111 protein-coding genes, 4 tRNA genes, 2 pseudogenes and 1 riboswitch (2 of these 118 only partly in view) are annotated in these 112,684 nt (G+C 70.5%); of the genes and pseudogenes, 96 read left to right on the top strand and 21 right to left on the bottom strand.

Features of this window, described 5'->3' with window-relative positions; translation table 11 throughout:
* From AB0A90_RS27870 to AB0A90_RS27855, 4 genes are all read right to left on the bottom strand, one after another.
* Positions 1 to 792, bottom strand: the 5' portion of a protein-coding gene (locus tag AB0A90_RS27870) for an SAM-dependent methyltransferase (RefSeq protein WP_357253689.1). The gene continues 384 nt to the left of window position 1, outside the view; the window shows 792 of its 1,176 coding nt (coding positions 1–792); it begins with the start codon at positions 790 to 792; its stop codon lies beyond the left edge, outside the window.
* Positions 793 to 880: 88 nt separating this feature from the next.
* Entirely contained in the window at positions 881 to 2,587 is a 1,707-nt protein-coding gene (locus tag AB0A90_RS27865; protein WP_357253688.1) for a DEAD/DEAH box helicase, read from the bottom strand.
* A gap of 467 nt (positions 2,588 to 3,054) precedes the next feature.
* Complete coding sequence (locus AB0A90_RS27860) at positions 3,055 to 3,282, bottom strand: DUF3107 domain-containing protein (RefSeq protein ID WP_124822399.1); 228 nt, start codon at positions 3,280 to 3,282, stop codon at positions 3,055 to 3,057.
* A 64-nt stretch (positions 3,283 to 3,346) separates the two neighbouring features.
* Positions 3,347 to 3,985 (bottom strand): TetR/AcrR family transcriptional regulator, encoded by a 639-nt coding sequence (locus tag AB0A90_RS27855; RefSeq protein WP_110563158.1) that lies wholly within the window; start codon positions 3,983 to 3,985, stop codon positions 3,347 to 3,349.
* Positions 3,986 to 4,134: 149 nt separating this feature from the next.
* On the opposite strand from AB0A90_RS27855, the gene AB0A90_RS27850 reads away from it, so the two are divergent.
* The 6 genes and pseudogenes from AB0A90_RS27850 (at position 4,135) to AB0A90_RS27825 (ending at position 12,528) form a co-directional block, all read left to right on the top strand.
* Positions 4,135 to 7,500: a hypothetical protein gene (locus AB0A90_RS27850; RefSeq protein WP_357253686.1), complete on the top strand. Its 3,366-nt coding sequence runs from the start codon at positions 4,135 to 4,137 to the stop codon at positions 7,498 to 7,500.
* A 23-nt stretch (positions 7,501 to 7,523) separates the two neighbouring features.
* Positions 7,524 to 8,498 carry an alpha/beta hydrolase gene (locus AB0A90_RS27845; RefSeq protein WP_357253684.1) on the top strand — a complete coding sequence of 325 codons (975 nt, stop codon included), beginning with the start codon at positions 7,524 to 7,526 and terminating at the stop codon, positions 8,496 to 8,498.
* 5 nt (positions 8,499 to 8,503) lie between these two features.
* Positions 8,504 to 9,361: a DUF3152 domain-containing protein gene (locus tag AB0A90_RS27840; protein ID WP_357253682.1), complete on the top strand. Its 858-nt coding sequence runs from the start codon at positions 8,504 to 8,506 to the stop codon at positions 9,359 to 9,361.
* A 185-nt stretch (positions 9,362 to 9,546) separates the two neighbouring features.
* Positions 9,547 to 10,290 carry a DUF3152 domain-containing protein gene (locus tag AB0A90_RS27835; protein ID WP_357253680.1) on the top strand — a complete coding sequence of 248 codons (744 nt, stop codon included), beginning with the start codon at positions 9,547 to 9,549 and terminating at the stop codon, positions 10,288 to 10,290.
* Between the two features lie 55 nt (positions 10,291 to 10,345).
* Positions 10,346 to 11,594: pseudogene (moeZ, locus tag AB0A90_RS27830) on the top strand (adenylyltransferase/sulfurtransferase MoeZ).
* A gap of 85 nt (positions 11,595 to 11,679) precedes the next feature.
* Positions 11,680 to 12,528, top strand: a complete 849-nt coding sequence (locus tag AB0A90_RS27825) for a squalene--hopene cyclase (protein ID WP_357253678.1) — start codon at positions 11,680 to 11,682, stop codon at positions 12,526 to 12,528.
* A 123-nt stretch (positions 12,529 to 12,651) separates the two neighbouring features.
* Here the strand turns inward: AB0A90_RS27825 and AB0A90_RS27820 are convergent, their stop codons facing one another.
* Positions 12,652 to 13,896: a glutamate-5-semialdehyde dehydrogenase gene (locus AB0A90_RS27820; RefSeq protein ID WP_357253676.1), complete on the bottom strand. Its 1,245-nt coding sequence runs from the start codon at positions 13,894 to 13,896 to the stop codon at positions 12,652 to 12,654.
* Positions 13,897 to 14,067: 171 nt separating this feature from the next.
* Complete coding sequence (gene proB / locus AB0A90_RS27815; protein ID WP_357253674.1) at positions 14,068 to 15,225, bottom strand: glutamate 5-kinase; 1,158 nt, start codon at positions 15,223 to 15,225, stop codon at positions 14,068 to 14,070.
* A 13-nt stretch (positions 15,226 to 15,238) separates the two neighbouring features.
* Between proB and AB0A90_RS27810 the strand changes: the two genes are divergently transcribed.
* Complete coding sequence (locus AB0A90_RS27810; protein WP_357253672.1) at positions 15,239 to 15,553, top strand: MGMT family protein; 315 nt, start codon at positions 15,239 to 15,241, stop codon at positions 15,551 to 15,553.
* A gap of 46 nt (positions 15,554 to 15,599) precedes the next feature.
* On the opposite strand, the gene AB0A90_RS27805 is transcribed toward AB0A90_RS27810, so the two are convergent.
* Together AB0A90_RS27805 and AB0A90_RS27800 are read right to left on the bottom strand one after the other, a co-directional pair.
* Complete coding sequence (locus AB0A90_RS27805) at positions 15,600 to 16,820, bottom strand: hypothetical protein (protein WP_357253669.1); 1,221 nt, start codon at positions 16,818 to 16,820, stop codon at positions 15,600 to 15,602.
* Positions 16,813 to 17,376: a SigE family RNA polymerase sigma factor gene (locus AB0A90_RS27800; protein WP_357253667.1), complete on the bottom strand. Its 564-nt coding sequence runs from the start codon at positions 17,374 to 17,376 to the stop codon at positions 16,813 to 16,815. The genes AB0A90_RS27805 and AB0A90_RS27800 overlap by 8 nt, the downstream gene beginning before the upstream one ends.
* Before the next feature lie 182 nt (positions 17,377 to 17,558).
* On the opposite strand from AB0A90_RS27800, the gene AB0A90_RS27795 reads away from it, so the two are divergent.
* Positions 17,559 to 18,950 carry an MFS transporter gene (locus AB0A90_RS27795; protein WP_357253665.1) on the top strand — a complete coding sequence of 464 codons (1,392 nt, stop codon included), beginning with the start codon at positions 17,559 to 17,561 and terminating at the stop codon, positions 18,948 to 18,950.
* Between the two features lie 27 nt (positions 18,951 to 18,977).
* Positions 18,978 to 20,459 (top strand): aminotransferase class V-fold PLP-dependent enzyme, encoded by a 1,482-nt coding sequence (locus tag AB0A90_RS27790; protein ID WP_357253664.1) that lies wholly within the window; start codon positions 18,978 to 18,980, stop codon positions 20,457 to 20,459.
* A gap of 150 nt (positions 20,460 to 20,609) precedes the next feature.
* Here the strand turns inward: AB0A90_RS27790 and AB0A90_RS27785 are convergent, their stop codons facing one another.
* The 4 genes from AB0A90_RS27785 to AB0A90_RS27770 all read right to left on the bottom strand — a co-directional run bounded on the left by AB0A90_RS27785 (position 20,610) and on the right by AB0A90_RS27770 (position 24,405).
* Complete coding sequence (locus tag AB0A90_RS27785; protein ID WP_357253662.1) at positions 20,610 to 21,803, bottom strand: hypothetical protein; 1,194 nt, start codon at positions 21,801 to 21,803, stop codon at positions 20,610 to 20,612.
* Positions 21,796 to 22,362 (bottom strand): SigE family RNA polymerase sigma factor, encoded by a 567-nt coding sequence (locus AB0A90_RS27780; protein WP_357253659.1) that lies wholly within the window; start codon positions 22,360 to 22,362, stop codon positions 21,796 to 21,798. Before AB0A90_RS27780 ends, AB0A90_RS27785 begins: the two co-directional genes overlap by 8 nt.
* 311 nt (positions 22,363 to 22,673) lie before the next feature.
* Positions 22,674 to 23,876: a hypothetical protein gene (locus AB0A90_RS27775; RefSeq protein ID WP_357253657.1), complete on the bottom strand. Its 1,203-nt coding sequence runs from the start codon at positions 23,874 to 23,876 to the stop codon at positions 22,674 to 22,676.
* The gene (locus AB0A90_RS27770) at positions 23,869 to 24,405 is read right to left on the bottom strand and encodes a SigE family RNA polymerase sigma factor (RefSeq protein WP_357253655.1); all 537 of its coding nucleotides are present in this window, start codon (positions 24,403 to 24,405) and stop codon (positions 23,869 to 23,871) included. The genes AB0A90_RS27775 and AB0A90_RS27770 overlap by 8 nt, the downstream gene beginning before the upstream one ends.
* A 260-nt stretch (positions 24,406 to 24,665) precedes the next feature.
* Here AB0A90_RS27770 and AB0A90_RS27765 point away from each other — a divergent pair, with 260 nt between their 5' ends.
* Both AB0A90_RS27765 and AB0A90_RS27760 read left to right on the top strand, forming a co-directional pair.
* Positions 24,666 to 24,905, top strand: a complete 240-nt coding sequence (locus AB0A90_RS27765) for a hypothetical protein (protein WP_357253653.1) — start codon at positions 24,666 to 24,668, stop codon at positions 24,903 to 24,905.
* A 194-nt stretch (positions 24,906 to 25,099) separates the two neighbouring features.
* A complete protein-coding gene (locus tag AB0A90_RS27760) occupies positions 25,100 to 25,681 on the top strand; it encodes an NADH-quinone oxidoreductase subunit B family protein (RefSeq protein WP_357253651.1) in 582 nt (193 codons plus the stop codon).
* A 53-nt stretch (positions 25,682 to 25,734) separates the two neighbouring features.
* On the opposite strand, the gene AB0A90_RS27755 is transcribed toward AB0A90_RS27760, so the two are convergent.
* Positions 25,735 to 26,664, bottom strand: coding sequence for a hypothetical protein (locus AB0A90_RS27755; protein WP_357253649.1), 930 nt, complete (start codon positions 26,662 to 26,664; stop codon positions 25,735 to 25,737).
* 222 nt (positions 26,665 to 26,886) lie between these two features.
* Between AB0A90_RS27755 and AB0A90_RS27750 the strand changes: the two genes are divergently transcribed.
* Positions 26,887 to 28,203 carry a DUF2252 domain-containing protein gene (locus tag AB0A90_RS27750; RefSeq protein ID WP_357253647.1) on the top strand — a complete coding sequence of 439 codons (1,317 nt, stop codon included), beginning with the start codon at positions 26,887 to 26,889 and terminating at the stop codon, positions 28,201 to 28,203.
* Between the two features lie 16 nt (positions 28,204 to 28,219).
* Here the strand turns inward: AB0A90_RS27750 and AB0A90_RS27745 are convergent, their stop codons facing one another.
* On the bottom strand, positions 28,220 to 29,266 hold the full coding sequence (locus tag AB0A90_RS27745) for a glucose 1-dehydrogenase (RefSeq protein ID WP_357253645.1): 1,047 nt from the start codon (positions 29,264 to 29,266) through the stop codon (positions 28,220 to 28,222).
* Between the two features lie 105 nt (positions 29,267 to 29,371).
* On the opposite strand from AB0A90_RS27745, the gene AB0A90_RS27740 reads away from it, so the two are divergent.
* The gene (locus tag AB0A90_RS27740) at positions 29,372 to 30,178 is read left to right on the top strand and encodes an NADH-quinone oxidoreductase subunit C (protein ID WP_357253643.1); all 807 of its coding nucleotides are present in this window, start codon (positions 29,372 to 29,374) and stop codon (positions 30,176 to 30,178) included.
* Entirely contained in the window at positions 30,178 to 31,140 is a 963-nt protein-coding gene (locus AB0A90_RS27735) for a complex I subunit 1 family protein (protein ID WP_357253641.1), read from the top strand. Before AB0A90_RS27740 ends, AB0A90_RS27735 begins: the two co-directional genes overlap by 1 nt.
* Positions 31,141 to 31,367: 227 nt before the next feature.
* On the opposite strand, the gene AB0A90_RS27730 is transcribed toward AB0A90_RS27735, so the two are convergent.
* Positions 31,368 to 32,387, bottom strand: a complete 1,020-nt coding sequence (locus tag AB0A90_RS27730) for a glutathione S-transferase C-terminal domain-containing protein (RefSeq protein ID WP_357253639.1) — start codon at positions 32,385 to 32,387, stop codon at positions 31,368 to 31,370.
* Positions 32,388 to 32,503: 116 nt separating this feature from the next.
* On the opposite strand from AB0A90_RS27730, the gene AB0A90_RS27725 reads away from it, so the two are divergent.
* Entirely contained in the window at positions 32,504 to 32,932 is a 429-nt protein-coding gene (locus AB0A90_RS27725; protein ID WP_357253637.1) for an ester cyclase, read from the top strand.
* On the opposite strand, the gene AB0A90_RS27720 is transcribed toward AB0A90_RS27725, so the two are convergent.
* The gene (locus tag AB0A90_RS27720) at positions 32,913 to 33,512 is read right to left on the bottom strand and encodes a Uma2 family endonuclease (RefSeq protein ID WP_357253635.1); all 600 of its coding nucleotides are present in this window, start codon (positions 33,510 to 33,512) and stop codon (positions 32,913 to 32,915) included. The genes AB0A90_RS27725 and AB0A90_RS27720 overlap by 20 nt on opposite strands.
* A gap of 66 nt (positions 33,513 to 33,578) precedes the next feature.
* Between AB0A90_RS27720 and AB0A90_RS27715 the strand changes: the two genes are divergently transcribed.
* The 8 genes from AB0A90_RS27715 to AB0A90_RS27680 all read left to right on the top strand — a co-directional run bounded on the left by AB0A90_RS27715 (position 33,579) and on the right by AB0A90_RS27680 (position 42,616).
* A complete protein-coding gene (locus AB0A90_RS27715; RefSeq protein WP_357253633.1) occupies positions 33,579 to 34,193 on the top strand; it encodes an NADH-quinone oxidoreductase subunit I in 615 nt (204 codons plus the stop codon).
* Between the two features lie 25 nt (positions 34,194 to 34,218).
* A complete protein-coding gene (locus AB0A90_RS27710) occupies positions 34,219 to 34,779 on the top strand; it encodes an NADH-quinone oxidoreductase subunit J (protein WP_357253631.1) in 561 nt (186 codons plus the stop codon).
* Positions 34,776 to 35,138: an NADH-quinone oxidoreductase subunit NuoK gene (gene nuoK, locus AB0A90_RS27705; RefSeq protein WP_357253629.1), complete on the top strand. Its 363-nt coding sequence runs from the start codon at positions 34,776 to 34,778 to the stop codon at positions 35,136 to 35,138. The genes AB0A90_RS27710 and nuoK overlap by 4 nt, the downstream gene beginning before the upstream one ends.
* Complete coding sequence (locus AB0A90_RS27700; protein ID WP_357253627.1) at positions 35,135 to 37,066, top strand: NADH-quinone oxidoreductase subunit L; 1,932 nt, start codon at positions 35,135 to 35,137, stop codon at positions 37,064 to 37,066. The genes nuoK and AB0A90_RS27700 overlap by 4 nt, the downstream gene beginning before the upstream one ends.
* A 173-nt stretch (positions 37,067 to 37,239) precedes the next feature.
* Entirely contained in the window at positions 37,240 to 38,748 is a 1,509-nt protein-coding gene (locus tag AB0A90_RS27695) for an NADH-quinone oxidoreductase subunit M (RefSeq protein ID WP_357253625.1), read from the top strand.
* Positions 38,745 to 40,232, top strand: coding sequence for an NADH-quinone oxidoreductase subunit N (locus AB0A90_RS27690; protein ID WP_357253623.1), 1,488 nt, complete (start codon positions 38,745 to 38,747; stop codon positions 40,230 to 40,232). The genes AB0A90_RS27695 and AB0A90_RS27690 overlap by 4 nt, the downstream gene beginning before the upstream one ends.
* A 112-nt stretch (positions 40,233 to 40,344) precedes the next feature.
* A complete protein-coding gene (htpX, locus tag AB0A90_RS27685) occupies positions 40,345 to 41,220 on the top strand; it encodes a zinc metalloprotease HtpX (RefSeq protein WP_357253621.1) in 876 nt (291 codons plus the stop codon).
* 136 nt (positions 41,221 to 41,356) lie between these two features.
* Positions 41,357 to 42,616, top strand: coding sequence for an MFS transporter (locus AB0A90_RS27680; protein ID WP_357253619.1), 1,260 nt, complete (start codon positions 41,357 to 41,359; stop codon positions 42,614 to 42,616).
* A 504-nt stretch (positions 42,617 to 43,120) separates the two neighbouring features.
* Here AB0A90_RS27680 and AB0A90_RS27675 read toward each other — a convergent pair.
* The gene (locus AB0A90_RS27675; protein WP_357253617.1) at positions 43,121 to 43,615 is read right to left on the bottom strand and encodes a YajQ family cyclic di-GMP-binding protein; all 495 of its coding nucleotides are present in this window, start codon (positions 43,613 to 43,615) and stop codon (positions 43,121 to 43,123) included.
* 147 nt (positions 43,616 to 43,762) lie between these two features.
* On the opposite strand from AB0A90_RS27675, the gene AB0A90_RS27670 reads away from it, so the two are divergent.
* The 63 genes from AB0A90_RS27670 (at position 43,763) to truA (ending at position 93,167) form a co-directional block, all read left to right on the top strand.
* Positions 43,763 to 43,846, top strand: a tRNA-Tyr gene (locus AB0A90_RS27670).
* Between the two features lie 199 nt (positions 43,847 to 44,045).
* Complete coding sequence (locus tag AB0A90_RS27665) at positions 44,046 to 44,759, top strand: DUF6518 family protein (RefSeq protein ID WP_357253615.1); 714 nt, start codon at positions 44,046 to 44,048, stop codon at positions 44,757 to 44,759.
* 224 nt (positions 44,760 to 44,983) lie between these two features.
* On the top strand, positions 44,984 to 45,547 hold the full coding sequence (locus tag AB0A90_RS27660) for a histidine phosphatase family protein (RefSeq protein WP_357253612.1): 564 nt from the start codon (positions 44,984 to 44,986) through the stop codon (positions 45,545 to 45,547).
* A 244-nt stretch (positions 45,548 to 45,791) separates the two neighbouring features.
* On the top strand, positions 45,792 to 46,148 hold the full coding sequence (locus AB0A90_RS27655; protein ID WP_357253610.1) for a PadR family transcriptional regulator: 357 nt from the start codon (positions 45,792 to 45,794) through the stop codon (positions 46,146 to 46,148).
* Positions 46,145 to 47,101 (top strand): hypothetical protein, encoded by a 957-nt coding sequence (locus tag AB0A90_RS27650; RefSeq protein ID WP_357253608.1) that lies wholly within the window; start codon positions 46,145 to 46,147, stop codon positions 47,099 to 47,101. Before AB0A90_RS27655 ends, AB0A90_RS27650 begins: the two co-directional genes overlap by 4 nt.
* 88 nt (positions 47,102 to 47,189) lie before the next feature.
* On the top strand, positions 47,190 to 47,783 hold the full coding sequence (locus tag AB0A90_RS27645) for a hypothetical protein (protein ID WP_357253606.1): 594 nt from the start codon (positions 47,190 to 47,192) through the stop codon (positions 47,781 to 47,783).
* Between the two features lie 132 nt (positions 47,784 to 47,915).
* Positions 47,916 to 49,109, top strand: coding sequence for an epoxide hydrolase (locus AB0A90_RS27640; protein ID WP_357253604.1), 1,194 nt, complete (start codon positions 47,916 to 47,918; stop codon positions 49,107 to 49,109).
* A gap of 546 nt (positions 49,110 to 49,655) precedes the next feature.
* Complete coding sequence (locus AB0A90_RS27635) at positions 49,656 to 52,181, top strand: bifunctional diguanylate cyclase/phosphodiesterase (protein WP_357253602.1); 2,526 nt, start codon at positions 49,656 to 49,658, stop codon at positions 52,179 to 52,181.
* A 93-nt stretch (positions 52,182 to 52,274) separates the two neighbouring features.
* Positions 52,275 to 52,347: transfer RNA gene (locus tag AB0A90_RS27630), tRNA-Thr, on the top strand.
* A 24-nt stretch (positions 52,348 to 52,371) separates the two neighbouring features.
* Positions 52,372 to 52,444: transfer RNA gene (locus tag AB0A90_RS27625), tRNA-Met, on the top strand.
* 133 nt (positions 52,445 to 52,577) lie between these two features.
* Positions 52,578 to 52,745: a 50S ribosomal protein L33 gene (gene rpmG / locus AB0A90_RS27620; protein WP_007073056.1), complete on the top strand. Its 168-nt coding sequence runs from the start codon at positions 52,578 to 52,580 to the stop codon at positions 52,743 to 52,745.
* 154 nt (positions 52,746 to 52,899) lie between these two features.
* Positions 52,900 to 53,346, top strand: coding sequence for a MaoC family dehydratase N-terminal domain-containing protein (locus tag AB0A90_RS27615; protein ID WP_357253600.1), 447 nt, complete (start codon positions 52,900 to 52,902; stop codon positions 53,344 to 53,346).
* A 1-nt stretch (position 53,347) separates the two neighbouring features.
* Positions 53,348 to 53,740, top strand: coding sequence for a MaoC family dehydratase (locus AB0A90_RS27610; RefSeq protein WP_357253598.1), 393 nt, complete (start codon positions 53,348 to 53,350; stop codon positions 53,738 to 53,740).
* A 129-nt stretch (positions 53,741 to 53,869) separates the two neighbouring features.
* A tRNA-Trp gene (locus AB0A90_RS27605) sits at positions 53,870 to 53,942 on the top strand.
* A 213-nt stretch (positions 53,943 to 54,155) separates the two neighbouring features.
* The gene (secE, locus tag AB0A90_RS27600) at positions 54,156 to 54,548 is read left to right on the top strand and encodes a preprotein translocase subunit SecE (protein WP_357253596.1); all 393 of its coding nucleotides are present in this window, start codon (positions 54,156 to 54,158) and stop codon (positions 54,546 to 54,548) included.
* A gap of 39 nt (positions 54,549 to 54,587) precedes the next feature.
* Positions 54,588 to 55,310, top strand: a complete 723-nt coding sequence (gene nusG, locus AB0A90_RS27595; protein WP_357253594.1) for a transcription termination/antitermination protein NusG — start codon at positions 54,588 to 54,590, stop codon at positions 55,308 to 55,310.
* Between the two features lie 187 nt (positions 55,311 to 55,497).
* On the top strand, positions 55,498 to 55,929 hold the full coding sequence (gene rplK / locus AB0A90_RS27590; RefSeq protein ID WP_088950247.1) for a 50S ribosomal protein L11: 432 nt from the start codon (positions 55,498 to 55,500) through the stop codon (positions 55,927 to 55,929).
* A gap of 78 nt (positions 55,930 to 56,007) precedes the next feature.
* Complete coding sequence (rplA, locus tag AB0A90_RS27585) at positions 56,008 to 56,724, top strand: 50S ribosomal protein L1 (RefSeq protein WP_357253592.1); 717 nt, start codon at positions 56,008 to 56,010, stop codon at positions 56,722 to 56,724.
* A 245-nt stretch (positions 56,725 to 56,969) separates the two neighbouring features.
* Positions 56,970 to 57,833 carry an ATP-binding cassette domain-containing protein gene (locus AB0A90_RS27580; protein ID WP_357253590.1) on the top strand — a complete coding sequence of 288 codons (864 nt, stop codon included), beginning with the start codon at positions 56,970 to 56,972 and terminating at the stop codon, positions 57,831 to 57,833.
* Positions 57,830 to 58,519, top strand: coding sequence for a hypothetical protein (locus AB0A90_RS27575; RefSeq protein ID WP_357253588.1), 690 nt, complete (start codon positions 57,830 to 57,832; stop codon positions 58,517 to 58,519). The genes AB0A90_RS27580 and AB0A90_RS27575 overlap by 4 nt, the downstream gene beginning before the upstream one ends.
* A 341-nt stretch (positions 58,520 to 58,860) precedes the next feature.
* Positions 58,861 to 59,406, top strand: coding sequence for a 50S ribosomal protein L10 (rplJ, locus tag AB0A90_RS27570; RefSeq protein WP_238645346.1), 546 nt, complete (start codon positions 58,861 to 58,863; stop codon positions 59,404 to 59,406).
* A gap of 54 nt (positions 59,407 to 59,460) precedes the next feature.
* Positions 59,461 to 59,847: a 50S ribosomal protein L7/L12 gene (gene rplL, locus AB0A90_RS27565; RefSeq protein ID WP_357253585.1), complete on the top strand. Its 387-nt coding sequence runs from the start codon at positions 59,461 to 59,463 to the stop codon at positions 59,845 to 59,847.
* Between the two features lie 570 nt (positions 59,848 to 60,417).
* On the top strand, positions 60,418 to 63,849 hold the full coding sequence (locus AB0A90_RS27560) for a DNA-directed RNA polymerase subunit beta (RefSeq protein ID WP_357253583.1): 3,432 nt from the start codon (positions 60,418 to 60,420) through the stop codon (positions 63,847 to 63,849).
* Between the two features lie 80 nt (positions 63,850 to 63,929).
* Positions 63,930 to 67,817 carry a DNA-directed RNA polymerase subunit beta' gene (locus tag AB0A90_RS27555; protein WP_357253581.1) on the top strand — a complete coding sequence of 1,296 codons (3,888 nt, stop codon included), beginning with the start codon at positions 63,930 to 63,932 and terminating at the stop codon, positions 67,815 to 67,817.
* 94 nt (positions 67,818 to 67,911) lie between these two features.
* Entirely contained in the window at positions 67,912 to 68,280 is a 369-nt protein-coding gene (locus AB0A90_RS27550; RefSeq protein WP_357253579.1) for a hypothetical protein, read from the top strand.
* A 514-nt stretch (positions 68,281 to 68,794) separates the two neighbouring features.
* Positions 68,795 to 69,166, top strand: a complete 372-nt coding sequence (locus AB0A90_RS27545; RefSeq protein ID WP_357253708.1) for a hypothetical protein — start codon at positions 68,795 to 68,797, stop codon at positions 69,164 to 69,166.
* Positions 69,167 to 69,662: 496 nt separating this feature from the next.
* A complete protein-coding gene (gene rpsL / locus AB0A90_RS27540; RefSeq protein WP_007465318.1) occupies positions 69,663 to 70,037 on the top strand; it encodes a 30S ribosomal protein S12 in 375 nt (124 codons plus the stop codon).
* A gap of 1 nt (position 70,038) precedes the next feature.
* On the top strand, positions 70,039 to 70,509 hold the full coding sequence (rpsG, locus tag AB0A90_RS27535) for a 30S ribosomal protein S7 (RefSeq protein ID WP_030489583.1): 471 nt from the start codon (positions 70,039 to 70,041) through the stop codon (positions 70,507 to 70,509).
* Between the two features lie 74 nt (positions 70,510 to 70,583).
* The gene (gene fusA, locus AB0A90_RS27530) at positions 70,584 to 72,680 is read left to right on the top strand and encodes an elongation factor G (RefSeq protein ID WP_357253577.1); all 2,097 of its coding nucleotides are present in this window, start codon (positions 70,584 to 70,586) and stop codon (positions 72,678 to 72,680) included.
* 212 nt (positions 72,681 to 72,892) lie between these two features.
* Positions 72,893 to 74,086 (top strand): elongation factor Tu, encoded by a 1,194-nt coding sequence (gene tuf, locus AB0A90_RS27525; RefSeq protein WP_357253575.1) that lies wholly within the window; start codon positions 72,893 to 72,895, stop codon positions 74,084 to 74,086.
* 350 nt (positions 74,087 to 74,436) lie between these two features.
* Positions 74,437 to 74,745: a 30S ribosomal protein S10 gene (rpsJ, locus tag AB0A90_RS27520; protein WP_007073037.1), complete on the top strand. Its 309-nt coding sequence runs from the start codon at positions 74,437 to 74,439 to the stop codon at positions 74,743 to 74,745.
* A gap of 11 nt (positions 74,746 to 74,756) precedes the next feature.
* Positions 74,757 to 75,422 (top strand): 50S ribosomal protein L3, encoded by a 666-nt coding sequence (rplC, locus tag AB0A90_RS27515; protein ID WP_184178725.1) that lies wholly within the window; start codon positions 74,757 to 74,759, stop codon positions 75,420 to 75,422.
* The gene (gene rplD / locus AB0A90_RS27510) at positions 75,419 to 76,069 is read left to right on the top strand and encodes a 50S ribosomal protein L4 (RefSeq protein WP_110563096.1); all 651 of its coding nucleotides are present in this window, start codon (positions 75,419 to 75,421) and stop codon (positions 76,067 to 76,069) included. Before rplC ends, rplD begins: the two co-directional genes overlap by 4 nt.
* Positions 76,066 to 76,368, top strand: a complete 303-nt coding sequence (gene rplW / locus AB0A90_RS27505) for a 50S ribosomal protein L23 (protein WP_007465304.1) — start codon at positions 76,066 to 76,068, stop codon at positions 76,366 to 76,368. Before rplD ends, rplW begins: the two co-directional genes overlap by 4 nt.
* Before the next feature lie 12 nt (positions 76,369 to 76,380).
* Entirely contained in the window at positions 76,381 to 77,220 is an 840-nt protein-coding gene (gene rplB, locus AB0A90_RS27500; protein WP_357253573.1) for a 50S ribosomal protein L2, read from the top strand.
* Positions 77,221 to 77,232: 12 nt separating this feature from the next.
* On the top strand, positions 77,233 to 77,514 hold the full coding sequence (gene rpsS / locus AB0A90_RS27495; protein ID WP_007465299.1) for a 30S ribosomal protein S19: 282 nt from the start codon (positions 77,233 to 77,235) through the stop codon (positions 77,512 to 77,514).
* 41 nt (positions 77,515 to 77,555) lie between these two features.
* Entirely contained in the window at positions 77,556 to 78,014 is a 459-nt protein-coding gene (gene rplV, locus AB0A90_RS27490) for a 50S ribosomal protein L22 (protein ID WP_007465297.1), read from the top strand.
* Complete coding sequence (gene rpsC / locus AB0A90_RS27485; protein WP_007465294.1) at positions 78,014 to 78,883, top strand: 30S ribosomal protein S3; 870 nt, start codon at positions 78,014 to 78,016, stop codon at positions 78,881 to 78,883. Before rplV ends, rpsC begins: the two co-directional genes overlap by 1 nt.
* Before the next feature lie 3 nt (positions 78,884 to 78,886).
* Entirely contained in the window at positions 78,887 to 79,312 is a 426-nt protein-coding gene (gene rplP, locus AB0A90_RS27480; RefSeq protein ID WP_053653940.1) for a 50S ribosomal protein L16, read from the top strand.
* Positions 79,312 to 79,548, top strand: a complete 237-nt coding sequence (gene rpmC / locus AB0A90_RS27475) for a 50S ribosomal protein L29 (RefSeq protein WP_007465283.1) — start codon at positions 79,312 to 79,314, stop codon at positions 79,546 to 79,548. Before rplP ends, rpmC begins: the two co-directional genes overlap by 1 nt.
* Positions 79,545 to 79,823 carry a 30S ribosomal protein S17 gene (gene rpsQ / locus AB0A90_RS27470; RefSeq protein WP_030489590.1) on the top strand — a complete coding sequence of 93 codons (279 nt, stop codon included), beginning with the start codon at positions 79,545 to 79,547 and terminating at the stop codon, positions 79,821 to 79,823. The genes rpmC and rpsQ overlap by 4 nt, the downstream gene beginning before the upstream one ends.
* Before the next feature lie 97 nt (positions 79,824 to 79,920).
* Positions 79,921 to 80,289, top strand: a complete 369-nt coding sequence (gene rplN, locus AB0A90_RS27465; protein WP_357253571.1) for a 50S ribosomal protein L14 — start codon at positions 79,921 to 79,923, stop codon at positions 80,287 to 80,289.
* Complete coding sequence (gene rplX, locus AB0A90_RS27460; RefSeq protein WP_172899047.1) at positions 80,286 to 80,606, top strand: 50S ribosomal protein L24; 321 nt, start codon at positions 80,286 to 80,288, stop codon at positions 80,604 to 80,606. Before rplN ends, rplX begins: the two co-directional genes overlap by 4 nt.
* Positions 80,606 to 81,172, top strand: a complete 567-nt coding sequence (rplE, locus tag AB0A90_RS27455; RefSeq protein WP_354944330.1) for a 50S ribosomal protein L5 — start codon at positions 80,606 to 80,608, stop codon at positions 81,170 to 81,172. The genes rplX and rplE overlap by 1 nt, the downstream gene beginning before the upstream one ends.
* Position 81,173: 1 nt before the next feature.
* Entirely contained in the window at positions 81,174 to 81,359 is a 186-nt protein-coding gene (locus AB0A90_RS27450; protein ID WP_007465272.1) for a type Z 30S ribosomal protein S14, read from the top strand.
* 116 nt (positions 81,360 to 81,475) lie between these two features.
* Positions 81,476 to 81,883, top strand: a complete 408-nt coding sequence (rpsH, locus tag AB0A90_RS27445) for a 30S ribosomal protein S8 (protein ID WP_007465270.1) — start codon at positions 81,476 to 81,478, stop codon at positions 81,881 to 81,883.
* A gap of 16 nt (positions 81,884 to 81,899) precedes the next feature.
* A complete protein-coding gene (rplF, locus tag AB0A90_RS27440; RefSeq protein ID WP_266246314.1) occupies positions 81,900 to 82,442 on the top strand; it encodes a 50S ribosomal protein L6 in 543 nt (180 codons plus the stop codon).
* Positions 82,439 to 82,828 carry a 50S ribosomal protein L18 gene (rplR, locus tag AB0A90_RS27435; RefSeq protein WP_357080808.1) on the top strand — a complete coding sequence of 130 codons (390 nt, stop codon included), beginning with the start codon at positions 82,439 to 82,441 and terminating at the stop codon, positions 82,826 to 82,828. Before rplF ends, rplR begins: the two co-directional genes overlap by 4 nt.
* A gap of 33 nt (positions 82,829 to 82,861) precedes the next feature.
* Positions 82,862 to 83,476, top strand: coding sequence for a 30S ribosomal protein S5 (rpsE, locus tag AB0A90_RS27430; RefSeq protein WP_007465263.1), 615 nt, complete (start codon positions 82,862 to 82,864; stop codon positions 83,474 to 83,476).
* Positions 83,476 to 83,658, top strand: coding sequence for a 50S ribosomal protein L30 (gene rpmD / locus AB0A90_RS27425; RefSeq protein ID WP_007465262.1), 183 nt, complete (start codon positions 83,476 to 83,478; stop codon positions 83,656 to 83,658). Before rpsE ends, rpmD begins: the two co-directional genes overlap by 1 nt.
* Entirely contained in the window at positions 83,658 to 84,101 is a 444-nt protein-coding gene (gene rplO / locus AB0A90_RS27420; RefSeq protein WP_357253568.1) for a 50S ribosomal protein L15, read from the top strand. The genes rpmD and rplO overlap by 1 nt, the downstream gene beginning before the upstream one ends.
* A 234-nt stretch (positions 84,102 to 84,335) precedes the next feature.
* Complete coding sequence (secY, locus tag AB0A90_RS27415; protein ID WP_357253566.1) at positions 84,336 to 85,664, top strand: preprotein translocase subunit SecY; 1,329 nt, start codon at positions 84,336 to 84,338, stop codon at positions 85,662 to 85,664.
* Positions 85,665 to 86,318, top strand: a complete 654-nt coding sequence (locus AB0A90_RS27410; protein ID WP_007465256.1) for an adenylate kinase — start codon at positions 85,665 to 85,667, stop codon at positions 86,316 to 86,318.
* Positions 86,319 to 86,405: 87 nt separating this feature from the next.
* Positions 86,406 to 87,257: a type I methionyl aminopeptidase gene (gene map / locus AB0A90_RS27405; RefSeq protein ID WP_357253564.1), complete on the top strand. Its 852-nt coding sequence runs from the start codon at positions 86,406 to 86,408 to the stop codon at positions 87,255 to 87,257.
* 194 nt (positions 87,258 to 87,451) lie between these two features.
* Entirely contained in the window at positions 87,452 to 88,039 is a 588-nt protein-coding gene (locus AB0A90_RS27400; RefSeq protein ID WP_357253562.1) for a DUF1707 domain-containing protein, read from the top strand.
* 309 nt (positions 88,040 to 88,348) lie between these two features.
* Positions 88,349 to 88,570 carry a translation initiation factor IF-1 gene (gene infA / locus AB0A90_RS27395; protein WP_007073013.1) on the top strand — a complete coding sequence of 74 codons (222 nt, stop codon included), beginning with the start codon at positions 88,349 to 88,351 and terminating at the stop codon, positions 88,568 to 88,570.
* A gap of 91 nt (positions 88,571 to 88,661) precedes the next feature.
* Positions 88,662 to 88,775: a 50S ribosomal protein L36 gene (gene rpmJ / locus AB0A90_RS27390; protein WP_357253706.1), complete on the top strand. Its 114-nt coding sequence runs from the start codon at positions 88,662 to 88,664 to the stop codon at positions 88,773 to 88,775.
* A gap of 264 nt (positions 88,776 to 89,039) precedes the next feature.
* The gene (rpsM, locus tag AB0A90_RS27385) at positions 89,040 to 89,420 is read left to right on the top strand and encodes a 30S ribosomal protein S13 (protein WP_030329917.1); all 381 of its coding nucleotides are present in this window, start codon (positions 89,040 to 89,042) and stop codon (positions 89,418 to 89,420) included.
* Positions 89,421 to 89,507: 87 nt separating this feature from the next.
* Entirely contained in the window at positions 89,508 to 89,915 is a 408-nt protein-coding gene (rpsK, locus tag AB0A90_RS27380) for a 30S ribosomal protein S11 (RefSeq protein WP_030329919.1), read from the top strand.
* A 13-nt stretch (positions 89,916 to 89,928) separates the two neighbouring features.
* Positions 89,929 to 90,555, top strand: a complete 627-nt coding sequence (rpsD, locus tag AB0A90_RS27375; protein ID WP_007465229.1) for a 30S ribosomal protein S4 — start codon at positions 89,929 to 89,931, stop codon at positions 90,553 to 90,555.
* 98 nt (positions 90,556 to 90,653) lie between these two features.
* Positions 90,654 to 91,676 carry a DNA-directed RNA polymerase subunit alpha gene (locus AB0A90_RS27370; protein WP_007465227.1) on the top strand — a complete coding sequence of 341 codons (1,023 nt, stop codon included), beginning with the start codon at positions 90,654 to 90,656 and terminating at the stop codon, positions 91,674 to 91,676.
* A gap of 34 nt (positions 91,677 to 91,710) precedes the next feature.
* Positions 91,711 to 92,268, top strand: a complete 558-nt coding sequence (rplQ, locus tag AB0A90_RS27365) for a 50S ribosomal protein L17 (RefSeq protein ID WP_357253560.1) — start codon at positions 91,711 to 91,713, stop codon at positions 92,266 to 92,268.
* A gap of 68 nt (positions 92,269 to 92,336) precedes the next feature.
* Entirely contained in the window at positions 92,337 to 93,167 is an 831-nt protein-coding gene (truA, locus tag AB0A90_RS27360) for a tRNA pseudouridine(38-40) synthase TruA (protein WP_357253558.1), read from the top strand.
* A 20-nt stretch (positions 93,168 to 93,187) separates the two neighbouring features.
* Here the strand turns inward: truA and AB0A90_RS27355 are convergent, their stop codons facing one another.
* Positions 93,188 to 94,231: a hypothetical protein gene (locus AB0A90_RS27355; protein WP_357253556.1), complete on the bottom strand. Its 1,044-nt coding sequence runs from the start codon at positions 94,229 to 94,231 to the stop codon at positions 93,188 to 93,190.
* A 103-nt stretch (positions 94,232 to 94,334) separates the two neighbouring features.
* On the opposite strand from AB0A90_RS27355, the gene AB0A90_RS27350 reads away from it, so the two are divergent.
* Genes AB0A90_RS27350 through AB0A90_RS27340 form a run of 3 tightly spaced genes read left to right on the top strand, consistent with a single transcriptional unit; the run spans position 94,335 to position 97,659 of the window.
* The gene (locus tag AB0A90_RS27350) at positions 94,335 to 94,940 is read left to right on the top strand and encodes a methyltransferase (RefSeq protein ID WP_357253554.1); all 606 of its coding nucleotides are present in this window, start codon (positions 94,335 to 94,337) and stop codon (positions 94,938 to 94,940) included.
* 40 nt (positions 94,941 to 94,980) lie between these two features.
* A complete protein-coding gene (locus AB0A90_RS27345) occupies positions 94,981 to 96,660 on the top strand; it encodes an ATP-binding cassette domain-containing protein (RefSeq protein ID WP_357253552.1) in 1,680 nt (559 codons plus the stop codon).
* 54 nt (positions 96,661 to 96,714) lie between these two features.
* A complete protein-coding gene (locus tag AB0A90_RS27340; RefSeq protein ID WP_357253705.1) occupies positions 96,715 to 97,659 on the top strand; it encodes an aldo/keto reductase in 945 nt (314 codons plus the stop codon).
* 74 nt (positions 97,660 to 97,733) lie between these two features.
* Here AB0A90_RS27340 and AB0A90_RS27335 read toward each other — a convergent pair whose 3' ends face one another.
* Together AB0A90_RS27335 and AB0A90_RS27330 are read right to left on the bottom strand one after the other, a co-directional pair.
* Entirely contained in the window at positions 97,734 to 98,279 is a 546-nt protein-coding gene (locus AB0A90_RS27335) for a hypothetical protein (RefSeq protein ID WP_357253550.1), read from the bottom strand.
* A 66-nt stretch (positions 98,280 to 98,345) separates the two neighbouring features.
* Positions 98,346 to 104,189 carry a ThuA domain-containing protein gene (locus tag AB0A90_RS27330; RefSeq protein ID WP_357253548.1) on the bottom strand — a complete coding sequence of 1,948 codons (5,844 nt, stop codon included), beginning with the start codon at positions 104,187 to 104,189 and terminating at the stop codon, positions 98,346 to 98,348.
* A gap of 311 nt (positions 104,190 to 104,500) precedes the next feature.
* Positions 104,501 to 104,610: riboswitch (TPP riboswitch) on the top strand.
* On the opposite strand from AB0A90_RS27330, the gene thiE reads away from it, so the two are divergent.
* From thiE to thiC, 7 genes and pseudogenes are all read left to right on the top strand, one after another.
* The gene (gene thiE, locus AB0A90_RS27325) at positions 104,605 to 105,231 is read left to right on the top strand and encodes a thiamine phosphate synthase (protein ID WP_357253546.1); all 627 of its coding nucleotides are present in this window, start codon (positions 104,605 to 104,607) and stop codon (positions 105,229 to 105,231) included. It overlaps the preceding riboswitch by 6 nt.
* Entirely contained in the window at positions 105,228 to 106,385 is a 1,158-nt protein-coding gene (thiO, locus tag AB0A90_RS27320) for a glycine oxidase ThiO (protein WP_357253704.1), read from the top strand. Before thiE ends, thiO begins: the two co-directional genes overlap by 4 nt.
* The gene (thiS, locus tag AB0A90_RS27315) at positions 106,376 to 106,576 is read left to right on the top strand and encodes a sulfur carrier protein ThiS (protein ID WP_357253544.1); all 201 of its coding nucleotides are present in this window, start codon (positions 106,376 to 106,378) and stop codon (positions 106,574 to 106,576) included. Before thiO ends, thiS begins: the two co-directional genes overlap by 10 nt.
* Entirely contained in the window at positions 106,573 to 107,352 is a 780-nt protein-coding gene (locus AB0A90_RS27310) for a thiazole synthase (RefSeq protein WP_357253542.1), read from the top strand. The genes thiS and AB0A90_RS27310 overlap by 4 nt, the downstream gene beginning before the upstream one ends.
* Before the next feature lie 143 nt (positions 107,353 to 107,495).
* Positions 107,496 to 108,047 (top strand): annotated as a pseudogene (locus AB0A90_RS27305) (thiamine phosphate synthase); the annotation flags it as partial.
* A 317-nt stretch (positions 108,048 to 108,364) separates the two neighbouring features.
* Complete coding sequence (gene thiD / locus AB0A90_RS27300; RefSeq protein WP_357253540.1) at positions 108,365 to 109,150, top strand: bifunctional hydroxymethylpyrimidine kinase/phosphomethylpyrimidine kinase; 786 nt, start codon at positions 108,365 to 108,367, stop codon at positions 109,148 to 109,150.
* A 17-nt stretch (positions 109,151 to 109,167) separates the two neighbouring features.
* Positions 109,168 to 110,760, top strand: a complete 1,593-nt coding sequence (gene thiC, locus AB0A90_RS27295) for a phosphomethylpyrimidine synthase ThiC (protein WP_357253538.1) — start codon at positions 109,168 to 109,170, stop codon at positions 110,758 to 110,760.
* A gap of 181 nt (positions 110,761 to 110,941) precedes the next feature.
* On the opposite strand, the gene AB0A90_RS27290 is transcribed toward thiC, so the two are convergent.
* On the bottom strand, positions 110,942 to 112,684 hold the 3' portion of the coding sequence (locus tag AB0A90_RS27290) for a hypothetical protein (protein WP_357253536.1). 1,500 nt of this gene lie beyond the right edge of the window; 1,743 of the gene's 3,243 nt are visible here — the last part of the coding sequence; its start codon lies off the right edge, out of view; its stop codon occupies positions 110,942 to 110,944.

The following is a 112,684-nucleotide window of genomic DNA, read 5'->3' as shown; positions in this document are numbered from 1 at the left end:
CACCGCACGGGCCAGCGCCTCGTCGGTGGCGGTGTCGCAGGCGTGCAGCGCCAGCACCAGGTCGGGGGCGGGGTCGACGACGGCGTCGGCGATCGTGCCGGCCACGAAGCTGATCCGGTCGGCCCAGCCCAACCGCTGGGCCAGCTCGGTGTTGCGCCGCCGCTGGTCCTCCCGGACGTCCACGCCGACCAACTGCACGTCGAGCCCACGAGTCGTCAGGTAGCGGTACGCGGCGAAGGTCAGGTAGGCGTTGCCGCAGCCCAGGTCGACCACCCGGAGCGGACCGGTCAGGTCGTCGGGCAGGGTCGCCGCCAGCGCGCGCAGGAACGCGTCCACCTGGCGGCGCTTGGCCGCCGAGCCGCCGATCTCGGCGAAGATCGGGTCCCCGGGGTCGAGCAGGTACTCCTTCGCCCGATCGTTGCCGTTCGGCGCGGCTGCCGGGCGGGACGCCGCGGCCCGGTGCACCTGCGCCTCACCGGACTTGGTCACCCGTAGTTGCAGCGTCGCCGCGGTCGTCTCCACGTGCCAGTTGCCGAACGGCTCGGCCAGCAGTTCGTCGACCGCCGCAGCGGCGTCCGGGCCGGCGGCGAGGTTGCGGGTGTACGGGCGAGCGCCGTCGGACGTGGTGATCTGCATTCGCGGCCCGGCCTTGAGCGCTACCGGCCGCAGTTCCGCCCGCTCGACGGTGGGGCGGCGCCCGCGGCGGCGTCCGGCGGCAACCGCCCGGGTCAGCGCGGGGTCGAGCAGCAAGGCTCGGACCTCGGTCAGGGCGGCTTCCAGTGATTCCGGCATCGTTCCATTCCCGGCAGGTGGGGTGGGAGAAGGGAACATCCCCCGCACCGCGCGAGGCGGTGCGAGGGATGTCAGGTGTTGCTGGTGGTCAGTCGGCTGTCGCTTCGGCCGGCGTACCCGCATCGGAACCGCCACCACGGCGGCGTCGACGGCGGCGCGGCTTCGACGGCTCGCCGTCGGACGCGGCGACCGGCTCGGTGGGGCCGGCGTCGGCGGTGATCACCGCGGTCGGCTCGCCCGCGACCGCCTCGCCGGCCCGGCGGCGACGCCGACGGCGGGGGGTACGGGTGCCTTCCTCGCTCGCGTCGCCGACGGGCACGTCGGCGACGGGGGCCTCGGCGACGGCCGGCGTGCCGGCGTCGGAGCGGTCCCGACGACCGTCACCCCGACCACGGCGCTCGCCTCGGCCCTCGCCACGGCTCTCGCCGCGTCGGGGGCTCCGGCCGCCGCCACTGTCGCCCCGGCGGGAGCGGGTCGTGCCACCCAGATCCTCTTCGATCTCGGCGGACAGCCCGGCCCGGGTGCGCTCGGCCGTCGGCAGGGTGCCGCTGACCTCGGTCGGGATGTGCAGGTCGGTGTAGAGGTGCGGCGACGTGTGGTACGTCTCCGGCGGCTCCGGCATCTCCAGACCGAGGGTCTTGTCGATGATCCGCCAGCGCGGCATGTCGTCCCAGTCGACGAAGGTCACCGCGACGCCCGTCGCGCCGGCCCGGCCGGTACGACCGATCCGGTGGGTGTAGGTGTCCTGGTCTTCCGGGCAGTCGTAGTTGATGACGTGGGTGACGCCTGTGACGTCCAGCCCGCGGGCCGCCACGTCGGTGGCGACCAGGATGTCGATCTTGCCGGCCCGGAAGGCGCGCAGTGCCCGCTCGCGAGCACCCTGGCCGAGGTCACCGTGCACCGCCGCGACCGCGAACCCGCGGAAGTCGAGGTCCTCGGCGACCCGGTCGGCGGCCCGCTTGGTACGCGTGAAGATCATGGTCAGCCCACGCCCCTCCGCCTGGAGGATGCGCGCCACCACCTCGACCTTGTTCATCGAGTGGGTGCGGTAGACCAGCTGCTGGGTCTGCGGCGACGGACCGGTCTCGGCGGTGTGCCCGGCGTGGATCGTCATCGGCTGGCGCAGGAAACGCCGCGACAGGGTGACGATCGGGTCCGGCATGGTGGCCGAGAAGAGCATCGTCTGGCGGTCTTCCGGGAGCATCGCCAGGATCTTCTCGACGTCGTCGAGGAAGCCCAGGTCGAGCATCCGGTCGGCCTCGTCGAGGACGAGCGCGTGCACCCGGTCCAGTCGGAGGTGCTTCTGCTTCTGCAGGTCCATCAGCCGGCCGGGGGTGCCGACCAGGATCTCGACGCCCTTGCGCAGCGCGTCGATCTGCGGCTCGTACGCCACGCCGCCGTAGATCGGCAGCACCCGGACGCCACGCGTCCGGCCGGCGGCGGCCAGGTCCTTGGCGACCTGGATGCCCAGCTCACGGGTGGGGACGACGACCAGCGCCTGGGGGACGCCGTCGCTGCCCTCGCCCGGGGCGAAGACCCGGTCCAGCAGCGGTACGCCGAAACCGAGGGTCTTGCCGGTGCCGGTGGGCGCCTGACCGATCAGGTCGACGCCGCGCAGCGCGATCGGGATCGCGTACTCCTGGATGGCGAAGGCGCGGGTGATGCCGGCCGAGGCCAGGGCCTCGACGGTCTCGGCGCGGGCGCCGAGGGCGGCGAACGTGGGGGCCTCCGGTCGAACCGGGGCGGTGGGGGCCAGTTCCTGGCCGTCCAGCAAATCTTGAGTCAGGTCGCTCATGTGGATGTGGGGGTGCCCTCTCGTGGGTGCGCCCGTCATGTCCTCAGGGCGCGTTCGGTATGACGCGGGCCACACGGTCGGCGGCAGATTGCCGAGCCGGACCGGGCCGCACGCGCGCCGCGGGCTGAACGTCGATCAGATCGGCGCCCACGGCAACTGCTCCATGCTACCTGAACAGGCATGGCTTCGTCCCGATTCCCGGTCGGGCAGGCGACACGCGGGGGCGATGATTGTGACCTGCGTCACGAGTGGGTCGGTTCGGCGTACCCCGCGCGAGTCACCGACACGCGTTCCGGGCCGGATGGGGGTCGTGCGACGTCATCGAGAGAGGTGCGGCAAAACCCGAACAGAACGGACGACGGCCGGGCGCGGCACCCTGCGGAGGGTGCGCCGGCCGGGACCGCCGAGCACCGATGCCGGCCCGCGGCAGGTGGCCCCACGCCTACCTGCCGCGATGGCCGGCCCGGTCAGCGGACGGTGAAACCGACCGCCCGGGACGACGCCTCGGCGATCTCGACGTAGGCGACCTTCTCGATCGGCACGATGACCCGTCGGCCCTTCTCGTCGGTCAGGGAGAGCGTGCCGCCGTTACCGGCGAAGGCGTCGGTCACGATCTGCTCGATCTCGGCCGGCGACTGCGCGCTGTCTACTACCAGCTCACGCGGCGCGTACTGCACGCCGATCTTGACCTCCACTGTGCCTCCTCAACTGGGGCGAAAGAACCGCCCTGCGAAGGCTATCCGATCACGGGGTCGGCGGTCAGGCTGACTCACCTTGCAGGGGGAAGCTCGCGATGCCCCGCCAGGACAGCGCGGCCACCAACGCCTCGGCCTCGGCCTTCGGCACCTGCCGGCCACCGGCCAGCCAGAACTGCGCGGCCGTCTCCGCCGCGCCGACCAGCCCGGAGGCGAGCAGCTCGGCGTGGGCCCGGCTCACGCCGGTGTCCGAGATGATGGTGTCGGTGATCGCCGCGATGCAGCCCTGCTCGACCCGCTCCACCCGCTGTCGCACCGCCGGGTCGTTGCGCAGGTCCGACTCGAAGACGAGGCGGAAGGCCTCGCTCTCGTGGTCGACGAAGTCGAAGTACGCGCGCACCGACGCGCCGACCCGCTCCTTGTTGTCACTGGTGCCGCGCATCGCATCCTGCACCTGAGCGACGATGGCGTCACAGTGCGTGTCGAGCAGCGCCAGGTAGAGATCCATCTTTCCCGGGAAGTGTTGGTAGAGCACCGGCTTGGAGACCCCGGCCCGCTCGGCGATGTCGTCCATCGCGGCGGCGTGGTAGCCCTGCGCGACGAACACCTCCTGCGCCGCAGCGAGAAGCTGCTTACGGCGCGCGGAGCGGGGCAGGCGGGTGGGCCGGCCAGCGGTCTGTGCACCGTTCCCCGCAGCGGTCATGGGATCCTCCGAGTTCTCCGTACGAGCCGGCATTTTCCCCCCAGACCGGGCGAAGCCCGTGACCCCCGTCGTGGAAATGGCCCGCCGCTGTAACTTATCGCCACTCTCGGCACACGGTAGCCTCAGCGGGGGCGACCAAGGAGCGCGCGGTGAGTGAAACAGGGCAACCCGGAGCCGCCACCCCGGGAGAACACGGTGACGGAGCGGGTCAGCACGACGACCCGGGCCGTCCCGTCAGCGGGTGGGCGCCAGCGACGGGCGGGTGGTCCCGAGCCGCCGATCGCGAGGATGCCCGGGACGAGGCGCCGCGCTGGCAACCCGATCCCGCCGCTGGCTGGCGCGCCTCGTCCAGCCGACACGGCGACCTGCCGGCGCCCCTGGTCGGGCTGCCGGGTGACCTCGATCCGCCGACTCGTGCCAACGGCCACCACGCCAATGGCGTGCACCATCCGGACGACGCCAACGGCGTCCGCCCTCCCGGTCTCGAACCACCCGCCGGCCGCCCCGCGCCGGTGAGCGCGCCGCCGGGGTTGCCCGCCGAGGGGCGGCCCGAGGTGACCGGCGACCGGCTGGTGGTGCCCGCCCAACGCCCCGCGCCGCCACGGGAGCAGGGTGCCGGCGAGCCCGACAAGGGCACCCCCACACGCTCCACCGTCGACCCGGCCGCCGCGCACCGCGCTCGCTGGGCCGAGCCCGGCCTGCCGACGTCCGCGCCGCCGGCAGTCCAGGTGCCGCCCGTCGGCACCGCCGCGTCGGGTTTCGAGGTGCCGCCCGGCTTCCGCGCGCCGACCAGCGAGCGGCTGGCCGCCGACGAACCGGCCGCGCCACGAGACTGGCGGGACCCGCTCCCACCCGTCCAGCCGGCAGCATCGGGGCCGGCCGGGCACGCCGACGCGACCGAGCCGGGTCGCGCCGCTGGCATCCCCCGACCAGGCGAAACGCACCGAGCCGGCGAGTCGCCGGCCATCGAGCCGGACTGGTCCGGGCCAAACTGGAACCGTCCGAGCTCGGGCGGCGGATGGGCGCCGCCCTGGTCTCGCTCCGACGACGAGCCGGCTGCTCCCAAGGCCCGGGACGAGCCCGCGCCGAGTTGGGTCGCCGAGCCCCACCTGCCGTACGAGCCGCTGCGCGCCGAGTCGCCCCGCCCGTACGAGCCGGTGCGTGCCGATCCGCCCCGGGGGTACGACGTCACGGGCGGGTCCGACGCCGCGCCGACGCACCCCGGCGAGCAGAGCACCCCGCCGCCGTCCGAGCGCCCGTCCTGGGTCGCGCCGCCCACCGTTCCACCCCGGGCTGTCGACGCGGACGCGTCCCCCACCAGCGGACCGCCGGTGTCATCAGGCATGGCGCCACCGGTCGTCGAGCGCCTCTCCTGGGCCGACGGTCCCACGCCCACCAGCGGCCCGCCCGCCGATCGCCCCTCCTGGGCCGGTGGCCCGCCGCCGACCAGCGGCCCGCCCGCCGATCGCCCCTCCTGGGCGGGGTCCGGCGCACCTCGCACGGACCGCCCGTCCTGGGCCGGCGGGTCCGACCCCGCGCCCACCAGCCCGGCGCCGGCGCGGCCGTCGTGGGCCGGCGGCTCCGAGGCGGCGACGAGTGTTCCGCCGGTACGGCCGTCCTGGGCCGGCGGCTCCGAGGCGGCGACGAGTGTTCCGCCGGTACGGCCGTCCTGGGCCGGCGGGTCCGACCCCGCGCCCAGCAGCCCGACGCCAGCGCGGCCGTCCTGGGCCGGAGAAGCCGATCCGACACCGCCCAGCGCCTCGCCGACGCGGCCCTCCTGGGCCTCCGGAGCCGTGCCGGCCGACGCGCCACCTCCGGCCCCGGCCGGGCCGCCTCCCACGCTGACCGACGCACCCCCGGCCCCGGCAGGCCCGCCCCTGGTGGCGGAGCGTCCCTCCTGGGTCGGCGGTTCGCCGACGCCGAGCAGCTCCCCGACCGAGCGGCCGGACTGGTCCGAGGGCCGGATCCCCGCCACCCCCGCCGAGCGCCCGTCCTGGCCAGCCAGCCATTCGGCAAGCGCCGCCGGCGGCGGCGAGGTGGGCGAGACGTCCGGCCCGCCGCGGCCCGAGATCCGGCCGGTCGCGCCGTTCCGGCTCCGGCCGGCGGCACCCGAACCGCCCGTTCCGTCTCCCGTCGACTCACCCCGGGCGAACGTCCCGTCGGCCGCCGACACGACGTCGGCCTCCACCGGCTCGGCTCCGCCCTCCGCCATCAGCGGGGCCGAGCGCCGTGACCGGCCCCCAGCCGTTTCCACCTCGCCCTACGCGGCTCGCCGATCCGCCCCCGATCCGACGTCGTCGACCGAGCCGGCCGACAACGGCCGGCAACCAGACCCGAGGGCGGTGGTGCTGCCGCAGCGCGTCCCCGCGGAACCGGACGTGCCCGTCGTGCCGGAGCCGCCAGCCGTGGAGCCACCCGCCGAGACCCCGGAGCTCGCCCGCATCGCCACCCACCTTCGTCGGGACGACGAACCAGCCCCACTTCGGGAGCGCCCCGAGGGGTTCGACGTCAACGCCATCCTGGACGCCGTTCGGGAGGTCGCCGGTGTCCGCGACGCGGCGCTTCGCCGTACCCCGGCCGGTGCGCACAGCCTGCGCCTGGACCTGGCCGACGGCGCCGATCCGGCCGAGGTGAGCCGACAGGTGGCCCGGCTGCTGCAGGAACGGATGGGGCTGGCCGCCGCCCCGCAGAACGTGCCCGGCGTGCCCAGCACGCCACCCCCGCCGGTTCGCCGACGCCTGGCCGAACCGCGACCTGCCGAACGGCGTACGGCGGAGCCGCCCGGCGCGGCCCAGCGCGACGGAGGTCCGGAGGCCCGAACCGGTGAGGTCCGGACGGCCGAGACGACCGCACCGCAACGTCCGTCGGGCGCCCCGGCAGAGGCCACACCGGCAGGCTCGGAGCAGTGGACCGGCACGGACACCTCGCGCCGCCGCCGGCCGAACGCGCCGCACCGGGGTCGCGCCACGGTCGAGGAGCCCGGATCGGTCTCGGCCGCGCCGGCCGGTGCCGCGACCGGCAGCCCGGCCACGCTCGGCACGTCGTACTCCGGTGGTCAGGTGACCACGACGGAGTCGGCGCCGTCCCGGCCGCTGGACACCGGCGGCGTGCCGGGGCCGCGGGTGGTGATCGACCACGTGCAGGTGAGCACGTTCGGCCTGGACGCGAACGTGGAGGTCCGGCTGCTGGCCGACGACGACAGCGCCTCCGGGTACGCCACCGGACCGGCGGTGGACGGCTACGTGCTGCGGCTCTGCGCGGTGGCGGCGGCCGCCGCCGTGGACGAGTTGCTGCGGGGCACCGACAACGCCGAGCGGGGGCGCTGCTTCGTCGAGCACGCGGCGGTGGTGCCGTTCGGCAACTGCGAGGTGGCCACGGTTGTGGTGCTGCTCGTCTGCGAGGGCTGGGTGGAGCAGCTCGCCGGCTCGGCGCTGGTCGCCGGTGATCCCCGGCAGGCGGTGGTTCGGGCGACGTTGGCGGCGGTGAACCGTCGGCTGGAGGCGCTGCTGTCCTGAGTGGTCCGAGGCAGACTGGAACGATGAGAAGCGCCACCCTCTGGCCCGACCATCTGCTCCCCGATCATCAGGTTCCACCGCCCTGGCCGGGCCGGGAGGTCCGCCTCGACGGCCGGGTCACGTACGTGCGCGACACCCCGGCCACCGCCGCCGGCGCGGAACCGGCGCTGTACGTGCACGGGCTGGGCGGGTCGTCCCAGAACTGGACCGACCTGGCCGGGCTGCTCGCCGACCGGCTGGACGGTCAGGCCATCGACCTGCCCGGCTTCGGCCGCAGTGAGCCGGGTCCCCGCTACACCATCCCGGCCTTCGCGGATCTGGTCGTCCGCTGGATCGAGCACTCCGGTCGGGGTCCGGTGCACCTGTTCGGCAACTCGCTGGGCGGCGCGGTCGCGGTGCAGGTCGCCGGGCTCCGGCCGGACCTGGTCCGTACCCTCACCCTGATCTCCCCGGCCCTGCCGTTTCTCGACTTCCGCCGCTCGTTGCAGGGACGGATGCTGCCGGTGCTCGCCATCCCGCGGGGTGAACGGCTGGTCGCCCGGCACCTCACCCAGCTCGCTCCCGAGGTGATGGCCCAGCAGGTGCTGGAGGCGTGCGTCGCCGACCTGAGCCGGATCTGCGACCAGCGTCGGGCCGAGGCGTTGGAGGAGATCCGGGTGCGGTACGAGGCGGAGCACTACGCCGCCGCGTACGTCCGGACGTTCCGCGGTCTGGTCTCCAGCTTCCTGCGGGCGTACCTGCCGGGGTCGGGTTCGCTGTGGCGACTCGCCGGGACGGTACGCGCACCGACCCTGGTGGTGGGCGGCCGAGCGGATCGCCTGGTCGACGTGCGGGTCGCGCCGCAGACCGCCCGGGTCATCCCGGACAGCCGGTTGATGATGCTCGACGGCGTCGGTCACGTGGCGCAGTTGGAGGTGCCCCGCCTGGTGGCCCGGGCGGTGGTCGGCCTGCTCGCCGAAACGGAGGACACCACGGGGCGGCCTGATCTGGCAGGCTGACCTGGATGCCCAGGTCAAACCACCTCCCCGGTCGCCGTCAGCGACGCCTCGCGCTGCTCGCCCAACTGGTGGCGGTGGTGTTGGCGGTCGGCGCGGCGGTGACCGTGATCGCCGAGGGGCCGGGTGGGCATCCCCGCGCTGGCCGGTTGGCCGCCGACGAGGTCGTCACTCTGCCGCCGCCGCTGGTGGCCGCGCCGCTGCCGCCGTCGGTCGACCCGTCGCCCTCCGCCGTGCTCGCGTCCAGCCCGTCCCCGGTGCTGCGGGCGCCCGGCGCGGTCCCGAGCGCCGGCACCGGGAGGTTCGGCTACGACGCCCGTTCCGGCCCGGTGCTGGGTCGCGCGGGTGAGCTGCGGCGGTACCGGGTCGCGGTGGAGTCGGGCAGCGACGAGACCGCCGCGGACTTCGCGCAGGCGGTCCAGGTGGCGCTCGCCGGGCCGGGCAGCTGGGTCGACAGCGGCAGGCTACGGATGCAGCAGGTGCCGGGGGACGCGCCTCGCGACTTCACCATCTACCTGGCCACCGCCCGCACGGCGGCTCGGATGTGTGCCGACGGCGGGGTGGACATCCGGATCGGGGGTCGGCCGTACACGTCCTGCCGGGCACCCGGCCAGGTGATCATCAATCTGGATCGGTGGCGGTTGTCCGTGCCGCACTTCGTCTCGGCCCGCGTGCCGCTGGACGTCTACCGGACGTACGTAGTCAACCACGAGGTCGGCCACCAGCTCGGGCACCGGCACGAGCGCTGCCCGGGTGCGGGTCGGCCCGCGCCGGTGATGATGCAGCAGACGCTCTTCCTCAACGGGTGCCGGGTCAACCCGTGGCCGTACCTCGACGGACGCCGCTACGCCGGCCCCGCCCTCTGAGGGAGCGACCGACCGACGTACACCATCAGGCGTCTTGCGTGAATAGCGGCAAAAACGGAGATATGCCCGAATAATCTGGCAGGCTCGACATCATGACGCCGTCGTCCCCTTACGGCCCGCCCACGTCGCCGCCCGACCGGCCCGACCGGTCGGCGTACGAAGGCGCACGTCCCACGCTCACCCGGATGCGCCGACGACGTCGCCGCACGCTGCTGCTCGGCCTGCTCGTACTCGTGCTCGCCGGCGGCATCGGCACGACGCTCAACCGGGGCGGCGAGCCACCGGCCGACACTCCCACCACCACCCAGGGCGAGATGGGCCACGGGGGTGGGGCGCCCCTGCACCCCGCGCCCACCAGCTACCCCTCGGTCGGAGCCGGACGCTTCACGGCTGCCGACGGTGCGACACCGGTGCACGGAACGGACGGGCCGCTGCGCCGTTACCGGGTCGTGGTCGAACGCGGCACCGGCCAGGACGCCGCCGCGTTCGCCGCCAAGGTGGACGAGGTGCTGGCCGACCCGCGCAGTTGGATCGCCTCCGACGAGTTGCGGGTGCAACGGGTGGCCGACGCCGGGGCGGCGGACTTCACCATCTACCTGGCCACCCCTGTCACGTCCGAGCGGATGTGCGCCGAGGGCGGGTTGACCACCGAGCGCTACACCTCCTGCCGCATGCCCGGCCAGGTCGTCATCAACCTGGCCCGCTGGATGGAGGCGGTCCCCGACTACGGCGCTCCGCTGGACACCTACCGCACCTACGTGATCAACCACGAGGTGGGCCACGAGTTCGGCGAGGAGCACGAGGCCTGCCCCGGCGCGGGGGAGCCCGCGCCGGTGATGCAGCAGCAGACGTACGGCCTGCACGGCTGCGTCGCGAACGCCTGGCCCTACCTCGACGGCCGTCGCTACGCGGGTGACATCGTCCCCTGATCGGCCGGGTCGTCGGTTATTCCCGCTCCCGCATCGCGGACCAGTGTCGTCCCTCATGGCCGAGCGGGGCTCCCGCGAGCAACAATGGCGCGGTTCACACCGCCGATCCCGGGGAGTCCACCGTGTCGTTGCCCCCGCTCGTCGAGCCCGCCGCCGAGCTGACAGTTGACGAGATCCGCCGCTACTCACGCCACCTGATCATCCCGGACGTCGGGGTGACCGGGCAGAAGCGGCTGAAGAACGCCCGGGTGCTCTGTGTCGGCGCTGGTGGCCTCGGGTCGCCCGCCCTCATGTACCTCGCCGCGGCCGGGGTCGGCACCCTCGGCATCATCGACTTCGACACCGTCGACGAGTCCAACCTCCAGCGTCAGATCATCCACGGCGTGTCCGACATCGGCCGGTCCAAGGCCGAGTCCGCCGCCGCGTCGATCCGCGAGATCAACCCCCTGGTCCAGGTGGAGATCCACAACACCGCGCTGGACCGGGAGAACGTCCGGGAGATCTTCGCCCAGTACGACCTGATCGTCGACGGCACCGACAACTTCGCCACCCGTTACATGGTCAACGACGCGGCCGTGCTGCTCGGCAAGCCGTACGTCTGGGGCTCGATCTACCGCTTCGACGGCCAGGCGTCGGTGTTCTGGGCCGAGCACGGCCCGTGCTACCGCTGCCTCTACCCGGAGCCGCCGCCGCCCGGCATGGTCCCCTCCTGCGCCGAGGGTGGCGTGCTCGGTGTGCTCTGCGCGTCGATCGGCTCCATCCAGGTGAACGAGGCGATCAAGCTGCTGACCGGCATCGGTGAGCCACTGGTCGGTCGCCTGATGGTCTACGACGCCCTGGAGATGGAATACCGCAAGATCAAGGTCCGCAAGGACCCGAACTGCGCGCTCTGCGGCGACAACCCGACGGTCACCGACCTGCTGGAAGACTACGAGGACTTCTGCGGCGCGGTCTCCGAGGAGGCCCAGGAGGCGACGCTCGACGCGACGATCACCGCACTCGAGCTCAAGGAGTGGCAGGACGCCGGCAAGGACATCTTCCTGGTCGACGTACGGGAGCCCGCCGAGTACGAGATCGTCCGCATCCCGGGTGCCACCCTGATCCCCAAGGGCGACATCATCTCGGGCGAGGCGCTGGCGAAGCTCCCGCAGGACAAGCAGATCGTGCTGCACTGCAAGTCCGGGGTCCGCTCCGCCGAGGCGCTCGCCGCGCTCAAGGCGGCCGGTTTCCGCGACGCCGTGCACGTCCAGGGCGGTGTGCTCTCCTGGATCAAGCAGATCGATCCGTCGCTGCCCGCGTACTGAGCGACGACCGGGGCCGGCGGCGGGCCACTCACCCGCCCCGGCCTCGGCCGATACTCCGAGGCGCGACGACCTTTACGCAGGTAGCGTGACCGCCGTGGTGGATATGGACGCCGCTATCGGCTTCGTCGTGGCGCACGGAGACGCGGTCGACCGCGCGCGTCTCTCCCGGCTGCGCACCGGCGCCGGTGTGCCGGACGAGGTGCTCGACGCCGCCGAGGCCGGGCAGACGCCCGACGGCGGCTGGCCGGCCGTCCTCGACGGCGCGGTCGGGTCCGTCGACGCGACCTGCTTCCGCCTGGCCGAGTTGGACGACCTCGGTCCCCTCGGCCGCCCGGCGGCCCGGCACGCGCTGGACTGGCTCGCCGCCTCCCAGCTACCCGACGGCGGCTGGGACGAGGACCCGTCGCTGGCCGACCTCGCCCCGGAGTGGGCGCGGCCCGGCGACCCGGAGGCCCGTCTCTACCTCACCGCCAACGCTGCCTTCTGGCTCAGCGTGGGCGGGCTGGACGCCCGGTCCGCCGGGCCGCTGGACCACCGGGTCGGCGGGTCGTACGCCCGGGTGGTGCAGGCCGCCGCACAGGCGCTCGCCGCGCAGCTCGCTCCGGACGGCCGGTGGCCCTCCTTCGTGCCCGCCGGTTGGCTGAGCGCGGCCGTGCTGCACCGGCAGGAGATGTACTACGAGTCGGCGTTGATCCAGTCGGTGCTCGCCGAGCGGATCCCGCGGTTGTCCCCGGCGGATGTGGCCTGGCTGGCCGGGACGCTGCGCCGGGTCGACATGGGCGAGGAGCACTGGTTGCTGGTCGCGGCCCGTGAGCGGCTCACCAGGACGCAGCGCAGCGACGGCGGCTGGGACAGCGACGACGGTCACCAGTTCGATGTGCACACCACGCTGCGGGCGATCCGGGCCTGCCGGGCGGTCGCACCAACGGGCTGAACTCCCATCCCCACCCCCACCGCCGCGTCGATCTTGCAGTTTCTGTCGCCGATTCACGTGCTATGCCCCCTATGTCGGGACAGTAAGTGCAAGATCGACGCTGAGGGGCGGGAGGGAGGACGGTCAGCCGCGCAGGTGCCCGTCCCCGGTGACCACGTACTTCGTCGAGGTCAGCTCGGGCAGACCCATCGGGCCGCGGGCGTGCAGTTTCTGGGTGGAGATGCCGATCTCCGCGCCGAAGCCGAACTCGCCGCCGTCGGTGAAGCGGGTCGACGCGTTCACCATCACCGCGGCCGAGTCCACCCGCGCGACGAATTCGCGGGCCGCGCTCGCCGAGTCGGTGAGGATCGCCTCGGTGTGCCCGGTGCCGTAGCGGCGGATGTGCGCGACGGCCGCGTCCAGCGACTCGACCACCGCGACCGCGATGTCGGCGGACAGGTATTCGGTGGCGAAGTCCTCCTCGGTGGCCGGGACCACTGCGGCGGAGTACGCGGCCACCTCGGGGGAGCCGTGCACGGTCACCCCCGCCTCGGCGAGGGCGGCCAGCATCGGCGGCAGGAACGCGTCGGCGACGCTGGCGTGCACCAGCAGCGACTCGGCGGTGTTGCAGGTGGACAGGCGCTGCGTCTTGGAGTTCAACGTCACCGCGACGGCCCGCGAGATGTCGGCGGCGGCATCCACGTAGACGTGGCAGTTGCCCACCCCGGTCTCGATCACCGGCACCGTCGACTCCTCGACGACGGTGCGGATCAGCGACGCGCCACCGCGCGGGATGAGCACGTCGACGAGCCCGCGGGCGCGCATCAGCTCCTTGACCGAGTCGCGGGAGCTGGCGTCGAGCAACTGCACCGCGTCGGCCGGGAGCCCGGCGCCGGCGACCGCGTCGCGCAGCACCGCGACCAGCGCGGCGTTGGAGTGCGCGGCCGAGGACGACCCGCGCAGCAGGGCGGCGTTGCCGGACTTCAGGCAGATCCCGGCGGCGTCCACCGTCACGTTCGGCCGCGCCTCGTAGATGATGCCGACCACCCCGAACGGCACCCGGATCTGGCGCAGCTCCAGCCCGTTGGGCAGGGTGGACCCGCGGACCACCTCGCCGACCGGGTCGGGCAGCGCGGCCATCTCACGCAGCGCGTCGGCGATGCCGGTCACCCGACCCGCGTCGAGGGCGAGCCGGTCCAGCACGGCCGCGCTCAGCCCGGCCTCCCGGCCGGCCGCCAGGTCCGTCTCGTTCGCGGTCAGGATCTCCGGGGTACGCGCCACGAGCGCGTCGGCCATCGCCACCAGCGCGGCGTCCTTGACCGTACGCGTGGCCACCGCCAACTCGGCGGCGGCGTCCCGCGCCCGGCGCGCCTGCTCGACGACACTCATGCCAGCACTCCGCTGCGCTCCGTGCCGCCATGAGGCAACAGAGCCCTGAATTGATGATTCGCTCGCTGACGCTCACTCATGCCAGCACTCCGCTGCGCTCCGTGCCGCCATGAGGCAACAGAGCCCTGAATTGATGATTCGCTCGCTGACGCTCACTCATGCCAGCTCTCCCTAGAGCAGGACGAGGTCGTCACGGTGGACGACCTCTCGTTCGTACGCCGGACCCAGCGCCGCGGCGAGTTCGGACGTGGAGCGGCCGAGCAGCCCCGGCAGCTCCACCGCGTCGTAGTTGACCAACCCACGGGCGACCGACGCGCCGGCGGTGTCGACTAGGTCCACCGGGTCGCCCGCGGTGAAGGTGCCGTCCACGGCGGTGATGCCGGCGGGGAGCAGCGACTTGCGTCGCCCGACGACGGCCGCCACCGCGCCCGGGTCGAGGTGCAGCCGCCCCCGGGGTGACGTGGCGTGGGCCAGCCAGAACAGTCGGGCTGTCGGGCGTTGCCGCTGCGGGTGGAACAGGGTGCCGACCGGTTCGCCGGCCAGCGCCTGCGTGGCCAGGTCGGCGGCGGTGAGCACCACCGGGATGCCGAAACCGGTGGCGATCCGGGCGGCCTCGACCTTTGTCACCATGCCGCCGGTGCCGACACCGGACCGGCCGGCCCCGCCGATGGTGATCCCGGCGAGGTCCGCGTCGCCGTGGACCTCGGTGATCCGGGTCGACTGCGGCCTGGTGGGGTCGCCGGTCCAGAGTGCGTCGACGTCGGAGAGGAGGACCAGCAGGTCGGCGTGCACCAGCGCGGCGACCAGAGCGGCCAGTCGGTCGTTGTCGCCGAACCGGATCTCCTGGGTGGCCACCGTGTCGTTCTCGTTGACGATCGGCACCGCCCCCAGGTCGAGCAGCTTGCGCAGCGTCCGGTACGCGTTGCGGTAGTGCGCCCGCCGGGTCACGTCGTCGACGGTGAGCAGCACCTGCCCCACGGTGCGGCCGTGCCGGGCGAAGCTGGTCGCGTACCGGCCGATCAGGAGGCCCTGCCCGACGCTGGCGGCGGCCTGCTGGGTGGCCAGGTCGCGCGGGCGTCGGGGCAGCCCGAGCGGGGCGAGGCCGGCAGCGATCGCGCCGGAGGAGACCAGCACCACCTCGCGGCCCTCGCTGGTCAGCCGGCCGAGGGTGTCGACGAGCGTGTCGACGCGCTCGTCGGCCAGCCCGCCGGTCGCGGTGGTCAACGAGGACGATCCGATCTTGACGACGACCCGCCGGGCCGCCGTGACTGCGTCGCGCACGCGACCATTCTGCGTGGTCACGGCGGCACCGCCCGGCGGCGTTCCCATATGGTGGCGGATTGTGACTCCTGACGAGTACGTCGAGGCGGTGCTCGACCTGGTCGAGCGGATCCCGGAGGGTCGGGTGATGTCCTACGGCGCGGTGGCCGACGCGCTCGCCGAGCGCTCGGGTCGCGCCTCGGCGCGGCTGGTGGGCAACATCATGGCCCGCCACGGCGGCTCGGTGCCCTGGCACCGGGTGGTGACCTCCGCTGGCCGGCTGCCGCCGGGGCACGAGCGGGAGGCGCGGTCCCGGCTGCGCGCCGAGGGGGCGCCGCTGCGCGGCGAGGGCGTGGACATCGCGGCGGCCGGATGGTCGCCGGAGGAGAGGCCGTGACCACCGACGGCACGTGATCGGCGAGCCCGGTGGGCGTGGTCGCTGTTCAGAACCGGATGGGGGACGGCATCGTGTTGTCGTCTGGTTTGCGGTCGGGCCACGTGCGGTCCTGGGTGTCGCCGTGCAGGATGAGGAAGCTCCGGGTGGAGGCGTCGGCACCCGGCTGGCCAGGTATCAGTTGGACGAAGGTGTAGCGGCGCGACTTACCAGCCGGTACGCCGGGTAGCAGACACCCGGGTTCATCCGAGTCCGACAGCCTTACCGGTTTGCACCGGGCCCAGTCTCCGCCCGCCCGTTCCCCACGTTCGATCTTGTGAAACGCGACCTGCGGCGCGTCGACCGGGCCGGCGTTGGTGACCGTGAAGACCAGGGTGAGTTCGCGTCGGGTGTCCGTACCGGGGACCTCGGCCAACTCGTGGGTCATGCTCACCCTCAGGTCGGTGAGCCGGGGATCGGGGCCGAATGTCGTGGGGCCGTCGGTCTGCTCGAACCGCTGCCCCTCCCATCGGTACGTCCGCACCTGCTCCCGGCGGAGATAGTCGGGGATCTCGCAACACGGCACGATGTCGGCCACCGTCACCTGGACCGAACCGGTCGGGGTGATCTCCGCCGCGAGGATGTCCGTGAACTCGTCGTCGGTCCGGACCACTCGGCCCACCGTCACGATCCGCTCGTCGGAGTTCCGCTCGAAGGCCACCACCTGCTTGGCCGACGCTTCGCCGTACCGGCAGGCGACGATGGCGATGGTCTCGTCGGCCCCGTCGCCATCGATGTCGCCGTACTCGAATTCGTTGTCGGCCAACTCCGACACGTACGTCTTCTTCGTGTTGGTCTTCAGCCGCACGTTGGAGGTGGTGCAGCCGCCCTCCATCTCACTCGGCTGCCAGTTCGGCAGGTCGACAGGTGTGGCGAGCAGTTGCGCACGGCTTATTCGCCCGGCCGGGCCGGTCGGGGCGGTGGGCGTCGGCGTCTGGGTCTGCGTCGGTGACCCGGTCGGCGTGGGCGTCGGCGGCGCCGACGTGGACGGGGTCGGCGGTGGGACGGACTCCACCGGCACCGGCGTAGTCCGGTCGGCGTGCAGCGCGGCGTTGATGACGACGGGGGTCACCCCCAGGACGACCGCCGCCGCGGCGGCGGCGGCCGTCATCCGTCGGCGGCGGCGCAGGCGCTGGCGGGCCTTGTCGGGACCGGGGCCGGCGACCCGGCTGATCACGTCATCGCGGTACGCGCCGAGCCGCCCGCGCAGCAGCGGGTCGAGGTCAGACATCACGTACCCCCTCGGTGTTCTCGTCGAGCAGCGCGGCCAGGGCGGTCCGGCCGCGGTGCAACCACGACTTGACGGTGCCCTCGGCCACCCCCTCCTGCGCGGCGATCTGGCTGACCGACAGGTCGGCCAGATAGTGCAGGATGACCGCGCGGCGATGGTTGGGCGGCAGTTGCGCGAGCGCCGCGTCGATGGCGACCCGGTCGGGTGTCGGCCCGGCCACCTCGGCCTCGGTGCGCCGTTGTCGCAGCAGGTGGTCCCGGGCGGTACGCAGGCGTCGCCAGCGGCTGTGTGCCAGGTTCCAGGCGACCTTGCGGACCCAGGCCACCGGGTCGTCGTAGCGGACCAGGCGGTCCCAGCGGGCCAGCGCTCGGTAGAACGCCTCCTGGGCCAGGTCCTGGGCGTGGCCCAGATCCCCCGTGTACGCCGACAGTTGGGCGGTCACGCTGCCGAAGTGCGCGTGGTAGAAGTCGTCGAAGGTGATCGTGGTCTCGACCGCCGAACCGTCCGTCCGTACCGCCGGTGGCTGATTGGCGCGGGAGCCCATCGTTGACGTCACTGTCCCTCCCCCGTGACCGCCAGGCTGATCTGCCCTCGGCGGTGGTAACACTCCAGAACTGCGGACGCGGTTGCGGCTTCGCTGCCGGCAACCTGACTTGTTAGATGCCGGCGACGGGCCGGCAGTTCATGACCGCAGGAGGGGATGTGTCCGCCACCGCAACGTGAGTAATATTCGGCCCCATGAAAACGCCGCCGGGCGCCGGCTCGCTGCCTCGACGGGTGCACGCCGGCTATGCGCTCGGCTCCCTGGCCACCGGTGCGTTCGGCACCGTGCCCGGTCTGCTGCTGCTGCCGTACCTGACCGACACGCTCGGTGTGGCCGCCGGGCTGGCCGCTCTGCTGGTGCTGCTGCCGAAGGCGTGGGACGTGCTGGTCAACCCGGTCGCCGGTCGGATCTCCGACCGCACCCGGTCGCCCTGGGGCGCCCGCCGGCCGTACCTGCTCGTCGGCGGCCTCGCGCTCGCCGTGCTGTTCGCGTCGATCTTCGCCGCGCCGTTCGGCAACGGCTCGGCCGCCGCCGCGTACGTGGCGTTCGCCTTCCTGCTCACCGCCACCGCGTTCGCCTTCTTCCAGGTGCCGTACGTGGCGATGCCGGCGGAGCTGACCGACGACTACGCCGAGCGCACCAGGTTGATGACCTGGCGGATCGCCGTGCTGGCGCTGGCCATCCTGGTCTCCGGCGCGATCGCTCCGCTGGTGGTGACCGCCGGCGGGGACGGTGTGGCCGGGCACCGGTGGATGGGCCTGTTCGTGGCGGTGCTGATCGCCCTCGGTGCCCTCGGCGCGTTCTTCGGCACCCGGTCCGCGCCGACCGGCGCGGTGGGCGGCAGCGAGCCCACGCTGCGCGCCCAGCTCGCCGTGGCCGGGGCCAACCGCCCGTTCCGGGCGCTGCTGATCTGCTTCGTGGTGCAGTCCGCCGGGGTGGCGACGATCCTGGCCGGGGTCAACTACTTCGCGGCGCAGATCCTGCGCGACGAGCAGAGCGGGCCAACCCTGCTCTTCGTCTGCTTCGTCGGGCCGGCGCTGTTGGTGATGCCACTCTGGACCCGGGTCGGTGCCCGGCTCGGCAAGCGGACCGCCCTGGTCGTCGGCTCGCTGATCCTCGCCGCCGGGGCGCTGGCCCTGGTCGCCGCGCCGGTGCTGCCGCCGGTCGCGGTCTACCTGATGGTCGCGGTCATCGGTGTGGGGTACGCCGGACAGCAGGTCTTCGCGTTGGCGATGCTGCCGGACTGCATCGCGTACGACACGGCGCGCACCGGCCGACGGCAGGCGGGTGTCTTCACCGGCCTGTGGACCGCCGGGGAGACCTTCGGCCTGGCGCTCGGCCCGGGCATCTACGGGCTGGTGCTCCAGCTCGGCGGCTACGTCTCCTCCGACACCGGCTCGGCGGCGGCCCAGTCCGACACGGCCAGACTGGGCGTGCTGCTCGGCTTCACGATCATCCCGGCCCTGCTGGTGGCTCCGCCCGTCCTCCTCCTGCGCCGCTACACCCTGACCCCCGCCGCGCTAGCCGCCGCCACCCGCGCCGGACGGGTCGATCATGGAGTTGTGGTGGGGGACGAAAGCCGTTGACCGTCACGAGAAGGGCACCATGACTCCATGATCGACGAGAGTAGGGCCTTGCCTCCCGGGATTGCCGCTGACGTCGTGCTCTCCGAGGTGCGCCAGTTGCGCGCCGGCGACCGGCCGACCCACGGGGGGCAACTGTTCGCGTACGTCTACGACCCGGCGGTGCCGGGGCTGGACGAGCTGGCTGCCGCCGCGCACCGCGAGAGCGCACACGTCAACGGGCTGGACCCAACCGCCTTCCCCTCGCTGCTGGCCATGGAGAACGCCCTGGTCGGCGCCGCTGGCCGGGTGCTCGGCGCCGGTCCGGGCACCACCGCCCCGGACGTCGTCGGCAGCGTCACCAGCGGCGGCACCGAGTCGCTGATCCTCGCCGTCAAGACGGCCCGGGACGCGCACCCGGAGATCGACGCGCCCCGGATCGTGGTGCCGTCGACCGCGCACGCCGCGTTCGCCAAGGCGGCGCACTACCTGCGGGTGGCGCTGGACGTCGTGCCGGTGTCCCCGGACACGCTGCGTCCCGATCCGAGCGCGATGGCCGCCGCGATCCGCCCGGAGACGGTGCTTGTCGCCTGCTCCGCGCCGTCGTACGCGCACGGCGTGGTGGACCCGGTCGCCGAGATCGCCGCCGCGGCGGCCGCCGCCGGGGTGCGCTGCCACGTGGACGCCTGCTTCGGCGGCTGGACCCTGCCCTACCTGCGCCGCCTCGGCGAGCCGGTGCCGGCGTTCGACTTCGAGGTCCCCGGGGTCACCAGCATCTCGGTGGACCTGCACAAGTACGCGTACGCGCCGAAGGGCGTGTCGGTGCTGCTGCACCGCGACGCCCAACTGCGTGCCCCGCAGTACTTCGCGTACGCGGACTGGCCCGGCTACACGATGATCAACCCGGTGATCGCGTCCACCCGTTCCGGCGGGCCGATCGCCGCCGCGTACGCGACGCTGCGGCACCTCGGCGACGACGGCTACCTGCGGCTGGCCGAAGCCACCCGCGACGCGGTCACCGGCCTGGCCGACGCGGTCCGGGCGGTCGACGGACTGCGGCTGATGGCCGAACCCGAGTCCACGGTGGTCTGCTTCACCGCCACCGAGGGTGGCCCCGACCTGTTCGTGCTCGTCGACGAGCTGACCGCGCGCGGCTGGCACACCCAACCCCAACTGTCGTACGCCGGGCTCCCGGCCAGCGTGCACCTCACGGTGACCGCCTCGGTGGCGCCCCGGGTGGCCGAGTTCGGGCCGGACCTGGTCGCCGCGGTGGCCGCCGCGCGCGCGGCCGGTCCGGTGGCCCTCCCGCCCGAGCTGGTGGCGTTGGCGACGTCGCTGACGCCGGACGCGCTCACCCCCGAACTGGTCGCCGGGCTCGCCGGCGGGCTCGGGCTGGGTGGTGGCGACGCGCCGACGGACCGGATGGCGGTGGTGAACACGCTGCTGGACGCCGCCCCGCCGGCGCTGCGGGAGCGGCTGCTCGTCGAGTTCGTCGGGCTGCTGCAACGTCCCAGCTGGGGTTCGGACGACTGAACGGCGGTGACCCACCCCCTGCGGGTGGGGCACCGAACGCCCAGTTGTTCAGAGACCCCGGGCAGTTGCACCCGGTTGTCCTTCTCGGTGAGGTCGGGCCGCAGTCCGGTCCCGGCCGGATGACCGGCCGGGACCGCACGCCGCTGTCGATCAGCGGTAGTAGTGGGTGAAGGTGGCGAGGTTGTCGTCCCGTTCGCGTTCCAGCAGCGCGGTCCCGTCGGCGCCGCTGCCGAAGAGTTCGATGGTCGCCTTGCCCGAGGCCAACGGTGTGCCCTGTGCACGCTTCAGTCCGAGGGTGAGCCGGATGTCCGCGTGCGGTGCCAGCCGGCCCAGGGTGCACCGGTACGGCACCCGCGCGTCGGCCATGTTCTCGCGACACCGGTTCCAGCCATCCCCGACCGGCCGTAACTGCCACGGCAGGTCGAACGACAGCACCGCCTCGGCCACCTCGCCCGCGCTGGCATTGCGTACCCGGACCTCGATCGTGCCCGCGAAGCTGTCGCCGGGCTCCCGGGCGAGAGCCAGGTTCGACGAGCTGACCGACAGGTCGGCGGCGTGCGGGTTGGGACCGAAGCCGGAGGGCCCCTCGGTCTGCCGGAACCGGCTCCCGTCCCACTGGTACCCGCGCCACTGGCGCTGCGACTGCTCGAGAGGCCAACCGGGCCCCGGCGCCCGGTCGGCCATCGCCACCCGGGTTACGCCGTCGGCCCGCACCTCGAGCCCGATCAGCCATTCCGGAGTCGGGTCGGCGGTGGCGGCCACCCGGCCCAGTGTGACGATCCGGCCGGCCGTGTCCCGATCGAAGGCGACCACCTGCGCCGGCCCTCGGGAGCCGAGCAGGCAGCGCACCAGGACGACGGTCTCCGTCGCCCCGTCGCGATCCACGTCTCCGTAGCCCATCTCGACCAGCAGATTGGGGTCATCGCTCACCGGGTCGCCGCTGAGCCGGATCCCACGAGACGCACACGCCTTACCGTCCGGGCGGTCAGGCAGGCCGCCCCAGGCGGGCAGGTCGACGTTGGCGGCGAGCAGCTCGGTCCGCTCGATTCTGCCGTCCGGCACCGGCGGTGCGGAGGAGACCGACGGCGACGGCGAGGGCGACGGGGAATCGGACGGTGGCGCCGTCGCCGTTGGCGCCGGGTGCCGGCGGAGCCCCGCCTGACCGGCCACTGGCACGGCCACGGCCACCACCAGCGCCGCGGCCACCGCCACCGCCGCGCGCCGGCGCCTGCGGCGGACGGTACGGCGGACCGCAGTCGGGCCGCCCGGCGCGATCGTCGGGAGCATTGCCTGCCGGTACGCGGAGAACTCCGCGTCGAGTCGGGCGCTGTCGAACTCAGGCATGGTCGGTCACCTCGTTCTGGGGAGCCAACTGTGCCGCCAGCGCGGCTCGACCCCGGTGCAACCAGGTCTTGACCGTGCCCTCGGGCACGTCCTCCTGCTGGGCTATCTCGGTGACGGAGAGGTCCGCGAGGTGATGCAGCACCACGACGCGTCGGTGGTTCGGCGGCAGCGCCGCGAGCGCCCGCGTCAACACCACCCGGTCGGGGTTGGGGCCGGGCACCTGCTCCTCACGTTGACGCCGCAGGTAGGACTGGGCGGTCCGCAGCCGACGCCAGCGGCTGGTGGCCAGATTCCAGGCGACCCGCCGCACCCAGGCCACCGGGTCGTCATAGCGGGAAACCTTCCCCCACCGCGCGAAGGCCCGGCAGAACGCCTCCTGGACCAGGTCCTGCGCCTGGCTGAAGTCGCCGAAGTAGGCAGCGAGCTGAATGGTCAGCGAGCGGAAGTGGGCATGGTAGAGCCGGTCGAAGTCGACGGCGTCGGCCGAAGCCCTGCCGGCCAGCCGGATCACTTCCTCTGGTGGAGGCTTGCCAAGCCTCGATTCGACGCTCACCGTCACCTGATCCTCCCCGTCTCCTGTCACCCACCCTCGGGGTCCGGGGGCGACGTCGCTCACACGCCGGGAAGCGCACTCGGGTTTCGGCGTCTTCCGAGAAGTTCGGTGAACATTTGATGACCTGGCCGACTGCTCCCACCGCCAGCCCGCGGACGTCGACTGTGATTCGCTGTCCGCTGCTGGACGCCGCCCGCCGGCCGTGCGCGAGCGCCTACTCGTCGAGTTCGTCGGCCTGCTGCGACGTCCCACCTGGTGACACCGCACGGTCCGGTCCGCACGTCGGACGACGGCGGATCGGACCGTGCCGGACCGGCTTAACGGTAGGTGATTTCGACTGTGTTGTCCGGTTCGTAGACCTCCTCCACGACGTCGAAGTTCGCGTCCATCGGCCGCACGTTCACGTCTGCCTTGCCCGTACCGACCGTGGTGCCCGCCGCGACCCGGAACCCCAGCGTCAGCAGAACGTCCTTGCCGCCGTCGAGCCCGTCGAGGTCGCAGGTCACCGGCTCCCGGGTCGTCTCCGCGTCGTTGCGGCAGTCCGCCCAGCCAAGGCGATCCGGGCGGACCGCCGCCGGCAGGCCGAGCCGCAGGGCCATGTGGGCGGCCAGTCCGGTCGTGTTGCGGATGCGCACGGTCACCGTGCCGACCCGAGAGCCGTCCGGCGCGTCGGCCAGCACCAGGTCCGTGGCGCTGACGACAAGGTTGACGTCGTGCCGGTTCGGGCCGAAGCTCGTCGGCCCGGACACCTGGGCGAAGGCATCACCCTTCCAGCGGTAGCCCCGCCACTGCCGTTGTGACCACTCGCCGTTCCAGCCGCCCCCGGGCGCGATGTCACCGACCTGTACGCGGACCGTGCCGTCGTCCACCACGTCGAGCGCGAACAGCCACTGCGGCTTGTCGATGGTGGTGGCGACCACCCGGCCGAGCGTGACCACCTTCCCTTCCTCGTCCCGGTCGAAGGCGACCACCTGCATCGGCCCCTTGGTGCCCAGCACGCACTGCACGAGCGCCACGGTCTCCACCGCGCCGTCCCCGTCGACGTCGCCGTGGTCGAGCGCCACGAGCCAGTTGACGCCCTCCCGATCGTCCGCGGAGATCCGCGTCTGCGACGTCGGGCAGCCCCGTCCGGGCCGCCACGCCGGCAGGGTCACCGATGCGGCGAGCAACTGTGCCCGGCTGATCCGGCCGTCCGGCACGGGCGTCGTCGGGCTGGCGCTTGTCGCGGAAGGGCTGGGAGTCGAGCTGGCCGAGGTGCTCGGCGTGGGCGACGCCGAGACGCTGGGCGTCGGCTCGACCGGACCCGGGCGGTGGTCCGGCCCGTTCATCGCCGCGTACCCGAGGGCCGACCCGCCGAACAGCGTGAGCGCCGTGCCAGCGGTGGTCGCCACCCGACGCCGGCCGCGCCCTCGTACCGTCCGCCGAACGGCGGCCGGGCCGGGCACCTCGACCTCGTCCAGGACGGTACGGCGGTAGCGGGTGAACTCTTCGGCCAGGCCGAGGGCCTCCTGCTCAGACATCCCGCACCTCCTCGTTGCTGTCGCGTAGCTGGGTGGCGAGTGTGGCCCGGCCCCGGTGCAGCCAGGACTTGACCGTCCCCTCGGCGACCTGTTCCTGGGCGGCGATCTCCGCGACCGTCAGGTCGGCGAGGTAGTGCAGCACGACCGCCCGCCGCTGGTTCGGCGGTAACGTCGCCAACGCGGTGTCGAGGGCCACCCGGTCGGGGCTGGGCTCCGGGGCGTAGGTCTCCCGCTGCCGCAGCAGCCACGTCTGGGCGGTCCGCAGCCGCCGCCAGCGGTTGTGGCCGAGATTCCAGGCGACCTTGCGTACCCAGGCCAGGGGGTCCTCGTACCCGACGATCCGGTCCCAGCGAGCGTACGCCCGGCAGAACGCCTCCTGAACCAGGTCCTGCGCCTGCCCACGGTCACCCGTGTACGCGGTCAGCTGCACCACCAGGGCGCGGAAGTGGGCGTGGTAGAAGTCGTCGAAGACCAGCTCGGCAGCCTTCGGCGCGGAGCTGCCCGGCGGGTCCGGTGGACGTCCGCCCACCCGTACTCCTCTTGTCACAAGCACTCGTCCTCCCCGTGGTGGCCGCAGGCGGCGTGGTTCGCCAGCACCGGTCACACACTCGGGCGCACCGGCGGGTTGCGGGCGTTTCTGTCGTGTCCAGGACGACGCGTCGCATGACACAGATTCGTGAATCGAACATCAGTCAGCAATATTTATATGTATGCCTATAAGTGGGTTTCATAGCATTCGCCGCTTCCGTACGGTCAAGTCATCAAGCACCAACGAGACGGGGAGAGAAAATGACGATGCGGAAGATCCTGATCAGCGGAGTGACTTCGGCGGCCGGGCTCGCCCTCGGCCTGGGTGGCGCGGCGGCAGCCGTCACGGCGATCGGCCCCGGCCCGGGTGCGCCGGGCGAGATTGGTCCTGGTCCGGGCGTGATCCTCGCCATCGGCCCCGGCCCGGGTGCTCCCGGGAAGATCGGTCCTGGTCCGGGCGTCGCGGAGTTGACCGCGCCCGGCTCCACGCTGGCAGCCTGAGCACTGCGTACCGGCCTGACGACTGTTGCGTAGCGGGCCCGGCCAGCACTGCTGGCCGGGCCTGACCGGCAGGCTGTCATGCTGGCTCCCCCTCCGGCCTTCCTCGTTGGCTGACGTGCGCGGCCCGGAGAAGCCACGAACGAGGCTCGGAGCTGCTGTGGTTGACTGTCCGGTGGGGGACGAAGGGGGCGGTCGTGCAGTTACCGGCAGTGCTGGGTGAGCCGATCCGGTTCGTGTTGAACTGGGGGCGCCGCTACTCGCTCTGGGTGTTCAACTTCGGTCTGGCCTGCTGCGCGATCGAGTTCATCGCCACCAGCATGGGTCGGCACGACTTCATCCGGCTCGGCGTGATCCCGTTCGCCCACGGCCCCCGCCAGGCCGACCTGATGGTGGTGTCCGGCACGGTGACCGACAAGATGGCTCCGGCTATCAAGCGGCTCTACGACCAGATGCCCGAGCCGAAGTACGTCATCTCGTTCGGCGCCTGCTCGAACTGCGGCGGCCCCTACTGGGACTCGTACTCGGTGACCAAGGGCGTCGACCAGCTCATCCCGGTCGACGTCTACGTGCCCGGCTGCCCACCCCGGCCGGAGGCGCTGCTGCACGGCATCCTGCGTCTGCAGGAGAAGATCGCCGCCGAGCAGTCCGGCCTCGGCGGTGTGCCGCAACGAGATCTGCTGGCCGCCCCGCTGGACGCCCCGCCCCGCGAGGCCGCCGCCCCGCGCTCCGTCGACTCCCTCACCGCCCCGCCGGTACGCCCACCCTCCGCGACCTGACGGCGGCCGCCCGCCAGCCGGGCGAGTCCGGGTGGCGGTCGGCCGCGCGCTCATCAGTTGTCGGCCGCGACGAGCGTGGTCTGGGCGGTGTTGTCGCTCGGGTCGGCGTCCGGCGTCTCGTACCAGTCGGCCGTCACTTCAAGGGTGATGACGTCCCGGGCGTCGGCCGGGTCGGTCGGCGGGCTGACGAGCAACCCGAAGCTGCGCACCTCGCCGGGCATCATCCGCTGCCCGGGCACCGGGGCGCGGTCCGAACCCACCGGGCCGTCCGAGGGCGCCGTGTACTGGATCAGCGACCCGGCCGGCAGCGGGCTGGCCTTGACGTGCAGCCCGAGGTGCGGCGCGTCCCCCCGGTACCGGACGGTCACCGGCACGTAGAGGTTGCCGCTGCCCTCCGGGTCGAGGGTCGCCGGGCCGACCGACTCGATGCCGGCGTCCGGCCGGGTGTCCTGCGCGTACGGCCGGGGGTGGGCCAGCGACCCGGTGGTGGAACGGAACCGGGCGCCGAACGCCTTGCGCGCCACCAGGTCGCCGTCGGCCGAGTAGACCTCGACCCAGCCACCGGCCATGCTCATCGGGTACGTACGCGGGTTGGTCAGCACCTGGAAGTCCACCACGTTCCGGATGCTCTCGCCCGGAGCCAACTCGGCCAGGTCGTCGGTCAGCGCGCAGTTGAACACCCGGCGGTTGTCCTCCACCCGCTGGTCGAAGCTGTCGCAGTTGCTGGTGCCCGGCTGGAAGGCGCCCGGCACCGGCTCGCGCAGCGTGTAGTAGAAGTACTGGGTCTCGCTGCCGGTGTTGGTGACGGTCAGGGGGACGCTGCCCCGGTAGCCCCGTTCGGTCGGGTCGAGGATGAGCTTGCCCACCGACAGCGTGCCGCCGGCGGTGTCGGCCGGTGCGGCGGCCACCGGGCCGGTGCTGGCGACCGACGTGGTCAGGCCGAGCAGTACCGCTGTGAACAGGGTCCCCGTCTTCTTGAGCATGAAAATGTGGTCCTCCCGTGATGGCAGCCGGAGCGCAACACGCCCGCTACCAGATAGACGTCAGCGAACCCACGGTTTGGTTGCCCCTGCACGACCGTCGATTCGCCTTGATCCAGAATCGGCGATGCGATACCCCGTCGCCCCTCGCCTCAATCCGTCGGCCGCAAGGGCAAAGCGGTCGTCCGACGTACGGGGTGGCCGGGCAGGGCTAGCCTGCGCAGCATGACCAGCTCAGTGGACCAGCGGTCCGCCCACATCGTCGACGTGCTCACCGAGGAGTTCGGCGCGTCCATGGCGATCGACCCGGCCGCCTTCCGCCGCAAGTTCCGCAAGATGGCCGCGTCCCCGTTCGCCTTCTACCGGGGCAGTGCCGCGCTGTTCTACGCCGACCAGCTCGGCGACTTCGCCGACGACCGGTTCCTCGACGAGCGAACCAGCCGGGTGTGGATCCACGGTGACCTGCACGCGGAGAACTTCGGCACCTACATGAACGCCTCCGGGCAACTCGTGTTCAACGTCAACGACTTCGACGAGGCGTACGTCGGGCCGTTCACCTGGGACCTGCGCCGGCTCGCGGCAAGCGTGGCGCTGCTCGGCTACGGCAAGGCGCTCTCCGACACGTCGATCGGCGACCTGGTCGCCGGCTTCGCCCGGTCGTACCTGACCGAGCTGCGGGCGATCGCCGCCGGCGGCGACGACGCGATCGGCTCGATCACCCTGGAGAACGCCGACGGGGTCCTGCGGCGGGTGCTCCAGCAGGCCCGGCTCAACACCCGCGTGGACCTGCTCGCCACACAGACCACCATCGACAACTACGAGCGGCGGTTCTCCATCGGAGACGGGGTGTTCGAGGTCGACGACGCCACCCGGGACCGGGTGCGCGCCGCCTTCCAGGACTACCTGGGCACCCTGCCGTCCGCCTCGACGCAGCTCCGGCCGGTGGCGGCGCGGATCAAGGACGTGGTGCTGCGCAAGGGGGTGGGCATCGGGTCGGCCGGGCTGCCGTCGTACAACCTGCTGTTGGAGGGGCACACCCAGGCCCTGGAGAACGACGTCGTCATCTACATGAAGCAGGCGCAGGTGCCGGCCGTGGCGCGGTACGTCACCGACGAGTCGGTCCGCGGCTACTTCCAGCACCAGGGGCACCGGACCGCCGAGTCCCAACGGGCGTTGCAGGCGCACGCCGACCCGTGGCTGGGCTTCACCGAGTTGGACGGGGCCGGCCAGCTCGTCGCCGAGGTCTCCCCGTACGCCGCGGACCTGGACTGGTCGGACGTGAACGAGCCGGAGGAGTTGACCGGGGTGCTCGTCGACCTCGGCCGGGCGGTGGCCCGGATGCACTCGGTCGCCGACGACGAGTCCAGTCACGACCTGGTGGACTATTCCACCGAGGAGGCGATCGTGGCCGCGGTGAACGCCGACGAGTCGGGCTTCGTCACCCACCTGGTGGACTTCGCCCACGCGTACGGGGTGCGTGCCCGGCAGGACCACCAGCTCTTCGTCGACCTGTTCCGCAACGGCCGGCTGCCGGGCATCTGATTTGGCGGGGCGTCGCTCAGGACGCGAACTCCAGCACCACCTTGATGTCGTCCGGCCCGGGGGTGTACGCGTCGAGGTACCGGTTCACCGGCACCCGACGGGTGATCAGCGACTCCAGCCAGACCTGGTCGGCGCGGGCCAGCGCCTGCGCGGCCATGTCCCAGTGCCGCCGGTTGGCGTTCACCGAGCCGAAGACCACGTTGTTCTCCAGCACCAGCTCCCGGTTGAGCGCACCGGCGTCGAAGTCGATGCTCCGGCCACCGCTGGACACCCCGGCCAGGCAGACGATCCCGGTGGGGGCCGCCTTGCACATGACGTCGAGGACCACGGTGGGAGCGCCGGTGCACTCGATCACCACGTCCGGCTCCAAGGGCAGGTCGTTGACCGACACCGTGTGGTAGGTGGCGCCGAGCCCGGCGACCAGCTCCGGCTTCGGCCCGTCGGTGTTCCGGTCCAGCACGTGGACGGTCAGCCCACGCTGGGTGCCGAGCAGGGCGGCCAGCAGCCCGATCGGCCCGGCCCCGGTCACCAGGACCGTCTGCGGCTGCCACTCGGCCCGGTGCCCGATCCGCTCGATGTGGTCCCAGGCCTTCGCCACCACACTTGTCGGCTCCAGCAGCACGCCCACCTGGGCCAGCGCCGGGTCGAGCGCGACCGCGAACCGCGGTTCGACCCGCCAGCGGTCCCGGGCGAAGCCGGCCAGTGCCTTGATGCCGTGTTCGGTGTACTGACCGTTCCGGCACATGTCCCACTCGCCGACCGCGCAGTTCGAGCAGGGCACCGGGTCGGGATACCGGACGATCCCAGCCACCAGGTCGCCGGGTTGCAGGGTGCCGCTGGAGTCCTCGATCACCCGGCCCAGTGACTCGTGCCCGATGACCAGGCGGTCGGCGCCCGGCGGCGCCTCGCCGTACTCCCCGGCGATGATCTCGTGGTCGGTGCCGCAGATCCCCACCGCCAGCGCCTCGACCAGGACAGAGCCCTCCTCGGCAGCCGGCTCCGGCTGATCCTCGACGAGGCTCAGCGAGTTGGCGACCCCGGGTTTCACAGTCACAGCGCGCACGACCTCATCTTTCCCCGCCGAGGGCCGCGCCGCTCCCGAAGCCGGCAGATCACCAGGCCTCGGCGGCGGCCAGGCGCGGACCCGACCGGCACTAGGATCAGCGACATGACTCCCGAAGCCCTCGGCGCTCGGCTGGTCGCGCTGCTCGCGCCGGTTGCGGCGACCCCGTCGGTCTCCGGCGGGCAACGGTTCGCCCGCGCCACCGTGGACGTCCCGCCGGACACTTGGCTCACCGCGGTCCGGGCCACGCGCGACGACGACACGTTGGCCTGTGACTTCTTCGACTGGCTCTCCGCGGTCGACGAGTTGGCCGACGGCTTCGACGTGGTGGCGCACCTCTGGTCGACGCGGCTGCGGCACGGTGTGCTGCTGCGTACCCGGCTGCCGCGCGACGCGCCCACCGTCGCCTCGGTGGTCGACGTCTACCCGGGCGCCGCCTGGCACGAGCGGGAGACACACGAGATGTTCGGCATCGACTTCGCCGGCCACGGGGACCTGCTGCCGCTGCTGCTGCCGCCGGAGTTCGAGGGCCATCCGCTGCGCAAGGAGTTCGTGCTCGCCTCCCGGGTGGCCAAGCCCTGGCCGGGCGCGAAGGAGCCGGGCGAGTCCGAGGCTGGTGGTGGACGTCGGCCGATCCGCCCGCCGGGCGTACCCGCGCCGGGCGAGTGGGGCACCACGCCCACCCCGGCCGGCGCCGGTGGCGTGGGAGAGGGACCGCGTGGCGGCACCCCGGCCCGCCCGGCCGGTGAGCGTCCGGCGCGGCCCGCGCCGGGGACCCGTCCGGCGCGTACTCCCCGGTCTGCCGCGCCCGCCGACGGCCCGGCCGCTGACGGGGCCGGCGCAGCCGACCAGCCGGTCGCGGACCCGCCGGCCCGCGACGGCCGCACCGACGACGACGGGGGTACGACCTGATGCCGCTCTGGGTGGAGCTGGTGCTGCGGGTGGGTGGCGTGCTCGTCGCGTTCCTCACCCTGCCGTTGCTTGTCGGCCAGGCCGAGCACAAGGTGATGGCGCACATGCAGGGCCGGCTCGGTCCGATGTACGCGGGTGGCTTCCACGGCTGGGCCCAGTTGGTCGCGGACGGGGTCAAGTTCGTGCAGAAGGAGGACGTGACCCCGCGCGACGCCGACCGGGCGGTGTTCCGGCTCGCCCCGGCGGTGGCCCTGGTGCCCTACCTGCTGGTGCTGCTGGTCATCCCGCTCGGCCCGAACGACCTGGTCGGGCAACCGTTGGACATCGGCCTGTTCTTCGTGCTGGCCGTGGTCGGTGTCGGCGTGGTGGCGGTGCTGATGTCGGCGTGGGCGTCGGCCAACAAGTACAGCCTGCTGGGCGGCCTGCGCGGAGCGGCCCAGCTGCTCGGCTACGAGCTGCCGCTGGTGCTGGCCGCCGCTTCGGTGGCGATGGCCGCGGGCACGCTCAGCCTGTCGGGCATCGTCGAGGCGTGGCAGCCGTGGTGGCTGCTCTGGCAGGCACCCGCGATGATCGTCTTCTTCGTCGCCGGGCTGGCCGAGATCCGTCGGCCGCCGTTCGACATGCCGGTGGCCGACTCGGAGCTGGTCTTCGGCTACATGACCGAATACACCGGTCTGCGTTTCGCGTTCTTCCTGCTCGCCGAGTACGTCGGCATCGTGGTGATCGCCGCGCTGACCACTGTGCTGTTCCTCGGTGGGTGGCAGGGTCCGTTCGCCGACGATCAGCTGGGCTGGCTCTGGACGCTGCTCAAGATCTTCGCGGTGTCCTTCGTGATCATCTGGCTGCGGGTGTCCTACCCCCGGCTACGTGAGGACCAGCTCCAGCGTCTCTGCTGGCTGGTCCTCGTGCCCGCCTCCCTGGCCCAGTTGGTCCTCACGGCAGCCGTCCGCGTAGCCCTGTAGAACCGAACCCCGCGCGACCGCGCAGCACGCGGTGAGAACGTCGCATGATCGCGCCTCGCGCGGCGAGAACGTCGCATGATCGCGCTCGATCCTTGTTGTAGTGGCCTCGGTGGTCCGGGAGGCCACTGGATCCAGGATCGAGCGCGATCTTGCTGCGCGCGGGCCGCCGTGCAGGCCGCACATCCCGCAGGTTGCGCCGCGGAGCGTCCGGTGCGGAGGTCGCGCGGTCAGCGCAGCGGGGTGTGGGCCGGGTCGACCGGCTCGGCCGGGGGTGGGGGCGGGGTGCCGTCGCCGAAGGGGCGGCCACCCAGGGCCTCCCGACCGTGTGGGGTGACCCAGTTGGACAGGTCGGGGCCGAGCGGCACGATCCCGGTCGGGTTGATGTCGCGGTGCACCTCGTAGTAGTGCCGCTTGATGTGGTCGAAGTCGATGGTGTCGCCGAAGCCGGGGGTCTGGAACAGGTCCCGCGCGTACGCCCACAGCACCGGCATCTCGCTCAGCTTCTGCCTGTTGCACTTGAAGTGGCCGTGATACACCGGGTCGAAGCGGACCAGCGTGGTGAACAGCCGCACGTCGGCCTCGGTGATGGTGTCGCCGACCAGGTAACGCTGGTCGGTCAGCCGCTCGGTCAGCCAGTCCAGCCGGTCGAAGAGCCGGTGGTACGCCTTGTCGTACGCCTCCTGGCTGCCGGCGAACCCGCACCGGTAGACGCCGTTGTTGACGTCCCGGAAGACCACGTCGTTGACCTCGTCGATCTGCGCCCGCAGGTGCTCGGGGTAGAGCTGCGGGGCACCGTCGCGGTGGTACGCCGCCCACTGCGTGGACAGGTCGAGACTCATCTGCGCGTAGTCGTTGGTCACCACCTGCCCGGTCGGCACGTCGACGATCGCCGGGACGGTGATGCCGCGCTCGTAGCCGGGGAAGCGCTTGAAGTACGCCTCCTGGATGCGCTCGATGCCGAGCACCGGGTCCCGGCCGCCCGGGTCGAGGTCGAAGGTCCAGCTCCGGGCGTCGTGGGTCGGCCCGGCCACCGCCATCGAGATGGCGTCCTCCAGGCCGAGCAGCCGGCGCACGATGATCAGACGGTTGGCCCACGGGCAGGCCCGGCTGACCGCCAGCCGATAGCGGCCGGGCTCCACCGGGTACCCGTCGCGCCCGTCCTCGGTGATCCGAGTGGCGATGTACCGCTGGTCGCGGGTGAACTCAGCACCCGGCTCGACGTACTTCCCGCCTGTTTCCTCGCCCACGTCATCCTCCGGTTCGTCGCCGCCTCCGTTCCATCCTCGCGGATCTTCGGCCGCACCGTGCGGTGCGGCGCAACCTGGCCCGTTCCGGGGCCGGACGGCCCGGTTACCCTGCCGGGATGACGGATGTGGAGGCGGCGGCCCGGCGGTTCATCGCCGATGTGTGGAACGCGCGCCGGGAGGAGTCCGCGTACGAGTTGATCGCCGAGGAGTGCCCGGGGCTGGGCGGCACCGGGCCGGAGGCGACGCTGGCCTGGCACCGGGAGCGGCGGGCGGCCTTCCCGGACCTGCGCTACAAGATCGTGGACGTGGTGGCGGCCGGCGAGCGGGTGGCCGTGCACTGGCGGGCCGCCGGCACGCACGCCGGGCAGTTCGGGCCGGTGCCGCCGACCGGGCAGGTGGCCAGCTACTCCGGTGCGACGTTCCTGCGCTTCGACGCGGCGGGCCGGATCGTCGAGGTGTGGAGCTGCACCGAGTTGTTCCAGTTGCTGCAACAGCTCGGCGTCGAGATGCTCCCACCGACCGTCGTCAGCGGACCCGGGGCGTGATCCGGCTGATCGGCAGATTGATCGGAAAGGGCTCGCCGGTGTCGACGACCGTCGTCCACCGCCCGGTCTCGGTGTAGGCCTCGTTCGACGCGTCGATCCGGTAGGTCACGACCTCCAACGCGCCACGCTGCGTCTCGATCCGCCAGTAGAAGGGGATGCCGGCCTGGGCGTACAGCGCCGGCTTCACCAGCCGGTCGAGTGTCTCGGTGCCCTCGCCGACGACCTCGACGGCGAGCACGACGTCGCGCGGGGCGTACCAGTGCCGGTGATCTTCGTCGTCTGCGGCGTGGAGGATAACCCCGTCGGGCACGAACGTCCGTCTGTCGCTCAGCCGCACCTCCACGCCGTGGACGCCGTCGTACCCGTCTGGCGCCATGTCGTCGAGCGCCGCCATGAGACGTGCCGTGACCTGCTGGTGCGTGGTTCGCGGAGGCGGTGGAACAAGCAGAATGCCGTCGAGCAGTTCGCGGCGGCGATTGTCGTCTGGGATTCTGTCGAGATCGTCGGTGGTCCAGCCGCCCTCCGGAGTGCGAAACGTTTCCAGTTCGGTCGTCATCGATCCTCCGGCCGGTTTGCGCATCCCACGTCCACCCTAGGGTCGTCGACCTGTGGGTGGTGGTCGCGCGCGCCGGGGCCACAGGGCAGGATGGTCGACATGACCCACTCCAGCGAGCACGGCGACCCGGCCGGCGCCAGCGGCGCGCGCGGCCTGCCCGGCGCGGGCCTGGTGAAGGGGCTGGCGGTCACGCTCAAGACGATGACCAGCCGCTCGACCACCCAGCAGTACCCGGACGTGGCCCCCGACCTGCCGCCGCGCTCGCGTGGCGTGATCGCGCTGTCGGAGGAGAACTGCACGGTCTGCATGCTCTGTGCCCGGGAGTGTCCGGACTGGTGCATCTACATCGACTCGCACAAGGAGGAGGTGGTGGTGCCCGGCGCCGCCCGCCCCCGGCAGCGCAACGTGCTCGACAAGTTCGACATCGACTTCTCGCTCTGCATGTACTGCGGCATCTGCATCGAGGTCTGCCCGTTCGACGCGCTCTACTGGTCACCCGAGTTCGAGTACGCCGAGTACGACATCAAGGACCTGCTGCACGACAAGGAGCACCTCGGCCAGTGGATGGCCACGGTCCCCGCGCCACCCGCGCACGACCCGAACGGGGAGCCGGCCAAGGAGGAGACCGCGGCCGCCCGCAAGGCCGCCGCCGCGCGTCCGGCCCCATCGGTACGCCCCGACGCCGACCAGGACCCCGCGACGTGACCGCCCGAGCCGGAGAGGCCGCCCGGTGACCGGCGCGGACGTGCTGCTGCTCGCCCTCGGCGCGGTGGCGGTCGGCGCGGGCGTGCTGGTGGTCACCACGAAGCACCTGGTCCGGGCCGGGCTCTACCTGGTGGTGTGCCTGGGCGCGCTGGCCGGTGACTTCCTCGTGCTCAGCGCCGAGCTGGTGGCCTGGGTGCAGGTCCTGATCTACGTGGGCGCGGTGGTGGTCCTGCTGCTGTTCGCGGTGATGCTGACCCGGGCGCCGATCGGCGCGTCCGACGACCTGGATCGGCCCGGCTGGCCGGCCGCCCTGATCGGTGGCGGCGCCGGGCTGGGGCTGACCGTCCTGCTCGTCGACGCGTACCGCTGGAGCACCGTCGCGCTGCCCGCCGCGGGCACCGCCGAGCGGCTGGGTGAGCAGATCTTCCAGTCCTGGGTGCTGCCGTTCGAGGTGCTCTCGGTGCTGCTGCTGTCCGCCCTGGTGGGCGCGATCGTGCTGTCCCGGCCGGACATCGGCCGAGCTGACCCGCAACGCGACGGCCGGACAGCCGACCTCATCGACAGCTTGCCCGGGGGGCGCCGGTGAGGCCGGTCATCCCGTACGTCACCGCCGCGCTGCTGTTCGGCCTCGGCGTCTACGGAGTCCTGCGCCGGCGCAACGCGGTGCTGGTGCTGATGTCTGTCGAGTTGATGCTCAACGCGGTCAACCTGATCCTGGTCACCGCGGACACCACCGCCCGCGCCGTGCTGCCGCACTCCGGGCAGGTCTTCGCGCTGTTCGTGATCGTCCTCGCCGCCGCCGAGATCGGGGTGGGGCTGGCGATCGTGCTCCAGCTCTACCGGCTGCGGGCCACCGTCGCCGTGGATGACGTGCCGCTGACCGAGCCGGCGCAGACCGTCGGTGGGCGCGAGCCGGCCGTCCTGGACACGGAGGGGGGCCGGTGACCGGGCTGCTCGGGGCGCTGCTGCCCGCCGTACCGCTGGTCGCCGGCCTGGCCGGTCTGCTGTTGCCGCCGGCCCCGCGCCACAACGACACGACAGGCGGCGGCCGGGCCCGACAGGCGGCCGTGGCGCTCGGCGTCACCGGGGCGGCCGGCGCGTTGGTGCTGGCCGTCGCGCTGCTGCTCACCGTCGACGGGCCGACGGAGACGTCGACCACCTGGGTCGACGTCGGCGGGCTGGCGGTGACGCTCGGCGTACGGCTGGATGGCGCCGCCGCGCTTGTCGCGGTGGCGGTCACCGTGGTCGCCCTGGCCGTGCAGGTCTACTCGATCGGCTACCTGAGGCGCGGCCCGCACGACGACGTCGACGTCGATCACCGCTACCCGCCGTACGCCGCGCAGATCAGCATCTTCACCGGCGCCATGCTGCTGGTGGTGGTCGCCGGTGACCTGATCATGCTGTTGGTCGGCTGGGAGGTGATGGGCCTCTGCTCGTACCTGCTCATCGCCCACGACCGCCGACTGGCCGGCGCCCCCGCCGCCGCCATGAAGGCGTTCCTGGTGACCCGGGTCGGTGACGTCGGGTTCCTGCTCGGCATCGCGTTGCTGGGTGTGTCGACGGGCAGTTTCCGGATCGCCGACGTGCTCGCCCACGACCACTCCAGCGCGACGTTGACCGCCGCGGGCCTGCTGCTGCTCGCCGGGGTGGCCGGCAAGAGCGCACAGTTCCCGCTGCACACCTGGCTGCCGGACGCGATGGCCGGTCCGACGCCGATCTCCGCGCTGATCCACGCCGCGACGATGGTCGCCGCCGGGGTGTACGCCGTGACCCGGCTCTACCCGCTGTTCACGGCCGCGCCGGTGACGCTGACGGTGCTGGGGGTGCTCGGCGCGATCACCCTGCTGCTCGGCGCGCTCGCCGCCACCGCTCAGGACGACATCAAGCGGGTGCTGGCCTGGTCGACGGTGTCCCAACTGGGCTACCTGACCGGCGCGCTGGCGGTCGGCTCGCCGGCGGCGGCGCTGTTCCACCTGCTCACCCACGCCGCGTTCAAGGCGTTGCTGTTCCTCGCCGCGGGCGCGGTGATCCACGCCGTGGGCACCACCCTGATGTCGGAGATGGGCGGGCTGCGGCGCAGCATGCCGGTCACGTTCTGGTGCACCGTGGTGGGCCTGGGCGCGCTGGCGGGGGTGCCGCCGCTGGCCGGCTTCTGGAGCAAGGACGGCGTCCTCACGGTGGCCGAGTCGGCCGCGCTGGAGGGCACCGGCCCGGCACCGTCGTGGGTGGGCTGGATCGTCTGGATCGCCGGGCTGGTCGGCGTCGCCGTCACCGCCTGGTACGCGGGCCGGCTGCTGCTGCGCGCCTTCTTCGGCGCGCCACGCCTGCCGCTGGTCCGGCCGCACGACCCACCCGCGTTGCTGCGCTGGCCGGTGCTGCTGCTGGCCGTGCCGGCCGCGCTGCTCGGTCTGGTGGGGTTCGTCGGGGCGTTCACCGATCGGCTCCGGTTCCCGACCGTCCCGGTGGCGGGCTCCGAGGACGGCCTGGTACACGTGGGGCCGGAGGTGCTGCTTCCGCTCGCGTTCCTGCTGGTCGGGTCGGCGCTGGTCACCCTGGGGTGGCGTCGGAACCCGGCCGCCGACCCGGCGGCCGCGCTGGGTCCGCTGCGGCCGGTCTTCGCCCGCGCGTTCCGGCTCGACGACGTCCAGCACACCCTCGTCGTACGCCCGGTCCGCGCACTGGCCCGCGTCGCCCGCGCCGGTGACGAGGTGGTGGTGGACGGTGCCGTCGAGGGCAGCGGGCGAGCCGCGACCGGTCTGGGCGCGGGGCTGGCCGCGCTGCACCGGGCGGCGCTGCCCCGGGCCGCCGCCGGCGTGCTGGCCGGCGCGCTGCTGATCGGGCTGGCCGCCACCCTGATCGGAGTTGTCCAGTGAGCGCGAGGAGTGAGCCGGGTTTGCGAGCCCCGCGGTCGCGATCGAAGGCGGTCCAGTGAGCGCGAGGAGTGAGCCGGGTTTGCGAGCCCCGCAGTCGCGATCGAAGGCGGTCCAGTGAGCGCGAGGAGTGAGCCGGGTTTGCGAGCCCCGCAGTCGCGATCGAAGGCGGTCCAGTGAGCCTTGGGCAGGTGTTGCTGGTTGCCGTGCTGGCGGTGCCGGCGCTGGGCGCGGTCGCGGTGGCGGCGACGCCCCGGGACCGGGCGGCCCGGCTGGTCGGGACTGTCGCGGCGGCGTTGACCCTGCTGGCGGCGGTGCCGCTGGTGTTCGGCCGTCGGGACTGGCTGGTTTGGTCGGGCGACGAGCCGGCGGTGCTCCCGTGGCATCACCTGGACCTGCCCTGGGTGCCCGGTCTGGAGTTGCGCTTCCACCTCGGCGTCGACGGCATCTCCTGGCCGCTCGTGGTGTTGACCGCGCTGCTCACGCTGCTCTGCTGCGCGTACACGATGTGGCGGGTGCCGGACGGCGGCAGCGGCCGGGCGCTCGTCGCGCTGCTGTTGGTGGTCGAGGTGGGCATCCTGGGCACCTTCCTCGCCCTGGACCTGGTGCTGTTCTTCCTCTTCTTCGAGGTCGTCCTGCTGCCGATGTACGCGATCATCGCCGGCTGGGGCGGCGCGGACCGGCGTCGGGCGGCCCGGAAGTTCGCGCTCTACACGCTCTTCGGCTCGGTGTTGCTGCTGGTCGGCGTCTACGTCGTGGTCGCGGCCACCGGCACCGCCGACCTGCTGGCGTTGACCGGCGGGGCGGGGATGTCCAGGGGCACCCAGTTGGCCGCGTTCACCCTGTTCGCGGTGGCGTTCGCGGTGAAGAGTCCGCTGTGGCCGCTGCACTCCTGGCTGCCCGACGCGCACACCCAGGCCCCCACGGTGGGCAGTGTCGTGTTGGCCGGGGTGCTGCTGAAGATGGGCACCTACGGTCTGATCCGGGTCGCGGTGGGGGTGGCGCCGGAGGGCGCGCGCTGGGCGGCGCCGGTGCTCGGCGTGTTGGCCGTCGCCGCGATCCTGGTCGGTTCGCTCGTCTGTCTGGCCCAGACCGACGTGAAACGGCTGATCGCGTACTCCAGCGTGGGGCACATGGGCTTCGTGCTGCTGGGCGTCGCCACGCTGACCACCGTCGGCATCCAGGCGGCGTTGATCGGCAACGTCGCGCACGGGGTGATCACCGGACTGCTGTTCTTCCTGGCCGGTGCGGTGAAGGACCGTACCGGCACGGGCACCCTCGCCGAGCTGTCCGGGCTGCGGGAGACCGCCCCCCGGCTGGCCGGTCTGCTGGCGTTCGCGGCGATCGCGTCGCTGGGCCTGCCCGGGCTGGCCGGCTTCTGGGGCGAGGCGTTCGCGGTGATCGCCGCCGTCCAGGTGGGCGGCCCGCTCTGGACCACCCTCGGGGTGCTGGCGGCGGTCGGTGCGGCACTCACCGCCGCGTACTTCCTGCGCCTTTTGCGCCAGGTCACCCACAATCGGCCGAGTGTCGCCGTCGGTCGGGTCAGCCCCGGCCTGGCCGGTGCGGAGCTGACCGCGTGGGTGCCGCTGGTGCTGCTCGCGTTGGCGATCGGCCTGGCCCCGACGCTGGTCCTCGGCGTCGCCGAGGCTCCCGTCGACGCCCTGATCGAGGTGGTCAAACCATGACCGGCGTGCAGAGCGTGGACAGCGTCGCGCTGTTGCCGGCCTACCTGGCCGCCGGCACCGCCGTACTCGTGCTCGTCACCGACCTGCTCCTGGCCCGGCCTCGGGCCACCATCGCGGTGGCGGCGCTCGGCGCGCTCGGCACCGCCGTCGGCGCCGCACTGGTCGGCGCGGGCGGGGAGCGACGGACGTTCTGTGTCGGCGCCGACTGCTCCTGGATCTTCGGCGGGCGGGCCGCGCTGGTCGGCGTGGTGGTGGCGCTGCTCACCCTGGGTGTGCTCGGACTGTCCGTGCCGGCGCTGCGGGACGGACGGTCGCCGGTGGGGGAGTACTGCTTCCTGCTGGCCTGCTCGATGACCGGTGGCGTGGTGCTCGGCGCGGCGGGCGACCTGATCACGTTGATCGTGGCCCTGGAGACGCTGACCCTGCCGCTGTACGTGCTTGTCGGCCTACGTCGGGGCAGCCTCGCCAGCGCCGAGGCGGCACTGACCTTCTTCGTGGTCAGCGTGGTCGCGACCACCATCACGCTGCTCGGTGCGGCGCTGCTGTACGCGGTGACCGGCGGGCTGCACCTGGATCGGCTCGGCGCGCTGCTCGCCGAGCGGTCGGAGCTGCGGGACCTGCCGCTGACCACCGCGGCGGTGGCGTTGCTGCTCGTCGGGTTGGCGTTCAAGGTGGCGGCGGTGCCGTTCCACGCCTGGGCGCCGGCCACCTACGACGGGGCGCCGCTGCCGGTGGCCGCGTACCTGTCCACGGCGTCGAAGCTGGGTGGCCTCGTCGCGCTGCTCGCCGTGGTGCAGCGGGCACTCCCACCGGAGCAGACTGGCCCGGTGCTCGCCGTGCTCGCGGTGCTCACCATGACCGTCGGCAACCTGGTCGCGCTGCGCCAGCGGCGTACCGTCCGACTGCTCGCCTGGTCATCCGTCGCGCAGGCCGGCTACATCCTCGCCCCGCTGGGGGCGTTGGCGCTGGCCGCGGGCCGCACCGACGAGGCACGGTCCGCCGCGTACGCCGCCGCGGTGGCGTACGCCGTCTTCTTCGTGGTGTTGGAGCTGGCCGCGTTCGCCGGGGTGACCGCGTTGCGGCCGGCCGGTGCGGACGGCGGCACGCTTGACGACCTGCGCGGAGCGGCGCGCCGGCACCCGTGGCGGGCTGCGGCGCTCGGTCTCGCGCTGGTGGGCCTGGCCGGCCTGCCGCCGGGGCTGGCCGGCCTGTTCGCGAAGGTGACAGTGGTGCGGGCGCTGCTCGACGGTGGGGCGGCGTGGTTGGCGCTGGTGGTGGCGCTGAACGCGGTGATCGGGCTGGCTTATTACCTGCGGGTGACCGCCGCCCTCTGGACGCCCACGCTCCGCTCCGCCCCGAATGGCGGCGGCACTGCCGCCGTACCCCTGGTGGGTGTGGTGGCCGTGGTGCTGGCGGTGACGACGGTGGCCGCCGTGGTGCTGGGCTTCGCCCCGCAGTTGGTGCTCGACGTCGCGCGCCGCTGACCTGCGAAGGTCGGTCTCAGTGAACTCTCAGCGTTGAGACGGATGGTTGGCGGGTACCGGGTTGTTGCACCGGTCAGCGGATCCCGGCGATCCGTGCACCGAAGGAGAGATCGTGCACCACAACCGTCTGAAGACCGCCGCACTGCTCGGCCTGCTCTCCGCGCTGATCCTCGCGGTGGGCTACGGGTTCGGTGGCAGTGGCGGCCTGGTCATCGCCGTCCTCATCTCACTTGTCATGAACGGCGTCACCTACTTCTACTCCGACAAGCTCGCACTGCGCTCGATGGGCGCGCAACCGGTCACCGAGGCACAGTTCCCCGAGTTGTACCGGATGGTGCGGGAGTTGGCGACCGACGCCCGGCAGCCGATGCCGCGCCTGTACGTCAGTCCGACCGCGCAGCCCAACGCGTTCGCCACGGGTCGTAACCCGCAGCACGCGGCCGTCTGCGTGACCCAGGGCATCACCGAGATCCTCGACTACCGCGAGCTGCGTGGTGTGATCGGGCACGAACTGTCCCACGTCTACAACCGGGACATCCTGATCTCCAGCGTTGCGGCCGGTCTGGCCAGCATCATCACCCTGCTGGCGAACCTCGCCTTCTTCATCCCGCTGGGCGGCGGGGACGACGAGGACCGTCCGAACCCGGCCGTGCTGCTACTCACCCTGATCCTCGGCCCGATCGCGGCGACCGTGATCCAGTTGGCGATCAGCCGGAGTCGCGAGTTCCAGGCGGACGCCTCGGGCGCCGAGTTGAGCCGTGACCCGCTGGCCCTGGCCAGCGCGCTCCGCAAGATCGACGCGGTGGCCCGACGTCGGCCGCTGCCGGCCCAGGGCCAGCTCACCAGTACCGCGCACCTGATGATCGCCAACCCGTTCCGGGGTGGCGGCATGGCCGCGCTCTTCTCCACCCACCCGAAGATGGAGGACCGCGTCGCACGGCTGGAGCAGATGGCCGCCAACGCGGGGCCGGTGCAGTTCCAACGCTGACCCGCTGATTCACCGCCTCCGCCCGTACCCGCCAACAGCGGATACGGGCGGAGTGCTGTATTTCGGTTGTCTGCCGGCACGGCGGTCGCGTTAGGGTCGTAACGGCTCACGCTCATTACATCTCTGGAGGTTTCCGGTGGCCGCGCTGCGTCAGTACCTGGGTGTCTGGCGGATCCCCGGCGCCCCGATGCTGCTGATCCTCGGCATCGTCGGGCGGCTCGGGATCGGCATGACCCCGCTGGCGCTGCTGCTGGTGGTCGAACAGGTGACCGGGCGATACGCGCTGGCTGCCATCGCCGGCGGGATCTACGCAGTCGCCGGCGCCGCCCTCAGCCCGGTGGCCGGGCGGATCGCCGACCGGGTCGGCCCCAGCCCCGTCCTGCTGGTCACCGCCGTGGCTCACCCGCTGGCGCTCATCGGGCTGCTGCTGGCCAGCCGCTCGGGCGACGACGCGCTCCCCGCCATCTACCTCGCCGCAGGCGTGGCCGGCGCCACCTACCCGCCGCTCACCGCCGCCATCCGTGGCGCCTGGAACGACCTCACCGGCCCCGGATCCGGCCGCTACCCCCTGCGCAACACGGCGCTCGCCGCCGAGACCTCACTGTTCGAAATCGTCTTCGTGCTCGGCCCGCTGCTCGTCGCCGGCTTCGTGCTCGTCGCCGACGCGGCGGCCGCGCTGATCGGAGCGGCAGTGGTCACCCTGGTCGGCACCACCGCCGTGGCCCTCGGCCGGGTGATGCGCGGTTGGCGTCCGCACCCGCGCGAACACCACGCCCGAGGGCTCGGCCCGCTGCGGGTCGCCGGCTTCCCCGCCCTGCTGGTCTGCGTGGCCGGCCTGGGCATCGCCTTCGGCGCCGCCGGGGTGATCGTCCCGGCGTACGCGAGCGGCCACACCACCGGCGACCCGGAGAGCCTGGCCGGGCTTCTCCTGGCCGTGTGGGGAATCGGCAGCGCCATCGGCGGATTCTGGTTCGGCGTCCGCAAGCCGGCGAAGAACATGACCCGGCAGTTCGCCCTGCTGCTCGCCGCGCTGGCCGCCACCTTCGCCGTGTTCGCGGTCATGCCCACCCCGCTGGCGCTGGGCGTCGCCCTGATCGTCGGCGGAGCGACAATCGCACCCGCGCTGACCCTGGAGAACACCCTGGTCGGCCGGATCGCCCCGGCCGGCATGCTGAACGAGGCGTACACCTGGGTGGTCACCGTCGCGGTCGCGGCGAGCGCGGCCGGCGGCTCGGTGGCCGGCCTGATCGTGGATCACGCGGGTGGCGTCCGGTGGGCGTTCCTGTTCGCCGGGGCGGCCGTCGCCGTCGGGGCCGCGGTCGCCGCCCTGCCCGCCGGACCCATCGCCCGCGCCGAAACCACAGCGGTACGCGCCGAAGACCTCGTCCCGGTCTGACGGCTCGACGTTCGGTAGTCAGGCTCCGGTGGCCCTCCGGCGGTGTTTCCGCGCGTAGATCAGGGCAGCCAGACCAAGAACTGCCAGAGCGCCGGCGACCCATGATGCGGTCTGAAACCTCTGCTCGAACGCGAGGGCTCCCGCGTTCTCCTGCTGGATGACCTCGGGCGTCGGGTCCTGATCAGGCAGGGTGATCCCGTAATTCCAGAACGTAAGGCAGGGAAGCAGACACGAAGCCAGTAACAGGAGGACTCCGACGACCGTCAGCAAACGCGCACGGGACACCTTGAGAGGCTCTCACAGCCCTGATCGTCACGCCGTTCCGGCGGCCTCGGAAACCGCATCGGTCGACACCCCGCTTGGGTCGGAGCCGGCGGGTCGACGAGGACCAGGTCCAGGCCGTCGCAGGTCGATCGTGCGTGACCAACGACGACCACGTGTGACGACGTCTGCCCAGGTGGCAAGGCGTGGTCGGCCCCAATGACCAGGCCGGCCGAGCCTTCCTTACCGGTAGTTGTCGAACTGGAGGGCGACGCCGAAATCCTCACCCTTGAGCAGCGCGATGACGGCCTGGAGGTCGTCCCTCTTCTTGCCGGTGACGCGCAGCTGGTCGCCCTGGATCTGCGCCTGCACGCCCTTGGGGCCCTCATCGCGGATCTTCTTGCTGATGGCCTTGGCCTTGTCCTGCTCGATGCCCTCGACAACCTTGCAGTCGATCTTGAAGATCTTGCCGGACTGGCGCGGCTCGCCGGCGTCCAGCGCCTTCAGCGAGATGTTCCGCTTGATGAGCTTCTCCTTGAAAACGTCCAGTACGGCACGAACACGCTCCTCGGTCTCCGCCTGAAGGCCGATCGCCTCCTTGCTTGACCAGGAGATCTCCGCCCCGGTGCCGCGGAAGTCGAACCGAGTCGTGAGCTCCTTCGCCGCCTGCCGGACGGCGTTGTCGACCTCCTGGTGGTCAACCTTGCTCACAATGTCAAACGACGGGTTCGCTGCCATGTTTCTGCTCCTGCTGTCCGGCGGTCTGGGCCTGCAGTCGGCCACCGACCAGCGGCACGACCCCCTGACCGTACCCGGTTGCGTCGGCACCGGGGGGAGCCGCTATCCTTGCTTCCGCCGCCGCGTTACGACGCGGTGGGGTGCCCTGGCGGGTTGCCCGAGCGGCCAATGGGAGCGGACTGTAAATCCGTCGCGAAAGCTTCAGAGGTTCGAATCCTCTACCCGCCACCAGGGAGCGGCAAGGCCCCTGACCTGCGAAAACGCAAGTCAGGGGCCTTTGCTGTCTCCTGCTGTTGTTGACTCGCCCGCCTGCCTATCTGACTGACGCTGCGGTGTCGGGCCAGAATGTCCGAGTGATCGTCAGAGGGGCGTTGCCCTACGCGACGCCGTCGGCGCTGGGCCTGGTCTCAGTCCTCCTGGCGGTTCTCAAGTGACGGAGTTGGTGGCGCAGGGCAGACGCTCGGCGCAGCGTGAGGTGATTCCCCCGGTTCTGGCTGGGATCGCAATGGGGATGGTGGCCTTCATCGCCGACCTCGTGCCGGAAACCGTGGGTAGGTTTCTCGTGCCAGCCTTCAGCTCGGGATTCGCCTGGGGCATCGTGGCCCTCGTCGTGAGCTACTACGCCCCGACCTTGAGGTCCGCCCTCGTCGCTGGGGTGGGCACCCTCGCCCTGGCAACCCTGACCTACTACGGCCTCATCGCCTCACTGGGCCGGCAGTGGCTCAGCGGTTCAGCGCCACCACCGGACGGGCTCGGCTCCGTCGTGCGCGCGTCGGCCTTCTGGGTGGCTGGTTCATTGTTTGGCGGATTGGTGCTTGGCTACCTCGCCCACGTCTTCAGGGCGGGCACCACCCGCAACGCCGGCATCGCTCTCGGCGTAGCGCTCGGGCTGCTTGCCGGGGAAGCGGCCTACACCGTCCTGCGCATCGCGTTCGTCTGGGTCGGTCCCATGGATTCTTTCGTCTGGACGAGGCTGGGGACGGCAGCGGTGCAACTTCTTCTTGCGGCTGTAGCCGCGCTCGTTGCGATACGGCTCCGCCGGCCACCGGTCTCACGGCGGGTCTTCTTGATGGCCGTCGCGGTGTCGACGGTGGCGAGCATCGCGAATTGGCATCTCATCGAGTCGGTTCGGATGACGCTGTAGCCGCGAGCGGCGTCCTGAGAGCAACGTGTTATCCGCGGGCAGATGGTGGGCGGCTCTCCCTCGGCGCAGCTCGCCCGTCCGGCTTTCGTACCGCCTGCCGCGATCGCGCCTTGCGGACTGCGTCTGTCTCGAAACTGGTCGTCGGGGCGTCGGCCGATCGGGCCAGGCCTGGCCGCTGCGGCGTCCTCAGCGACCCGTTTCTACCTCGTCAGTAGCATCGCCTGATGCCGACTGAGATCGTCTTCGAGACTCATTCCTGGAGCGAGGACAACGACCGAGGTCTTGCTACCGGGTGGCTGCCGGGCCGGTTGTCGTCCCGGGGAAGGGCGCTGGCAGCCGACCTCGGCCAGCGTAGGAGAGGCGACGGCATCGAGGCGGTATTCACCTCGGACCTGCGTAGGGCTGTGGAGACGGCCGAGATAGCCCTCGCGGGAACCACCATCCCCCTGCTGCACGATTGGCGCCTGCGGGAGTGTGACTACGGGGAACTTAACGGTCTCCCGGCCGCCGACCTGCATGCGCGGCGCAGCCGGTATCTCGACCATCCCTACCCAGGCGGTGAGAGCTGGCGACAGGCCGTGCACCGGGTCGGTCGGTTTCTCGACGATCTGTCGCTGCGATGGGCGGGCCGGCGAGTTTTGGTGATCGGGCACGTTGCCACTCGGTGGGGCCTCGACCATTGGATCAATGGGGTCCGGCTGGAGGACCTGGTCGACGCTGACTTCGCCTGGCGTGAGGGCTGGGAGTACCGGATGGAAGAACATCACGGTCCGCGAGACAGGCGTTAGCGGGCCGAGGGCGCCCGGCCTCCAAGGCCAAGACCAAAAACCTCAACCTCTGGTACGCACACAGCCGCGCGTACGTCGGGATGAAGTGGCCCTGGGCGGCGGCACAGACGCGCTGCGCCGTTGGCTAGGACGGGTGACACGCCGGCCGGGTCCGTGGCGCATCTCTACGAGCGGTGATGCTCCGGGTACCGAGCGAAGAGTTCTACCTTGACCGATACATTGATGATCTGCTTATGTTGATGACATGACTAAGCCGTCCGCGCCGATGCGTGAACCCACATATTTCATCCTCGCCGCGTTGCAGGACGAGCCGCTACACGGCTACGCCATCGTCAAGCGCGCACTGGAGTTGTCCGACGGGCGAGTGCGGTTGACGACCGGGACGCTGTACGCCGCGCTGGACCGGCTCACCGGTGAGGAGATGGTGCGGATGGCCGAGGAGACGGTGGTCAACGGTCGTGCCCGTCGCACGTATGAGCTGACCGAGCGCGGGTTGTCCGCACTGCACGAGGAGGCTGCGCGGCTGATCGCGGCGGCTCGGGTCGTTCGAGACCGTTCCGTACGGTCGACGGCCGCGACGGTCCGGACGGCGCCGGCATGACCGGCCTGGAGCGCCGCTACCGGTGGCTGCTGCGCGCGTACCCCCGGGCCTACCGGCAGTACCGCGCCGACGAGATGCTGGAAACGCTGCTGGTCGCGGGCGAGACGGACCGGAGGCACCCGAGGCTCCGGGAGTCCCTCGCACTCGTGCTGGGTGGTCTGCGGGTCCGCTCCGGTGTGGACCGGCTCGGCTCCCGGGAGACCCTGCGACACTCGGCGCTGCGACTGACCGCGCTGTCCCTGCTCGTGTGCGGCGTTGCGCTCGCGGCTCTGCCTCTTCTCTGGCGCTTGTGGATGCTGGTGCCGGGTGGTTCCGCCAGCAACGAGCATGAGGGGAGCCTGGTCACGCCCTCATTGTTGCTTCTCGCCCTGGCCGCAGCGGCCTGGGCTCGTTACGGTCTCGCGCTCGCCATGACGATCGGCGCCTTCGGCGCGGAGATCTGGTACGCCGTGGCGAATGAGCCGTGGTATCTGCAGCCATGGGCGGGACTCGACACGCTGCTGGGGGTCCGAACGGGCCTCTACCTGCCCATGCAGCCCTCGATGTGGGCATGCGCGCTGGCCGTACTGACGATGGTGCCGCTGCTTCGGGCGCGCCAGTCACGGGCGGCGCGGCCATGGATCTGGCTTGTCGTCGTGGCAATGACCATCACTGTCGTGACGCCCAATCCGCTCAATGGCTGGGTCGACCAGTTGACCCTGCCGGTCATCGTGGCCGCGGGGCTGGTGGCGGCTCTGGTGGGCGCGGCGCTCGATGTGCGGATATCGATCGCTGCCAGCGCAGTCCTCCTGGCGCTACTCCTGCCCATGGTGGCCGACAAGCAAAACCATTGGGTGCTTTACGGTCTGGAGGAGTTCGGACCGCGAGACTTCCTTCTCGGAGCCGTGCTCGGAGTCTTGGCAATCAACATCGCGGTCAGCCGATTGGCCGCCCGCCGGCAAGTCGCCCTGTGAGCAGCGTGGCATCCGATCGCGGAACGCAGGAGGGGCGGGCCGACGGGAGAGTGAGCCATAAGCTGGCGCGATGGTGGCGGAGCGTGGAGTGATCGACCTGGACGACCGCGATCGCCAGCCGGCGGCGTACGACCCGGACCGCCTCATGCCCAGGTCGAAGGTGGTTGTCTGGCTGGCCGCTGTCTTCCTGGTCGGCGCTCTGCTTGGTGGTGTCGGTGTGAACGAGCTGCGAGCCTCGCAGGCAGAGCGGGAACGTGCCGCTTCGGTCTCACTCGTGGCCCTCCCTGCGTCTGCCGGAGGCGGAGGCTTGGACGTCGAGGGCGTCCTGCGGTTGGAGGGGCAGCTCGCGGTGATCAACACTGGTCCGGCGCCGATCACGGTCGTTGCGGTCACCGGGCAACGACCCGGCGCTGAGGTGCATGGCACCGGCGGGTCTGTGGTGTTACGTCCCGGTGGCACCGGCTGGGTCGAGGTCAAGCTCCGCTTCGAATGCGCGACCGCGTTCGGCAGCGAGCCGTTGTCGGTGCGATTGTCGGTCGAGGCCGCCGACCGGCAGGCGAGAGAGGTCACCTATTCCGTCGCTCTGGCCGGAAGCGTCTGGCACCTCAATGCGGAACGGCCGTGCGAGTACCTCGCGCGCGAGGGTTCAGCGCGCCAGCAGGAGGACAGCCCCGGCAGCTAGGCCACGGGAGTCCGTCCGACGGCGCCTGAATTGTCGTTTCGGTCCGCTCGCGGTTGGCCCGCTGCGAGACTGGCTGCTGCCCGCTCCGCCGGAGCGCCGGCACCGGTCGTCCCAACCCGGCAGGTGGAGAGCATGTCCGACAACGAGATCCGTCCCTTCCGGCTCGACACGCCGGAGGAAGCAATCGCGGACCTGCGCCGCCGGATCGCGGCCACCCGCTGGCCGACCCGGGAGTTGGCCACCGATCGCTCCCAGGGCGTGCAGTTGGCGACGGTCCAGGAATTGGCCCGCTACTGGACGACGGAGTACGACTGGCGCGCGTTCGAGACGAAGCTGAACGCCTTACCGCAGTACACCACCCACATCGACGGCGTTGAGATCCACTTCATTCACGTGCGGTCGCAGCACGAGGATGCTCTACCGATGATCATTACGCACGGCTGGCCGGGCTCGGTCGTGGAGCTGCTCGGGGTCATCGGTCCGCTCACCGATCCGACCGCACACGGCGGTCAGGCCGAGGACGCCTTCCACCTCGTCCTGCCGTCGCTGCCGGGTTACGGCTTCTCGGGCGAGCCAGCCGAGCTGGGTTGGGAGAACGGGCGCATCGCGCGGGCGTGGGCGGAGCTGATGAACCGCCTCGGTTACGCGCGCTACGTCGCGCAGGGTGGCGATGTGGGTGCCGCCGTCACGGACGCCATGGGCCGCCAGGCGCCTGCGGGGCTGCTCGGCATCCACGTCAACCTGCTGGCCGGTGCCATTGGCATCAAGGACCAACTGCCGGCGGAGTCCGCGCAGGAACGTGCCGCGCACGACGCGCTCAACCTGTTCACGATGGATGGATTCGGTTACTTCCTGGAGCAGACCACCCGGCCGCAGACGATCGGCTACTCCCTGCTGGACTCACCCATCGGGCTGGCGGCCTGGATGTTCGACCACGACACCGACAGCTACTACAAGATCTCCCGAGCGCTCGTCGATGGCGAACCCGTAGGCGGTCTTACCCGGGACACGATCGTCGACAACGTCACGCTGTACTGGCTGACCGGCACCGGTGCCTCGTCCGCGCGGTGGTACTGGGAGTTCGGACGGTTCTTGGCGGCGACCGCCGCGGCCGGCCAGGCTCCGCCGCCGGTCACGGTTCCGGTCGGCTTCACCACCTTCCCCGGCGAGATCTGGCCTGCCCCGCGCAGCTGGGCGGAGACGGTCTACCCCGGCCTCGCGTACTTCAACGAGGCCGATCGTGGCGGCCACTTCGCCGCGTGGGAGGAGCCGGAGACGTTCGCCGTGGAGCTGCGGGCGGCGTTCCGGCCGCTGCGCGAGTCCTGAGCCCAACCGGCACGCTCATTAGATAGATGACAGTGACCTGTTGCCGCGACGTAGCGACGAGTAGTGTGCGTACGGATGGAGGGGCGACAGTTCAATTCAACTGTTACGTCTAGTAGGTGCGCTTTCTCTACTAGGTCGTTTCTTGGGCATTCCCACCTGGGTTGATCAGCAGATGGTCTGGCCGGACGTTGTGCCGACCCGGCCGAGCGGGTCGGCTCGCGGGTCGGTTGGCCCGATCGCGGGTGGGGAGCTTTCCTGGCGGACGTCGCTGTGGCACCATCGTGGAATCTCCATCCCCGCACAGCCCCCTTGCCGACAGGAGTTCCAAATGTCTGGTCGAAAGTTTGGCCGGCTGCGCACGGCGTCGATCGTCCTCGCCGCGCTGGCCGTTGGTGTCCTTGGCGCTCAACTCGGCAGTGGCTTCCAGTCCCAGCTGATCGAGTGGGGTGCCCCCGCCGGCCACAGCGTTTCGGTTTCGAGTGGAGCGTCAAGCGTCGCTCGGTGACCCCGGTGCGGCGGCGACGTGCCCGATGACAGGGCGGTGCGGTGTCACCTAAGGCTGTCCGACGTCGTACGACAGAGCACGCCTGGCTGATCACGGCTCCCCTCGCCGCGATCGCCCTGGTGGGATCGTTGGTTCTCGCGCTGACGGTGCCGATCCACCTGGAGGATTGGCCGAAGGCTCTTGCGTTGCTGGTGGTGATGGTTGCCGCCGGGATACCAACGCTCAGCTTCGTCGTCCGCCGTCAGGCGGTGGTCGTGACCCTTCTCGAGATTCCACTCATTCTCGCCCTCTTCTGGCTGTCGCCGCTGCTCATGGTCGTCGTCGCCACGGCGGCCGAGCTCTTCACCCAGATTCATCGCGGCTACGCGCCGCCGAAGTTCTGGTTCAACGTCGCCCGGGCGGCGGCTGGATTCTCCGTCGCCGGGCTGGTGTTGGCCGCCATGCCGCCGCACGAGGGGGTGGGCCCGTCCACGTGGGGCGCGGTCTTCGCCGCTGTCGCCGCCAACGCGTTGATCAGCCTGGTCGCCGTGGTCGGCGTTATCACCCTCCTGCAAGGCTGGCAGGGCACCAGGGAGACGGCGAGTACGGCCGTCCAGGTCCTGCTGACCACGGCGTTGAACGTCGCGGTCGGGATGATCATCCTGATCGCCCTGGCGACGACGTTCTGGTCGATCCTGCTGCTGCTGGCCCTGGCGGTGGCCGGCGTCCTGCTCTACCGCTCGTACTCGCAGTTCATTCGGCAGCACCGCACCCTGGGCGACATGTACGAGTTGACCCGGGCAATGAGCGAGGCGGGTCAGGAGGGCAACCTGACGGACGCGCTGCTCGGCCGGCTCCGATCTCTCATGCAGGCGGAGTACGCCACGCTGTGGCTTCCGGCGCAGGGCCGGCACCCGGAGGTCCTGCTCACCGCACGCCTCGACGACCGGGGTCTGCTCGACGTCGCCCCGACCCCGCCGGTGATCCGGGAGAAGACGCGTAAGTCGGGTCGGACGGTCGCTCTCGGTCGGGCCTTCGGCGGTGACCCGACGCTGCGGTCCGCGCTCGCCGACTCCAAGGTCAAGGACGTCATCGCGGTGCCCCTGCGTTCCGGGCAGGCGGTGATCGGCACGCTGGAGGTGGCCAACCGGCTCAGCGACGTGGGCCACTTCGCTCCGGCTGACATCCCCATCTTCGAGACCGTGGCGGCGCATGCCGCCGTCGCCCTGGAGAATTCGCGGCTGGTCGACAGGCTCCGGCACGACGCGTACCACGACGCGCTGACCCGGCTGCCCAACCGCCGGCGGATCACCGGCGCGCTCGCGGAGTCGTTCACGATCGCCGCCCCCGGCGAGGTGGTGGCACTGCTGCTCTTCGACGTGGACGGGCTGCGCCAGGTCAACGAGTCCCTGGGGCACGCGGCGGGGGACAAGGTCCTCGCCGAGGTCGCCAGCCGGTTGCGGGCCAGCGCACCGTCGTCGGCCCTGGTCGGCCGCGCGGGTGGGGACGAGTTCCTGGTGACGCTGCGGTTGGAGAGCGCGGAGGCGGCGCTCGAGTTGGCGGCGCAACTACGCGACCAGATTCGTGACGAGATGGTCTTCGACGCGCTCACCCTCGACGTCAACACCGCCGTCGGGGTGGCCGTGCACCCCGATCACGGCAGCGACGCGGCGACTCTGCTGCTCCGGGTCGACCTCGCGGCCACGGCGGCCAAGTCGGTGCCGGGCAGCGTGCAACTGTTCAACCCGGCGCTGGAGTCCCGATCGTTGCGCCGGCTGGGTCTGGCGGGCGATCTGCGCCGCGCACTGGATCAGGACGAGCTGGAGGTCTACTTCCAGCCCAAGGTGACGCTGCGGGATCGGCGTCTGGTGGGTGTCGAGTGCCTGGCCCGCTGGGAGGACCCGACGCACGGCACGGTCGCTCCCGAGGACTTCGTGGCGGTGGCCGAGCACACCGGCCAGTTGAGCAGGCTCACCGAGGTGGTCCTCCGCGAGGGGCTGCGCCGCAGCCGGGACTGGGCCCTGGCCGATCAGCCGCTGCCGATCGCGGTCAACATCGCCGCTCGTACGCTCACCGACCAGCACTTCCCGGACCGGGTCCAGGAGTTGCTGACCGAGTACGGGGTGCCGGCGCAGCGGCTGACCCTGGAGATCACCGAGGCGGGAGTGTTGGACGGCACCGATCGGCCCATCCCGACCCTGCAACGGCTGCGCGACCTGGGTGTCCGGCTGTCGGTCGACGACTTCGGCACGGGCGACTCCTCGCTGGCACACCTGCGCCGGCTGCCGGTGCACGAGGTGAAGGTGGACCGCTCCTTCGTCCAGGGCATGGCGACCGACCCGGGGGACCTGGCCATCGTCAACGCCGTGGTGACCCTCTCCCAACAGTTCGGCCTGGCGGTGGTCGCCGAGGGCGTGGAGAGTGAGCTGACCCTGGAGCTTCTCCAGGACATCGGCTGTGAGATCGGGCAGGGCTTCCTGTTCAGCCGGCCGCTGCCGTACGAGCGGCTGGCCGCCTGGTTCGGCGCTCAGGTCGAGCCGGAATCGATCTCCAACGGGGAGCTGCCGCGCCTTCGCGTGGTGCCCTGAGCAGGGCGAAGACGATCACCGGGGATCCGATTTCACCTGTCGAGCCGGGCCGTGTACTCTTACTTCTGCGCGCCCCACGGGGAGTTCGCGCAGGCCCCCTTAGCTCAGTCGGCAGAGCGTCTCCATGGTAAGGAGAAGGTCTACGGTTCGATTCCGTAAGGGGGCTCGAGGGTTCAGCTGGACCCATCGCAGCGGTGTAGCTCAGATGGTAGAGCAAGCGGCTCATAATCGCTGTGTCGCCGGTTCAAGTCCGGCCACCGCTACTCTCGTCTTCCGGGCTCGTTGCCGGTGGTCGTAAGAAATGGGCGCTTCCGGCGCCCACTTTGCATGTCCGCGCTGTCAGCGTCTAGGCTGGCGCGTCGTAGTTGTTTCCGTTAGCGAGGAAGGCACTCCGCCGTGGCGAAGGCTACCGATGTCCGGCCGAAGATCACTTTGGCGTGTGTGGAGTGCAAGGAGCGCAACTACATCACGCGCAAGAACCGGCGCAACGACCCCGACCGCATCGAGCTGAAGAAGTTCTGCCCGCGCGACGGTCGGCACACGGTCCACCGCGAGACCCGCTGACCGCTGGCCGGCCTCAGCCGGCCGCTGTCGAAGCTGTCGGCCTCAGCCGGCCGCTGTCGAAGCTTTCCAATCGCCGATCTGAACCGGTTTGGCGCGGCTCCGCCGCCGCCTACCGATCAGGTCGGCGATTGGGCTTTCCGTGTAGGTTCGCGGCATGTCCCTGGACCCTTCCTTCGTCGGCCGGACCTATCCGCCGACCGCCCCCTATCAGGTGGGCCGAGAAAAGATCCGCGAATTCGCCAGCGCCATCGGCGCCACCGACCCGGCCCACCACGACCCGGCGGCCGCGCGGGCGCTGGGCCACCCCGACGTGGTGGCCCCGCCGACCTTTCCGGTGATCGTGACGATGGCCGCGAGCAGCCAGATCATCGAGGACCCGGCCCTGGGTGTCGACTACAGCCGCCTGGTGCACGGCGACCAGCGGTTCGCGTACACCCGGCCGGTGGTCGCCGGCGACGAGCTGGTCTGCGTCAACACCATCGAGGACGTCAGCACCAGGGGTGGGCACGGCTTCCTGACCACGCGCACCGACGTGAGCACCGTCGGCGGGGACCCCGTGGTCGCGGTCTGGGCCAGGTATGTCATTCGCGGGGAGGAGTGAGATGGAGTTGCCAGCACAGACGTTCCAGGTGACCCGTGCGGACCTGGTCCGCTACGCCGGCGCCTCGGGCGACTTCAACCCGATCCACTGGAGCGACCGGGTGGCCACCAAGGTGGGTCTGCCCGGGGTGATCGCCCACGGCATGTTCACCATGGCGCTGGTCGGTCGGGCGGTCACCGAGTGGGCCGGGTCTCCGGACGCGGTGGCCGAGTACGGCGTGCGTTTCACCCGGCCGGTGGTGGTCCCCGACGACGACCAGGGGACCGAGATCGAGGTCACCGCGCGGGTCCGTGAGGTGACCGAGGACGGTCTCACCCGACTCGAGGTGACCGCCACCTGCCTGGGCGAGAAGGTACTGGCACAGGCGCGGGCAACCATCCGGACTGCGCGCTGAACCGAGCCCGCCACGCGTGGCGGAGAGACCGGTTGGGAAAGTCGGGCGGGTACCCGTACACTGGTCCGCCGTGGGGCAAGTGACCCCTGCTCGGTCGTCTGTGGCCGCGTGGGGCGAGTGTTGCCACATAGGGGTGTAGCTCAATTGGCAGAGCAGCGGTCTCCAAAACCGCAGGCTGCAGGTTCAAGTCCTGTCACCCCTGCGCCTCAGGCCTGACCGTTCCCGTGGGTCGCGCCGCCAGCCTGGCGGCGTCCGGCCCGTGGTGGTGGAATCGGCGGGGTGGTTCCGAGGCAATCGGGCCCTCCGGATGATCCACCGGCCGCGGCCCGTCGCGGGACGGTTGGGTCCGGCCGGCGTGACCAGCGCCGCGTACGCCACTCGGCGTGCGACCCCAGATTCCGCGACGGAGGGCGAAGTGGCCGACAACAAGCGGCGCGGCGAGGACGCCGGCGACGATCGTCTGGACGACGATGTCGTCGACGAGGTTGCCGACGACGACGCCTCCAGCGCGGACGAGCCGGTTTCCCGGGGAGGCACCGCCACGCGGTCCCGTGCCCGGGCGGAGTCGGCGGACAGCCGGCCGACCACGCGGTCGGAAACGGGTCGGGTGGGCGTGTTCGGCCGCATCGCCCGGTTCTTCCGCGAGGTCGTAGCCGAACTGCGTAAGGTCATCTGGCCGACCCGCAAGGAGTTGCTGACCTACACCGCCGTGGTGGTGGCGTTCGTCGCGGTGATGCTGACGATCGTGGGTGTGCTGGACTTCGGCTTCGCCAAGGTCGTGTTGTTTGTCTTTGGCAACTCGGACTGACCGGCTGCCTCCAGCCGATAGTGATGGAAGTGAGCGAGCGTGCCTGAGTACGACGAGACCGCCGGACCCGTGGACGAGCAGTCCGCGGTCGCGACGGCGGCTGGTGACGAGTCGGTTGAGGCCGCCAGCGAGCCGGAGTTCCCCACGACCGAGCCCGCGCCGGACGAGGATTTCGACCCCGTCGCCGAGTTGAGGCAGAAGCTGCGCTACGCGCCGGGTGACTGGTACGTCGTGCACTCGTACGCCGGGTACGAGAACAAGGTCAAGACCAACCTCGAGACCCGGATCACGAGCCTCGACATGGAGGACTTCATCTACCAGGTCGAGGTGCCGACTCGGGAAGAGGTCGAGGTCAAGAACGGCAAGCGTTCGCAGATCCAGGCCAAGGTCTTCCCGGGCTACATCCTGGTCCGGATGGAGTTGACCGCCGAGTCGTACTCGTGTGTCCGGAACACCCCGGGTGTGACCGGCTTCGTCGGTGCGACCGACCGGGCCGACCGGCCGGCTCCGCTCTCGCTCGACGAGGTGCTGAAGTGGCTGGCGCCGGCTGTCGAGACCGAGCAGAAGAAGTCGAAGCCGGAGATCAAGGTCCTCGACTTCGAGGTGGGCGACTCCGTCACCGTCACCGACGGCGCGTTCGCGTCGCTGCCGGCCACGATCAGCGAGATCAACGCCGACCAGCAGAAGCTCAAGGTGCTGGTGTCGATCTTCGGTCGCGAGACGCCGGTGGAGCTCAACTTCAACCAGGTCGCCAAGATCTGATTGGTCGTCGGCGGCGGGTCCGACCCGCCGCCGACGTCGGCGTAGGCCCTCCCGCTCGACCTCGGCGGACGAGTGGGCTGCGGCCTGCGCTACTCTTGAATGTCGCCGCTGTCGCACCGCGCTGACCGTGCGCGCTCCGAGGGCGGCGACAGCCGCATTTTCCCAGCTCCAAGCCCCAGGAAGTGACATGCCTCCGAAGAAGAAGCTCGTCAAGACGTTCACGCTTCAGTTGCCGGCGGGCCAGGCCACGCCGGCGCCGCCGGTCGGCCCCGCGCTGGGCCAGCACGGCGTGAACATCATGGAGTTCTGCAAGTCCTACAACTCGCAGACCGAGTCCCAGCGGGGCGACATCGTTCCCGCCGAGATCAGCGTGTACGAGGACCGGTCCTTCACGTTCGTGCTGAAGACCCCGCCCGCTGCCCGGCTGCTGATCAAGGCTGCCGGTGTGCAGAAGGGTTCGGGTGTTCCGCAGTCCGAGAAGGTCGGCTCGGTCAGCCGCGCCCAGCTGCGTGAGATCGCCGAGAAGAAGATGGCCGACCTCAACGCCAACGACCTGGCCCAGGCCGAGAAGATCATCGCCGGCACCGCCCGGTCGATGGGTATCACCGTCAACGACTGACGTCGGCCCAGGCCGTCGATCCGACCGTGGGAGGGCCCGCGCCGAGCGGCCCGCCAGAGACCACAGGAGTAATCAGCAATGCAGCGCAGCAAGAGCTACCGCAAGGCCGCCGATGTCATCGACCGGTCGAAGCTCTACACCCCCGCCGAGGCCGTGAAGCTGGCCAAGGAGACCACCAACGTCAAGTTCGACGCCACGGTCGAGGTCGCCATGCGCCTCGGCGTCGACCCCCGCAAGGCGGACCAGATGGTCCGCGGCGTGGTCAACCTGCCGCACGGCACCGGTAAGACCGCCCGCGTGATCGTGTTCGCCAGCGGCGCGAAGGCCGAAGAGGCCGCTGCCGCGGGTGCGGACGAGGTGGGCACCGACGAGCTGGTCGCCCGGATCCAGGGTGGTTGGCTCGACTTCGACGCGGCTATCGCCACGCCGGACCAGATGGCCAAGATCGGCCGGATCGCGCGGATCCTGGGCCCGCGCGGTCTCATGCCGAACCCGAAGACCGGCACGGTGACCATGGACGTCACCAAGGCGGTGCAGGACATCAAGGGCGGCAAGATCACCTTCCGGGTGGACAAGCACTCCAACCTGCACCTGATCATCGGTAAGGCCTCCTTCACGGAGAGCCAGCTGGTGGAGAACTACGCTGCGGTGCTCGACGAGGTGCTGCGTGCCAAGCCGTCCGCGGCCAAGGGCAAGTACCTCCGCAAGGTCATCGTGACCTCCACGATGGGTCCGGGTGTTCCGGTCGACCCCAACCTGGTCAAGAACCTCACCGGAGACCCCGCCGAGGGCTGAGCGACAATCTGCTCCACCGGGGCGCCGCCACGATCGTGGCGGCGCCCCGTGGCGTCCAGGGCCTGTTTCATGAGGGCGGTCGAGCCGAGGCGGAGGCCGGGCGGCGGTCCGGCAAGGCGCGGCTTCGTCCGGATACCGGTGTTGTATCCGGACGAAATCGCAACGCCGCCGGTCGTCGTCCGGGCCAGCCGCAGGCCGGCCAGTCCTTATGAAACAGGCCCTAAGGTGTGGCACCCTCTATCCCTATGCGGCTGGAGAACGTCTGGTTGCGGTACCACAGGCGTGGGCCGTGGGTGCTGCACGGCGTGGACGTGCGGATCGGTCCGGGTGAGGTGGCTGTCGTTCTGGGTCGCAACGGGGCCGGCAAGTCGACACTGCTCCAGGTGGCCGCGGGGGTGCTCCGGCCCGACCGGGGCCGGGTCACCGACCGTCCGGCACGGGTGGGCTGGGTGCCGGAGCGCTTTCCCGCCGACCAGCCGTTCACCGTGACCCGCTACCTGACCGGGATGGCCCGCGCGGCGGGCCTGGGCGCGGCGGCGGCCGACGAGGCGGTGGCCTCCTGGACCGACCGGCTCGGGTTGTCCGCCTTCCGTTCGGTCCGCCTGCCGGAGCTGTCCAAGGGCACCGCGCAGAAGGTGGGCCTCGCCCAGGCGATGCTGCGTCCACCGGGCCTGCTGGTGCTCGACGAGCCGTGGGAGGGGCTGGACGCCGCCACCCGCGAGCTGGTTCCCGAGCTGATCGCCGAGGTGCTCGCCGCCGATGGTGCCGTGCTGGTCAGCGACCACCGCGGCGAGACGGTCCGGCTGCCGACCGCGCGCCGCTGGTCGGTGGCCGACGGGACACTGACCGAGGAGACGTCGTCGGCGGACGAGGCGTTCTCGGTGGTCGAGGTCGCGGTGCCGACCGCGCGGGTCGCCGGCACCGTCGCCCGGATGCGCGCCGAGGGCCACCACATTCTTCGGGTACGCGCCGACGCCTCCACCCCCGCACCGCAGGCTCGTCCCGCATCGACCGCCCCGACCCGCCCGGACGGTGCGCCGGCAGCCGAACAGCCCACGGCCGCCGAGGGCGTCCACACGGTCGAGCAGGCAGCGGAGGAGGCCCGGTGATCGCCCTGGTACGGATGCGGCTGGCCGGCCTCCTGCGGACCGGTCGGGCGTTGGCGCCGCTGCTCGCCGGCCTCATCGTGCTCGGCACGCTCTACGGCGGCGGCCGAGCCCAGCCAGCGGAGGCGTACGGCGTCTCGGCCGTGGTGCTCTTCCCGGTGCTCGCCTGGCAGACCAAGATCCTGCTGGACGTCGAGCCGGACGTGCAGCGCCGGCTGGCCCAGGTGACCGTCGGGGTGGCCCGCGAGCGGCTTGCCGGGCTCCTCGCCGCGGGCGTGGCGGCGCTGCCAACGGTGGCCGTCGCGCTGCTCTTTCCGTGGCTGGTCGGCGGGGTCACCGGCCCGGTGGAGCCGGGGGACCGGTCGATCCCGGTCGGGATCGCGCTGGGGCTGTGGGCGCACCTGCTCGCCGTACCCGCCGCTGTCGCCCTCGGTGCGCTGGCCAGCCGCGCGTCGGTGGGCGGTGCCGCGTACGGCGTCGCGGTGCTGACCCTCGGCGGTGTCGGCGCGGTGGTGTTCGGCCTGAGCGATTCGGTGGCGCCCTGGTTGGCACCGCCGATCATGGCCGCCGCCCGCGCCACCGCGAGCCACGCTACGGCGCTCACCCTGCTGGGGCTGACCGGGTGGGCGCTGGCCTGGAGCGCCGCGGTCGTCGGCGGCTACCTGTGGCGGCGGCGGGCTCACGGCTGACCGGCGCCGGCGTCGGTGACGTGGCTCACCAGGCGCGATTTGGTGCTGGTGGCCGGGGCGCGTAGTCTTCAACCGTCATCCGTGCTCTCATGGATGAGGAACCACCCAAAGACCGCTGGTCACCGTGCTCCGGCACGGTCGAAGGTCCCGCGACAACGGGCGACCCGCGTAGGGCGGCAAGCGTAACTCGGCAGTGAGACATGGTCCGCCGACTGTGTTGATCCACCGGCCCTCGCCCCGTGCGCCCTGCGCCGGGGCTTTTTCGTTGTCGTGCTGCCTCCGCCCCCGTTCCGGCTTCGGCTGTGACGGGGACCAGCCTCGAGTAACGAGAGAGGAGGGACATGGCGGACAAGCCGATTCGGGCCGACAAGGCCACGGCCGTCGCTGAGCTGACCGAGAGCTTCCGCAGCTCGGGCGCCACCGTGCTGACCGAGTACCGCGGTCTGACGGTTTCCCAGCTCACCCAGCTTCGGCGCTCGCTCGGCGCCGAGACCAGCTACACGGTCGCGAAGAACACGCTGGCGAAGCGTGCTGCGACGGACGCGGGCATCACCGGCCTCGACGAGCTGTTCACCGGTCCTACCGCGCTGACTTTCGTTTCGGGCGACGTCGTCGAGGCGGCGAAGGGGCTTCGCGACTTCGCGAAGGCCAACCCGAAGCTCGTCATCAAGGGCGGTGTCTTCGAGGGCAAGGCCATTTCCGCGGCCGAGGTCACGAAGCTTGCCGACCTGGAGTCCCGCGAGGTGCTGCTGGCCAAGCTGGCCGGCGCGATGAAGGGCAACCTGAGCAAGGCCGCGGCCCTGTTCCAGGCTCCGCTGTCGAAGACCGCACGTCTGGCGGCCGCACTGCAGGACAAGCGCGAGAAGGAGGGCGCCGAGGCGGCCTGAGGCCCCCACGGCGCACCAGTTCTTACTTAACAGAATCAGGAAAGGACGCCAGATATGGCGAAGCTCAGCACCGACGAGCTGCTCGACGCGTTCAAGGAGATGACGCTGATCGAGCTCTCTGAGTTCGTGAAGCAGTTCGAGGAGACCTTCGAGGTCACCGCCGCGGCTCCGGTCGCGATCGCCCAGGGTGGTGGCGGCGGCGCCGCTGCTGCCCCGGTCGAGGAGGAGAAGGACGAGTTCGACGTCATCCTCGAGGCTGACGGCGGCAAGAAGATCCAGGTCATCAAGGTCGTGCGTGAGCTGACCGGCCTGGGCCTCAAGGAGGCCAAGGACGCGGTCGAGTCCGCGCCGAAGGCCATCCTGGAGAAGGTCAACAAGGAGACCGCCGACAAGGCGAAGGCCAAGCTCGAGGGTGAGGGCGCCAAGGTCACCCTCAAGTGACCTGAGCTCCACCTGCGCGTACCTGGCTCGTGAGCCGGGACACGATCGCGTCGCGGCGGGCGGTGATCCGACACGGATCGCCGCCCGCCGTGTTTGTGGTTCCGGAGCCGACCTGCCCCTGAGCTGGGCACCGATGGCCGCACCTGTCGATCCGGACGCGCCTGGCGGGTCGCCCTCCAGTGGGAAAGAAGAGCCGACCCGGATACCGGCCCTTGACGCGGCCCCGGGCTGCCAGGCACGCTGGCACCAGCAAGACACCGCGCTTGCGACGGCCACGACGTGGGTATGACAGCGGCGGCACCATCGGCCGCGTCGACCTGAGCGGCCCAGTGGGGACGTTGCGTTCTGAGCGGCCCGGCAGACCCCGGTTTACGGGGGCCGAGGCACGTTCCGCAAACGACCTGCGGGGTGGGCTGGACAGCGGTTAGCCTCTCGGCTACACTGCTAGTTTGCGCTGCCTTCCGACTTGACCCCTGCTCGGAAATGTCCGTTTACGGATATTTCTGGTGGGGTCATTGGAGTGCACGCGTACCAGCCGTTCTGCAGCACCGGTCCTCGGAAGGACGCATCTTGGCAGCTTCCCGCCCTGCGAAGACCAGTCGTACGTCGAGCGCATTCGCTCCCCGCCGAGTTTCATTCGGCAGGATCACCGAACACCTCGAGGTCCCCAACCTCCTTGCCATTCAAAACGAGTCCTTCGACTGGCTCGTGGGCAACGAGGCTTGGCAGGGCCGGTCGGCGGACGACCCGCACGCACGCTCGGGTCTCGCGGAGATCCTTGAAGAGATCAGTCCCATTGAGGACTTCTCCGGCACCATGTCGCTCTCCTTCTCGGCGCCGCGCTTCGACGAGGTCAAGGCCTCGATCGAGGAGTGCAAGGAGAAGGACCTGACCTACTGCGCTCCGCTCTTCGTGACCGCGGAGTTCACCAACAACACCACTGGCGAGATCAAGAGCCAGACGGTGTTCATGGGTGACTTCCCGATGATGACGCCCAAGGGCACCTTCGTCATCAACGGCACCGAGCGTGTCGTGGTCAGCCAGCTCGTCCGGTCCCCGGGCGTGTACTTCGACAAGCAGCCGGACAAGACCTCCGACCGCGACCTCTCCAGCGTCAAGGTCATCCCGAGTCGGGGTGCCTGGCTGGAGTTTGACATCGACAAGCGCGACACGGTCGGCGTACGCATCGACCGCAAGCGTCGGCAGGCCGTCACCGTCCTGCTCAAGGCCATCGGCTGGTCGGCCGAGCGGATCCGTGAGAAGTTCGGCTGGTCCGAGCTGCTGATGACCACGCTCGAGAAGGACCACATCGCCGGCCAGGACGAGGCCCTGCTCGACATCTACCGCAAGCTGCGCCCTGGCGAGCCGCCGACGCGCGAGAACGCCCAGACCCTGCTCGACAACCTCTTCTTCAACCCGAAGAGGTACGACGTCGCCAAGGTCGGGCGCTACAAGTTCAACAAGAAGCTCGAAGTCGCCGTGCCGATCACCACCGGCACGCTGACCGAGGACGACATCGTCGCCACCGTGGAATACCTCTGCCGGCTGCACGCCGGTGAGGACGGCTACGAGGCCGACGACATCGACCACTTCGGCAACCGGCGCCTGCGTACCGTGGGTGAGCTGATCCAGAACCAGGTCCGGGTCGGCCTGTCCCGGATGGAGCGGGTCGTCCGCGAGCGGATGACCACGCAGGACGTCGAGGCGATCACCCCGCAGACCCTGATCAACATCCGCCCGGTGGTGGCGGCGATCAAGGAGTTCTTCGGGACGTCTCAGCTGTCCCAGTTCATGGACCAGACCAACCCGCTGGCGGGTCTCACCCACCGGCGCCGGCTGAGCGCGCTCGGCCCGGGTGGTCTGTCCCGGGAGCGGGCCGGCTTCGAGGTCCGCGACGTGCACCCGTCCCACTACGGCCGGATGTGCCCGATCGAGACGCCGGAAGGCCCGAACATCGGCCTGATCGGCGCGCTGTCCACCTTCGCCCGGGTCAACCCGTTCGGCTTCATCGAGACGCCGTACCGGAAGGTCGTCGAGGGTCGGGTCACCGACCAGATCGACTACCTGACCGCGGACGAGGAGGACCGGTTCGTCAAGGCCCAGGCCAACGCGCGCCTGAAGGCTGACGGCACGTTCGCCGAGGACCGGGTGCTCTGCCGTCGTAAGGGCGGCGAGACCGAGGACGTCATCCCCGGTGCCGTCGACTACATGGACGTCTCGCCCCGGCAGATGACCTCGGTCGCGACCGCCATGATCCCGTTCCTCGAGCACGACGACGCCAACCGGGCACTGATGGGCGCGAACATGCAGCGCCAGGCGGTGCCGCTGGTCAAGGCCGAGGCGCCGCTCGTGGGTACGGGCATGGAGTACCGGGCCGCGGTCGACGCTGGCGACGTGGTTGTCGCCGAGGTCGGCGGTGTGATCGAGGATCTCTGCGCCGACTACGTCACCATCCACCAGGATGACGGCCACCGCCGGACGTACCTGCTGCACAAGTTCCGCCGCTCCAACGCCGGCTCCTGCGTCAACCAGAAGCCGGTCGTCTTCGAGGGCGACCGCGTCGAGGCCGGTCAGGTCATCGCCGACGGTCCGTGCACCGACGAGGGCGAGATGGCACTCGGACGCAACCTGCTGGTGGCGTTCATGTGCTGGGAGGGTCACAACTACGAGGACGCGATCATCCTGTCGCAGCGCCTCGTGCAGCAGGACGTGCTCACCTCGATCCACATCGAGGAGCACGAGGTCGACGCTCGGGACACCAAGCTCGGCCCGGAGGAGATCACCCGCGACATCCCGAACGTCAGCGAGGAAATGCTCGCCGACCTCGACGAGCGCGGCATCATCCGGATCGGTGCCGAGGTCGTTCCCGGCGACATCCTGGTCGGCAAGGTCACGCCCAAGGGTGAGACCGAGCTGACCCCGGAGGAGCGCCTGCTCCGCGCGATCTTCGGTGAGAAGGCGCGTGAGGTTCGGGACACCTCGCTGAAGGTGCCGCACGGCGAGACCGGCACGGTCATCGGTGTGCGCACGTTCTCCCGCGAGGACGGCGACGAGCTGCCGCCGGGTGTCAACGAGCTGGTCCGGGTCTACGTCGCCCAGAAGCGCAAGATCCAGGACGGCGACAAGCTCGCCGGCCGGCACGGCAACAAGGGTGTCATCTCGAAGATCCTGCCGATCGAGGACATGCCGTTCCTGGAGGACGGCACCCCGGTCGACATCGTGCTCAACCCGCTCGGTGTGCCGAGCCGGATGAACATCGGCCAGGTGCTGGAGACCCACCTCGGTTGGGTCGCCAAGACCGGTTGGAAGGTCGAGGGCGACGACACCGACTGGAAGCGTCAGCTCCGCTCGATCGACGCGCACGAGTCCGAGGGGGACACCAATGTGGCCACCCCGGTCTTCGACGGTGCCCGCGAGGAGGAGATCTCCGGTCTGCTCGAGTCGACCCTGCCCAACCGGGACGGCAAGCAGCTGATCGGCCGTACCGGCAAGGCGCAGCTGTTCGACGGTCGTTCCGGCGAGCCGCTGCCGGACCCGATCGCGGTCGGTTACGTCTACATCCTGAAGCTCAACCACCTGGTCGACGACAAGATCCACGCTCGTTCGACCGGTCCGTACTCGATGATCACGCAGCAGCCGCTGGGTGGTAAGGCGCAGTTCGGTGGTCAGCGTTTCGGTGAGATGGAGTGCTGGGCGATGCAGGCGTACGGCGCCGCGTACGCCCTGCAGGAGCTGCTCACGATCAAGTCCGACGACGTTCTCGGCCGGGTGAAGGTCTACGAGGCCATCGTCAAGGGCGAGAACATCCCGGAGCCGGGCATCCCGGAGTCGTTCAAGGTGCTGCTCAAGGAGCTGCAGTCGCTGTGCCTCAACGTTGAGGTGCTGTCCAGCGACGGTGTGGCCCTGGAAATGCGCGAGACCGACGACGAGGTGTTCCGGGCCGCTGAGGAGCTGGGCATCGACCTGTCCCGGCGCGAGCCGAGCTCGGTCGAAGAGGTCTGAGGTGAGTGGTCGGGGGCCGGCTCGCCGGCTCCCGACCCCACCCGAGAATTAGCAGTACAGACGACGACATAGGGGACATAGTGCTCGACGTCAACTTCTTCGACGAGCTGCGCATTGGTCTCGCCACCGCCGACGACATCCGTCAGTGGTCGCACGGCGAGGTCAAGAAGCCTGAGACGATCAACTACCGCACCCTGAAGCCGGAAAAGGACGGGCTCTTCTGCGAGAAGATCTTCGGTCCGCAGCGGGACTGGGAGTGCTACTGCGGTAAGTACAAGCGCGTCCGGTTCAAGGGCATCATCTGTGAGCGCTGCGGCGTCGAGGTGACTCGCTCCAAGGTCCGTCGTGAGCGGATGGGGCACATCGAGCTCGCCGCTCCGGTGACCCACATCTGGTACTTCAAGGGCGTGCCGAGCCGGCTGGGCTACCTGCTGGACCTCGCCCCCAAGGACCTCGAAAAGATCATCTACTTCGCCTCGTACGTCGTGACGAGCGTGGACGCGGAGTCGCGTCACCGTGACCTCTCGACGATCGAGAACGAGATCCTGGCCGAGAAGCGGCAGTCCGAGAACAGCCGCGACTCGGAGATCGAGAAGCGGGCCGCCAAGCTCGAGGCCGACCTGGCCGAGCTGGAGGCCGAGGGTGCCAAGGCGGACGTCCGGCGCAAGGTCAAGGAGGGCGGAGAGCGCGAGATGCGCCAGATCCGCGACCGGGCCCAGCGCGAGATCGACCGCCTGGACGAGGTGCTGGACACCTTCCGCAAGCTGGAGCCGAAGCAGCTGGTCACCGACGAGCTGCTCTACCGCGAGCTGCGCGACCGGTTCGGTGAGTACTTCACCGGTTCCATGGGCGCGGAGGCGATCAAGGCGCTGGTCCAGAACATGGACCTCGACGCCGAGGCCGAGAGCCTGCGGGAGACCATCCGGTCCGGCAAGGGTCAGCGGAAGATCCGGGCGCTCAAGCGACTCAAGGTCGTCGCGGCGTTCCTGAACACCCGCAACTCGCCGCTCGGCATGGTGCTGGACTGCGTACCGGTCATCCCGCCGGACCTGCGCCCAATGGTGCAGCTCGACGGTGGCCGGTTCGCGACCTCGGACCTGAACGACCTGTACCGCCGCGTGATCAACCGGAACAACCGCCTCAAGCGGCTGATCGACCTCGGCGCGCCCGAGATCATCGTCAACAACGAGAAGCGGATGCTCCAGGAGGCCGTCGACGCGCTGTTCGACAACGGCCGTCGTGGTCGGCCGGTCACCGGTCCGGGTAACCGCCCGCTCAAGTCGCTGTCCGACATGCTCAAGGGCAAGCAGGGCCGGTTCCGCCAGAACCTGCTGGGCAAGCGCGTCGACTACTCCGGCCGTTCGGTCATCGTGGTCGGCCCGAAGCTCAAGCTGCACCAGTGTGGTCTGCCCAAGCAGATGGCGCTGGAGCTGTTCAAGCCGTTCGTGATGAAGCGGCTGGTCGACCTCAACCACGCACAGAACATCAAGTCCGCCAAGCGGATGGTCGAGCGTCAGCGCCCGGTCGTGTGGGATGTGCTGGAAGAGGTCATCGGCGAGCACCCGGTGCTGCTGAACCGCGCGCCGACCCTGCACCGCCTGGGCATCCAGGCCTTCGAGCCGCAGCTGGTCGAGGGCAAGGCGATCCAGATCCACCCGCTGGTCTGCACCGCGTTCAACGCCGACTTCGACGGTGACCAGATGGCGGTGCACGTGCCGCTGTCCGCCGAGGCTCAGGCCGAGGCGCGGATCCTGATGCTGTCGTCGAATAACATCCTCAAGCCGGCCGACGGCAAGCCGGTCACCATGCCGACCCAGGACATGGTCATCGGCCTGTACCACCTCACCCACCTCACCGCCGGTGAGAAGGGCGAGGGCCGGGCGTTCAGCTCGGACGCCGAGACGCGGATGGCCTTCGACAACGGCGAGTTGCACCTGCAGGCGCCTGTGAAGATCCGCCTGCGTGGCGTGGTCGGTGTCGACAACGGCGCCGGCGCCGAGGCGTGGACCGCTCCGGAGGGCTGGGTCGAGGGTGACCCGCTGACCGTGGAGACCACTCTGGGTCGGGTGCTGTTCAACGAGACGCTGCCGCAGGGCTACCGCTTCGTGAACTACGAGATCCGCAAGGGTCAGCTCTCCGCGATCGTCAACGACCTCGCCGAGCGCTTCCCCAAGGTGGCGCTGGCCGCCACCCTGGACGGGCTCAAGGAGGCCGGTTTCCACTGGGCCACCTGGTCCGGCGTGACGATCGGCATGGAGGACGTCATCGCTCCGCCGCGCAAGGCGGAGATCCTGGCGAAGTACGAGAAGGAAGCCGACCAGATCGACAAGCAGTACCAGCGTGGTCTGATGACCGCCGAGGAGCGTCGCGGCGAGCTCATCACGATCTGGACCAAGGCGACCAACGAGGTCGCCAAGGAGATGGACACCGCGCTGCCGCAGGAGAACCCACTGTGGAAGATGATCAACTCGGGTGCTCGCGGTAACCTGCTGCAGCTCCGGCAGATCGCCGCGATCCGCGGTCTGGTGGCCAACCCGAAGGGCGAGATCATCCCGCGGCCGATCAAGGCCAGCTACCGGGAGGGTCTGTCCGTGCTGGAGTACTTCATCTCCACGCACGGTGCCCGTAAGGGTCTCGCCGACACCGCGCTGCGGACCGCCGACTCGGGTTACCTGACCCGTCGTCTGGTGGACGTCTCGCAGGACGTCATCATCCGCGAGGAGGACTGCGGCACCGACCGGGCGATCCCGATGCAGATCGGCGAGAAGCTCGACGGCAAGCTCGTCGTCCACACCCACGCCGAGACCAGCGTGCACGCCCGGACCCTGGCCGACGACATCAAGGGGCCGGACGGCACCGTGGTCGCCGAGCGCGGTCAGGACATCAACTCCATCGGGGTCGACAAGATCGTCGCCGCTGGCGTGGAGACGGTCCGGGTGCGCAGCGTGCTCACCTGTGAGTCGAAGCTGGGCGTCTGCGCGGCCTGCTACGGCCGGTCGCTGCCGACCGGCAAGTCGGTCGACATCGGCGAGGCGGTCGGCATCATCGCCGCCCAGTCCATCGGTGAGCCCGGTACGCAGCTGACGATGCGTACCTTCCACACCGGTGGTGTCGCTGGTGAGGACATCACCCAGGGTCTGCCCCGTGTGCAGGAAATCTTCGAGGCTCGGGTCCCGAAGGGTAAGGCGCCCATCGCCGACACCCCGGGTCGGATCCGGATCGAGGACGGCGAGCGCTCGCGGAAGATCATCGTGGTGCCGGACGACGGCAGCGAAGAGATCGTCTACGACAAGATCTCGAAGCGGGTCAAGCTCCGTACCCACGACGGCGGTCACGTCGCGGTCGGCGAGAAGCTGACCGAGGGCACCATCGACCCGCACGAGCTTCTGCGGATCATGGGTCCGCGGGCGGTCCAGGTCCACCTGACCAGTGAGGTCCAGGAGGTCTACCGCTCGCAGGGTGTGCTCATCCACGACAAGCACATCGAGATCATCATCCGCCAGATGCTCAAGCGGGTGACGGTCATCGACTCCGGCTCGACCGAGTTCCTGCCGGGTGTGCTCGTCGACCGGGCGCTGTTCGAGTCGGAGAACCGCCGGCTCGTCTCGGAGGGCGGCGAGCCCGCCGCCGGTCGTCCGGTGCTCATGGGTATCACCAAGGCCTCGCTGGCCACCGACTCCTGGCTCTCGGCGGCCTCCTTCCAGGAGACCACCCGGGTGCTGACCGACGCTGCGATCAACTCGCGCAGCGACTCGCTGGTCGGCCTCAAGGAGAACGTGATCATCGGAAAGCTCATCCCGGCCGGTACGGGCATCAGCAAGTACCGCAACGTCCGGGTCGAGCCGACCGAGGAGGCCAAGGCCAAGGTCTACTCGATGACCGGGTACCCGGAGACCGACTACGGCTTCGGGCCGGCCAGCGGGCAGGCCGTGCCGCTGGACGACTTCGACTTCGGGTCGTACCGCTAAGCACCAGTCACACGACGAGGCCCCCGGTGAAAGCCGGGGGCCTCGTCGTGTCCGTGCCCACCCACCCCTGGGCCGAGTTCGGCATGATGGGGGGATGACGACCGCACCCGGGCAGGTGTCCGTCGCGCAGCAGGGCCTGCGCCACCCGTTGGACCCGGATCCGGCCCGCGCCACGAAGGCTCGGGCGGTTTTCGCTCTCGGGCTGCTCGGCCTGCTGACCGGGCTGTTCATCGGCGGGGTGGTGCCGGCGACGGTGGCACTGCAACTGGCGCGGCAGGCGCGACGTGAGGCGTACTCCTCGGGGGGTTTCCTGACCGGCGGCAGCTGGCTGCGGCGGGGGGAGCGGATGGCCTGGACCGGCCTGGTGCTGGTCGCCGTCAGCGTGGTGGCCGTGGTGGTGATCGGCGTGGTGCGGTTGGCCGGTGCGCCGTTCGGTCACGACTACCCGGCGAACATGGACTGAGCCGCCGCGCCCGGCGTTGGCGCCGGCACCCCCGGCGGTAGCCTGGCCGGTGTCCGCCGCGCGGCGGTGGCGGCCTTTTCGACAGGAGGACCTCGTGACGGATCCGGCGCGGCCCCCTGCCGACGAGCCGGCCGGCCAGCCGGCGTCGTCCGAGCTGACGCCGTCCGAGGCCACCCAACCGGCCCCGAGCGGCCAGCCGCAGCCACCCGCGCCCACGCCGGGTTGGGCGACGCCGACCTCCGCCGCGCCGCAGCCCGGCTGGGGTACGACCAGTCCGCCCGACGCCGGCCAGCCGTACCCGGTCGCCGGGGTGCCCACCCCGGCACCGCCGGGTTGGGGTCCGCCGCAGTCCGGGGCTGCCGTGCCCTACGGGTGGGGTCCGCCGCAGTCTGGTGTGCCGGCGGGTTGGGGTCCGCCTTCGCCCGGTTCCACACCCGCTTGGCCCGGAATGCCGGGTCATCCGGTTCCGCCACCCACCGACGCCCAGCACCTGCCGCCGAAACGGGTGGAGGCGGTGCCGGGCACCCCGTTCGGGGTCGTACACCTGGAGGTGGCCCCGGTCACGTCGGGATTGGCCATCGGATCCCTGGTGGCCGGCATCGCGTCGATCCTGGTGTCGTTGCTGGTGATCTGCTTCGGAGTGGCCTTCGCGAACGATGGCGGGGCCTGGGCTTCCGGAGCGTTCGCCGCCCTCGGGTTGCTGGCCGGCGTGGGAGCGGTCGTCATCGGTCTGCTCGGCCGGCGGCAGATCCGTCGTCCGGCCGCGCCCCCTGCGGTCCGGTTCACCGGGCGGGGGCTTGCGGTGGCCGGAATCAGTTGTGGCGCGGCGGGGGCACTGCTCAGCCTCCTGGGCCTCGGCCTCGCGCTGCTGCTCACCCTGACCTGAGGCTGGTCTCGGCGCTCGACCCGTTTCTGCCGGCTTGCCGCTGCCCGGCCCGGGGCCGACGGGTGGTCCTGCGGGGGAGCCGGTACACTTGTGTCTGTAGGTGCCCATCGCGGGCGACGGGGCAGGACGAGATTCGGCCGGCGGGTGTACGACAGTCGCCGGACCCTTCCGTTTTGACCTGGGCGGTTGTGGTAGGTACTCTTTCCCCTTGTGCCCGGGCATGCCCGGGCAACTCGTGCGTGCGCTGTTTCCGGATCCCGGACGGCGGCACGACAAGCCAAGGATCCGGGGCGGGGCGACCCGCGCGCCGGTGACACAAACCCGATCGCACGCGCAAGCGTCCGCAACGGGACCGCGGAGAGGCGACACGCCCGACCGCGGGTGCCGGGGCCTCCGTCAGGTGGCCCAGGTCGGAATGTAGGAGAGCCGGTCAGCAGGCCGGCTAACGAGCAGACGGCGCGGCCGCGAATGCGGCCGAAGGGAGCGGAGAAACCCGGTGCCCACGATCCAGCAGCTGGTCCGAAAGGGCCGCCAGGCGAAGACGACCAAGACCAAGACCCCGGCGCTGAAGGGTTCCCCTCAGCGGCGCGGCGTGTGCACCCGCGTGTACACCACCACCCCGAAGAAGCCGAACTCGGCGCTGCGCAAGGTCGCTCGCGTGAAGCTCAGCAGCCAGATCGAGGTGACGGCCTACATCCCGGGCGTCGGTCACAACCTCCAGGAGCACTCGATCGTGCTCGTGCGTGGTGGCCGGGTGAAGGACCTCCCCGGCGTGCGTTACAAGATCGTTCGCGGTTCGCTGGACACCCAGGGTGTCCGCAACCGCAAGCAGGCGCGCAGCCGTTACGGCGCGAAGAAGGAGAAGAGCTGACATGCCGCGTAAGGGACCCGCTCCGCGGCGGCCACTGGTCGCTGACCCGGTGTACAACTCGCCGCTGGTCACCCAGCTGGTGAACAAGATCCTGCTGCGCGGCAAGCGTCAGCTCGCCGAGACCATCGTGTACGCGGCCCTCGAGGGCTGCCGCGAGAAGTCCGGCACCGACCCGGTCGTCACCCTCAAGCGGGCGATGGACAACGTCAAGCCGACCCTCGAGGTGCGTAGCCGTCGTGTCGGTGGCGCCACCTACCAGGTGCCGGTCGAGGTCCGCCCGACCCGGGCGACCACCCTGGGCCTGCGCTGGCTGGTCACCTACTCTCGCGCGCGGCGTGAGAAGACCATGGTCGAGCGGCTGATGAACGAGCTGCTGGACGCGAGCAACGGCCTCGGTGCCGCCGTCAAGCGGCGCGAGGACACGCACAAGATGGCCGAGTCGAACAAGGCCTTCGCGCACTACCGCTGGTAACACCCTGGTTCCGGCGCCTCCGGGCGCCGGAACCGCCACCAGTTGTGTCGAGACGACGATAAGTAGGGATTGAAGTGGCCGCCGCAGACGCGCTCGCCAAGGTACGCAACATCGGCATCATGGCGCACATCGATGCCGGTAAGACCACGACCACCGAGCGGATCCTGTTCTACACCGGCATCACGTACAAGATCGGTGAGGTCCACGAGGGCGCTGCCGTCATGGACTGGATGGAGCAGGAGCAGGAGCGTGGTATCACCATCACCTCCGCTGCTACCAAGTGTGAGTGGAAAGACCACACGATCCAGATCATCGACACGCCCGGCCACGTCGACTTCACGGTCGAGGTCGAGCGGTCGTTGCGGGTCCTGGATGGTGCCGTCGCGGTCTACGACGGTGTCGCCGGCGTGGAACCGCAGACGGAGAACGTCTGGCGGCAGGCCGACAAGTACAACGTCCCGCGGATGTGCTTCGTCAACAAGCTCGACCGGACCGGCGCCGACTTCTTCCGCTGCGTGCAGATGATGATCGACCGGTTGAACGCCACCCCGCTGGTGCTCCAGATCCCGATCGGGCTCGAGGGTGACCACATCGGTGTCGTCGACCTGATCGGCATGCGCGCGCTCACCTGGCGTGGGGAGACCCAGAAGGGTGAGGACTACGCGGTCGAGGAGATCCCGGCCGAGCTGGCCGACTCCGCTGCCGAGTGGCGCGAGAAGCTGATGGAGACCCTGGCCGACGTCGACGACTCGGTGATGGAGAAGTACCTGGAAGGCGAGGAGGTCTCCGTCGAGGAGATCAAGGCCGCCATTCGGCGTGCCACCATCGCCGGCAAGGCCAACCCGGTGCTCTGCGGCTCGGCGTTCAAGAACAAGGGCGTTCAGCCCATGCTCGACGCCGTTGTCGACTTCCTGCCGTCGCCGCTCGACGTTCCGGCGATCGAGGGTACGGCCACCGACGGTGAGACCCCGTTGCTGCGGAAGCCGTCCAACTCGGAGCCCTTCTCCGGCCTGGCGTTCAAGATCCAGACGGACAAGCACCTCGGTAAGCTCACCTACGTGCGGGTCTACTCCGGCACGCTCGATTCCGGTTCCCAGGTGGTCAACTCCACCAAGGACCGCAAGGAGCGCATCGGCAAGATCTACCAGATGCACGCCAACAAGCGCGAAGAGCGTCCGTCGGCGCAGGCCGGCGACATCATCGCCGTGCAGGGTCTCAAGCAGACCACCACCGGCGACACGCTCTCCGACCCGGCGAACCCGGTGATCCTGGAGTCGATGACCTTCCCGGAGCCGGTCATCTCGGTGGCGATCGAGCCGAAGACCAAGTCCGACCAGGAGAAGCTGGGCACCGCCATCCAGCGCCTGGCCGAGGAGGACCCGACCTTCCGCGTCCAGCTGGACGAGGAGACCGGTCAGACGGTCATCTCCGGCATGGGTGAGCTGCACCTGGACATCCTGGTCGACCGGATGCGCCGCGAGTTCAACGTCGAGGCCAACGTCGGCAAGCCGCAGGTGGCGTACCGCGAGACCATCCGCCGCAAGGTGGACAAGGTCGAGTACACCCACAAGAAGCAGACCGGTGGTTCCGGCCAGTACGCCCGCGTGATCGTGAGCGTCGAGCCGCTGCCGCTGGACAACGACTCGCCGACCTACGAGTTCGCCAACGCCGTCAGCGGCGGCCGGATCCCCCGGGAGTTCATCCCGTCGGTGGACGCCGGTGCGCAGGACGCGCTGCAGTACGGCATCCTGGCGGGCTTCCCGCTGGTCGGCGTGAAGCTGACCCTGCTGGACGGCCAGTACCACGAGGTCGACTCGTCGGAAATGGCATTCAAGATCGCCGGCTCGATGGTGATGAAGGACGCGGCCCGCAAGGCCGATCCCGCGTTGCTCGAGCCGATGATGGCCGTTGAAGTCACCACTCCTGAGGAGAACATGGGTGACGTCATCGGTGACCTCAACTCCCGCCGCGGCATCATCCAGGCGATGGAGGAGCGCAGTGGCGCCCGCATCGTCAAGGCTCTGGTGCCGTTGTCGGAGATGTTCGGCTACGTCGGCGACCTGCGGTCGAAGACCCAGGGCCGGGCTAGCTACAGCATGCAGTTCGACTCCTACGCCGAGGTTCCGCAGAGCGTCGCGAGGGAGATCATCGCCAAGGCAACGGGCGAGTAACGCCCTGAGCAGGTGATTCGTGGTTGGTCGCGGGCAGGTTCGCCCGCCCGCGGCCACCACGATCGGATCGCGTGAGACCGGGCCTGTAGGCTTCATCGCCGCAGAACCCACAAAGGCTCTCCGACCGTCAGGTCGGAAAGGCTGTCGACAGAGTCCTAAGCGCCGACCGGCGCGCCGGGCGTACGAACCAAGAAGTCCACAGGAGGACACCAGTGGCGAAGGCTAAGTTCGAGCGGACTAAGCCGCACGTCAACATCGGCACCATTGGTCACATCGACCACGGTAAGACGACGCTGACGGCGGCCATCACCAAGGTCCTGCACGACCAGTTCCCGGACCTGAACCCCTACACGCCGTTCGACGAGATCGACAAGGCGCCGGAGGAGAAGGCCCGCGGCATCACGATCTCGATCGCGCACGTCGAGTACCAGACCGAGGCGCGGCACTACGCGCACGTCGACTGCCCCGGCCACGCGGACTACATCAAGAACATGATCACCGGTGCCGCGCAGATGGACGGCGCGATCCTGGTGGTCGCGGCGACCGACGGCCCGATGCCGCAGACCCGCGAGCACGTGCTGCTGGCCCGTCAGGTTGGCGTGCCGTACATCGTCGTGGCGCTCAACAAGAGCGACATGGTCGATGACGAGGAGCTCCTGGAGCTCGTCGAGCTCGAGGTTCGTGAGCTGCTCTCCTCGCAGGAGTACCCGGGTGACGACCTGCCGGTCGTTCGGGTTTCGGCGCTGAAGGCCCTCGAGGGTGACCCCGAGTGGACCGGCAAGCTGCTGGACCTGATGACCGCTGTCGACACCTCGATCCCGCAGCCGGAGCGCGAGGTCGACATGCCGTTCCTGATGCCGGTTGAGGATGTCTTCACGATCACCGGTCGTGGCACCGTCGTCACCGGTCGCGTGGAGCGCGGCGTTCTCCTGCCGAACGAGGATGTTGAGCTCGTCGGTATCAAGGAGAAGAGCTTCAAGACCAAGGTCACCGCGATCGAGATGTTCCGGAAGACCCTGGACGACGCTCGCGCAGGCGAGAACGTCGGCCTGCTGCTGCGTGGCACCAAGCGCGACGAGGTCGAGCGCGGCATGGTCGTCGTGAAGCCGGGCTCGAACACCCCGCACACGGAGTTCGAGGCGACGGTCTACATCCTCTCCAAGGAGGAGGGTGGCCGCCACACCCCGTTCTTCCAGAACTACCGTCCGCAGTTCTACTTCCGGACCACGGACGTCACCGGTGTCGTCACCCTTCCCGAGGGCACCGAGATGGTCATGCCGGGCGACAACACGTCCATGTCGGTGAAGCTGATCCAGCCCATCGCCATGGAGGAGAACCTCAAGTTCGCGATCCGCGAGGGTGGCCGTACCGTCGGCGCCGGGTTCGTCACCAAGATCATCAAGTGAACTAGGTAACCCCGATTAGACCCGCCGCCAGTCGTGCGGCATACTAGTCAGGTTGCGTAACGACAGTTCGTCGCCTGTGTTCGGCTTTCGCTGAACCTCCGGGTGGCGAGTCAGTCGAGCGTAGGGTGGTTGGCGGCCCAGTCGCCAACCACCCTCGCACGGCGTTCAGGTCGCGGTAATGCGATCGGCGCCTTGACCCACCGCGCGGTCAGCACCACTCCGGAACCACGGGGCGGAGCCCGGCCCGAGGGCGCGACACGCCCGACCGCGGGGGTCGGCGAAGTGGGCCTGTGCCAGCCGGCACAGGCGCCCGCAACACAGCGGCATCGAGAGAAGGAACAGAAGCCACCATGGCGGGACAGAAGATCCGCATCCGGCTCAAGGCCTATGACCACGAGGTCGTCGACTCCTCGGCTCGGAAGATCGTCGAGACGGTGACGCGCACCGGGGCGCAGGTCGCGGGCCCGGTGCCGCTGCCCACGGAGATCAACCGTTTCTGCGTTATCCGCTCGCCGCACAAGTACAAGGACTCGCGCGAGCACTTCGAGATGCGCACGCACAAGCGGCTGATCGACATCATCGACCCGACCCCGAAGACGGTCGACTCGCTCATGCGCCTCGACCTGCCGGCTGGCGTCGACATCGAGATCAAGCTGTAGGGACCGGACAAATGGACAGGCAAGTCAAGGGGATCCTGGGCGCCAAGCTCGGCATGACCCAGGTCTGGGACAACAACCGTGTTGTTCCCGTGACCGTGGTCGAGGCCGGCCCGTGCGTCATCAGCCAGGTTCGTAGCGCCGAGAAGGACGGTTACTCCGCGGTCCAGCTGGCCTACGGCACCATCGACCCGCGCAAGGTCAAGAAGCCGATCAGCGGGCACTACGCCAAGGCGGACGTGGCGCCGCGCCGGCACATCGTCGAGCTGCGCACCACGGACGCCGGGGAATACTCGCTCGGCCAGGAAGTCACGGTCGAGGAGTTCCCGGCCGGCGTCACCATCGACGTCACCGGCAAGACCAAGGGCAAGGGCTTCGCCGGCGCGATGAAGCGGCACGGCTTCCACGGTCTGGGCAGCAGCCACGGTGTCGAGCGCAAGCACCGCTCGCCCGGTTCCATCGGCGCCTGCGCCACCCCGGGTCGTGTCTTCAAGGGCACCCGGATGGCCGGCCGGATGGGTGGCGTTCGCTACACCGTGCAGAACCTGACCGTCCAGGCGGTCGACACCGAGAACAACCTCCTGCTCGTCCGGGGTGCCATTCCTGGCCCCAAGGGCGCGCTGGTTCTGGTCCGTACCGCGGCCAAGATCAAGGTGAAGAAGGGCGGTGCGGCCAAGTGACCACCGTTGACGTGCGCACCGTCGAAGGCACCACCAGCAGCTCCGTCGAGCTGCCGGCGGACATCTTCGACGTGCAGGCCAACGTCGCGCTGATGCACCAGGTCGTGGTGGCCCAGCTCGCGGCGGCCCGACAGGGCACGCACAAGACCAAGACCCGCGCCGAGGTTGCTGGTGGCGGCAAGAAGCCGTACAAGCAGAAGGGCACCGGTCGCGCCCGGCAGGGCTCGATCCGCGCGCCGCAGTTCGCCGGCGGTGGCGTCGTGCACGGTCCCGTGCCGCGCGACTACAGCCAGCGGACCCCGAAGAAGATGAAGGCCGCCGCTCTGCGGGGTGCCCTCTCCGACCGGGCCCGCGCCGGGCAGGTGCACGTCGTCGAGGCGTTCGTCTCGGGCGAGAAGCCGTCGACCAAGGCCGCTCTGGCCACGCTGACCAAGCTCACCGAGGCCCGTCGGGTCCTGGTCGTGCTGAGCAGCACCGACGAGCTGAACTGGGTGTCGCTGCGCAACGAGCCGCGCGTGCACCTGATCGAGTCCGGCCAGCTGAACACGTACGACGTGCTGGTGGCCGACGACGTGGTCTTCACCAAGGACGCCCTGGACGAGTTCCTGGGCGTGCCCGCCGAGACCACCGAGGAGGGTGGCAAGTGAGCACGATCGCCGACCCGCGCGACATCATCGTGGCGCCGGTCGTCTCGGAGAAGAGCTACAGCGAGCTGAACCGGAACTGGTACACCTTCCTGGTGCACCCGGACGCGAACAAGACCGAGATCAAGATCGCTATCCAGCAGATCTTCAACGTCCGCGTCCTGACGGTCAACACGCTCAACCGCCAGGGTAAGCGCAAGCGCACCAAGACCGGCTTCGGTCAGCGCAAGGCGACCAAGCGGGCGATCGTGAAGCTGGCTGACGGTGACCGCATCGAGGCCTTCGGCGGCCCGGTCAGCTGAGGGGTGTAGACAATGGCTATCCGTAAGTACAAGCCGACGACGCCGGGCCGACGTGGCTCGAGTGTCGCTGACTTCGCCGAGATCACCCGGTCCACGCCGGAGAAGTCGCTGCTGGTTCCGCTGCCGAAGAAGGGCGGGCGTAACGCCCACGGCCGGATCACCACGCGGCACCACGGCGGCGGTCACAAGCGCCAGTACCGTCTGATCGACTTCAAGCGGGTCGACAAGGACGGCGTGCCGGCGAAGGTCGCTCACATCGAGTACGACCCGAACCGCACGGCGCGCATCGCGCTGCTGCACTACGCCGACGGCGAGAAGCGGTACATCATCGCGCCGAAGGACCTGAAGCAGGGCGACCGCGTCGAGTCCGGACCGGGCGCCGACATCAAGCCGGGTAACAACCTGCCGCTGCGCAACATCCCGGTCGGTACCACGGTCCACAACGTGGAGCTGCGTCCGGGTGGCGGGGCCAAGCTGGCCCGGTCCGCCGGCGTCGGTATCCAGCTGCTCGGCCGCGAGGGCGCGTACGCGACCCTGCGTATGCCGTCCGGCGAGATCCGGCGGGTGGACGTTCGCTGCCGCGCAAGCGTCGGCGAGATCGGCAACGCCGACCAGTCGAACATCAACTGGGGCAAGGCCGGCCGGATGCGGTGGAAGGGCAAGCGCCCGACCGTCCGTGGTGTCGCCATGAACCCGGTCGACCACCCGCACGGTGGTGGTGAGGGTAAGACCTCCGGTGGTCGCCACCCGGTCAACCCGCAGGGTAAGCCCGAGGGCCGCACCCGCCGTAAGGGCCAGCCGAGTGACCGGCTGATCGTCCGCCGCCGCTACGCCACGCGTAAGCGCGGCTGAGGGAGATAAGACATGCCTCGCAGCCTGAAGAAGGGCCCGTTCGTCGACGACCACCTGCTCAAGAAGGTGGAAGTACAGAACGACAAGGGCTCCAAGAACGTGATCAAGACCTGGTCGCGGCGTTCGACGATCATCCCCGAGATGCTGGGGCACACGATCGCCGTTCATGACGGACGCAAGCACGTCCCGGTGTTCGTGACCGAGGCGATGGTCGGGCACAAGCTCGGCGAGTTCGCGCTGACCCGCACGTTCAAGGGTCACGAGAAGGACGACCGGAAGAGCCGTCGGCGCTGACGCCGCGGGCATACGGATAGAGGGAACAAGGGGTTACAGCGATGCCAGGAAAGGGCGACGCTCCGGTGCTTCCGGGCGCGCGGGCGGTTGCGCGGCACGTGCGCATCTCGCCGATGAAGGCGCGCCGGGTGGTCAACCTCGTCCGCGGCCTGCCCGCGAAGGAGGCGCTCACGGTGCTGCAGTTCGCGCCGCAGGCTGCGAGCGAGCAGGTGTACAAGGTGCTCGCTAGCGCGATCGCCAACGCGGAGAACAACGAGCGGCTGGACCCCGACGCGCTGCTCGTCAGCGAGGCCTTCGTGGATGAGGGTCCGACGATGAAGCGGTTCCAGCCGCGGGCGCAGGGTCGGGCGTACCGAATCCGCAAGCGCACCTGCCACATCACCGTGGCGGTCGAAGCGGTCGCGCCGGCAGCGCCGAGGAAGGCCGCGGCGAAGAAGGCCGCCCCGGCCACGGAGGCCGCACCGGCCGAAGCGCAGAGCAAGACGGAGGACGCCGAGTAATGGGTCAGAAGGTTCACCCCACTGGGTTCCGGCTCGGCATCTCGACCGACTGGAAGTCCCGCTGGTTCGCGGACAAGCTCTACAAGGACTACATCGGCGAAGATGTCAAGATTCGCCGGATGATGTCCAAGGGCCTCGAGCGTGCCGGCATTTCCAAGGTCGACATCGAGCGCACCCGCGACCGGGTTCGGGTCGACATCCACACCGCCCGGCCGGGCATCGTCATCGGCCGTAAGGGTGCGGAGGCCGACCGGATCCGCGGCGAGCTTGAGAAGCTCACCGGCAAGCAGGTTCAGCTGAACATCATCGAGGTGAAGAACCCCGAGTCGGACGCTCAGCTGGTCGCGCAGGGCGTGGCCGAGCAGCTGTCCAGCCGGGTCAGCTTCCGTCGGGCGATGCGCAAGGCCATGCAGTCGGCGATGAAGAACCCGGTCTGCAAGGGCATCCGGGTTCAGGTCTCGGGCCGCCTCGGCGGCGCCGAGATGAGCCGGACCGAGTTCTACCGTGAGGGCCGGGTTCCGCTGCACACGCTGCGGGCCAACATCGAGTACGGCTTCTTCGAGGCCCGTACCACGTTCGGCCGGATCGGTGTGAAGGTCTGGATCTACAAGGGCGACGCCGTCCCGGGCCGGGAGGCTCCGGCCGAGGCCGGTCCGTCCCGCCCGCGTCGTGGTGAGCGTGGCGACCGTCCCGAGCGTCCGCGTCGTGGCCGGTCGGGTTCGTCCGGCACCACGGCCGGTGGCACCGAGGCCGGGCGGGCTGCTGCGACCACCATCGCGCAGCAGGCCGAGACGCCGAGCGGCGAGCCGGTGGACAGCGCAGCTGTCGCCGCCGCGGCTGCTCCGGCAGAAACGCAGCAGGAGGGCTGACAGATGCTGATGCCGCGCAAGCCCCCGAAGGGCTTCCGCAAGCCGCACCACCCGGACCGCAGTGGCGCGTCCAAGGGTGGTAACCGGGTGGTGTTCGGCGAGTTCGGGATCCAGGCTCTCGAGCCGGCGTACGTGACGAACCGGCAGATCGAGTCGGCACGTATCGCGATGACTCGCCACATCAAGCGTGGTGGCAAGGTCTGGATCACGATCTTCCCGGACCAGGCCCTCACCAAGAAGCCTGCCGAGACCCGGATGGGTTCCGGTAAGGGTTCGCCCGAGTGGTGGGTTGCCAACGTCAAGCCGGGGCGGGTTCTCTTCGAGATGTCCTTCCCCAACGAGCAGACCGCGCGAGAGGCCATGCGTCGCGCGATCCACAAGCTCCCGATGAAGTGCCGCATTGTTACGCGCGAAGTGGGTGAATCCTGATGGCAGCGGGCGTTAAGGCGACCGAGCTGCGTGAGCTCTCCGAAGAGGAGCTGGTCACGAAGCTGCGGGAGGCCAAGGCGGAGCTGTTCAACCTCCGCGTGCAGGCCGCAACCGGGCAGCTGGACAACAACCGGCGGTTGCAGGTCATCCGTCGGGAGATCGCCCGGATCTACACGATCATGCGTGAGCGCGAGCTGGGGCTCTCGGCCGCGCCGACTGAGGTGACTGCATCATGACCGAAGAGACCGCCACCGCCGCCGCGCGGTCGCGCCGCAAGGTCCGCGAGGGCCTGGTGATCAGCGACAAGATGGACAAGACCGTCGTCGTCGAGGTCGAGGACCGGGTTCGGCACGCGCTGTACGGCAAGATCATGCGCCGTACGGCCAAGCTGAAGGTGCACGACGAGCAGAACGCCGCTGGCACCGGTGACCGGGTTCTCATCATGGAGACCCGGCCGCTGAGCGCCACCAAGCGTTGGCGGATCGTGGAGATCCTGGAAAAGGCCAAGTAGCGAAGGCTCGAGCTCGCCCGGCGTTGCGTCGGGCGTAGGTTCCGCCAGGCTCCGGCCGCTACGGCGGCCGGAGAACCGGCAGACATAGGAGATAGACGTGATTCAGCAGGAGTCGCGACTGCGCGTCGCCGACAACTCGGGTGCTCGGGAGATCCTGTGCATCCGGGTTCTCGGTGGCTCGGGTCGGCGCTACGCGAGCATCGGCGACGTCATCGTGGCCACGGTCAAGGACGCGATCCCGGGTGCCGGTGTGAAGAAGGGCGACGTCGTCAAGGCGGTCGTCGTTCGCACGGCCAAGGAGAGGCGTCGGCCGGACGGCTCGTACATCCGCTTCGACGAGAACGCCGCCGTCATCATCAAGGACGGCGGGGACCCGCGTGGTACCCGCATCTTCGGCCCGGTGGGCCGGGAGCTGCGGGACAAGCGGTTCATGAAGATTATTTCCCTCGCGCCGGAGGTGTTGTGACCGTGAAGGTCAAGAAGGGCGACACGGTCGTCGTCATCGCCGGCAAGGACAAGGGTGCCAAGGGCAAGGTCATTCAGGCCTACCCGCGGCAGGACAAGGTCCTGGTCGAGGGCGTGAACCGGGTCAAGAAGCACACCCGCATCAGCACCACCCAGCGTGGCGCCAAGACCGGCGGCATCGTCACTCAGGAGGCCCCGATCCACGTCTCGAACGTGCAGGTCCTGGACTCCGACGGCAAGCCGACCCGCGTCGGTTACCGGATCGACGACAACGGCCAGAAGGTCCGCATCGCGCGCAGCACCGGTAAGGACCTGTGATGACCACGGCTACCGAAAAGACCCTGCCGCGCCTCAAGGAGCGGTACCGCAACGAGATCGTGGCCCAGCTGCGCGAGCAGCACAGCTACGGCAACCCCATGCAGGTGCCGCGGCTGGTCAAGATCGTCGTCAACATGGGTGTCGGCGAGGCTGCTCGCGACGCCAAGCTGATCGACGGCGCGGTCCGCGACCTCGCCACGATCACCGGCCAGAAGCCGCAGGTGCGGCGGGCGACCAAGTCCATCGCGCAGTTCAAGCTGCGTGAGGGCATGCCGATCGGTGCGAAGGTGACCCTTCGCGGCGACCGGATGTGGGAGTTCCTGGACCGGCTGCTGTCCATCTCGCTGCCGCGTATCCGCGACTTCCGCGGTCTGGACGGGCGCAAGCTGGACGGGCACGGCAACTACACGTTCGGTCTGACCGAGCAGTCGGTGTTCCACGAGATCGACCAGGACCGGATCGATCGCCAGCGGGGCATGGACATCACGGTGGTCACGACCGCCACGACCGACGACGAGGGCCGGGCGCTGCTCAAGCTCCTGGGCTTCCCGTTCAAGGAGAACTGAGATGGCCAAGAAGGCGCTGATCATCAAGGCGGCCGCGAAGCCGAAGTTCTCGGTTCGCGCGTACACCCGCTGCCAGCGGTGCGGGCGTCCGAAGGCGGTCTACCGCAAGTTCGGGCTCTGCCGGGTCTGCATCCGGGAGATGGCTCACCGTGGTGAGCTGCCGGGCGTGTCCAAGGCTTCCTGGTAAGGGCGACCGCGTCCCGGCCGTCGGCCGGGAACTCCTGCACCGATTAGGTATTGCTCTTCGCCGTAGGCCCGGGGCTGATGCCCCGGGAACCCCGGCGAGAAAGGCTGACGAAATCCATGACGATGACCGACCCGATCGCAGACATGCTCACGCGTCTGCGTAACGCCAACCAGGCGTACCACGATCAGGTGAAGATGCCCTACTCCAAGATCAAGGCGAACATCGCCGAGGTCTTGAAGGCCGAGGGTTACATCGCCACCTGGTCGGTCGAGGAGCCCGAGGAGGGTGCCGTCGGCAAGCGACTGGTCGTCGAGCTGAAGTACGGCCAGAACCGCGAGCGGAGCCTGGCCGGCATCAAGCGCGTGTCCAAGCCCGGTCTCCGGGTGTACGCCAAGTCGGACGGGCTCCCGCGGGTGCTCGGTGGGCTGGGCGTGGCGATCATTTCGACGTCCCAGGGGCTGCTGACCGACCGGCAGGCCCGCAAGCGGAGTGTTGGCGGGGAAGTCCTCGCCTTCGTCTGGTAACGGGAGACTGGTAGAAATGTCGCGAATTGGACGTAAGTCGATCCCGGTACCGGCCGGCGTCGACATCACGATCGACGGGCAGACCGTCAAGGTCAAGGGCCCCAAGGGCCAGCTTGAGCACACCCTCGCCGAGCCGATCACGGTCGAGCGGGCCGAGGATGGGCAGCTGAACGTCAACCGGCCGAACGACGAGCGCAAGGCCAAGGAGCTCCACGGCCTGAGCCGTACGCTGGTTGCCAACATGATCGTCGGGGTCACCGAGGGCTACCGCAAGAGCCTGGAGATCGCCGGCACCGGTTACCGGGTCACCGCCAAGGGTTCGGACCTCGAGTTCGCGCTCGGGTTCTCGCACCCGGTGGTCGTCCCCGCCCCGGCGGGCATCACCTTCACGGTGGAGCGGCCGACCCTGTTCCACGTGGCTGGCATCGACAAGCAGCAGGTCGGTGAGGTCGCCGCCAACATCCGGAAGATCCGCCCGCCGGAGCCCTACAAGGGCAAGGGCGTGAAGTACCAGGGCGAGGTCATCCGCCGCAAGGCCGGAAAGGCAGGTAAGAAGTGAGCGCCACGCTGCTCAAGCGCCGCCGCGGTGTCGCCGCCAAGCGCGCCGTTGGGCGTGCGCGTCGGCACTTCCGCGTCCGCAAGAACGTCAGCGGTACGTCCGAGCGTCCGCGCCTGGTCGTCACCCGTTCGCTGCGGCACATGGTCGCCCAGATCGTCGACGACACCAAGGGACACACCCTGGCGTCGGCGTCGACCCTGGACGCCTCGCTGCGCGGTACGGAGGGCGACAAGAGCGCCCTCGCCGGCAAGGTGGGCGCACTGCTCGCCGAGCGGGCCAAGGCCGCCGGCGTCTCCAAGGTCGTCTTCGACCGCGGCGGCAACCGGTACGCGGGGCGAGTCGCCGCGCTTGCCGACGCCGCCCGCGAAGCCGGGCTCGAGTTCTAACAACCCCGTCACGAGAGATAAGGAAGGCTGCTGATGCCAGGTCAACAGCGCCGTGGCGGCGGGTCCGGTGGCAACGAGGGTGGTCGCCGCGACAACCGCCGTGAGGGCGGCCGCGGAAACGCGCCCGTCGAGAAGACCCCGCACCTTGAGCGGGTCGTCGCGATCAACCGCGTCGCCAAGGTCGTGAAGGGTGGTCGTCGCTTCAGCTTCACCGCCCTCGTGATCGTGGGCGACGGCGACGGCACGGTCGGCGTGGGCTACGGAAAGGCCAAGGAGGTGCCCGCGGCCATCGCCAAGGGTGTCGAGGAGGCCAAGAAGCACTTCTTCAAGGTCCCGCGGATCGGTCAGTCGATCCCGCACCCGGTGACGGGTGAGGACGCCGCTGGCGTCGTGCTGCTCAAGCCGGCCTCGGCCGGTACGGGTGTCATCGCCGGTGGTCCGGTGCGCGCCGTGCTGGAGTGCGCCGGGATCCACGACGTGCTCTCGAAGAGCCTCGGCTCCTCGAACCCGATCAACATCGTGCACGCCACCGTGGCGGCCCTGAAGGGGCTTGAGTCCCCCGAGCAGGTCGCGGCGCGTCGTGGTCTGCCGGTGGAGGACGTCGCGCCGGCCGCCATGCTGGCGTCGCGTGCGGGGGTGGCGCGCTGATGGCACGTCTGAAGGTCACCCAGCTCCGGTCCGGTATCGGGACCAAGCACAACCAGCGTGAGTCGCTGCGTTCGCTCGGTCTCAAGCGGATCAACGACGTGGTGGTCAAGGAGGACCGGCCCGAGATCCGCGGCATGATCTTCACTGTGAGCCACCTCGTGAAGGTCGAGGAGGTCGAGTAATGACGATCAAGGTTCACCACCTGCGCCCGGCGCCCGGATCCAAGACCGCGAAGACCCGTGTGGGTCGCGGTGAGGGTTCCAAGGGCAAGACGGCCGGTCGCGGTACCAAGGGTTCCAAGGCCCGGAAGAACATCTCGGCGGCGTTCGAGGGTGGGCAGATGCCCATCCACATGCGCCTTCCGAAGATGAAGGGCTTCAAGAACAAGTTCAAGGTGGTCTTCCAGGTGGTCAACCTGGACCGACTCGCTGAGCTGTTCCCGAACGGTGGCCAGGTTGGCCCGCTGGAGCTGGTTGAGTCCGGTGCGGTCCGCAAGGGTCACCCGGTCAAGGTCCTCGGCACCGGGGACCTCGGCGGAGTGGCGCTCCAGGTGACCGCGCACGCGTTCAGTGCGTCGGCCAAGGAGAAGATCGCCGCCGCCGGTGGCTCCGCCACCGAGCTGTAAGGCGTACAACCCATGGCGCCCGTCCAGTTGTGAGCAACTGGCGGGCGCCATGGTCTGCCTGGGGTCTCAAGTGCCCGGTAACATCGGAATCGATTTATGTAGTCGGGCGCATCTGCCCGGACCGGGGTCGGACTGTTAGAGTCCCATCCCAGCCATGGATTGCGGGCACTCGCCCGTGATCCACCCCCACCCGCCAGGGATCACCGGCGGCCCGCCTCGCGCAGGAGGAAGAAGTTGCTGTCCGCCTTTCTCAGTGCGTTCCGTACGCCTGACCTGCGCAAGAAGCTGCTGTTCACAGTAGGCATCATCGCGGTCTACCGGCTGGGTGCGACGCTCCCCAGCCCGGGCGTCTCGTACGGCAACGTGCAGAAGTGCCTCGACTCCATCTCGGGTGACACGACGGGCCCGCTGAATCTGCTCAACCTCTTCTCCGGCGGAGCGCTGCTACAGCTCTCGGTCTTCGCGCTGGGCATCATGCCCTACATCACCGCGTCGATCATCCTGCAGCTGCTGACCGTCGTGATCCCACGGCTGGAGCAGCTCCGCAAGGAGGGCCAGGCCGGTCAGGCGAAGATCACGCAGTACACCCGCTACCTGACCCTCGGTCTCGGCGTGCTGCAGGCCTCGGCGTTCGTGGCGCTGGCCCGCTCGGGCCAGCTGTTCCAGAACCGCTGCGACCAGTTCCCGATCATCCCGACCGGCACCGGCATCCCGGACTGGCTGACCCTGACGATCCTGGTGATCACCATGACCGCCGGCACCGGCATGGTCATGTGGCTCGGCGAGCTGATCACCGACCGGGGCGTCGGCAACGGCATGTCCGTCCTGATCTTCACCTCGATCGCGGCCCGGCTGCCCGGCGAGGGCTGGCAGATCAAGACCAGCCAGGGTTGGGGCAAGTTCGCCCTCGTCATCGCGCTGGTCCTGGTGGTCATCACCGCGGTCACCTTCATCGAGCAGGCGCAGCGCCGGATCCCCGTGCAGTACGCCAAGCGGATGATCGGCCGGCGGATGTACGGCGGCACCTCGACCTACATCCCGTTGAAGGTCAACCAGGCGGGTGTGATCCCGGTCATCTTCGGCTCGTCCCTGCTCTACCTGCCGCAGCTGGCCCTGCAGTTCTTCGACCAGAACGATCCGGGCAAGGTCCAGGCGTGGATCCAGAACAACCTGGTCGCCCCGAACAGCCCGATCTACATCTCGGTCTACTTCCTGCTGATCATCTTCTTCACGTACTTCTACGTCTCGATCACGTTCAACCCGACCGAGGTCGCGGACAACATGAAGAAGTACGGCGGGTTCGTGCCGGGCATCCGGCCGGGCAAGCCGACGGCCGACTACCTGGACTTCATCCTCAGCCGGATCACCCTGCCGGGCGCGCTCTACCTCGGCATCATCTCGATCCTGCCGAACTTCTTCTTCATCTGGCTGGACAGCCAGCAGTACCAGAACTTCCCGTTCGGTGGCACCGCTGTGCTCATCATGGTCGGCGTCGGTCTGGAGACCGTGAAGCAGATCGAGAGCCAACTCATGCAGCGGAACTACGAAGGGTTCCTGCGGTAGATGAGACTCGTTCTGGTTGGCCCGCCGGGTGCGGGTAAGGGCACGCAGGCTGAGTTCGTCGCTGCGCACCTGTCGGTACCCAAGATCTCGACCGGAGACATCTTCCGTTCGAACGTCACCCAGGGCACGCCGCTCGGCGTCGAGGCGAAGCGCTACATGGACGCAGGCGAGCTGGTTCCGGACGAGGTAACCATCAACATGGTCCGGGACCGGCTGGCCGAGCCCGATGCCAGCGAGGGCTTCCTGCTCGACGGCTTCCCGCGGACCACTCCGCAGGCGGCCGCCCTGGACAAGCTCCTCGCCGACCTGGGCACCGCGCTGGATCTGGTCCTGGAGCTGGTGGTCGACGACGACGAGGTGATCCGGCGGCTCTCCGGTCGGCGTACCTGCCGGGGCTGCGGCAAGATCTGGCACGTCGAGTTCGACGCCACCACCCGGCCGGGAATCTGCGACAGGTGCGGCGCCGAGCTGTTCCAACGCGACGACGACAAGCCGGAGACGATCGCCACCCGGCTTCGTGAGTACAGCGAGAAGACCGCGCCCCTGGTCGACTACTACGGCGCTCAGGGCAAGCTGGTCGGGATCGACGCCACCGGCCCGGTGGAGGACGTCACCACCCGGGCCATCGACGCACTGCGGTCGTACGGCGGCTGAGGTCCCGCCGGACCACGGCGGATAGAGTGCGAACAGCGGGGTACGCATGACGTGCCCCGCTGTTCGGCAACGAAAGGTAATCGCTCCATGCGTCGTCCCCAGCTGGACATCCAGCTGAAGACCCCTGACCAGATCGAGAAGATGCGGGCCGCCGGGCTGGTGGTCGCCGAGGCGCTCCGCCGGATGCGGGAGGCAGTCGCCCCGGGCGTGAGCACCGCCGATCTGGACGCCATCGCCGAGTCGACCATCCGCGAGGCGGGTGGTGTGCCGTCGTTCAAGGGCTACCACGGTTTCCCGGCGTCGATCTGCTCCTCGGTCAACGAGCAGATCGTGCATGCGATCCCGTCGCCGACGCAGGTGCTCGAGGCCGGTGACCTGATCTCGATCGACTGCGGCGCGGTGCTGGACGGGTGGCACGGCGACTCCGCCATCACCGTCGGGGTCGGCGACGTCGACCCGGCGCTGTTGAAGATGGCTGAGGTCGCCGAGGACGCCATGTGGGCCGGTATCGCCGCCGCCGCCCGCGGCGCGGCCAGCGGCAAGGGCCGGCTCACCGACATCTCGCACGCCGTGGAGAGCGCCGTTCGCAAGGGCGGCCGGTACGGCATCGTCGACGGCTACGGCGGGCACGGCATCGGCACCGAGATGCACCAGGACCCGCACGTGCTCAACCACGGCCGGCCGGGCAAGGGTCCACGTCTGGTGCCGGGCATGGCGTTGGCCATCGAGCCGATGATCACGATGGCGTCCCCGCGTACGGTCGAGTTGGCCGACGGCTGGACGGTCGTCACCCGGGACGGCTCGATCGCGGCGCACGTCGAGCACTCGATGGCCCTGCTGCCGGACGGCGTGTGGGTGCTCACGGCCTTCGACGGCGGCCGCGCCCGCCTGGGCGACCTGGTGACCGCCCGCCAACCAGCAGCCTCCACCACCCCCTGAGCCCCACACCCACCCGCGCCGTCCCCACCCCACCGCGTCTCACCCCGTTGATCATGGGGTTATCGGCGCGACACGCCGCTCTCCCGGCCGGTAACCCCATGATCGACGGCGACGGCGGGCGACGGCGGCGGCGACCGGCGACCGGGCGGTTTGGTGGGGCGTGGGGGTGGCTTGGGGGTGGCATGCTTGCCGGCATGGACGGGCGCGACGGAATGCGAGCCGCGGACGCGGACCGTGCGGCGGTGGCCGAACGGCTGCGGGTCGCCCTCGACGAGGGTCGACTGGACCTGCACGAGTACGACGAGCGGTTGCAGCGGGCCTACGCGGCCCGCACGTACGCCGAGTTGGAAGCTCTGCTCACCGATCTGCCGCCGGTGACGCCGACGCAGTCGTCGGTCCTGGCGCCGGCCTCGGTCGGTGGACCGGCGGTCAGCCCGCTGGCCGGCCAGCCCGACCAGGTGCCGACCGGTGATGCCACCGCACGTTGGTTGGGTGAGGTGTGGCTGCCGTACCTGAAGGTGATCGCCATCGTGGTGGCCATCTGGGCGGTGACGTCGGTGCTCAGCAAGCAGCTGCTCTACTTCTGGCCAGGCTGGGTGGCGGGGCCCTGGGGTGCGGTGCTGGTGGTGCGTACGGTCACCGGGTTGGCCGGGGGAGAGCCCCGGCGTCAGGCGATCGAGCGGGCGCGGCGGCGGCAGCGCAAACGGGCGAAGCGGGAACGCCGGCGGGAGCTGCGTTCCGGTGAATCGGACGAACGGGACGATCCGCAGCCGGCTGGCTGACCACCGGCGACGTCGCCTCGGGCTGGGAGTGGCCGGGGTCACCGATCGACAGGCGCCCCCATGGAGATCAGCTGGCCCTCGGGTGGGGCTCAGCACCTGACCCGGCGGCGTGTTGGGTGGCCGGTTTGGCGTGCGACTGCAGGCCGGCGTACACTTTCAGATCGGCGCACAGCGTCCACTCCGGCATGCCCACCCTGCGCTTCGGTGGGAGCTGGAGCCGCGGCTGGCGCGGTCTTCTGATTCTGATCAGATTTCCGTGTAAGACGTTGTGGGCCGCCCGGAGCAATCGACGTCAGGACAGCGGAGGACATGCCGAAAAAAGACGGAGCCATTGAGATCGAGGGTCGGGTCATCGAGCCCCTGCCGAACGCCATGTTCCGGGTGGAGCTCGCGAACGGCCACAAGGTGTTGGCTCACATCAGCGGCAAGATGCGGCAGCACTACATCCGCATCCTTCCGGAGGACCGGGTCGTCGTCGAACTCTCGCCGTACGACCTGACCCGCGGGCGCATCGTCTACCGCTACAAGTAGTCCTGACGACGGCCGGGAAGTCCCGTGTCTGTCTTCGACGTCCGGTGTCGCGTAGAGCGCGTCCCTGGGCCAGATGGGAAGTAAGGCAACCGTGAAGGTCAACCCGAGCGTCAAGAGGATCTGCCAGAAGTGCCGGGTTATCCGCCGGCACGGCCGGGTCATGGTCATCTGCAGCGACCCGCGCCACAAGCAGCGCCAGGGCTGACTCAGCCGTCCGGCCGGAACACGGCCGGGTGGTGTTGGTCCAGGCAATCCGCAGCGACACACACATCACACATGCTCGTCCCAGCCGCGAGCGGTACGCCAGACGTACCTCTGCGTGGCTGACCCCCGGTCGGAGGCCGGGGCCCGCTCGGGCAGCGACCGATCCCGGTCGCCGGCGCTCACCGCGTCGGAAAGACGGGACGGCCGGTAGCGGGGTGGGACGGGTCCACACCTCCGCCACACATCACGAGGAGTACGCCCGCACATGGCACGTCTAGTCGGCGTGGATCTCCCCCGCGAAAAGCGGTTGGAGATCGCGCTCACCTACATCTTCGGGGTCGGTCGTACCCGCGCCCTGGAGACACTCGCCGCCACCGGCATCTCGCCGGACAAGCGCGCTCGGGACCTCACGGACGAGGAGCTCGTGCAGCTCCGCGACCACATCGAGGGCAACTACAAGGTTGAAGGCGACCTGCGCCGCGAGGTCGCCGCTGACATCCGCCGCAAGGTTGAGATCGGCTGCTACGCCGGCATCCGGCACCGCCGGGGCCTGCCCGTGCGTGGCCAGCGGACCAAGACCAATGCACGGACCCGCAAGGGCCCGAAGCGGACCGTCGCCGGCAAGAAGAAGCCCGGCAAGAAGTAGTTCTTGACCGGATGACGGGGTCGGCCGCCGCCGAGGTGGGTCAGGCCGCAACCCGATCCGGAAAGTCAACTAGGAGCGCACAGACTTATGCCACCGAAGGCTCGTGCCGGAGCCGCTGTAAAGAAGGTCCGGCGCAAGGAACGCAAGAACGTCGCCCACGGGCAGGCGCACATCAAGAGCACGTTCAACAACACCATCGTGTCCATCACGGACCCGACCGGTGCGGTCATCTCCTGGGCCTCCGCTGGCCAGGTGGGCTTCAAGGGCTCCCGCAAGTCGACTCCGTTCGCCGCGCAGCTGGCCGCCGAGGCTGCCGCGCGTCGCGCCATGGAGCACGGCATGCGCAAGGTCGACGTGTTCGTCAAGGGCCCCGGCTCCGGCCGGGAAACCGCCATCCGTTCGCTGCAGGCCGTGGGCCTCGAGGTCGGCCAGATCGCCGACGTCACCCCGCAGCCGCACAACGGGTGCCGTCCGCCGAAGCGTCGCCGGGTCTGAGAGGTAGAGAGAGATGGCTCGTTACACCGGTGCAGACTGCCGCCGTTGCCGGCGGGAGAAGATGAAGCTGTTCCTCAAGGGCAGCAAGTGCGATGGTCCGAAGTGCCCGTTCGAGTCCCGGCCGTTCCCGCCCGGGCAGCACGGCCGCGGCCGCACGAAGGAGACGGAGTACCTGCTCCAGCTCCGCGAGAAGCAGAAGGCCCGTCGTGTCTACGGCGTGCTGGAGAAGCAGTTCCGCGGTTACTACGAGGAAGCCGTTGGCAAGCAGGCGAAGACCGGTGAGGTCCTCCTGCAGATCCTCGAGTCGCGGCTGGACAACGTCGTTTACCGGGCCGGCTACGCCCACTCGCGGGACATGGCCCGCCAGCTGGTCAAGCACGGTCACTTCACGGTGAACGGCAAGAAGGTCGACATCCCGTCGTACCGCGTCAAGGAGCACGACATCATCGAGGTTCGGGGCAAGAGCAAGGAGCTCACCCCGTTCGTCGTCGCGCAGGCTCAGGCCGGCTCGAAGACGGTTCCGGCGTGGCTTGAGGCCATCCCGAGCCAGATGAAGGTGCTCGTGCACTCCCTCCCGGCCCGGCAGGTCATCGACACGCAGGTCCAGGAACAGCTGATCGTCGAGCTCTACTCCAAGTAGTCCGAGCTCGTTCGGTGGCCCGCCCTTCGGGGCGGGCCACCGGAACAGTTTGTGTCGTGGGCGTCAAATAGCGGGCGCCCCGGAAGAGAAGAGAAAAGATGCTCATCAGTCAGCGGCCCTCCCTCTCCGAGGAGTCGATCAACGAGACCCGGTCGCGGTTCGCCATCGAGCCGCTCGAGCCGGGCTTCGGCTACACCCTGGGTAACTCGCTGCGGCGCACGCTGCTGTCGTCGATCCCGGGCGCGGCCGTCACCTCGATCAAGATCGACGGTGTCCTGCACGAGTTCACCACGATCCCCGGTGTCAAGGAGGACGTGGTCGAGCTCGTCATGAACATCAAGGAGCTGTGCGTCAGCTCCGAGCACGACGAGCCGGTCAGCATGTACCTGCGCAAGCAGGGCCCGGGCGACGTGACCGCGGGCGACATCCAGCCGCCGGCCGGCGTCTCGGTGCACAACCCGGATCTCAAGCTCGCCACCCTCAACGGCAAGGGCCGGCTCGACATGGAGCTGACCGTCGAGCGGGGCCGGGGCTACGTGACGGCGGCGCAGAACAAGCAGTCCGGCGCCGAGATCGGCCGTATCCCGGTCGACTCGATCTACTCGCCGGTGCTGAAGGTGACCTACCGCGTCGAGGCGACCCGTGTCGAGCAGCGCACCGACTTCGACCGGCTGATCATCGATGTCGAGACCAAGCCGTCGATGGGTCCGCGTACCGCGCTGGCCTCCGCCGGTTCGACGCTTGTCGAGCTGTTCGGGCTGGCCCGGGAGCTGGACGAGACCGCCGAGGGCATCGACATCGGGCCGTCCCCGCAGGACGCCCAGCTGGCGGCGGACCTGGCCCTGCCGATCGAGGAGCTGGACCTCACCGTCCGCTCCTACAACTGCCTCAAGCGCGAGGGCATCAACTCCGTTGGTGAGCTCATCGGGCGTACCGAGGCCGACCTCCTCGACATTCGCAACTTCGGTCAGAAGTCGATCGACGAGGTCAAGATGAAGCTCGCCGGGATGGGTCTCGGGCTGAAGGACTCGGCTCCGAACTTCGACCCGGCGCACGTCGTGGACACCTTCGGCGAGGCCGACTACGACACCGACGACTACCGCGAGACCGAGCAGCTCTAGTCCGCGCTGCCGCCACAACTGAGGAGCACCAAAAATGCCCACGCCCACCAAGGGCCCCCGCCTCGGCGGCAGCCCCTCGCACGAGCGGCTGATGCTCGCCAACCTGGCGACCGCGCTGTTCCAGCACGGCAAGATCCAGACCACCGAGACGAAGGCCCGTCGGCTGCGTCCGCTGGCCGAGCAGCTCATCACCAAGGCCAAGCGCGGTGACCTCGCCTCGCGGCGGCGGGTGCTGGGTGTCGTCAAGGACAAGGACGTGGTCTACGCCCTGTTCGACCAGATCGCGCCCCGGTACTCCAACCGCCCCGGCGGTTACACCCGGATCGTGAAGACCGGTCCGCGCAAGGGTGACAACGCGCCGATGGCCATCATCGAGCTGGTGGAGGAGCTTCAGGTCGCCGAGCCCAAGGTGAACAAGAAGACCGCCTCCCGCAAGGCCGCGCAGCAGGACAAGGTCGAGGCGCTCGCCCCGGCCGAGGAGACCCCGCAGTCGGCGTCGACCGACCAGGACTCCGAGGCGCCGGTGTCGGCGTCCGGTGACACCGACGCCGCCCGCGAGGACAGCGACGAGGCCACCGAGAACAAGGCCTGATCAAGGGCAACGTCGGGCCCGGCATCCCTCACGGGGTGCCGGGCTCGATCCGTAACAGGAGGTACGAGGTGGACGAGCGGATCCGGCTGCGGCTGGACGTCTCGTACGACGGCACGGACTTCTCCGGCTGGGCCGCCCAGCCGACCCGGCGCACCGTCGCGGGTGTGCTCGTCGAGACCCTGGACCTGGTCCTCGGCGCCGGCGCGGTCACCGGGCTGACGGTGGCCGGGCGTACCGACGCGGGAGTCCACGCCACCGGGCAGGTCTGCCACCTGGATCTGCTGGTCGACGTGTGGCGGCAGCACGAGGGGCGGCTGCTGCGTCGCCTGGCCCGGCTGCTCCCCACCGACGTGCGCGTCCGGGCGATGACCGAGGTGCCCGCCGACTTCGACGCCCGGTTCTCGGCGACCTTCCGGCGCTACGAGTACCGGGTCACCGATGCGCCCTTCGGCGCGGAGCCGCTGCGCCGGCACGAGGTGCTGGCCTGGCCGAAGCCGTTGGACCTGGCGGCGCTGAACGCCGCCGCGGCCGGGCTGGTGGGGGAGCACGACTTCGCCGCGTACTGCCGGCGCAAGGAGAACGCGACCACGTTGCGCGAGGTGACCCGGCTGGACTGGCGCCGTGATCCGGACGGCATCCTGGTCGCCACCGTGCAGGCCGACGCGTTCTGCCAGGCGATGGTGCGCAGCCTGGTGGGGGCGATGCTGGTGGCCGGGGACGGTCGCCGCCCGGTCGAGTGGCCGGGCAGTCTGCTCACCCGTCAGGACCGCTCCAGCGAGGTGACTGTGGCTCCCGCGCGTGGGCTGACCCTGGTCGCCGTCGGCTACCCCGCCGATCCGTCCGAGTACGCCCGCCAGGCCGACCTCACCCGCCGACTGCGGGTCCCGGTCGAGGGCTGACCGCCGAGGGGTGGCGGGCCTCACTCCCCGGGCAGCTCGCCGTCGGCGCTGCCGGCGGTGGATTCCGGTGTCGGCTGGGCGGCGGTGCCACCGTCGGCCCGCTGTTGCAGGACGCCCCGGCTGAGGTGCAGCTCGATCATGTCGAACAGGATCTCGCGGACCGTGGTGTCGCCCGCCTTGATCGCTGCACCGTCCGCGCGGACGACAAGCGCGTACGCCAGGTAGTGGCCGCGTACCTGCCAGCCGACCCGGGCGGGGGCGCTGGTCAGCACGTCGGTGCCGTCGCCGTCGCCGGCGGTGAGGCCACGGAACCGGCCCTTCCGCTCGTCGAGGAGAGGGCGGATCCGGTCCCGGGCCCGTTCCGCGCTGACCTTGTCGGTGAGGTTGAAGAGCCCGGCGGTGACCAGGTGGTCGCCGTCGGGCGTCCGCAGTGTGGCCCGGACGACCTGGTTGCAGCCGAGGAGGGCCAGCAGGTCGGCGACCTCACCGGTGGCGGCGACGGCGCAGCTTCCGCTGGACTGCGTCTTGAGCACCTGGTAACTCGGCTGGCCGTCGGTGAGTGTCAGCTCCTTGCCGGGGAAGAGTTCCTTGGCGGTGAGCGGGGCCTGGTCGGATTCCCGGGAGTCGAGTGCCGGTCGTTCCGGTCCGGCGGTTGCCGGGACGTAGTTCGGCTGATTCGTCGGGTTGGCCGCCGGTTCCCCGTCGCGCTCGTCGAGCAGCGCGGCGGCGCCGAGGCCGCAGAGTGCGAGCAGCACCAGGACGGCCGCACCGCCGATCAGCACCTGCCACAGCCGGCCATTCCCGCGCCCGGCTCCGGGCTGCGCGGCGGTGGCGGAGGTGTAGACCTGGCTGCGGGGCTCCTCGGGCGCGACGTGGGCACGGGTCGGCGCCGGCTGCGTCGACGGCAGTGCGAGCTGGTTCGCGCGGGGGAGCGACGGAGTGGGGAAGCGGGACGGAGAGGGCCCGGCCGGCGGGGGCGGACCGGCGCCGAACACCGACAGGTCGGACCCGGGCTCCGGGTACTCCTCGAAAGCGTCCTCATCGGACTCGTACCGATACACCATGTCGCCCAGAGTAGGAGCGATTGTCCCTTTAGGGGGTAATATCGGGTAAATGTGTGCGTGGGTCGCGTCATGGCCGGCCCGGACCGGTGCGAGAATTGCCGGCGTGACCGGCGACCACTACTTCAGCGCTCAGCCCGCCAGCGACGCTCCGCCGCGCGAGGTCGAGTTCTCCGTCGCCGACCGCGACTACCGGCTCGCCTCGGCCGGCGGCGTCTTCTCCGCCAGCCGCCTCGACCCGGGCACCGCCGTACTCCTGCGCAAGGCCGAACTGCCCGCGGCCGACACCGCCGGCGACCTGCTCGACCTCGGCTGCGGTTTCGGCCCGATCGCGTGCGTGCTGGCCGACCTGGCACCGGCGAGCACGGTCTGGGCTGTCGACGTCAACGCCCGCGCCCGCGAGCTGACCGCCGCCAACGCGGCCCGGATCGGAGCCGCCGACCGGGTCCGGGTCCACGCCCCGGACGACGTGCCGGCGGACACCCGGTTCGCCCAGATCTGGTCCAACCCACCCATTCGGATCGGCAAGGACGAGCTGCACGAGCTGCTGCTGCGTTGGCTGCCCCGACTCGCACCGGACGGCGTCGGCTGGCTGGTCGTCGCCCGTCACCTCGGTGGCGACTCGCTGCAACGCTGGCTCACCGAGCAGAGCTGGCAGGTCGAGCGGTACGCCAGCCAGAAGGGCTTCCGGGTGCTGCGGCTCACCCGGTAATTGGATGTCCCTGCCGCCCTCGCTGGGGCAGGATCCCGGCGTGGGATACGTGGATGTGGCAGCGGTCGGGCACGTTCTGCCCGACGGTCGGGAACTCTTCGCCGACGTGTCGTTCCGGGTGGGTGAGGGCAGCAAGGTCGCCCTGGTCGGGCCGAACGGCGCGGGGAAGACGACCCTGTTGCGGATGGTCGCCGGTGACCTGCCGGTGCGCAGCGGCGCCGTCGCGCGGGCCGGTGGCCTGGGCGTGATGCGGCAGTTCATCGGCATGATCGGCGACGAGTCGACGCTCGCCGACCTGGCATTGTCCCTGGCCCCGCCGTCGTTGCGCGACGCCGGCCGCCGACTCGCCGAGACCGAGGCGGCCATGCGGGCGGCCGAGGCCCACGGCAAGTTCAGCAACGCCGCGGGCAAGGCCCAGTTGGCGTACGCCGGCGCGCTCGGCGCCTGGGGCGAGGCCGGCGGGTACGACGCCGAGGTGCTCTTCGACACCGTCGCGACGATCGTGCTCGGCCAGCCCTGGGACGCCGTCCGGGACCGACCGGTGCGCACCCTCTCCGGGGGCCAGCAGAAGCGGTTCGCGTTGGAGCTGCTGCTGCGCGGCCCGGACGAGGTCCTGCTGCTCGACGAACCGGACAACTTCCTCGACGTACCCGGCAAACGCTGGCTGGAGGCGCGACTGCGCGAGTCGACGAAGTCGGTGCTCTACGTCTCGCACGACCGCGAGCTGCTGGCTCAGAGCGCCGATCGGGTGGTGGCCGTCGAGGGTGGCAGCGCCTGGGTGCACCCGAGCGGCTTCGCGAGCTGGTACGAGGCTCGGGTGGCTCGACACGCCCGCCTCGACGAGCTGCGTCGACGCTGGGACGAGGAGCACCAGAAGCTGCGCGAGCTGATGCTGATGTACAAGCAGAAGGCCGCGTACAACGACGGGTTGGCTTCGCGCTACCAGGCCGCGCAGACCCGGCTGCGCAAGTTCGAGGAGGCCGGGCCGCCGCCCGTACCCCCGAAGGACCAGGACATCCGGATGCGGCTGAGCGGCGGGCGGACCGGCAAGCGCGCGGTCGTCTGCGAGCAGCTGGAGCTCGACGGCCTGACCTTCCCCTTCGACCTGGAGATCTGGTACGGCGACCGGCTGGCGGTGCTCGGTGCCAACGGCACCGGCAAGTCGCACTTCCTGCGGCTGCTGGCCCGGGGCGGCACCGACCCCGACCCGGCCAACGGGCCGGTCGACGGGGCGGGCGCGCTCGCGCCGGTGGCACACGACGGTACGGCCCGCCTGGGCGCCCGGGTCCGCCCCGGGCACTTCTCCCAGACCCACGACCGACCGGAGCTGATGTCGAAGACGCTCGTCGAGATCCTCTGGCGGGGCGACGAGCACCGCACCGGGATGGATCGGCAGGCGGCGATGGGGGTGCTCAGCCGCTACGAGTTGGCCGCCCAGGGCGACCAGCGCTTCGGCACGCTCTCCGGTGGTCAACAGGCCCGGTTCCTGGTGCTGCTGCTGGAACTGTCCGGAGCGACGCTGCTGCTGCTCGACGAGCCCACCGACAACCTCGACCTGGCCAGCGCGGAGGCCCTCGAAGCAGGCCTGAACGCGTTCGAGGGGACGGTGATCGCGGTCACCCACGACCGCTGGTTCACCCGCTCCTTCGACAGGTTCGTGCTGTTCCGAGGCGACAGCGAGGTGGTGGAGACCCCGGAGCCGGTCTGGGACGTGGGCTGAGCGGTCCGTGGGTCCGCCGCGGCCGACCGGCATAGGGTGGATCACGTGACTGACATGACCTATCGCCGGCTGGGCGACTCCGGGCTCGTGGTGTCCGTGGTCGGCATCGGCTGCAACAACTTCGGCCGCAAGCTCGACCTCGACGGCACCCGCGCGGTGGTGGACGCCGCCCTGGACGCCGGGATCACCCTGTTCGACACCGCCGACATCTACGGTGAGCCGCAGGGCAGTTCCGAGGAGTTGCTCGGGCAGGCGCTCAAGGGCCGCCGGGACGACGTGGTGGTGGCCACCAAGTTCGGCATGGACATGAACGGCCTGAACGGGCCGGACTTCGGCGCCCGGGGTGCCCGGCGCTACATCGCCCGTGCCGTCGAGGCGTCGCTGCGCCGGCTCGGCACCGACCACATCGACCTCTACCAGATGCACGAGCCCGACCCGGGCACCCCGATCGACGAGACCCTCGCCGCCCTGGACGACCTGGTCCGCGACGGCAAGGTGCGCTACCTGGGCAACTCCAACTTCGCCGGCTGGCAGATCGCCGACGCGGACTGGGTGGCCTCGTCCAACGGCCGGTCCCGCTTCATCAGCGCGCAGAACCACTACAGCCTGCTGGAGCGCTCGGTCGAGACCGAGATCATCCCGGCCTGTGAGCGGTTCGGCCTCGGCATGCTGCCGTTCTTCCCGCTCGCCAACGGGCTGCTCACCGGCAAGTACAAGCGCTCGGGTCAGCCGCCGGCCGGCAGCCGGCTCTCCGGCGGAGGCCGGTACGCGGAGCGGCTCGCCGCGGCCGACTGGGACACCATCGAGGCGATCGAGGCGTACGCGGCCGAGCGGGGTGTGAGCATGCTCCAGGTGGCGATCGGTGGGCTGGCCGCCCAGCCGGCGGTGACCTCGGTGATCGCCGGTGCCACCACGCCGGAGCAGGTACGCGCCAACGCCGCCGCCGGCACCTGGGAGCCCAGCGACGAGGACCTGGCGGCACTGCGCGCCATCCTCTGAGCCTCCTCCTGATCAGACGCAACCGGGCCGGGCCGCTCGTCGCGGCCCGGCCCGGTTGGTGAAACGCCTGTCGGTCAGTCGCTCGGCGTGTCGGTGCGGCGGCGGCCGAACAGCATGGCCACCCCCATCGCGCCGGCGACGAGGACCAGGCCGGCCGCCGCGTACAGCCACCAGCCGGCACCCGCCCCGCCGCCGCCGTCAGTCGGCTCGTTGACCGCCACCGGCTTGGGCGCCGGCGGAGACTGCGCGGCACGGGCCTGCACCGTCGCGGTGGCCTTGGCCGGCAGGGGAGCCGGCGAGTTCACCGTCACCTTCCACGTGCCGGCGCTGAGCACCTTTCCGCTGCTGTAGAAGCCCTGCCCCTCGGGCTGCGGCTCCAACTGCACCGGGCCGACCTTCTGCCCGTCCGGGCCGGTGGCGGTGAGCACCAACCGCACCACCCGGTCCAGCCGTCGGCCATCGGCGTAGGTGGCCTGGATGGTGACTCCCTCGGCCCCGTCGCCGGCCACCGTCAGCTTGAGTGTGTCGGCCCGGGCGGCCGCCGGGGCAGCGGACAACAGGGTCAGGGCCAGCCCGGCGAACACGGCGGCCAGCACCTTGCGGATAACCGTCACGGACATCTCCTCGACTACGAATGAGGGAGGCCCCTCCCCGACGCCGAAGCGTCGGGGAGGGGCCTCGTCGGATCAGAGCTGGCGACCGGGTGCCAACCGGGTGGCATCGCCACCGAGCCGCCCGGTGCCCTTGACCGGTTCGCCGTCGTTCGCCTTGACGCCGGCCTTGCTGGCCGCGCCGCCGAGACGAACGATCATCGCGTCGGTGTCCCGCACCAGGACATCCCTGACCTCCGCCTCAGCCACCAGGGTGGCGTCGGCGGCGAGCGTGCGGAACGCGGTCAACTGCTTGATCGCCTTGTTGTCGTTGCCGGCAGCCTCGGCCTGACGGGCCGCGTCGAGCTTCGCCGTCAACTGCTTGTGCGCCTTGGCCGAGAGCCGACCCGTCGCCTTGAACCGGTCCAGCAGGTTCTGCATGTCCCGGAACGAGGTGGTGACGAAGAAACGGACCGCCGAGGTGGTCTCGTTGCCCGCCTTGTCGGTCGCGGTCACCGTCAGCTCGTGCAGGCCGAGCGGCAGCTCGTACATGGCCTGCAGGGTGCCGCTGGTGTACGCCTGACCGTCCAACGTGCCGACCACCGCGGCGATGCCCGAGGTCGGGTCGACAGCCTGCCAGGACACCCGTACGTCCTGGCTGTCTCCGTAGAGCTGGCCGTCGGCGATCCCGGACACCAGCAGCGTCGGCTTGGTGCCGTCGATGCGCACCACCGCCGACTTGAGCGTCTCGACGTTGCCGGCCTTGTCGGTCGAACGGAACAGCAGCTCGTGCTGCCCGTCACCGGTCACCTCGACCGGCGTCGTGTACGGCGTCCACGCGCCACCGTCCAGCGACCACTCCACCGTCTTCACGCCGGAACCGGCGTCGGTCGAGGTCAGCACGACGGGGATCGTCCCGTCGTGCCAGCCGGCGTCGTTCGCCGGAGCGAACGTCGCCGAGGTCACCGGCGCGGTGGCGTCGATCTTGGCGGAGACCGTCTTCGTCTCCTCCACGTTGCCGGCCTTGTCGGTCGAGCGGAACCGAAGCTCGTGCTCGCCGTCGCCGGTGATGGCCACCGGTGCGGTGTACGCCGTCCAGGTGGTGGCCCCGTCCAGCTGGTACTCGGTGGTGGCGAGACCGCTACCGCCGGCCTCGTCGGCACCGGTGAGCGTGACCGTCACCGGCCCGGTGTACCACCCGTCGGTCGGGGTGCCGGAAACCGCAGCCGTCGTGACCGGAGCGGTCTCGTCGGCCACCTTCGTGCTGAGCCGGAAGTAGTCGAACGAGGCGGTCTTCGACGCCGTCTGGTTGGCGCCGAGGGTGAACAGACCGACCTTCGGGGTGGCCCCCACCGCGCTGTTGGTCAGTGCCTCCAACGCGGTCCAGGTCGTCCCGTCCGCCGAGTACGACGCGGTGAACGTGTTGCCCGTGCGGGCCAGCCGCAGGTGCCACACGGCCGAGGTGAGGCTTGTCGCCTCCGGCTGCGGGGTCTGCACCACCCCGGCGATCTCGCTGCGGAACTCGATCCGCCGCGTCACCGCCTGGCCGGCCTGGTTGTCCGCGATGAAGTCGAACTTGACGTAGTTGTCGTCGTCCGCCTGCACGAGCAGACCGGCCTGCTGGTACTGCTCGTTCAGCAGGCTGCCGTCGACCTTCGTCTCCAGGGTCCAGTCGCCGGTCGGCGCGGTCTGGAGGATGAAGTTCTTCGGCCCGGTGTTGTCGGTGCCGTAGATGTCACCGTTGGGCACGTCGATCCGCAGCGCGCCTCCGGAGACCCGGTAACCAGCGGGGTCTTCCCGCGTGACGGCGTCCCACCGGCACTTGTCCAGCGAGCTGCCGGTGAACTCGTCCGACGGCTCGACCGGGCCGGCCGGAGCGTCCGGCGTGACCACGAACGAGTCGAAGGCCGCGTCCACAACAGGTGCCTCGGTGCCACCGTTGAGGGCGAAGACCCCGATCCGCGGGTTGGTGATGCCGGCGAGCGCGGCCGAACGGCCAACCGGGGTGAAGGTCTGCCCGTCGCCCGAGGCGGACGCGGTCAGGTTCGTCCCGTCGCTGGTGATCCGCAGGTACACGGTGTCACCCGCCGGTGCGTTGGTGGCGTCGGCGGCCTCGTTGCGCGGCGTGGCGGCCGTCTCCCGGATGAACTCCACCCGGCGGCTGCCGTTGTACAGCAGGTCCACCTTGGCGTAGTTGTCGTCGTCGCCGTACACCAGCAGGCCGGCCTGCTGGTAGTTGGCCGTGACCGGCAGGGTGACCTTGGTGGTCATCTCCCAGGCGCCGGTCGGAGCCGCCTGGAGCACCAGGTTGGTGGCGTCGTTGCGAGCCCCGTAGAGGTCACCCACCCCGGTGGGCAGCCGCAGCGCGCCCCCACTGAGCGAGTAGAGCTGGTTCTCCCGAACCACGCTGGTCCAGCGGGCCTTGTCGAGGCTGTTGCCGTTGAAGTCGTCCGAACGCGCCCCGAAGCAGGACGTGTCCGGAGCGTCCACCCGCACCGGCACCGTGGCGTACGCCTTGGCGCCCTTGCTGTCGGTCACCGTGAGGGTGGCCGTGAAGGTGCCCGGGTTGGTGTAGGTGTGGCTGGCGTCCAGGGTGGTCGCCGAGCCGCCGTCACCGAAGTCCCAGGCGTACGTCAACGGGGTGTTGCCCTCGGCGTCGGTGGCCGTGCCGTCGAAGGCGACGGTGACCGGCGCGGTGCCGGTGGCCGGGGTGGCCGTGGCACTGACCGCAGGCGGCGCGTTCTCGGTGACACCGCGGCCGACGAAGTCCATCCAGTTGACGTTGAACAGCGAACCCGTTCCGCCGTTCGGGTCGCGGGCCACGAAGTACAGCGAACCGCTCGCGGCACCGGTGACCGGCGCGCTCACGTCCGTGTACGTCTGCCACGCTCCGGTCGACGGCACGACGGCCGTGGCGACCACCGGTCCGTCAACCGCACCGGCGCGGACCTCGATCCGACCGCCAGCGGCGGCCGAGGCGGCCCGGAACCGGATCTCGGTGATGTTGGTCAGGTCCGCCGGAGCGACCGACCACCAGTCACCGTCCTCGATGAACGCGATGCTCTGGCCGCCACCCGCGGTGTCGGCCCCGGCCTCCCGCTGCACGCCGGCGTCTCCGCCGCCGGTGCTCACCGGCGTCCGCCCGGTGGCGGTGAAGTACTCGGCCTGCTTCTGCTTGGGCTGCAGGATCTCGATCTGCCGACCGGTGAGCGCACCGGCGCCGCCGGCACCACCTTCGTCGGTGTAGGTGGCCTCGAAGACCGCGAAGACGTTCGCCTCGGCGCCGTGCCCGGAGGCGAGCGACGTCTGGACGGTGCCGGTGCAGCCGGTGTGCTGCTCCAGCGGGTGGGCGTGCTCGTCGTGACCGAGCAGCACCTGGAGGTTCACCTTGGCGCAGTCGATCTGCCCGTCCTCGGGGTCGGTCACCTTGATCGTGTACTTGACCTGGTCACCCCAGTTGAAGAAACCACCGTCCGGCGGGAACTCGATGGTGACCGTCGGTGCGGTGTTGCCCACGGTGACCGGCACGTTGGCCACCGCGGTACGGCCCTTCGGGTTGGTCACGGTGAGCTGGGCGGTGTAGTTGCCCGCCGTCGCGTAGGTGTGCGTCGGGTTCGCCTCGGTGGAGGTCTGCCCGTCGCCGAAGGCCCAGGCGTAGGTGAGCGCCCCACCGTCCGGGTCCCGGGAGCCGGCGCTGGAGAACGTGACGGTCAACGGCGCCGGACCCGAGGTGGGGTTGGCGGACGCCGCCGCGATCGGCGCGCGGTCACCGGCGGTGTAGTCGATCCGGTAGATGCCGGAGTTGTCGTTGTTGCCGCCGAAGCCGCTGCCCCACTCGATCAGGTACAACGCGCCGTCCGGGCCGAACTCGAAGTCCATCGGCCGGATCATGCTCATGCCGGTCAGCAACTGGTTGATGTCCACCAAGGACTTGCCGTCGGCGGTCACCTGCATCGTGTACATCTTGTTCTGGTTCCACTCGCCGAGCAGCGCCTTGCCGTCGTAGTAGGCCGGCCACTTGCGGGTGGAGTTGAGGTTGGGGTCGTACCGGTAGGCCGGGCCGCCCATCGGCGCGCCACCGCCACCGATCTCCGGGTACCGCGCGTCACCGGCGTAGCCGTAGTCGACGGTGGCCGGGACGACCGGTGGGAGGTTGGTCAGGCCGGTGTTGTTCGGCGAGTTGTTCACCGGCGCCGCGCAGTCGAACTTGTCGCCGCTCGGACCGGACGGGAACGTGTAGTCGTTGTAGGCCTCGTTCGTCCCCGTGCAGTACGGCCAGCCGTAGTTGCCGGGGGTGACGATGTTCCACTCGACCAGACCGCGGGGGCCACGGGTCGGGTTGTTCGCGTTGGCGTCCGGTCCGTAGTCACCGACGTAGAGCGTGTCGGTCTTCGGGTCGGTGCCGATCCGGAACGGGTTGCGGAAGCCCATCGCGTAGATCTCGGGACGGGTCTTCTCGGTGCCCGGTGCGAAGAGGTTGCCCGTCGGAACGGTGTACGTCCCGTCGTCCTCCGGGTGGATCCGGATCACCTTGCCGCGCAGGTCGTTGGTGTTCGCCGACGTGCGCTGCGAGTCGTAGTCCTGGCGGCCCGGTCGCTCGTCGAGCGGCGAGTACGCGTTCGACTCGAACGGGTTGGTGTTGTCACCGGTGGCCAGGTAGAGGTTGCCGGCGCTGTCGAAGGTCATGCTGCCGCCCGCGTGGCAGCAGGTGTTGCGCTGCGTGTCGACCCGCAGCACCTGCTTCTCGCTCGCCAGGTCGATGGTGTCGCCGGTCACCGTGAACCGGGACAGCAGGTTGCGGGTGACGTTGTCGTTCGGGGCGTAGTAGAGGTACACCCACTTGTTGGTGGCGAAGTCCGGGTCGAGCCGGATGCCGATCAGGCCGTCCTCGTTGCCGGTGAAGACGTCCAGGTCGACGGCGGTGACGGTGTTGCCGGTGTCCGGCTTGATGATCTGCACCCGGCCGTCGCGCTCGATGTAGAAGACCCGCCCGTCGGGGGCGATGTCCAGCTCCATCGGGTTGCTGGTGTTGCTGTCCAGGGCGATCTTCTCGAAGTTCGAGGTCTTCGTGGCGCCGCAGTCGGCGTCCTCGACACCGGCCGCGGTGCGGATGCCGCCGAGCAGGTGGGACAGGAACTCGGGCTCGGCGAACGACTCCCGGGTGTGTCCGCCACCGGTGTACCAGGAGCGACCGCCGTCGAAGTCCTGACACCAGGAGGTCGGGTGGTCGGCGCCCATCGCGCCCGCGCCCGGGGTGTAGCTCTTCTCGTCCAGGCTGGCCAGCACGTGCACGTCCGGCCGCGGGTTGGTCTGGAAGTTGTACCACTCGTCGAACCGGGACCAGCGGTCCGGCAGTTCGGCCGTGGACGGGTGGGCGTGGTCCTCCACCTTGACCGTGGCCTGCTGGTTCTGCGGGTGGTTGGCGAAGTACGCGCCGACCAGGTCGCCGTACCAGGCCCAGCTGTACTCGGTGTCCGAGGCGGCGTGGATGCCGACGTAACCGCCGCCGGCCTTCATGTAGCGCTCGAACGCCGCCTGCTGCTCGGCGTTGAGGACGTCACCGGTGGTGGAGAGCCAGATCACGGCCTTGTACTTCGCGAGGTTGGCGTCGCTGAACGCGGCACCGTCCTCGGAGGCGTCCACGGTGAAGCCGTTGGTGGCGCCGAGCTGTTGGATGGCGGCGACACCGGTGGGGATGGAGTCGTGCCGGAAGCCGGCGGTCTTGGAGAAGACCAGGACCGAGAAGGGATCGTCGGCGGCCTTCTGGGGCGCCTTGGGCGCCACCTGGGTGACCGGGGTTCCGGCCGCTGCCTCCCGTGGGGGGACCTGTGCGGCGGCCGGCGCGGCCTGCGCGGGCGTGCCGAACAGGCTCGTCGAGGCGAGAGCAAGGGAGATGAGGGTTGCGGTGATTGGTACGCGGGCACGACGAGAACGGGACACGCCGCCTCCTGTGTCGTAGTGACGGAGATCGCGGGAGTCGGCACGCCGAAGGCCGTCCCTGATGGAGCCGGTGGTCACACCGTGCCAAGGTGCCCCCACCGACATTTTGTCGAATCGCTAAACAAATTAATTCGACTGGCTCGATGTCCGGCAAGATGCCGGCGGGTAACGGTTCTGCAACGGCAGGCGACATTCCGAACAGGACCGCATGAACCGCCACACAGATCTAGCTCGATTCGGTGCGTTCCGGCCCACCGGCCGCCGCCGAACCTCGCCTTGGCAGACCGACGGATCTGTCGTACGGTGACACGCAAGTAACCCACGGGAGCCCGGTGTACCGGGCTGAGAGGGGGGCTGACAGCCCCCGACCGTCGAACCTGATCCGGATAATGCCGGCGCAGGGAGGAGAGTTGCCGTGCCGTCCCTGGGGCGACTGCATCTGATCACCGACACCCGACCCGGTCGGGACCCGCTCACCGTGGTCCGGGCCGCCCTCACGGTGGCCCGCGCCGACCTGGTCGTGCAGGTCCGGGTCGAGGACTCCGCCACCGACCGCGAGGCGTACGAGTTGGCCCGGCGGGTGCTGGCGCTCTGCCTGTCGTACGAGGCGATTTGCCTGGTCAACGACCGGCTGCACGTGGCGCTGGCGGTGGGCGCGGCCGGCGGACACATCGGAGCGGACGACCTCCCGGTGGCCGCCGCCCGTCGGGTGCTCGGCCCCACCGGTGTGCTGGGAGCCACTGCCCGCGCGCCGGAGACGGCAACCGAGGCCGTCGCGGCGGGCGCCACCTACCTGGGTGTCGGCCCGTGCCACCCCACCAGCACCAAGTCCGGCCTGCCGGACCCGATCGGGCCGGCCGGGGTCCGCGCCGTGGCCGACGCCGTCGACGTGCCGGTCATCGCGATCGGTGGCGTGACCGCCGCGCGGGTGCCGGAGCTGCGGGCCGCCGGGGCGTACGGGGTGGCCGTGGTCGGTGCGGTGTCCGCCGCCGCCGACCCGGCGCGGGCGACCGCCACGCTGATCGAGGCCCTGACGTGCTGACCGGCCGGTTCCCGTCGGCGCCGTCGATCGACCGGACCCGGCCGGATGTGGCGGTGGTTGGGGCGGGGCCGATCGGGCTGGCGATCGCCTGGCGCTGCGCCGCCCGTGGGCTACGGGTGGTGGTGCACGATCCGGCACCCGGCTCGGGGGCGTCGGCGGTGGCCGCCGGCATGCTCGCGCCGGTCGCCGAGGCGTACTTCGGTGAGCGGCAACTGACCGAGCTGCTGCTGGCGTCCGCCGCCCGCTGGCCCACCTTCACCGAGGAGTTGGCCGAGGCGACAGGCGCCGACATCGGCTACCGCACCGAGGGCACCCTGCTGGTCGGGTTGACCGGCGACGACCTGGCCGAGGCGCGCCGGCTGTGGGCGTACCAGCAGGGGTTGGGCCTGCCGGTGACCCCACTGCGCCCCAGCGAGCTGCGCGACCGCGAACCGGCGCTCGCCCCCCGGGTGCGCGGCGGCGCGCTCGCGCCCACCGACCACCAGGTCGACCCCCGGCTGCTGGTGCCGGCGCTGCGCACGGCCGCGCAGCGGGCCGGCGCGGCGCTGGTGCCGCACGGAGTTCGACACCTGTCCGACGTGGACGCGGGCGTCACGGTTGTCGCCGCCGGCTGCGGGTCCGCCGCACTCACCGGCCTGCCCGTGCGGCAGGTGAAGGGCCAGATCCTCCGGCTCCGCGCGCCCGGCGGCGTCGCGCCGGGCTTCCGGCACGTGATCCGGGGGTACGCCGACGGCGAGCACGTCTACCTGGTGCCCCGCGCCGACGGTGAGGTCGTGCTCGGCGCGACGGTCGAGGAACGGTCGGACACCACGGTCACCGCCGGCGCCGTGCAGCGGCTGCTCCGCGCCGGGGTGGACCTGCTGCCCGAACTGGCCGAGTACGACCTGGTCGAGGCGGTCGCCGGGCTGCGCCCAGGTACCCCGGACAACGCGCCGATCCTCGGGCCCCTGCCCGGCCGGCCGGACGTGCTGGCCGCCACCGGTCACCACCGGCACGGCATCGTGCTCACCCCGATCACCGCCGACCTGATCGCGGACCTGGCGCTCACCGGCGTACCCGATCCGCTGCTCGCGCCCTTCCGGCCGGACCGGTTCGCCGGCGCGGCGGCGGACGGCGGACCCGAACCGACGATGAAGGGGGACCTGTGGAGTTGACGGTGAACGGGGCCGGACGAAGCGTCCCGGCTGAGATGTCCGTGGCTGACCTGGTCGGTGTCGTCGCCCCGCAACCCCGGGGGGTGGCCGTCGCGGTGAACGGCGAGGTGGTGCCCCGGGCAGGCTGGGCGACCACGGCGCTGCGCGACGGCGACCGCGTCGAGGTGCTCACCGCGGCGCAGGGCGGGTGACGGGCGTGTCGTTCGAGCTGGGTGGGGAGACGTTCACCTCACGGCTGATCCTCGGCACCGGTGGTGCCGCCAACCTGCACGTGCTGGAGCAGGCCATCCGGGCGTCCGGCACCGAGCTGGTCACCCTGGCCCTGCGCCGGGTGGACACTGCCCCGGGCACCGCTGGCGGGCTGCTGGACCTGCTGGACCGCTGCGGGGTACGGCTGCTGCCCAACACCGCCGGCTGTTATACGGCGACCGAGGCGGTGAAGGTGGCCCGGCTGGCCCGGGACGCGTTCGACACCGACTGGGTGAAGCTGGAGGTGATCGGCGACGAGCGGACGCTGCTGCCCGACGGGATCGAGTTGCTCCGCGCCGCCGAGGAACTGGTCGCCGACGGCTTCACCGTGCTGCCGTACACGAGCGACGACCCGGTGCTCGCCCGCCGTCTCGCCGACGTGGGCTGTGCCGCGGTGATGCCGGCCGGCTCGCCGATCGGCTCGGGGCTGGGCATCGGCAACCCGCACCACATCCGGCTCATCCGCCAGGGTGTCGACGTGCCGGTGATCCTCGACGCCGGCATCGGCACCGCCTCCGACGCGGCCCTGGCCATGGAGTTGGGCTGCGACGGGGTGCTGCTGGCCAGCGCGGTGACCCGGGCCGCGGACCCGGTGGCGATGGCCACCGCGATGCGGTACGCGGTCGAGGCGGGCCGGCTCGCGGCCGGCGCCGGCCGGATCGAGCGCCGCTTCCACGCGCTCGCCTCCACCCCCGACGAGGGAAGACCCGACCTGTGACCGGCCCGCCGCCACCCGTAGGCCCACTACCGCCGGGAGGCCCGCTGCCGCCGGGAGGCGCGCTGCCGCCCGCAGGCGCGCTGCCGCCGGGAGATCTTGGAAGCAAAGTGCCCCTGGAGGGGCCGATTCCTTCCAAGATCTCGTTGGGGACCGTGCCGTCGGGGGTTGTCGTTCTGACCGATCGTCGGCTGGTTGCTCGCGGTGGGATTGAGCGGGTTGTTGCGGGTGCGGTGGCCGGGGGAGTGCGCTGGGTGGTGCTGCGCGAGATGGACCTGCCCCGCGTCGAGCGCGCCGCCCTCGCCGCCGGCCTGCGCGCGATCCTGGCCGACGTCGGCGGGACCCTCGTCGTGGCCGGCCCCGACCCGCTCGGCGGCGACGCCGTCCACCTGCCCGCCGCCGGCCCGTACCCGCCGCCGACCCACCGCCTGGTCGGCCGCTCCTGCCACGACGAAACCGAGCTGAACCGCCTGACCACCGAAAAATACGCCACCGTCTCCCCGATCTGGCCCACCAGAACAAAACCGGGCTACGGCCCACCCCTGGCCACCGAAGGGCTGCGCAAGCTGATCAGGATCAGTCCCGTGCCGCTGCTGGCCCTGGGCGGCATCGACACCCCAGAACAGGTAACCGCCTGCGTCCAGGCAGGAGCCGCAGGGGTGGCGGTACTAGGCGCAATCATGCGAGCAAAAGACCCCGCCACAACAGCCACCGCCCTGACCAGCGCCTATGTCGAGGCGGTCACCCCAAAGCTGACCCAAACCCGGCACGGGGTCACCCAGGTCTCCACGTCAGGGCTGTGGCCGACCGTGCCCACGCAGGGATCAAGCCTGACCGCCCGGAGTGGGCACGGTCGGCCACAGCCCCCAACCGCAACCAGCAACGGTCCGCCGCAGCCCCCAACCGCAACCAGCAACGGTCCGCCGCAGCCCCCAACCGCAACCAGCAACGGTCCGCCGCAGCCCGCAACCGCAACCAAGAACGGCCAGCCCCCAACCGCAACCAAGGAGGAGAAGTGACCCCAACCACCATCCTCACCATCGCCGGCTCAGACTCCGGCGGCGGCGCGGGCATCCAGGCCGACCTCAAGGTCTTCGCGGCGCTGGGGGCGTACGGCACGAGCGTCCTCACCGCGGTCACCGCGCAGAACACCCGTGGTGTCGACGCCGTGCTGCCGCTGCCGCCGCGCACGGTCGTCGAGCAGCTGGAGAGCGTACTCACGGATTTCACCGTGCGCGCGGTCAAGACGGGGATGCTCGGCACCCCGGCGGTCGCCGACGCGGTGGCCGAGGCTGCCCGGGACGGTCGGCTGCCTCAGCTCGTCGTCGATCCGGTGCTGGTCGCCACCAGTGGACACCGGCTCGGTGTGGTGGGTGCGGTGGAGCGGCTGCTGCCGTACGCGAGGGTGGCGACGCCGAACTGCGCGGAGGCCGCGGCCATCACCGGACGCCCGGTGGACGACGTGGCCGGGATGGTCGTGGCCGCCGAGGCTCTGGTGGCCGGCGGCCCGGAGTACGTCGTGGTCACCGGCGGTGACCTGGACGGCGGCGAGGCGGTCGACGTGCTGCACGGCGGCGGGGTGACGACGCTGCTGCGCGCCCCCCGGGTGGACACCCGGCACACGCACGGCACCGGGTGTTCGTTCTCGGCGGCGATCGCCGTGCGGCTCGCGCTGGGCGATCCGGTGCCGGCGGCGGTAGAGGCCGCGAAAAAGTACGTGCTCCGTGCGCTGACCGGCGCACGGGGTTGGGAGCTGGGCGCGGGGCGTGGACCGCTGGACCACTTCGGCTGGTCCGCTTGATCACCAGGGAGGCTGTCATGCAGGCACGAGGCAAGGTGTACGTCGAGGGTTCACGGCCGGATGTCCGGGTGCCGTTCGCGGAGGTGGGGCTGACCGGGGATCTTCCGCCGGTGCGGCTCTACGACACGTCCGGTCCCGGGTCGGACCCGGAGGTGGGGTTGCCCGCGTTGCGCGGCCCGTGGATCGCCGAGCGGGGTGACGTGGCCCCGGTCCGGGGCGCGGGCACGCCGCTCGCCGGCGCGGACGGTCGCCGTCCCACCCAGCTCGCGTACGCGCGGGCCGGGGTGGTGACGCCGGAGATGGAGTTCGTGGCGATCCGGGAGAACGTCGACCCGGAGCTGGTCCGGGCCGAGATCGCCGCCGGCCGGGCGGTGCTGCCGCTCAACGTGAACCACCCGGAGTGCGAGCCGGCGATCATCGGCAAGGCGTTCCTGGTCAAGGTGAACGCCAACATCGGCACCTCGGCGGTCAGCTCGTCGGTCGCCGAGGAGGTGGAGAAGCTCACCTGGGCCACCCGCTGGGGCGCGGACACCGTGATGGACCTGTCCACCGGGAAGCGGATCCACGAGACCCGCGAGGCGATCGTGCGGAACTCGCCGGTGCCGATCGGGACGGTGCCGATCTACCAGGCGTTGGAGAAGGTCGGCGGCGACCCGGTGAAGTTGAGCTGGGAGGTGTTCCGGGAGACCGTGATCGAGCAGGCCGAGCAGGGCGTGGACTACATGACGGTGCACGCCGGGGTGCTGCTGCCGTACGTGCCGCTGGCCGTGGACCGGGTCACCGGGATCGTCTCCCGGGGCGGCTCGATCATGGCGGCGTGGTGCCTGGCGCACCACGAGGAGAACTTCCTCTACACCAACTTCGCGGAGCTGTCCGCGCTGCTCGCGCGCTACGACGTGACGTTCTCGCTCGGCGACGGGCTGCGTCCCGGTTCGATCGCGGACGCCAACGACGAGGCGCAGTTCGCCGAGCTGCGCACGCTCGGCGAGCTGACCAAGATCGCCTGGGAGCACGACGTGCAGGTGATGATCGAGGGACCCGGTCACGTGCCCATGCACAAGATCAAGGAGAACGTGGACCTTCAGCAGGAGTGGTGCCACGAGGCGCCCTTCTACACGCTCGGCCCGCTGACCACCGACATCGCGCCCGCGTACGACCACATCACCTCGGCGATCGGCGCCGCGATGATCGGCATGTTCGGCACCGCGATGCTCTGCTACGTCACGCCGAAGGAGCACCTCGGCCTGCCGGACCGGGACGACGTGAAGGCGGGCGTGATCGCGTACAAGATCGCGGCCCACGCGGCAGACCTGGCCAAGGGGCACCCCGGCGCGCAGGACTGGGACGACGCGTTGTCGAAGGCCCGGTTCGAGTTCCGCTGGGAGGACCAGTTCAACCTCTCGTTGGACCCGGAGACGGCGCGTTCGTACCACGACGCGACGCTGCCGGCCGAGCCGGCGAAGACGGCACACTTCTGCTCGATGTGCGGCCCGAAGTTCTGCTCCATGAAGATCACGCAAGAGCTCAAGGAGTACGCGGCACGCGGCATGCAGGGCAAGTCGGAGGAGTTCCTCTCCGGCGGAGGCAAGGTCTACCTGCCGCTGGCCTGACCTGCGCCGGGCCGAGCGCGGCGAACCCGCCGTCCCCGAGGTGATCCACTCGGGTTCACTGGTATTGCGGTATCCGGGCGGCTAGGACAGCCCGAGACCAATGAACCCGAGTGGATCAGGCGCAACCGATCGGGGTTCCGGCCCCCCGGCCGGCGGCCGGGTCGCGGTGCCGGCCGGTGGGTCAGTCGCGGTGGTGCCGGCCGGTGGAGCGCAGCGAGCGTCGGCCGCTCTCCTGCTCGGGCTCGTTGTCCGACACCGGCTTGCCCAAACCGGCGACCCAGTCGACGAACTCCTCGTCCTGGGTCGGCAGGGCCTCCGTCGCGTCCGATGCCTCGGCGCCCTTCTCGTCGCTGCGGGACCTGTTGCGGCGGAACAGACCGCCGAGCCGTCCGCGCCGGGAAGGTTGCTCGGCCACCTTCGCGTCGGTGCTCGCCGGGTCGTCGGTGCTCACCGGATCGCTGGTGTCGGCGATGCTCGCCCGGTCGCCGGTGGTGGCCGGGCCGCTGGTGCTTACCCGGTCGCCGGTGGGCGCGCCAGCCCAGCCCGGTACGACCGGAGATTCCGCCGGGACCGGATGTCTGGTCGGAGCGGCCAACTCGCTGGCCACGGTCGTCGCCGGCCGGGCCGTCGAGCTGTCCGACGACCCCGTCGGGGCGGCGCGGCGGGTGGTGTCGAACGCGTTCCAGGTGCCGGCCTGGCTCAGATCCGGCAGCGGTACCCGGTGCCGGGGCTTCGGCGCCGGCCCGGTCGGCTCGTCCGGCCCGGTCGGCGGCTCCGCTGCGGTGGCGCCCGACTCGGACGCCTGTGGTGGCACCGCTGCCGTGGCTCCCGACTCGGACGTCTGTGGTGGCACGGTCCAGGCCGGGGTGACCGACCAGGACGACGACGCCGGCGTCCAGAGGACCGTGTCCGGGCCGCTGGCGACGGGACCGTCTTCGGCGGGCCGCGCGCTGGTGGTCTCGCCCGCCCCGGCGGCGGCCGACCCTCCGGCCGGTTCGGCCGCTCGCGCCGTGGGACCGGTGCCGACGACGTCCGGGGTACGCGGCGGATCGACCGCCTCTGCCCTGGTGCCGGCCGGGGTAGCCGGTGCCCCGGCCGGACCGCTGGTGGTCGGGATGGGGGCGAACGCCGGACCGGTGGTGGTCGGGACGGGGGTCTTCGTCGGACCGGTGGTGGTCGGGACCGGTGTGGCGGTCGGACCGGTGGTGGTCGGGACGGGTGTTCTCATCGGACCAGTGGCGGTCCGGGTCACGGGGGTTCTCGTCCGACCGGTTCTGGTCGCCGGGGCCGCTGCTTCCGTGGAGGTCGCGGCGGTCGGGGTGGCCTCGGCGGTCGGGGTAGACGTGGTGTCCCGGCCCTCTCTGTCCGGCACGGCAGTGCCGGCACCCGGCTCGTCGGAGGTCGTCGACCCCGGCGTGCTGTCGGCGGGCTTGGTGGTGGCGTCGAGCGGGCCGGCCTTCGGCTTGCGGGCACGACGCGGCTTGACCGTCAACGGTGCGTCGGCCGTGCCAGGCTCGACTCCGCCCGTGCCGGTGGTTGCCGTGGTGGCCGCGCCCGTGTCGGTGGTCCCGGCGCTGCCCCTGGTCGCGTCGGTGGTTGCGGTGCTGGCCTTGTTCGCGTCGGCAGCGGTCGCGCTGGCAGCGCTCGTGCTGGGCGTGCCCGTGCTGGCGGTGCCGGCGCTGGGCGTGCTCGTGCTGGGCGTCGCCGTGCTGGGCGTGGCCGTGTTGGGCGCGCTCGTGCTGGGCGTGGCCGTGCCGGGCGTGGCCGTGCTGGCGTTGCCGAGGGTGGGCGTGCTCGCACCGGCCGTTCCGATGCTGGCGGTGCCGGCGCTCGGCGCGCTCGCCCCGGCCGTTCCGGTGCCGGCGCTCGGCGCGCTCGCCCCGGCCGTTCCGGTGCCGGCGCTCGGCGCGCTCGTGCTGGGCGT

Origin of the sequence: Micromonospora sp. NPDC049204, from assembly GCF_040647935.1 — a bacterium.
Classification (GTDB): domain Bacteria; phylum Actinomycetota; class Actinomycetes; order Mycobacteriales; family Micromonosporaceae; genus Micromonospora.
The sequence above is the reverse complement of the archived record's forward strand: the minus strand, read 5'-3'. Positions and strand labels throughout refer to the sequence as shown.

Coding starts and splice junctions, on each gene's coding strand:
- rpsM (WP_030329917.1), top strand. CDS start 89,040: ATGGCACGTCTAGTCGGCGTGGATCTCCCCCGCGAAAAGCGGTTGGAG.
- AB0A90_RS27785 (WP_357253662.1), bottom strand. CDS start 21,803: ATGCCTGAGTTCGACAGCGCCCGACTCGACGCGGAGTTCTCCGCGTAC.
- AB0A90_RS27740 (WP_357253643.1), top strand. CDS start 29,372: ATGACTCCCGAAGCCCTCGGCGCTCGGCTGGTCGCGCTGCTCGCGCCG.
- AB0A90_RS27775 (WP_357253657.1), bottom strand. CDS start 23,876: ATGTCTGAGCAGGAGGCCCTCGGCCTGGCCGAAGAGTTCACCCGCTAC.
- rplK (WP_088950247.1), top strand. CDS start 55,498: ATGCCTCCGAAGAAGAAGCTCGTCAAGACGTTCACGCTTCAGTTGCCG.
- AB0A90_RS27765 (WP_357253653.1), top strand. CDS start 24,666: ATGACGATGCGGAAGATCCTGATCAGCGGAGTGACTTCGGCGGCCGGG.
- AB0A90_RS27660 (WP_357253612.1), top strand. CDS start 44,984: ATGCCGACTGAGATCGTCTTCGAGACTCATTCCTGGAGCGAGGACAAC.
- rplO (WP_357253568.1), top strand. CDS start 83,658: ATGACGATCAAGGTTCACCACCTGCGCCCGGCGCCCGGATCCAAGACC.
- AB0A90_RS27450 (WP_007465272.1), top strand. CDS start 81,174: ATGGCCAAGAAGGCGCTGATCATCAAGGCGGCCGCGAAGCCGAAGTTC.
- AB0A90_RS27615 (WP_357253600.1), top strand. CDS start 52,900: ATGTCCCTGGACCCTTCCTTCGTCGGCCGGACCTATCCGCCGACCGCC.
- AB0A90_RS27835 (WP_357253680.1), top strand. CDS start 9,547: ATGCGCCGACGACGTCGCCGCACGCTGCTGCTCGGCCTGCTCGTACTC.
- AB0A90_RS27400 (WP_357253562.1), top strand. CDS start 87,452: ATGGACGGGCGCGACGGAATGCGAGCCGCGGACGCGGACCGTGCGGCG.
- AB0A90_RS27655 (WP_357253610.1), top strand. CDS start 45,792: ATGACTAAGCCGTCCGCGCCGATGCGTGAACCCACATATTTCATCCTC.
- rpmC (WP_007465283.1), top strand. CDS start 79,312: ATGGCAGCGGGCGTTAAGGCGACCGAGCTGCGTGAGCTCTCCGAAGAG.
- AB0A90_RS27820 (WP_357253676.1), bottom strand. CDS start 13,896: ATGAGTGTCGTCGAGCAGGCGCGCCGGGCGCGGGACGCCGCCGCCGAG.
- AB0A90_RS27650 (WP_357253608.1), top strand. CDS start 46,145: ATGACCGGCCTGGAGCGCCGCTACCGGTGGCTGCTGCGCGCGTACCCC.
- AB0A90_RS27340 (WP_357253705.1), top strand. CDS start 96,715: ATGACCTATCGCCGGCTGGGCGACTCCGGGCTCGTGGTGTCCGTGGTC.
- rplF (WP_266246314.1), top strand. CDS start 81,900: ATGTCGCGAATTGGACGTAAGTCGATCCCGGTACCGGCCGGCGTCGAC.
- rpsD (WP_007465229.1), top strand. CDS start 89,929: ATGGCTCGTTACACCGGTGCAGACTGCCGCCGTTGCCGGCGGGAGAAG.
- AB0A90_RS27855 (WP_110563158.1), bottom strand. CDS start 3,985: ATGACCGCTGCGGGGAACGGTGCACAGACCGCTGGCCGGCCCACCCGC.
- AB0A90_RS27790 (WP_357253664.1), top strand. CDS start 18,978: ATGATCGACGAGAGTAGGGCCTTGCCTCCCGGGATTGCCGCTGACGTC.
- rplL (WP_357253585.1), top strand. CDS start 59,461: ATGGCGAAGCTCAGCACCGACGAGCTGCTCGACGCGTTCAAGGAGATG.
- rpsE (WP_007465263.1), top strand. CDS start 82,862: ATGCCAGGTCAACAGCGCCGTGGCGGCGGGTCCGGTGGCAACGAGGGT.
- rpsH (WP_007465270.1), top strand. CDS start 81,476: ATGACGATGACCGACCCGATCGCAGACATGCTCACGCGTCTGCGTAAC.
- rpsG (WP_030489583.1), top strand. CDS start 70,039: ATGCCGCGTAAGGGACCCGCTCCGCGGCGGCCACTGGTCGCTGACCCG.
- AB0A90_RS27755 (WP_357253649.1), bottom strand. CDS start 26,664: ATGCTCAAGAAGACGGGGACCCTGTTCACAGCGGTACTGCTCGGCCTG.
- rpsS (WP_007465299.1), top strand. CDS start 77,233: ATGCCTCGCAGCCTGAAGAAGGGCCCGTTCGTCGACGACCACCTGCTC.
- rplQ (WP_357253560.1), top strand. CDS start 91,711: ATGCCCACGCCCACCAAGGGCCCCCGCCTCGGCGGCAGCCCCTCGCAC.
- rpsJ (WP_007073037.1), top strand. CDS start 74,437: ATGGCGGGACAGAAGATCCGCATCCGGCTCAAGGCCTATGACCACGAG.
- proB (WP_357253674.1), bottom strand. CDS start 15,225: ATGGGAACGCCGCCGGGCGGTGCCGCCGTGACCACGCAGAATGGTCGC.
- AB0A90_RS27725 (WP_357253637.1), top strand. CDS start 32,504: ATGACGGATGTGGAGGCGGCGGCCCGGCGGTTCATCGCCGATGTGTGG.
- rpmD (WP_007465262.1), top strand. CDS start 83,476: ATGGCACGTCTGAAGGTCACCCAGCTCCGGTCCGGTATCGGGACCAAG.
- AB0A90_RS27715 (WP_357253633.1), top strand. CDS start 33,579: ATGGTCGACATGACCCACTCCAGCGAGCACGGCGACCCGGCCGGCGCC.
- rpsC (WP_007465294.1), top strand. CDS start 78,014: ATGGGTCAGAAGGTTCACCCCACTGGGTTCCGGCTCGGCATCTCGACC.
- rplJ (WP_238645346.1), top strand. CDS start 58,861: ATGGCGGACAAGCCGATTCGGGCCGACAAGGCCACGGCCGTCGCTGAG.
- AB0A90_RS27355 (WP_357253556.1), bottom strand. CDS start 94,231: ATGGTGTATCGGTACGAGTCCGATGAGGACGCTTTCGAGGAGTACCCG.
- rplB (WP_357253573.1), top strand. CDS start 76,381: ATGGCTATCCGTAAGTACAAGCCGACGACGCCGGGCCGACGTGGCTCG.
- AB0A90_RS27370 (WP_007465227.1), top strand. CDS start 90,654: ATGCTCATCAGTCAGCGGCCCTCCCTCTCCGAGGAGTCGATCAACGAG.
- AB0A90_RS27410 (WP_007465256.1), top strand. CDS start 85,665: ATGAGACTCGTTCTGGTTGGCCCGCCGGGTGCGGGTAAGGGCACGCAG.
- AB0A90_RS27640 (WP_357253604.1), top strand. CDS start 47,916: ATGTCCGACAACGAGATCCGTCCCTTCCGGCTCGACACGCCGGAGGAA.
- AB0A90_RS27805 (WP_357253669.1), bottom strand. CDS start 16,820: ATGTCTGACCTCGACCCGCTGCTGCGCGGGCGGCTCGGCGCGTACCGC.
- rplA (WP_357253592.1), top strand. CDS start 56,008: ATGCAGCGCAGCAAGAGCTACCGCAAGGCCGCCGATGTCATCGACCGG.
- AB0A90_RS27735 (WP_357253641.1), top strand. CDS start 30,178: ATGCCGCTCTGGGTGGAGCTGGTGCTGCGGGTGGGTGGCGTGCTCGTC.
- AB0A90_RS27865 (WP_357253688.1), bottom strand. CDS start 2,587: ATGAGCGACCTGACTCAAGATTTGCTGGACGGCCAGGAACTGGCCCCC.
- infA (WP_007073013.1), top strand. CDS start 88,349: ATGCCGAAAAAAGACGGAGCCATTGAGATCGAGGGTCGGGTCATCGAG.
- map (WP_357253564.1), top strand. CDS start 86,406: ATGCGTCGTCCCCAGCTGGACATCCAGCTGAAGACCCCTGACCAGATC.
- AB0A90_RS27675 (WP_357253617.1), bottom strand. CDS start 43,615: ATGGCAGCGAACCCGTCGTTTGACATTGTGAGCAAGGTTGACCACCAG.
- AB0A90_RS27610 (WP_357253598.1), top strand. CDS start 53,348: ATGGAGTTGCCAGCACAGACGTTCCAGGTGACCCGTGCGGACCTGGTC.
- rplC (WP_184178725.1), top strand. CDS start 74,757: ATGGACAGGCAAGTCAAGGGGATCCTGGGCGCCAAGCTCGGCATGACC.
- rplV (WP_007465297.1), top strand. CDS start 77,556: ATGCCAGGAAAGGGCGACGCTCCGGTGCTTCCGGGCGCGCGGGCGGTT.
- AB0A90_RS27580 (WP_357253590.1), top strand. CDS start 56,970: ATGCGGCTGGAGAACGTCTGGTTGCGGTACCACAGGCGTGGGCCGTGG.
- rpsQ (WP_030489590.1), top strand. CDS start 79,545: ATGACCGAAGAGACCGCCACCGCCGCCGCGCGGTCGCGCCGCAAGGTC.
- AB0A90_RS27690 (WP_357253623.1), top strand. CDS start 38,745: ATGACCGGCGTGCAGAGCGTGGACAGCGTCGCGCTGTTGCCGGCCTAC.
- AB0A90_RS27840 (WP_357253682.1), top strand. CDS start 8,504: ATGCCCAGGTCAAACCACCTCCCCGGTCGCCGTCAGCGACGCCTCGCG.
- AB0A90_RS27720 (WP_357253635.1), bottom strand. CDS start 33,512: ATGCGCAAACCGGCCGGAGGATCGATGACGACCGAACTGGAAACGTTT.
- rplE (WP_354944330.1), top strand. CDS start 80,606: ATGACCACGGCTACCGAAAAGACCCTGCCGCGCCTCAAGGAGCGGTAC.
- thiC (WP_357253538.1), top strand. CDS start 109,168: ATGCAGGCACGAGGCAAGGTGTACGTCGAGGGTTCACGGCCGGATGTC.
- AB0A90_RS27550 (WP_357253579.1), top strand. CDS start 67,912: ATGACGACCGCACCCGGGCAGGTGTCCGTCGCGCAGCAGGGCCTGCGC.
- AB0A90_RS27845 (WP_357253684.1), top strand. CDS start 7,524: ATGAGAAGCGCCACCCTCTGGCCCGACCATCTGCTCCCCGATCATCAG.
- rplP (WP_053653940.1), top strand. CDS start 78,887: ATGCTGATGCCGCGCAAGCCCCCGAAGGGCTTCCGCAAGCCGCACCAC.
- AB0A90_RS27795 (WP_357253665.1), top strand. CDS start 17,559: ATGAAAACGCCGCCGGGCGCCGGCTCGCTGCCTCGACGGGTGCACGCC.
- AB0A90_RS27335 (WP_357253550.1), bottom strand. CDS start 98,279: ATGTCCGTGACGGTTATCCGCAAGGTGCTGGCCGCCGTGTTCGCCGGG.
- rpsK (WP_030329919.1), top strand. CDS start 89,508: ATGCCACCGAAGGCTCGTGCCGGAGCCGCTGTAAAGAAGGTCCGGCGC.
- AB0A90_RS27750 (WP_357253647.1), top strand. CDS start 26,887: ATGACCAGCTCAGTGGACCAGCGGTCCGCCCACATCGTCGACGTGCTC.